Origin of the sequence: Pseudoalteromonas sp. OFAV1 (genome assembly GCF_021532595.1) — a bacterium.
Taxonomy (GTDB): Bacteria; Pseudomonadota; Gammaproteobacteria; order Enterobacterales; family Alteromonadaceae; genus Pseudoalteromonas; species Pseudoalteromonas lipolytica_C.
This window is the reverse complement of record NZ_JAKGBG010000001.1, coordinates 1-115,343: the sequence shown is the minus strand read 5'-3', so window position 1 is coordinate 115,343 and position 115,343 is coordinate 1. Positions and strand designations below refer to the sequence as shown.

At 40.1% G+C, this 115,343-nt stretch carries 106 protein-coding genes, 2 rRNA genes and 2 pseudogenes (1 of these 110 running past the window's edge); 47 read left to right on the top strand and 63 right to left on the bottom strand.

Annotated features, from left to right (window positions below; genetic code table 11):
* A protein-coding gene (locus tag L1267_RS00545; protein WP_235381770.1) for a transporter substrate-binding domain-containing protein crosses the window boundary here: on the top strand, positions 1–326 show its 3' end. The gene continues 376 nt to the left of window position 1, outside the view; the window shows 326 of its 702 coding nt (coding positions 377–702); the start codon falls outside the window, past its left edge; its stop codon occupies positions 324–326.
* Here the strand turns inward: L1267_RS00545 and L1267_RS00540 are convergent.
* From L1267_RS00540 to zntR, 4 genes are all read right to left on the bottom strand, one after another.
* Complete coding sequence (locus L1267_RS00540) at positions 323–568, bottom strand: DUF1289 domain-containing protein (protein ID WP_135926240.1); 246 nt, start codon at positions 566–568, stop codon at positions 323–325. The two genes, L1267_RS00545 and L1267_RS00540, sit on opposite strands and share 4 nt — an antisense overlap.
* A gap of 109 nt (positions 569–677) precedes the next feature.
* Entirely contained in the window at positions 678–1,808 is a 1,131-nt protein-coding gene (locus L1267_RS00535) for a 1-acyl-sn-glycerol-3-phosphate acyltransferase (RefSeq protein WP_135923594.1), read from the bottom strand.
* 153 nt (positions 1,809–1,961) lie between these two features.
* Entirely contained in the window at positions 1,962–3,242 is a 1,281-nt protein-coding gene (locus tag L1267_RS00530; protein ID WP_235381768.1) for an SO_0444 family Cu/Zn efflux transporter, read from the bottom strand.
* Entirely contained in the window at positions 3,226–3,639 is a 414-nt protein-coding gene (gene zntR / locus L1267_RS00525; RefSeq protein WP_135926239.1) for a Zn(2+)-responsive transcriptional regulator, read from the bottom strand. Before zntR ends, L1267_RS00530 begins: the two co-directional genes overlap by 17 nt.
* A gap of 94 nt (positions 3,640–3,733) precedes the next feature.
* Between zntR and L1267_RS00520 the strand changes: the two genes are divergently transcribed.
* Positions 3,734–4,678, top strand: coding sequence for a D-2-hydroxyacid dehydrogenase (locus tag L1267_RS00520; RefSeq protein ID WP_235381766.1), 945 nt, complete (start codon positions 3,734–3,736; stop codon positions 4,676–4,678).
* A 158-nt stretch (positions 4,679–4,836) separates the two neighbouring features.
* A complete protein-coding gene (locus L1267_RS00515; RefSeq protein WP_135923591.1) occupies positions 4,837–5,220 on the top strand; it encodes a DUF3192 domain-containing protein in 384 nt (127 codons plus the stop codon).
* A gap of 31 nt (positions 5,221–5,251) precedes the next feature.
* On the opposite strand, the gene L1267_RS00510 is transcribed toward L1267_RS00515, so the two are convergent.
* From L1267_RS00510 to L1267_RS00500, 3 genes and pseudogenes are all read right to left on the bottom strand, one after another.
* Entirely contained in the window at positions 5,252–6,175 is a 924-nt protein-coding gene (locus tag L1267_RS00510) for a GGDEF domain-containing response regulator (RefSeq protein ID WP_135923590.1), read from the bottom strand.
* On the bottom strand, positions 6,144–9,584 hold the full coding sequence (locus tag L1267_RS00505; RefSeq protein ID WP_235381763.1) for a response regulator: 3,441 nt from the start codon (positions 9,582–9,584) through the stop codon (positions 6,144–6,146). The genes L1267_RS00510 and L1267_RS00505 overlap by 32 nt, the downstream gene beginning before the upstream one ends.
* Before the next feature lie 61 nt (positions 9,585–9,645).
* A pseudogene (locus tag L1267_RS00500) lies at positions 9,646–9,903 on the bottom strand (PhoH family protein); the annotation flags it as partial.
* A gap of 85 nt (positions 9,904–9,988) precedes the next feature.
* Here L1267_RS00500 and L1267_RS00495 point away from each other — a divergent pair.
* From L1267_RS00495 to L1267_RS00465, 7 genes are all read left to right on the top strand, one after another.
* Positions 9,989–11,479: a site-specific integrase gene (locus L1267_RS00495; RefSeq protein WP_016708217.1), complete on the top strand. Its 1,491-nt coding sequence runs from the start codon at positions 9,989–9,991 to the stop codon at positions 11,477–11,479.
* Positions 11,463–14,234 carry a hypothetical protein gene (locus L1267_RS00490; protein ID WP_074988938.1) on the top strand — a complete coding sequence of 924 codons (2,772 nt, stop codon included), beginning with the start codon at positions 11,463–11,465 and terminating at the stop codon, positions 14,232–14,234. Before L1267_RS00495 ends, L1267_RS00490 begins: the two co-directional genes overlap by 17 nt.
* Entirely contained in the window at positions 14,231–16,315 is a 2,085-nt protein-coding gene (locus L1267_RS00485) for a hypothetical protein (protein WP_235381760.1), read from the top strand. The genes L1267_RS00490 and L1267_RS00485 overlap by 4 nt, the downstream gene beginning before the upstream one ends.
* The gene (locus tag L1267_RS00480; RefSeq protein WP_016708220.1) at positions 16,312–16,776 is read left to right on the top strand and encodes a hypothetical protein; all 465 of its coding nucleotides are present in this window, start codon (positions 16,312–16,314) and stop codon (positions 16,774–16,776) included. The genes L1267_RS00485 and L1267_RS00480 overlap by 4 nt, the downstream gene beginning before the upstream one ends.
* Positions 16,777–16,998: 222 nt before the next feature.
* Positions 16,999–17,376, top strand: a complete 378-nt coding sequence (locus tag L1267_RS00475) for a MerR family transcriptional regulator (RefSeq protein ID WP_016708221.1) — start codon at positions 16,999–17,001, stop codon at positions 17,374–17,376.
* 60 nt (positions 17,377–17,436) lie between these two features.
* A complete protein-coding gene (gene merC / locus L1267_RS00470) occupies positions 17,437–17,826 on the top strand; it encodes an organomercurial transporter MerC (protein WP_016708222.1) in 390 nt (129 codons plus the stop codon).
* Positions 17,814–18,032 (top strand): GDCCVxC domain-containing (seleno)protein, encoded by a 219-nt coding sequence (locus L1267_RS00465; protein ID WP_062566147.1) that lies wholly within the window; start codon positions 17,814–17,816, stop codon positions 18,030–18,032. Before merC ends, L1267_RS00465 begins: the two co-directional genes overlap by 13 nt.
* Before the next feature lies 1 nt (position 18,033).
* On the opposite strand, the pseudogene L1267_RS00460 reads toward L1267_RS00465, so the two are convergent.
* The 7 genes and pseudogenes from L1267_RS00460 to cadR form a co-directional block, all read right to left on the bottom strand.
* A pseudogene (locus L1267_RS00460) lies at positions 18,034–18,595 on the bottom strand (manganese efflux pump MntP).
* Between the two features lie 51 nt (positions 18,596–18,646).
* Positions 18,647–19,378: a Qat anti-phage system TatD family nuclease QatD gene (gene qatD, locus L1267_RS00455; protein WP_016708224.1), complete on the bottom strand. Its 732-nt coding sequence runs from the start codon at positions 19,376–19,378 to the stop codon at positions 18,647–18,649.
* Positions 19,375–20,709: a Qat anti-phage system QueC-like protein QatC gene (gene qatC, locus L1267_RS00450; protein WP_016708225.1), complete on the bottom strand. Its 1,335-nt coding sequence runs from the start codon at positions 20,707–20,709 to the stop codon at positions 19,375–19,377. The genes qatD and qatC overlap by 4 nt, the downstream gene beginning before the upstream one ends.
* Entirely contained in the window at positions 20,702–21,589 is an 888-nt protein-coding gene (locus L1267_RS00445) for a hypothetical protein (protein WP_016708226.1), read from the bottom strand. Before L1267_RS00445 ends, qatC begins: the two co-directional genes overlap by 8 nt.
* A gap of 1 nt (position 21,590) precedes the next feature.
* Positions 21,591–23,351 carry a KAP family P-loop NTPase fold protein gene (locus L1267_RS00440; RefSeq protein WP_016708227.1) on the bottom strand — a complete coding sequence of 587 codons (1,761 nt, stop codon included), beginning with the start codon at positions 23,349–23,351 and terminating at the stop codon, positions 21,591–21,593.
* On the bottom strand, positions 23,315–23,938 hold the full coding sequence (locus L1267_RS00435; RefSeq protein ID WP_016708228.1) for a recombinase family protein: 624 nt from the start codon (positions 23,936–23,938) through the stop codon (positions 23,315–23,317). Before L1267_RS00435 ends, L1267_RS00440 begins: the two co-directional genes overlap by 37 nt.
* 131 nt (positions 23,939–24,069) lie before the next feature.
* A complete protein-coding gene (gene cadR, locus L1267_RS00430; protein WP_016708229.1) occupies positions 24,070–24,459 on the bottom strand; it encodes a Cd(II)/Pb(II)-responsive transcriptional regulator in 390 nt (129 codons plus the stop codon).
* 82 nt (positions 24,460–24,541) lie between these two features.
* Between cadR and L1267_RS00425 the strand changes: the two genes are divergently transcribed.
* From L1267_RS00425 to L1267_RS00395, 7 genes are all read left to right on the top strand, one after another.
* The gene (locus L1267_RS00425) at positions 24,542–25,195 is read left to right on the top strand and encodes a cation transporter (protein ID WP_016708230.1); all 654 of its coding nucleotides are present in this window, start codon (positions 24,542–24,544) and stop codon (positions 25,193–25,195) included.
* Between the two features lie 12 nt (positions 25,196–25,207).
* Entirely contained in the window at positions 25,208–25,936 is a 729-nt protein-coding gene (locus tag L1267_RS00420; protein ID WP_016708231.1) for a transglutaminase-like domain-containing protein, read from the top strand.
* Positions 25,929–26,828, top strand: a complete 900-nt coding sequence (locus L1267_RS00415; protein WP_016708232.1) for a cation diffusion facilitator family transporter — start codon at positions 25,929–25,931, stop codon at positions 26,826–26,828. Before L1267_RS00420 ends, L1267_RS00415 begins: the two co-directional genes overlap by 8 nt.
* 45 nt (positions 26,829–26,873) lie before the next feature.
* Positions 26,874–27,236, top strand: a complete 363-nt coding sequence (locus L1267_RS00410) for a hypothetical protein (RefSeq protein WP_016708233.1) — start codon at positions 26,874–26,876, stop codon at positions 27,234–27,236.
* 69 nt (positions 27,237–27,305) lie between these two features.
* A complete protein-coding gene (locus L1267_RS00405) occupies positions 27,306–28,634 on the top strand; it encodes a TolC family protein (RefSeq protein WP_029216105.1) in 1,329 nt (442 codons plus the stop codon).
* 2 nt (positions 28,635–28,636) lie between these two features.
* Entirely contained in the window at positions 28,637–29,551 is a 915-nt protein-coding gene (locus L1267_RS00400) for an efflux RND transporter periplasmic adaptor subunit (protein ID WP_016708235.1), read from the top strand.
* Between the two features lie 54 nt (positions 29,552–29,605).
* Entirely contained in the window at positions 29,606–32,716 is a 3,111-nt protein-coding gene (locus tag L1267_RS00395) for an efflux RND transporter permease subunit (protein WP_235381758.1), read from the top strand.
* A gap of 91 nt (positions 32,717–32,807) precedes the next feature.
* On the opposite strand, the gene L1267_RS00390 is transcribed toward L1267_RS00395, so the two are convergent.
* Both L1267_RS00390 and L1267_RS23800 read right to left on the bottom strand, forming a co-directional pair.
* Positions 32,808–32,948, bottom strand: a complete 141-nt coding sequence (locus tag L1267_RS00390; RefSeq protein ID WP_229677580.1) for a cupredoxin domain-containing protein — start codon at positions 32,946–32,948, stop codon at positions 32,808–32,810.
* A gap of 56 nt (positions 32,949–33,004) precedes the next feature.
* A complete protein-coding gene (locus L1267_RS23800; protein WP_353683143.1) occupies positions 33,005–33,124 on the bottom strand; it encodes a hypothetical protein in 120 nt (39 codons plus the stop codon).
* A 698-nt stretch (positions 33,125–33,822) separates the two neighbouring features.
* On the opposite strand from L1267_RS23800, the gene L1267_RS00385 reads away from it, so the two are divergent.
* Positions 33,823–34,344: a DUF305 domain-containing protein gene (locus tag L1267_RS00385; protein WP_016708237.1), complete on the top strand. Its 522-nt coding sequence runs from the start codon at positions 33,823–33,825 to the stop codon at positions 34,342–34,344.
* A gap of 1 nt (position 34,345) precedes the next feature.
* A complete protein-coding gene (locus tag L1267_RS00380) occupies positions 34,346–35,077 on the top strand; it encodes a MauE/DoxX family redox-associated membrane protein (protein ID WP_016708238.1) in 732 nt (243 codons plus the stop codon).
* A gap of 217 nt (positions 35,078–35,294) precedes the next feature.
* Here L1267_RS00380 and L1267_RS00375 read toward each other — a convergent pair whose 3' ends face one another.
* The 27 genes from L1267_RS00375 to L1267_RS00245 form a co-directional block, all read right to left on the bottom strand.
* Positions 35,295–35,645, bottom strand: coding sequence for a hypothetical protein (locus L1267_RS00375; protein ID WP_004589646.1), 351 nt, complete (start codon positions 35,643–35,645; stop codon positions 35,295–35,297).
* Positions 35,646–35,695: 50 nt separating this feature from the next.
* Entirely contained in the window at positions 35,696–36,067 is a 372-nt protein-coding gene (locus L1267_RS00370; RefSeq protein WP_016708239.1) for a hypothetical protein, read from the bottom strand.
* Between the two features lie 10 nt (positions 36,068–36,077).
* A complete protein-coding gene (locus L1267_RS00365; protein ID WP_016708240.1) occupies positions 36,078–36,500 on the bottom strand; it encodes a hypothetical protein in 423 nt (140 codons plus the stop codon).
* On the bottom strand, positions 36,484–37,149 hold the full coding sequence (locus L1267_RS00360; protein ID WP_016708241.1) for a methyltransferase family protein: 666 nt from the start codon (positions 37,147–37,149) through the stop codon (positions 36,484–36,486). Before L1267_RS00360 ends, L1267_RS00365 begins: the two co-directional genes overlap by 17 nt.
* On the bottom strand, positions 37,142–37,477 hold the full coding sequence (locus tag L1267_RS00355) for a DUF2933 domain-containing protein (protein ID WP_016708242.1): 336 nt from the start codon (positions 37,475–37,477) through the stop codon (positions 37,142–37,144). Before L1267_RS00355 ends, L1267_RS00360 begins: the two co-directional genes overlap by 8 nt.
* A gap of 9 nt (positions 37,478–37,486) precedes the next feature.
* On the bottom strand, positions 37,487–37,840 hold the full coding sequence (locus L1267_RS00350; protein WP_045979597.1) for a cupredoxin domain-containing protein: 354 nt from the start codon (positions 37,838–37,840) through the stop codon (positions 37,487–37,489).
* 11 nt (positions 37,841–37,851) lie between these two features.
* Positions 37,852–40,095 (bottom strand): heavy metal translocating P-type ATPase, encoded by a 2,244-nt coding sequence (locus L1267_RS00345; protein WP_016708243.1) that lies wholly within the window; start codon positions 40,093–40,095, stop codon positions 37,852–37,854.
* Positions 40,096–40,196: 101 nt separating this feature from the next.
* Positions 40,197–40,610 carry a MerR family transcriptional regulator gene (locus tag L1267_RS00340; protein ID WP_016708244.1) on the bottom strand — a complete coding sequence of 138 codons (414 nt, stop codon included), beginning with the start codon at positions 40,608–40,610 and terminating at the stop codon, positions 40,197–40,199.
* A 296-nt stretch (positions 40,611–40,906) separates the two neighbouring features.
* Positions 40,907–41,299 carry a hypothetical protein gene (locus L1267_RS00335; protein WP_235381757.1) on the bottom strand — a complete coding sequence of 131 codons (393 nt, stop codon included), beginning with the start codon at positions 41,297–41,299 and terminating at the stop codon, positions 40,907–40,909.
* A gap of 639 nt (positions 41,300–41,938) precedes the next feature.
* The gene (locus L1267_RS00330; protein WP_016708246.1) at positions 41,939–42,799 is read right to left on the bottom strand and encodes a copper resistance protein B; all 861 of its coding nucleotides are present in this window, start codon (positions 42,797–42,799) and stop codon (positions 41,939–41,941) included.
* Positions 42,796–44,619, bottom strand: coding sequence for a copper resistance system multicopper oxidase (locus tag L1267_RS00325; RefSeq protein ID WP_016708247.1), 1,824 nt, complete (start codon positions 44,617–44,619; stop codon positions 42,796–42,798). The genes L1267_RS00330 and L1267_RS00325 overlap by 4 nt, the downstream gene beginning before the upstream one ends.
* A 27-nt stretch (positions 44,620–44,646) precedes the next feature.
* On the bottom strand, positions 44,647–45,117 hold the full coding sequence (locus L1267_RS00320) for a YybH family protein (RefSeq protein WP_016708248.1): 471 nt from the start codon (positions 45,115–45,117) through the stop codon (positions 44,647–44,649).
* A gap of 15 nt (positions 45,118–45,132) precedes the next feature.
* On the bottom strand, positions 45,133–46,020 hold the full coding sequence (locus L1267_RS00315; protein ID WP_016708249.1) for a copper resistance D family protein: 888 nt from the start codon (positions 46,018–46,020) through the stop codon (positions 45,133–45,135).
* Between the two features lie 18 nt (positions 46,021–46,038).
* Positions 46,039–46,386, bottom strand: coding sequence for a copper resistance CopC family protein (locus L1267_RS00310; RefSeq protein WP_016708251.1), 348 nt, complete (start codon positions 46,384–46,386; stop codon positions 46,039–46,041).
* A 24-nt stretch (positions 46,387–46,410) separates the two neighbouring features.
* Positions 46,411–48,243, bottom strand: a complete 1,833-nt coding sequence (locus L1267_RS00305; RefSeq protein ID WP_016708252.1) for a 2Fe-2S iron-sulfur cluster-binding protein — start codon at positions 48,241–48,243, stop codon at positions 46,411–46,413.
* Positions 48,243–48,914 carry a PepSY domain-containing protein gene (locus tag L1267_RS00300; RefSeq protein ID WP_235381756.1) on the bottom strand — a complete coding sequence of 224 codons (672 nt, stop codon included), beginning with the start codon at positions 48,912–48,914 and terminating at the stop codon, positions 48,243–48,245. Before L1267_RS00300 ends, L1267_RS00305 begins: the two co-directional genes overlap by 1 nt.
* A 28-nt stretch (positions 48,915–48,942) precedes the next feature.
* Positions 48,943–52,107 carry an efflux RND transporter permease subunit gene (locus L1267_RS00295; RefSeq protein WP_074988939.1) on the bottom strand — a complete coding sequence of 1,055 codons (3,165 nt, stop codon included), beginning with the start codon at positions 52,105–52,107 and terminating at the stop codon, positions 48,943–48,945.
* A 15-nt stretch (positions 52,108–52,122) separates the two neighbouring features.
* Positions 52,123–53,880 carry an efflux RND transporter periplasmic adaptor subunit gene (locus L1267_RS00290; RefSeq protein WP_016708254.1) on the bottom strand — a complete coding sequence of 586 codons (1,758 nt, stop codon included), beginning with the start codon at positions 53,878–53,880 and terminating at the stop codon, positions 52,123–52,125.
* Positions 53,880–55,307: a TolC family protein gene (locus tag L1267_RS00285; protein WP_016708255.1), complete on the bottom strand. Its 1,428-nt coding sequence runs from the start codon at positions 55,305–55,307 to the stop codon at positions 53,880–53,882. Before L1267_RS00285 ends, L1267_RS00290 begins: the two co-directional genes overlap by 1 nt.
* The gene (locus L1267_RS00280) at positions 55,307–55,804 is read right to left on the bottom strand and encodes a DUF411 domain-containing protein (protein ID WP_016708256.1); all 498 of its coding nucleotides are present in this window, start codon (positions 55,802–55,804) and stop codon (positions 55,307–55,309) included. The genes L1267_RS00285 and L1267_RS00280 overlap by 1 nt, the downstream gene beginning before the upstream one ends.
* A gap of 107 nt (positions 55,805–55,911) precedes the next feature.
* Positions 55,912–56,265, bottom strand: coding sequence for a hypothetical protein (locus tag L1267_RS00275; RefSeq protein ID WP_074988940.1), 354 nt, complete (start codon positions 56,263–56,265; stop codon positions 55,912–55,914).
* Positions 56,266–56,421: 156 nt separating this feature from the next.
* The gene (locus tag L1267_RS00270; RefSeq protein ID WP_045979609.1) at positions 56,422–56,769 is read right to left on the bottom strand and encodes a hypothetical protein; all 348 of its coding nucleotides are present in this window, start codon (positions 56,767–56,769) and stop codon (positions 56,422–56,424) included.
* 13 nt (positions 56,770–56,782) lie between these two features.
* Entirely contained in the window at positions 56,783–57,100 is a 318-nt protein-coding gene (locus tag L1267_RS00265) for a hypothetical protein (RefSeq protein WP_016708259.1), read from the bottom strand.
* Positions 57,097–58,134 carry a hypothetical protein gene (locus L1267_RS00260; protein WP_016708260.1) on the bottom strand — a complete coding sequence of 346 codons (1,038 nt, stop codon included), beginning with the start codon at positions 58,132–58,134 and terminating at the stop codon, positions 57,097–57,099. Before L1267_RS00260 ends, L1267_RS00265 begins: the two co-directional genes overlap by 4 nt.
* A gap of 208 nt (positions 58,135–58,342) precedes the next feature.
* Positions 58,343–58,705, bottom strand: a complete 363-nt coding sequence (locus tag L1267_RS00255) for a hypothetical protein (RefSeq protein WP_016708261.1) — start codon at positions 58,703–58,705, stop codon at positions 58,343–58,345.
* A 194-nt stretch (positions 58,706–58,899) separates the two neighbouring features.
* Positions 58,900–60,282 carry a PhoH family protein gene (locus L1267_RS00250; RefSeq protein ID WP_016708262.1) on the bottom strand — a complete coding sequence of 461 codons (1,383 nt, stop codon included), beginning with the start codon at positions 60,280–60,282 and terminating at the stop codon, positions 58,900–58,902.
* On the bottom strand, positions 60,282–61,646 hold the full coding sequence (locus L1267_RS00245; RefSeq protein ID WP_235381755.1) for a PhoH family protein: 1,365 nt from the start codon (positions 61,644–61,646) through the stop codon (positions 60,282–60,284). The genes L1267_RS00250 and L1267_RS00245 overlap by 1 nt, the downstream gene beginning before the upstream one ends.
* A gap of 311 nt (positions 61,647–61,957) precedes the next feature.
* Between L1267_RS00245 and rapA the strand changes: the two genes are divergently transcribed.
* From rapA to L1267_RS00230, 3 genes are all read left to right on the top strand, one after another.
* Entirely contained in the window at positions 61,958–64,852 is a 2,895-nt protein-coding gene (gene rapA / locus L1267_RS00240) for an RNA polymerase-associated protein RapA (RefSeq protein ID WP_235381754.1), read from the top strand.
* 185 nt (positions 64,853–65,037) lie between these two features.
* Positions 65,038–65,691 carry a bifunctional tRNA pseudouridine(32) synthase/23S rRNA pseudouridine(746) synthase RluA gene (gene rluA / locus L1267_RS00235; RefSeq protein ID WP_235381753.1) on the top strand — a complete coding sequence of 218 codons (654 nt, stop codon included), beginning with the start codon at positions 65,038–65,040 and terminating at the stop codon, positions 65,689–65,691.
* Between the two features lie 81 nt (positions 65,692–65,772).
* A complete protein-coding gene (locus tag L1267_RS00230) occupies positions 65,773–66,696 on the top strand; it encodes a DUF3530 family protein (RefSeq protein WP_235381752.1) in 924 nt (307 codons plus the stop codon).
* Here the strand turns inward: L1267_RS00230 and djlA are convergent.
* From djlA to L1267_RS00215, 3 genes are read right to left on the bottom strand one after another with little or no spacing between them, the layout of a single operon-like run.
* A complete protein-coding gene (gene djlA / locus L1267_RS00225) occupies positions 66,679–67,551 on the bottom strand; it encodes a co-chaperone DjlA (protein ID WP_135923567.1) in 873 nt (290 codons plus the stop codon). The two genes, L1267_RS00230 and djlA, sit on opposite strands and share 18 nt — an antisense overlap.
* Before the next feature lie 19 nt (positions 67,552–67,570).
* Entirely contained in the window at positions 67,571–68,230 is a 660-nt protein-coding gene (gene murU / locus L1267_RS00220; protein WP_235381750.1) for an N-acetylmuramate alpha-1-phosphate uridylyltransferase MurU, read from the bottom strand.
* Positions 68,227–69,228, bottom strand: a complete 1,002-nt coding sequence (locus L1267_RS00215) for an aminoglycoside phosphotransferase family protein (protein ID WP_199526068.1) — start codon at positions 69,226–69,228, stop codon at positions 68,227–68,229. The genes murU and L1267_RS00215 overlap by 4 nt, the downstream gene beginning before the upstream one ends.
* A gap of 103 nt (positions 69,229–69,331) precedes the next feature.
* On the opposite strand from L1267_RS00215, the gene lptD reads away from it, so the two are divergent.
* The 7 genes from lptD (at position 69,332) to L1267_RS00180 (ending at position 78,059) form a co-directional block, all read left to right on the top strand.
* Positions 69,332–71,578, top strand: a complete 2,247-nt coding sequence (gene lptD / locus L1267_RS00210; RefSeq protein ID WP_135923564.1) for an LPS assembly protein LptD — start codon at positions 69,332–69,334, stop codon at positions 71,576–71,578.
* Between the two features lie 36 nt (positions 71,579–71,614).
* The gene (gene surA / locus L1267_RS00205; protein WP_138557165.1) at positions 71,615–72,907 is read left to right on the top strand and encodes a peptidylprolyl isomerase SurA; all 1,293 of its coding nucleotides are present in this window, start codon (positions 71,615–71,617) and stop codon (positions 72,905–72,907) included.
* Between the two features lie 5 nt (positions 72,908–72,912).
* Positions 72,913–73,905: a 4-hydroxythreonine-4-phosphate dehydrogenase PdxA gene (gene pdxA / locus L1267_RS00200; protein ID WP_135923562.1), complete on the top strand. Its 993-nt coding sequence runs from the start codon at positions 72,913–72,915 to the stop codon at positions 73,903–73,905.
* Positions 73,902–74,708 carry a 16S rRNA (adenine(1518)-N(6)/adenine(1519)-N(6))-dimethyltransferase RsmA gene (gene rsmA, locus L1267_RS00195; protein WP_135923561.1) on the top strand — a complete coding sequence of 269 codons (807 nt, stop codon included), beginning with the start codon at positions 73,902–73,904 and terminating at the stop codon, positions 74,706–74,708. The genes pdxA and rsmA overlap by 4 nt, the downstream gene beginning before the upstream one ends.
* Positions 74,692–75,081, top strand: coding sequence for a Co2+/Mg2+ efflux protein ApaG (gene apaG, locus L1267_RS00190; protein WP_235381748.1), 390 nt, complete (start codon positions 74,692–74,694; stop codon positions 75,079–75,081). Before rsmA ends, apaG begins: the two co-directional genes overlap by 17 nt.
* Positions 75,082–75,087: 6 nt before the next feature.
* A complete protein-coding gene (locus L1267_RS00185) occupies positions 75,088–75,903 on the top strand; it encodes a symmetrical bis(5'-nucleosyl)-tetraphosphatase (protein WP_199526066.1) in 816 nt (271 codons plus the stop codon).
* A gap of 140 nt (positions 75,904–76,043) precedes the next feature.
* Positions 76,044–78,059: a methyl-accepting chemotaxis protein gene (locus L1267_RS00180; RefSeq protein WP_135923559.1), complete on the top strand. Its 2,016-nt coding sequence runs from the start codon at positions 76,044–76,046 to the stop codon at positions 78,057–78,059.
* A gap of 61 nt (positions 78,060–78,120) precedes the next feature.
* Here L1267_RS00180 and L1267_RS00175 read toward each other — a convergent pair whose 3' ends face one another.
* Positions 78,121–78,903: a YggN family protein gene (locus L1267_RS00175; protein WP_135923558.1), complete on the bottom strand. Its 783-nt coding sequence runs from the start codon at positions 78,901–78,903 to the stop codon at positions 78,121–78,123.
* 105 nt (positions 78,904–79,008) lie between these two features.
* Positions 79,009–81,438, bottom strand: coding sequence for a zinc-dependent metalloprotease (locus tag L1267_RS00170; protein WP_235381746.1), 2,430 nt, complete (start codon positions 81,436–81,438; stop codon positions 79,009–79,011).
* 160 nt (positions 81,439–81,598) lie between these two features.
* Here L1267_RS00170 and L1267_RS00165 point away from each other — a divergent pair, with 160 nt between their 5' ends.
* On the top strand, positions 81,599–82,567 hold the full coding sequence (locus L1267_RS00165) for a class 1 fructose-bisphosphatase (protein WP_235381745.1): 969 nt from the start codon (positions 81,599–81,601) through the stop codon (positions 82,565–82,567).
* 121 nt (positions 82,568–82,688) lie between these two features.
* Here L1267_RS00165 and lpdA read toward each other — a convergent pair whose 3' ends face one another.
* The 6 genes from lpdA to ampD form a co-directional block, all read right to left on the bottom strand.
* Positions 82,689–84,113: a dihydrolipoyl dehydrogenase gene (gene lpdA, locus L1267_RS00160; protein ID WP_138557162.1), complete on the bottom strand. Its 1,425-nt coding sequence runs from the start codon at positions 84,111–84,113 to the stop codon at positions 82,689–82,691.
* 188 nt (positions 84,114–84,301) lie between these two features.
* Entirely contained in the window at positions 84,302–86,188 is a 1,887-nt protein-coding gene (gene aceF / locus L1267_RS00155) for a pyruvate dehydrogenase complex dihydrolipoyllysine-residue acetyltransferase (RefSeq protein ID WP_235381744.1), read from the bottom strand.
* A 9-nt stretch (positions 86,189–86,197) separates the two neighbouring features.
* Positions 86,198–88,864, bottom strand: coding sequence for a pyruvate dehydrogenase (acetyl-transferring), homodimeric type (aceE, locus tag L1267_RS00150; RefSeq protein ID WP_135923553.1), 2,667 nt, complete (start codon positions 88,862–88,864; stop codon positions 86,198–86,200).
* Between the two features lie 84 nt (positions 88,865–88,948).
* Positions 88,949–89,698 (bottom strand): pyruvate dehydrogenase complex transcriptional repressor PdhR, encoded by a 750-nt coding sequence (gene pdhR / locus L1267_RS00145; RefSeq protein ID WP_036965924.1) that lies wholly within the window; start codon positions 89,696–89,698, stop codon positions 88,949–88,951.
* Between the two features lie 423 nt (positions 89,699–90,121).
* A complete protein-coding gene (gene ampE, locus L1267_RS00140; protein ID WP_138558586.1) occupies positions 90,122–90,973 on the bottom strand; it encodes a beta-lactamase regulator AmpE in 852 nt (283 codons plus the stop codon).
* Positions 90,974–90,994: 21 nt separating this feature from the next.
* Positions 90,995–91,537, bottom strand: a complete 543-nt coding sequence (gene ampD / locus L1267_RS00135) for a 1,6-anhydro-N-acetylmuramyl-L-alanine amidase AmpD (RefSeq protein WP_135923551.1) — start codon at positions 91,535–91,537, stop codon at positions 90,995–90,997.
* A gap of 189 nt (positions 91,538–91,726) precedes the next feature.
* Here ampD and nadC point away from each other — a divergent pair, with 189 nt between their 5' ends.
* The 3 genes from nadC (at position 91,727) to L1267_RS00120 (ending at position 93,931) form a co-directional block, all read left to right on the top strand.
* Positions 91,727–92,575, top strand: a complete 849-nt coding sequence (gene nadC, locus L1267_RS00130) for a carboxylating nicotinate-nucleotide diphosphorylase (protein WP_138558585.1) — start codon at positions 91,727–91,729, stop codon at positions 92,573–92,575.
* A 495-nt stretch (positions 92,576–93,070) separates the two neighbouring features.
* A complete protein-coding gene (locus L1267_RS00125; protein WP_135923549.1) occupies positions 93,071–93,487 on the top strand; it encodes a pilin in 417 nt (138 codons plus the stop codon).
* An 18-nt stretch (positions 93,488–93,505) separates the two neighbouring features.
* Entirely contained in the window at positions 93,506–93,931 is a 426-nt protein-coding gene (locus L1267_RS00120; protein WP_135923548.1) for a pilin, read from the top strand.
* Here L1267_RS00120 and L1267_RS00115 read toward each other — a convergent pair.
* Positions 93,928–94,536: a fimbrial assembly protein gene (locus L1267_RS00115; protein WP_235381743.1), complete on the bottom strand. Its 609-nt coding sequence runs from the start codon at positions 94,534–94,536 to the stop codon at positions 93,928–93,930. The genes L1267_RS00120 and L1267_RS00115 overlap by 4 nt on opposite strands.
* 127 nt (positions 94,537–94,663) lie before the next feature.
* Here L1267_RS00115 and L1267_RS00110 point away from each other — a divergent pair, with 127 nt between their 5' ends.
* The 5 genes from L1267_RS00110 (at position 94,664) to yacG (ending at position 99,682) form a co-directional block, all read left to right on the top strand.
* Positions 94,664–95,890 (top strand): type II secretion system F family protein, encoded by a 1,227-nt coding sequence (locus L1267_RS00110; protein WP_235381742.1) that lies wholly within the window; start codon positions 94,664–94,666, stop codon positions 95,888–95,890.
* Positions 95,891–96,013: 123 nt separating this feature from the next.
* A complete protein-coding gene (locus tag L1267_RS00105) occupies positions 96,014–96,910 on the top strand; it encodes a prepilin peptidase (RefSeq protein ID WP_138558584.1) in 897 nt (298 codons plus the stop codon).
* 2 nt (positions 96,911–96,912) lie between these two features.
* Positions 96,913–97,515 carry a dephospho-CoA kinase gene (coaE, locus tag L1267_RS00100; RefSeq protein WP_138558583.1) on the top strand — a complete coding sequence of 201 codons (603 nt, stop codon included), beginning with the start codon at positions 96,913–96,915 and terminating at the stop codon, positions 97,513–97,515.
* Positions 97,516–97,705: 190 nt separating this feature from the next.
* Positions 97,706–99,382 carry a type IV-A pilus assembly ATPase PilB gene (gene pilB / locus L1267_RS00095; RefSeq protein ID WP_135923544.1) on the top strand — a complete coding sequence of 559 codons (1,677 nt, stop codon included), beginning with the start codon at positions 97,706–97,708 and terminating at the stop codon, positions 99,380–99,382.
* 66 nt (positions 99,383–99,448) lie between these two features.
* The gene (gene yacG / locus L1267_RS00090; protein WP_135923543.1) at positions 99,449–99,682 is read left to right on the top strand and encodes a DNA gyrase inhibitor YacG; all 234 of its coding nucleotides are present in this window, start codon (positions 99,449–99,451) and stop codon (positions 99,680–99,682) included.
* A gap of 273 nt (positions 99,683–99,955) precedes the next feature.
* On the opposite strand, the gene L1267_RS00085 is transcribed toward yacG, so the two are convergent.
* Positions 99,956–100,483: a Spy/CpxP family protein refolding chaperone gene (locus L1267_RS00085; RefSeq protein ID WP_135923541.1), complete on the bottom strand. Its 528-nt coding sequence runs from the start codon at positions 100,481–100,483 to the stop codon at positions 99,956–99,958.
* 170 nt (positions 100,484–100,653) lie between these two features.
* On the opposite strand from L1267_RS00085, the gene L1267_RS00080 reads away from it, so the two are divergent.
* From L1267_RS00080 to L1267_RS00070, 3 genes are read left to right on the top strand one after another with little or no spacing between them, the layout of a single operon-like run.
* Positions 100,654–101,343, top strand: coding sequence for a response regulator transcription factor (locus tag L1267_RS00080; protein ID WP_135923540.1), 690 nt, complete (start codon positions 100,654–100,656; stop codon positions 101,341–101,343).
* Between the two features lies 1 nt (position 101,344).
* Positions 101,345–102,730 (top strand): ATP-binding protein, encoded by a 1,386-nt coding sequence (locus L1267_RS00075; protein ID WP_138558581.1) that lies wholly within the window; start codon positions 101,345–101,347, stop codon positions 102,728–102,730.
* Complete coding sequence (locus tag L1267_RS00070; RefSeq protein ID WP_138558580.1) at positions 102,731–103,672, top strand: alpha/beta fold hydrolase; 942 nt, start codon at positions 102,731–102,733, stop codon at positions 103,670–103,672.
* On the opposite strand, the gene L1267_RS00065 is transcribed toward L1267_RS00070, so the two are convergent.
* Positions 103,651–104,559 (bottom strand): cation diffusion facilitator family transporter, encoded by a 909-nt coding sequence (locus tag L1267_RS00065; protein WP_135923537.1) that lies wholly within the window; start codon positions 104,557–104,559, stop codon positions 103,651–103,653. The two genes, L1267_RS00070 and L1267_RS00065, sit on opposite strands and share 22 nt — an antisense overlap.
* 100 nt (positions 104,560–104,659) lie before the next feature.
* On the opposite strand from L1267_RS00065, the gene trmL reads away from it, so the two are divergent.
* Both trmL and L1267_RS00055 read left to right on the top strand, forming a co-directional pair.
* Positions 104,660–105,124, top strand: a complete 465-nt coding sequence (gene trmL / locus L1267_RS00060; RefSeq protein WP_054550977.1) for a tRNA (uridine(34)/cytosine(34)/5-carboxymethylaminomethyluridine(34)-2'-O)-methyltransferase TrmL — start codon at positions 104,660–104,662, stop codon at positions 105,122–105,124.
* A gap of 281 nt (positions 105,125–105,405) precedes the next feature.
* Positions 105,406–107,103 carry a putative bifunctional diguanylate cyclase/phosphodiesterase gene (locus tag L1267_RS00055; protein WP_205994297.1) on the top strand — a complete coding sequence of 566 codons (1,698 nt, stop codon included), beginning with the start codon at positions 105,406–105,408 and terminating at the stop codon, positions 107,101–107,103.
* 187 nt (positions 107,104–107,290) lie between these two features.
* Here the strand turns inward: L1267_RS00055 and gpsA are convergent, their stop codons facing one another.
* From gpsA to L1267_RS00035, 4 genes are read right to left on the bottom strand one after another with little or no spacing between them, the layout of a single operon-like run.
* Positions 107,291–108,298: an NAD(P)H-dependent glycerol-3-phosphate dehydrogenase gene (gene gpsA / locus L1267_RS00050; protein WP_135923535.1), complete on the bottom strand. Its 1,008-nt coding sequence runs from the start codon at positions 108,296–108,298 to the stop codon at positions 107,291–107,293.
* 3 nt (positions 108,299–108,301) lie between these two features.
* On the bottom strand, positions 108,302–108,787 hold the full coding sequence (gene secB, locus L1267_RS00045) for a protein-export chaperone SecB (RefSeq protein ID WP_235381741.1): 486 nt from the start codon (positions 108,785–108,787) through the stop codon (positions 108,302–108,304).
* A 39-nt stretch (positions 108,788–108,826) separates the two neighbouring features.
* A complete protein-coding gene (grxC, locus tag L1267_RS00040) occupies positions 108,827–109,084 on the bottom strand; it encodes a glutaredoxin 3 (RefSeq protein WP_135923533.1) in 258 nt (85 codons plus the stop codon).
* Positions 109,085–109,117: 33 nt separating this feature from the next.
* Positions 109,118–109,549, bottom strand: coding sequence for a rhodanese-like domain-containing protein (locus tag L1267_RS00035; protein ID WP_235381740.1), 432 nt, complete (start codon positions 109,547–109,549; stop codon positions 109,118–109,120).
* Between the two features lie 192 nt (positions 109,550–109,741).
* Between L1267_RS00035 and gpmM the strand changes: the two genes are divergently transcribed.
* Genes gpmM through L1267_RS00015 form a run of 4 tightly spaced genes read left to right on the top strand, consistent with a single transcriptional unit; the run spans position 109,742 to position 114,524 of the window.
* A complete protein-coding gene (gpmM, locus tag L1267_RS00030; RefSeq protein ID WP_135923531.1) occupies positions 109,742–111,286 on the top strand; it encodes a 2,3-bisphosphoglycerate-independent phosphoglycerate mutase in 1,545 nt (514 codons plus the stop codon).
* Between the two features lie 3 nt (positions 111,287–111,289).
* Positions 111,290–112,429, top strand: coding sequence for a murein hydrolase activator EnvC family protein (locus tag L1267_RS00025; RefSeq protein ID WP_135923530.1), 1,140 nt, complete (start codon positions 111,290–111,292; stop codon positions 112,427–112,429).
* Positions 112,430–112,464: 35 nt separating this feature from the next.
* Positions 112,465–113,730 (top strand): S41 family peptidase, encoded by a 1,266-nt coding sequence (locus tag L1267_RS00020; RefSeq protein ID WP_235381739.1) that lies wholly within the window; start codon positions 112,465–112,467, stop codon positions 113,728–113,730.
* A 35-nt stretch (positions 113,731–113,765) separates the two neighbouring features.
* Positions 113,766–114,524 (top strand): divergent polysaccharide deacetylase family protein, encoded by a 759-nt coding sequence (locus L1267_RS00015; protein WP_235381737.1) that lies wholly within the window; start codon positions 113,766–113,768, stop codon positions 114,522–114,524.
* Between the two features lie 500 nt (positions 114,525–115,024).
* Here the strand turns inward: L1267_RS00015 and rrf are convergent.
* Both rrf and L1267_RS00005 read right to left on the bottom strand, forming a co-directional pair.
* A 5S ribosomal RNA gene (gene rrf, locus L1267_RS00010) occupies positions 115,025–115,139 on the bottom strand.
* A gap of 124 nt (positions 115,140–115,263) precedes the next feature.
* A 23S ribosomal RNA gene (locus L1267_RS00005) occupies positions 115,264–115,343 on the bottom strand; the annotation flags it as partial.

The window sequence follows — 115,343 nt, the reverse complement described above, 5'->3', positions numbered from 1 at the left end:
GTTATCCTGCTGCCCAAAGTTACATCGATAAACACCCATTCGGCGGAGATGTTATTAAAGTACGAAATATTACCGCACAATTAAATTTACTAACTCAAAAGCGTGTTGAAGGCACTATATTGCTAGATTTTATGCTCAAAACAAAGCACCCAGATTTTAATCAAGCAGCTTTTCATAAAGAAGTTTTAATGCCAATGCAGAGCTTTCATTTCGTTCATAAACGCCATGAGGCACTAATTCCTAAGCTCACTCGCGCCCTTCAGAAATTGCAGGAAGAGGGTAAAGTGCATTTTCTAAAATCCAAATACAACTTAACTGAATTTTAAAAATCAAAACCACCTTGCGAGGGAGAAGACGGTGGGTTTTCTGCTTGTTGTTTTTTTTGTAGGTAACGCTTATATCGCTGTTGGCACAAGCTAATTACTTTACGCTTTTCGGCATTAGTAAACTTATTCCAATAGAAGCGTTCATCCCTGCTTCGATAACAGCCTTTACAATACCCTCGATTGTTAACCTGACAAATCCCTTTGCAAGGGCTTGGAATCTCAAAGATTTCAATTTGTTGCATCATATTTGCCAGTGACGAGTTCATAACTAAAGTATAGCCTGAAAAATAACCATAAAAAAAGCCACTTTATAAAAGTGGCTTTCTAACGCTATTTTTAGCCGCTAAAAATTTAGGCTAATTCACTGTTTGTCAGTTCTGCTTTACGATGAAAAGGCTTCGCATACATTGCAAGAACTAGCGGCTTTAATTCATCGGGTACTTTTGCCAAGCGAGCATTAAATGCCTCTGCATCTTTTTTATCGACAACGGCTTCTTTACAGCCACCAGCAATATAGTTACCTGGGTGTAGAAAGAATGAATCAACGATTTGCTGATCAATAGTTTTTGCAAGCTCTTCAGGTGACTCACAGCCTGACTCAATTGGCTCACCAAAGGCTAAATGCACATGTCCTTTAGCTGTACTAAAGCCTTCAACAATGCTGGCAATATCTTCGCCTTGTTGTTTAACATACTGACCATGTTGCTGCTTATGATAAAGCTCTTTTGCTTTAGCTATCGCACACGGCTCGTATTGATAAGAGATAGACACAGGCACAATTTTTAGTTCGCGCACGTATTCAGCAAACTCTTTCTTCTGCTTACGACCTTGTAACTGCAACATCTTAAGTAAAGCTGGATCTGTTTGGTCAAAACCATCTTTTGCTCGGCCTTCTTTTTGGGCTATCCAAATTGAGTGACCTTCAGCTAGCGAGTCATAAATATAAGCAGACAGCTGCGACAAAGCTTTTAGCATCTCTTTAGGTGCTTTCGCTGAGCGCTTCACAATAAAGCTTTTGTTTAAACGCATTAACTCAGTGATATAAGGAATTTGCAGTAAGTTATCCCCAATTGCGATGCGAACAGTCGGCATATTGTGCTTAAACAACCCCCAATTCACCAATGCAGGGTCAAGCACGATATCTCGGTGATTCGAGATAAATAAATAGGCTTGTTTAGGATCTAGTTTATCTATGCCAGAAAATGTCACTTCAGAAGTAGTACGGGTGATTAACTTATTTAAATAATCTGCCACTTCATGCTGTACTTGCTCAACCGATGAGGTATTACCCCACTTTTTACGCAGCTGGCTACGCACTAATGGGCGAGTAATAAATGGAAAATAGGATAAAAAGCGCGGTAGATTATATTTGGCAATTACATCCACAAAAGCATTATCAGCAATTAAACGTGCTACTGAATCAGCGACTTCATCATCATTGTAAGGTCTTATGTCGGCGTATTTATCCACACTTTCACTCATTAAAAACTACTTAAGTTAAAAAACGGCACGCACAGCGCACCGTTTAAATATTTGGCGGATTATAACTCAGGCAATTTTAAATGCGAACCGAGACGCGATAGTTAACCAAGTTATTTGCCAAATGTTAGTAAAATATATTTTTATAACAAGTAATTATGCAATGCTCTTACCAGTTTGCGAGGACTTTTTCAGAACCATTTTTAACACTAATCTAAGCATTAAAGTAGCCAATACAATGCCCGATATAAAGCTTAACCAATGCGGTAAAACTTCATGCTCTTCGCCTATCATCGGTGCCACCACAAAACCGTATTGCGTCACTAAATAATCAGTTAAAAAGCCAAATGCCAACGCTGTAGCAATCACACCTATTAAGTAAGCAACCACAGCACGCTTACCTAGTTCTTTACCCACAACACCTAAGGTTGCAATATTTGTAGCAGGGCCTGCCAACATAAAAACTAAGACTGCACCAGGCGATACACCACTGAGTAATAGTCCAGCAGCTATTGGTGTTGAGGCTGTTGCGCAAATATACATAGGAATACTAATTAAAATAACCACAAGCATCGCAAGTATGCCACTGCCCCATTGGCTTAAATAAGATTCTGGCACATAGGTTTGTACTAAAGCGGCAAAGAATAAACCAATCATTAACCAAATCATGGTGTCTTCAAGTAACTTGTTACAACTAAAACTCACCGCACGTTTCAGTTTACTAAAACGACTTTCAACGGTTTTAGTTGGCTGCTCACTGCTACAACAGCTTTTCTGCGAAGGTACTGCTTGTTCACTTGCGCAACTTTGTTGCGACTCTGGAGTAGCTTGTGAACCTTTATTACTACAACAACTTGTTGTTTTAACAGCCTCAAGTTCTTTAGTTGTTCGCTTGCTGCAACAACTTTGTGTGGGCTTAGCAGACGCCTCTTTACTGCAACAGCTCGCTGTGGTCATAGGCTCAGGCTGTTTACTGCTGCAACAAGATGTTGTTTTAGTGTTCTCTTTATTTGCTGTTGTGCTTTGCTGTTGATGAAGCTCACTGTCTTTGCCCACTAATACACCCGCAACAATGGCACTACACACGGCCGCAATAGGACGTATCACCGCCATAAATGGGCCTAGTAACACATAAGATACCGAGACCGAATCGACTCCCGTTTCAGGGGTTGAAACTAAAAATGCGGTGGTGGCACTTTTTGACGCTCCCGCCCTTCTTAAACCAATGGCCGCAGGGATCACACCACATGAGCACAATGGCATAGGAGCACCAATAAAAGCCGCTTTAACTGTGGTCCATAGCCCTTCTTTTCCTAAATGACGGTTAAGAAAGTTGGCAGGCAAATACACATTTAACAGACCAGCTATGAATAAACCCAGCATTAACCAAGGCGCCGAGAGTAAAAACAGATGCCAAAAATTACTGAGTAAGTCCATCGATATCCTCCAGCGTCGTTAGTATTGAACAGTTTTCAGCGGGTTCTTCACCACCACAACATTTATCAGCCAATAATGAAAGTGAGTCATAAAAGCGAGTAAGCTCCGCAATTCTTTGTGCAACGAGATCGCGTTTTTGTAACGTCATCTCTTTAACTTCATGGCAAGAGTGCTGATCTTTATGAAACTTAATTTGCAGCAACTCTTTGATCTCAGCCAAACTAAAGCCAACATTCTTTGCTCTGAGAATAAACGCCATTTGCTTATAGTCATCCTCAGAATAAAAACGATATCCCACGTCTGAACGCGAACTTGGCGTTAACAAACCATGCTTTTCGTAGTACCTTAGAGTATCTGTTGAGACACCCAACTGGCGGGAAAACTCACCTATTTTCATCACCGTCTCCATTGTGAAGCGTTTATTTATTATGCTCACTATAAACCTTGGAGTACACCCCAAGGTCAAGCAATAAATTAAAAAAGGAAAGCACATGAATATTACTGTCCTTGATGCAGCAACATTAGCCAACACTTCGTTAGATGCCTTAGCACAGCTAGGTAAATTAACTTGTTACGATCTAACTTCCCAAGAGCAAGTTGTTGAGCGCTGCCAAGATGCTGATGTAATTATCAGTAATAAAGTGGTGATTGATCAGCACGCTATGAGCCAGTTAACTAATTTGAAATTAATATGCGTTGCAGCAACAGGCACTAATAATATCGATTTAGAGGCAGCAAAAGAGCATAACATTGCAGTGACAAATGTGGCGGGCTATTCAACACCGAGCGTGGTGCAGCATACCTTTACCTTAATCACTAACTTATTGGGTAATACTCATAGATACATTAATGATTGCCAGCAAGGTTTATGGCAACAAAGCCCAATGTTTTGTCGCTTAGATTACAGCTTTAATGAAATTGCCGGCAAAACATTGGCAATTGTTGGTTATGGGTCATTAGGTAAAGCTGTGGCTGATGTAGCGCGTGCCTTTGGTGCCAATGTCATTATCAGTGAGCGAAAAGGTCATACCCCTCGTGAAGGTCGTGTTAGTTTTAATGATGCCCTAAGCAAAGCCGATATTATTAGTGTTCATTGCCCGCTAACGGATGAAACACGCAACCAAATAGCCGCGGCAGAATTAAGCATGATGAAATCGTCAGCTATTATTATCAATACCGCTCGTGGTGGGATTATCAATGAAGCCGATTTAGCTGACGCTTTAGCTAATAATGTCATTGCTGGCGCAGGTGTAGATGTACTTAGTAAAGAACCCGCAGAGCAAACAAACCCGCTGGCACTATACAAAGGCGCAAACTTATTACTCACACCACACATCGCATGGGCAAGCCAAGAATCAATCGCTCGCTTAGTTAACGAAATAGCTTTAAATATCCAAGCATTTAACCAAGGCGAACCACGGAATAGATTAGTCTAAAATACAACAAATTAGTCAAACAGACTAATCTACGTGTTTATTTAGCCTACCAAGCATGTAAGCTAACAGACAAAGCATTGATTTAAAAAGATTTTTAAAGTTGGCAAGCTGATTGCTATCTAACAATCACTTAAACTCGAATTTCTAGGGATAAAAAAATGAAAAAAGCTCTTCTAATCGCTGCACTATCTGCTCCATTCTTAACAGGTTGCGTTATTGCAGTTTCAGATGGCGAAGCCGATACGCATTGGGCAGGTAGTTCTTCATCAAGCTGGGAGAAGCAACATAAAAATAATCGTGAAATTATTTCTAACCTTGCACTCGATACCAGTTATCAAACTGTATTAAACAAACTTCATACACCTAACTTTACCGAGCTGCTAAAACAAGGTGATGATGTATATCAAGTGCTATTTTATGTTACGCATAGCATTCATTCAGATGGCAAGATGACAAAAGATGAGTGCACACCTTTAGTATTTAAAAATGATAAGTTAATCGGCGTGGGCGATACAATTTATCAATCGCTAAGTAACGGCTAATTAGCAAGCTAAAGTTAAGAGTAGGCTTTGCCTACTCTGATTCATTTACCGCAACCATCCTTGAAACAACTTTATCGCGTCCAGTATCTTTAGCTTGATACAAACCTAAATCAGCCTCTTCTAATAAAGTTTGCTCTGCGTATACTTGCCCGGTTTCAGTGGTGGCAATACCAATACTAATCGTAATGTGATCAGCATTTAAAGACGCTTTATGAGGGATATTTAGTTTATTCACTGCATCGCGTAGTTTGTTAGCAAATGCAATAGCTTCTTTTGCAGAAGTGTTTGGCAGTACCGCAGCAAACTCTTCACCACCATAACGTGCTACAAAGTCACTGCCGCGCTCACATGCACCCACAAGCGCGTGAGCAATTTTTTTCAAACAATCATCCCCGGCTCTATGTCCATAACAATCGTTGTAGCGTTTAAAGTGATCAACGTCCATTAACAGCACAGATAACGGTGTACAGTCTCGACGACTTCGACGCCATTCACGAGCTAAATTCTCATCTAAATAACGCCTGTTAGGTATTTCCGTCAACCCATCAATTGAAGCAAGCATTTCAAGAAGGTCATTTTTTTGCTTAATTAATAACTGATTGCGTACCCTTGCACGAACTATCGCAGCACTAAAAGGTTTAGTGATGTAGTCCATTGCACCTAATTCAAGGCCCTTTGCTTCATCATCATGGCTGTTATTCGCGGAAATAAAGATAACGGGTAACATGCTGGTTGTGGCATTTTCTTTTAACTTGCCAAGTACCTCGTAACCATCAATGCCGGGCATCACTATATCTAAAATCAACAAGTCGACAGCTTGAGTTTTCAAAAACGTCAGTGCTTTTTCACCACTTTCAACACAAAAAACATCGTAGTCTTGCTGCAACGTTTTCTCTAATACCAAGCGATTTAACGGATCATCATCAACAATCAGTACCTTGGCTCTTTTCAACATGTGTAGATCCTTGTTCGATGATAAATGCAATCACTTGCTGTAATTGGCATTGCAATTCATCATTTAATTGTTCGGGCAGTTCACCAGTTTTCTTCAGCTTAACTTCACATTCCTGAGCGCACGCTGACAAACGTTTAAAACCGAGGTTTCCAGCTGACCCTTTAAGATTATGCACCACACGTATCAGCTCTTGCGCAGTGTTTACTTTAGATATGAGTAATAACTGCTCTTGTGCCATAATCGCAAACTTTGACAACATAGTTAATACTAACTTAGTGCTGTTTCCAAATTGGGATAGAATAAAGTCTTGATCGAAAAAGGATTCTTTTTTATGTTCCAATTCATTCATGGCTAAAAATAATTTGCTCGCAACAATTGGCTTGGTTAGGTGCTTATTCATACCAGCTGCAACTGATTGCTCTATGTCAGCAGGTTCACTGTGTGCCGTTAATGCATAGATTGGTATTTGTTGTTTACTAAACGTCTGACGAATAATGCGCGTTGCTTGGCAACCATCCATTTCTGGCATTTGAATATCCATAAAAATCAGATCAGGTTGCAATGACTTTGCAAGCTTTATCGCTTTTTCACCACTGTCTGCACAAACAACATTAACATCTGCTTGCTCTAGAATACTTTTAATTATGTTTAAATTGAGTGGGTTATCGTCTACAGCAAGTACGAGTAAGCCTGATAAATCCATTTTAGAGGGTAACGACACCACAGACTTTTTGGCCGGCTCTGTGGTTTTATCAAGCTGTAAGCAAAAGTAAAACTCACTGCCTTTGCCTTTTTCACTCTCAAGCTTGATTTCCCCTCCCATCAAGGCAACCTCATACTTCACAATGGCAAGACCAAGTCCTACGCCTTGATGTGAACGAGTAAGAGACTCATCGCCCTGTGTAAACGCATCAAATAAACGACTTTGATCTTCTTGGCTTATCCCTATACCAGTATCTTTGACGGTAAAACAAATAAGTTGCTGCTCTGTTGATTGTTCAATGAGCTTCATACACAAGGTGACACTGCCTTGCTCTGTAAACTTAGCGGCGTTTGTCAGTAAATTTCCTAACACTTGTTGCAAACATATTTGGTCGCCAATTAAGCTGTCATTGATATCATCATCACATTCAATATTAAAAGTTAAGCCTTTTTTTCTGCACAGTGGTGCGATCAAGCCTTGGCAATACTCAATTAAATTAGAGACACTAAATGGTGCATTACTTAATTGCATTTGCGAGTTTTCTGCTCGAGCAAAGTCAAGCATGCGATTAAGTAAAGTAAGTAAACTATTTGCCGCAGATTTAGCTTGTTCTGCATGAGTACGCTGCTCAGCTGATAAGCCTTGTAAAGCAATTACATCAATCAGGCCTAACACTGCATTCAACGGCGTACGAATTTCATGACTTAAGTTTGCAATAAATCGGCTTTTTGCCAATGTTGCTCGCTCAGCATCGTCTTTTGCTTGCACAAGTGCTGTAACATCTTGCACATGCACAACATAGTAGTCAGGTGTTTGCTCGCCATTAAACACTAATGAAACACTAATTTGTAGCCATCGCTTTTGCTCTTGTTGTGGCAGGCTAAAGTGATAGACATTCTTTTTCTCGTTGAGTAAATCTAGTAACGTCTCTTTTAATGTATTAAATGATTGCTCAGCAAATAGGTCTTCCAATGTATAGTGACTAGGTGATTTATTACCTAAATCAATTGAAAAAATCTTCCTTGCCGCTTTATTTACTTGTAAAACCTGATAATCAAGTGACACTAACAGCACGCCATTGGCAGCATACTCCATTGCACTTCGTAATTTAGCTTCTGAACTTTGCAACGCATTGAGCGCTTCATACTGTTTGGTAATATCACGACCAATCGCCATAGTCCCCAAAAACTGCTGATGCTCGTTATAAAAAGGCACTATACTCAAATCATAGATTTTATCTTGTGTTGATAAACGTTTTTGATAAACCTGTTTGTCTTTGAGCACTTTCTTTTCAAGCTCGTTGATTTCGCCATTATCATCACTGATATCACATAATTGCTGACCCACTAACTTTTCTTGTGGCAAGCCTATGTAGCGTTCATATGCTTTATTACACCCCAAAAATGAGCCATCAATGTTCTTAAAATAAATAATATCCGGAACATTGTTGAGCATGGTGTTTAATAAAGCTAATTGACGCTCTTTAGCATCAATACTTCTTCTAAGCTGTTGCGACTTTACTTGTACTTGAGAATCTAAAGTTTTATTGGCTTCTTGTAAGGACTGTACTAACTCTTCATTGCGTCGAAAGATCTGCTTAACACGACTAAACCAAGGCTGCCAGTTAGCAGGAATTTTGTAACTCACAAGCGCTTGCTTGCCCTCATCATGCTGCTCTAAATAATTCATCAAATGCGTCATGGGTTTTACGAAAATACGTTGGCTTAACCAAAACACGGCACTAAACATCATTACTAAAAAGACGCTTAAAAACATAAACTCTAAAAAAATGTCATAGCCAATAGGCTTACTCAATGCCCTAAGCGATTCGTGAAAACGCGTATGAATAGGTAAGTTGGTAGTATCTTGTACAAAATGACTTTGATAGCGCGAGCCTGAACTTTCAACGATATCTGGCCAATACCCTGTTGCATTAATGGCGCTCTTTAATATGTCTTTAGAGCTAGCAATCACTTGGTTGTCTTGATTAATAAAGATAAACTCACCATCACTAGGTGCTATCTTCTTAAGCCACAATGAAATAGCCTCTAGGTCATAGATCAAAACGATATAATCTTGACTATCAGCTGCTCTTTGTTTACCAATTGCAAAATAGGCATGACCGTTTATGGTCAAAACAGAGCTTGAAGCAAGCCGTTCTTCATTCAGTTGCAATGGACGAAACTTGTTATCTAAAACACTCGTAAGCAACTCACTTTTCGTTGTATTACGTCGTTTAATAAAAACAAAACCCTGCTGGTTTACATAGGCAACTGCTTCAAGTGATTGAATTAAAGAAAGTGCGGTATTGAACGATGGGCCTAGGGCTATAACTTGTCGCCATTGATTAACTGCAAATTGCGTTGAAGCAAATCGACCTTGCCCCACAACTTCTCCGATCCCCTCACCTACCGATTGGTAATAATAATGGTCAAACTGATTAACATTGCGCGCCAAGCTAGGCGCATAATCATAAGAAAGTGGCTGCTCGTAGAGCTTGAACATAGTATCTATTAAGCCATTGGCAGCATTCATTGCATGGCTAAGCTGTGCAGAGATATTATTAAAACCGTTTTGCCTGCTTTCAATAGCACGTTCGAGCTTTAAATTATAAAGATGCAAACACAAAAAAAACGCCACCAGCAGTGGCACAATAAGTGCCACTGATAAAGAGCGATAATAATGCTTTAATGGTAAAAAATTCACTGGTTATAAGTACCTTACCTCGTTAACGGTTAGGTTAACGAGGCATAGAAGTACTAGCAAGTTATAAATTTTCTTCAGCGAAGCTGGCTAAACGGCTGCGTACGACGCCATTTAAGTTAACAGTGGCGCTGCCTTCAAAATCTTTAAAGCGTTCAACAATATAGGTAAGCCCTGAAGTTACGGGGGTTAAGTAGTTGCTATCTATTTGCGCCAAGTTACCTGAGCAAATTAGTTTCGTGCCTTCACCGCAGCGGGTAATAATGGTTTTAAGCTGTGATGCCGTTAAGTTTTGACTCTCATCCAAAATCACCCCCGAATTGATATAATACTATCATACCCTTAATAAACTTGAACAAAAAAGCTTTTACACACATACTCTAGCTAAGAATCAAAGGTGAACGAAAATGATACTTCGAAATACAACAAAAACTAAAATAATTAAAACATCAGTCAACTTTGGAAAAGGAATGTCTTTTCATCTCGATAAATCAGGGCAACCTATTAAGACTGAAAAAGGCATCAGAACTCACTCATATAGGCACGATAAAATAGAACCTAATTTTCCAGTGCTATATCACCCGACTCGCTTCACCGAATGCCAAGAAATGAACTTATTTTTAATGCACCGCTTTGAAGGTCATTTCAGTCTCAAAAAGAATCAAATAGACAATGAGGCTTTTAGTGACGCTTATCATGCCAGCCAACCGGGAAAGCCATTAGATGTTAAGTCTGTTTGCAGTATAGCTAAGCACTTAAAAGCTTTCTTAGATTGGTTGGATAAAGATGATGCATCCTATTTTGAAGTAATAGCTGCACCACTTTCAAAACAATCTGTAGATGATGATATTTCTAGGTTACCTGTGTGGAGATATCACAAACATTTATGTGAAAGAGTCGAAACCAAAGATAAGTCTAAACGCATAAGCTTTAACAGCGCTCAAGAACGAATTAGAGCTGTTAAAGCATTCTATATATGGAGCCATAAGCGCGGGGCTATAGATAGCCTCCCCTTCTCACTTGAATACAAACAGGTACGTATTAAATCGAAAGCTAAATCAAGTGTAAGTTCATTGTTTCAATTACCTACTAGCAACACACGTTCTGGAGGCTTATGGAAGTGGGTTAGTAATTTGAGCATTCCAAATACATTGAAACAAAAGGAAGACTCACCCGAAAAAGATCTACAACCATATTCTCCAAAAGAACTTAAACAGTTGCTGGAGACGGATACGGCTCAAAAAGAGACTTATAAGCTTTATTTGCAATGTGCTTTGCTAGGTGGACTTCGTTCTTTTGAGATTTCAGCCATCGACCAGAAAGACCTTTTTGATCCTGATGAAAAAGAAAACGAGAAACGTATTCCAAAATTGAACATTGTACGAAAAGGACATAAGCCAGTGAGATTAACAATAGCGCGAGTTCTAATGAAGCTTTTGTACAATCACACTTTGACAATTCAAAATATGAAGCGACGTACCAAACATGAGACTAATCATGGTATGGACAATAGTGAACATCCGCTTCCTTTGTTTATGAATAGTTCAGGATCGCGGATAAGCGAAGATACACCGGGGAATACTATTTCCATAGTTAGAAAAGAACAAAGGAAGCAGGGATTAGAAATACTATTACGCACATTCCATGACTTACGCGCTACCTTTGCTACTTATGTCGCTAAATACCTAATTGACAAAGGTGAATCGGAGAGTTCCATCAGACAGACACTAATGACCTTGATGAGTCACGAAAGTTTTAAAACAACCAAACGTTACATCGACTTTGCCAAAAGTGTAGCAGTGGATGCATACGGAGCAATGTCAGAGTGGGTGAAAGATATCTACGGTGATGTTGACGAATTACTGATGCGTGAGGCTGAAGATGCAGCAGCAAGTTAAAACGCGGAAGTCCAATCGTATTCCTGCTAGATTTAAACCTCATTCAATTGTTCTAGCCAAACAGTTAGACGTTTTATTTAACAGGGCATATGACAAAGAAAACAATATTAGCGCAGATGACGACACTGCTATTTCAATGAGTCGCTTGCGGAATGCTTGTGTCAGTTTACAACATACTCTTCCTCTAGCCCTTAATAAGGTTAGTACAGATACTGCGACATCAATTCAAACTTCGGGATTAAATGCTCTATCAGACTTTGAAATTTGGCAAGAACTGGAATACTTTTGCATTAATGAAATAAATGATGTCAAGCTACCTAGTTATGCTACTCGTATAGAAGAAGCCTTAGAAAACTTAGCTAAGTTTCATTTTTATGATAACGCTATCAACGCTCCTTTTAGGCTAGTAAATGGGGCTACTTCAATCGACATAACTAAATTATTCGAACTTGAATTCCATCAAGTAAAAGAGATTCGTAAATTACTAAATAAATATCTGGACTATCTCGTCCTTCCAGAATTAAGCCTCAAAGATTCTTCTATTAGGGACAATATCCTCAAAACTGCGACAGCTATTATAAATCTTTGTCTACATGATACTTTTAAGAATACTGAACGCGTCAAACTGCCATTATTGGCAACATTACAGGATAGGGAATTCGTTTCATCATTTATATGCAATCACAACTTCCGTACTTTTTTAAAATTTATACTACCCGATGTGTGGGGTAAAGCTAGAGTCAATCAATTTAAAACTGAAGCCGAAGTAATAGGGTATGCACAAAGCATATCATCCAAATTTGGCAATGAAGTTGATGCTTTTTTGAAAAATCAGATAGCAAGCGCTTCGGAAGCTAATACAACAAGAGTTAGATCCTCAACTTTATCATTTCCAAGGTGGTTGAATAGTGCTGGTAGCGTAGCATCACCAATAATTAAGCTGCTTAGTGAGCGTGGAATTCAAGGGTTTGCAGAAAATGGCCTTCAGGGATTTAAATACCTTTATAAGCATTACCAAGAAGAAACTCAAAATAACCAGCAGTTTTTACTGCTACTAAACGCTGCATTGGACCTTTACCACTTTGTTACGGGTGAAAAAATCGCAAAGGAAAGTTTATTACCCTACTCATTGGGCTATTACCTTAAAGAAAGTGACACTACCGAATGGCAGAAGCATGAGTGGGTATATGACAATGCCTATAAATTTTATCAAAACCTAGTCGAATACCATAAAGTTTTTACAAAGCGAATTGATGGCGAGAGCATAGGTATCGTCACTCTCAAAGGTTACATAGGTAGTATGGCTAGAGCATTGAAAGAAAATGCATCATCATTAACAGATGAACAAATGAAGCTTATTGCCAGTCATGGGGTCCATGCTTTTGTTGAAAATAACTGTGAGATACTAAAGGCTATAAGAGAGGCAATTCAACTAAAATCAAAACAAGGCGATTTGTCGGTTTTTGTTGGTAATCAATATCAGAGCGCTATCGACAAATTACTATCGTTTTATGGTCTAGATACTATTAAAAGCTTTCCGGTCAACACCGAATTAACTGCACAACATCAAGAGCAACTATCTCAGAATCAAGATAAACTCTACTCATATAGAGAAGTAGTAGAATTAGCATATTACATAGAAAAAGGGCTTTCTGAGACCTTACTCACAATTAAAGACAAAGTTACACTTTATGCAGCAAAAGTCATATTGAAAACTGGTTGGAATTCAACTCCTACGCTAGAGCTTGATACTGACGACTTATTTTTCTTTAACACGCCATTACATTCAAGTAAAACTCCTGCTCTTCGTTTATTTAAACGCCGAGCTAATTATCAAACTCAATGGCATAAATTTGAAATTAAAGCCGAAGATCTAGAAAAAGAAGGCGTCTTATACGGCGACGTTGTCGAACCAGTAATATTTGATATTAAGGCTGCGACTAGACTTACGTCTATTTACCGCCCTTCTATTGAGAACCTATCAAAAAGAATTTTTGTTTTTCCCAAAGTAAATAGTATTGGAGAAGTAAAGATTCAATTATTAACAGCATCACGTTTCAAGACCTCTATAGATAGGATATTGACTGAGCTTGGGTGTGATATCGTATTTAATTCGCAAAAGATCAGAAAATCAGGGCTTAACTACATTTACCGAAAAGTTGCCAAAGAATTTAAGTGGTATCAAAAAGCTGGCAAGCACTCTTATGAAACGTTCTTGCGTCATTATTTAATGCAAGATAACAAAGATGTTGCAATGACAATCAACAGAGCGACAAAAACAATGGCAGACTATTTTGTTCGCGATGTTACCGACAAAGTAATCATTTTGCAGACTCCACCAGAAGACGGTAAAAAAGTCCCGAATGGCACATGCATTAACTCAAAAGATAAATCCGCAGTAGTGGCATTCGAATCTCAAAACAGGAAATTATTAGACCAGCGAGATACAAACGAGCATGCATGTGCCGACTTTAACGCATGCTTGTGGTGTCCGTTCTATCGCTGTGTTGCTGACGCATTGCATGTTTGGAAACTTTTGTCATACCGGGATTTTGTTGTTGCTGATATGGAAAACTCAGCCGCAACATTTGACTCTGTAACAGAGCAACTGGAAAACATAGAGCAGTTGAAAAATAGAGTTAACGAAATATTAACTGATATTGCCAAGCTTAATGCTCAAGCTGTGATTGATGGAAAAGAATTATTGAGAACAGAGGGTATTCATCCTCATTGGAAAAACACAGGTTTGCTATGACCAAAGAGGTAACTAAAACAAAACTACTTGATATCGCTGTTGTAAAAACACATACAGGTCAAATCACTATAAAACCTTTGGTTCAGGTGTTAGAAGATTTTAAAGTTGATGATACTAGCGCTTTTAATTCGATTGCTTTGTGGGAAAACAGAGCATTGAATATTGCTAAACATGGCACTATTCACTTTGGCGATGACACTTGGATAAGCTATGAAGAAACGCAAAGAAATGTGAATTTTAAAGGTGTTGATGAATTAGCATATCAAATTCGAATTTATTCACTAATTAAACTCACACATGGTGATGTTGTAGGCGGTAAACCTCTAAAAATCTCTACACTTCAAAATGATGTAACGTATCTAAATTTAATTGCAGCCTTCTTAAGACAAAGAGGTTATCACTCATTTCATGAGTTGGAGTTCAAATCTGACTTAGTTATTAGGAATCTCATAAAAGACTATTTATATGAAGTCGGGAAAATAGCTATTTACAGACAATCACACTCATTTACTAAACTATTTGACGTGCAACGAAGCTTTCGTCTTTTTGGCCCTAAGGTGTGTAGTGTTTTTATTGATGTGCTTAACCAACTAAACGAGTTACACCATCCGAGACCAGTCACTTATTCGCACCCTGTCATTCCTACTAAAGTAATGAAAAAAATTCTGAAGTTTGCAGAAAAAATAGTTGAAAACTCTAAGGATAAGATAGAACGATGGCTAGAATTAAATGCACGCTTAATAGATAGTTTACATGAAGGCTCCATTGAACCACCGCCCAAAATGAATACAGGTGAGCTAATAGCAAAACATGTAAGAAACTTACCCAATGAAGAGGAATTCATTCAATTATCCGAAGAATTAGAAGATTTAAAATTAGCCACATACATTAATATCTTGGCCTATACAGGTATGAGATATAACGAAGTACTTACATGCAAGGTTGGCTGTGCCAATTACAAAGATGATATTTATTACATTACGGCAATTATGACCAAAACCGACAACAGTAAGGTTGAGATGGAATGGTTTTCAAACGCTGAAGTACATGAGTGTGTTGGTATTTACGAAAAATATGTGATCGGTATGCAAGAAAGGGCAAAAGCTGTACTTTCTTCATGCAGAGCCAATATAACAAGTAGTCAAGCACACAATTTGAAAGAAGGGTTAGAAAGAAACCGTCTTTTCGGGGTTTCACATAGTAGCTGTAGTGTTAGTTTTAGCGATACTGGGCGATTCACAAAATTTGAGGTTAAAAACAGTGAAAACATTGAGCTTTTTGACTTAACTCTAGACGATGATGATATAGCAGAGCTTGAACGCCTTGAATCTAACTACAAAGAAGTTAGAGGAGAGAATAGAGGTGTCCCATACGAAGAAGGCGATACGTTTAGATTAACCGCTCACATGTTTCGACATACGTTGGCCTACTTTGTCATTGCCAATAAATTAGGTGAGCTTGATGATATTAGATATCAATTTAAACATTTAACTAGCCTAATGACGTTTGTTTATACTCGAAGAGCATTTTTGGCCTCAACAACTTTAATTAAAACTACTGAAGAGTTTAATGAGATTTTAATTGACCGTGTTGCAGAAGAGTTAATAGATGAAGCCGAGTCACAATCACTTAAAGGTGGTGCTGGTGAGCAAATTAATAAAACATCTAAAGATCTGATAATAGGTATTACTGATAGTCAAAGTAAAGATTCGACTGTGATTAAGCAGATCCATTTCAGTTCAATTGAAGAACTGAAAAAATTTCTCGTCAAAAATATTAAAAACATACGTGGCTTACCTACGGGGTACTGCACTGCGGGAGAAGCTTGCAAGATAAAAGGAGCAGGAATCCCTAGTGGCTGTGTGTATTGTGGTAGTAAAATCATTACCAAACGCCACAAGGTCAATTGGCAAATAATAAAAAAAGAAGCAACGCAGAAACTAGAGGCATATGCGGCATTAACCAAAGAAGAGCAAGAAGATTACGAGCTATTTGCTATTCACTGGAAAAATAATATAGCAGCAGCTGACTATGTATTAGATGAAGGCAAAGCGCATACAAACCAAGGAGAACAAGCATGAGTAGCGCATACGATGATATAAAACGTGCTTTTGAAGAGATGAAATCTGATGGCAGCAAGATAACCAAAAATGCAGTAGCAACGAGAGCTAAAAGAAATATTGCAAATCTATCTAAAGAAGAAGAAAAATGGGTAAAGTTACGAGAAAATATTGAAAAAGCTCAATTAACTTGGGAAGAAAAAAATAAAGATAATTTAATAAAACAACTCAGAACAAAGGTAGCCGAACTAAAAAGCAAGCTTGCTAAAGAAAAGCAAAAAAACGAGATTGACCCTAAGGAAATCGATAAGGATTTTGAAAAGCTACTGGTGCGATTACAAGAAATGTACGCTGAAATAGATAAGCTCAAACTGATTAATGCTGATTTAAAAAATCAACTTCAGCACTCAGGGCAACATACAGAAATAAGAGTGGATACGTCTACTGGTGAAATTATTGAATTAGTTTCAACGAAACAATAGATTAGATGTAGTAGCTCATATCTCATCTTACAGTTTTGTTGATTAGGTTTAGACTTCACCTGACAGGCAGCAAGAGCGAACAAGAGACGGTCAGAGTGATCTGGATATGTGAACTTAATTCTACAAAGCGGACGCTTAGCGACCCCGTTCATGCAATAAAATTGAGTTTAGGCAATCCGCATTAATTGTATAATGATGTCTCTGCTTCTAAAGAGTATGTTTATGAGAACCATTGGAAAACTGGCAAAAGATTTAGATATCAATGTTGAAACGATCCGCTTTTATGAGCGCCAAGGTTTAATAGAGCAGCCTCCAAAACCCGAATCAGGTTATCGAAAGTATGACGAGACACACGCTAATCAACTCAAATTTATTCTGAAAGCTAAAGCATTAGGGTTTACGCTGAAAGAAATTGAATCACTGATGTCACTAAGTAGCAGTTGCGCTGATATAGAATCGATGGGATTGCAAAAACTTAATCTCATCCGTAATAAAATTGCTGATTTACAGCGGTTAGAGAAAGTAATTCAAGATATGACAGATTCTTGCAAGGCCAATCAAGACCCTCAATCCTGCCCGGTAATAAATTCACTTAAATAGCTATTGACCCCGTACTTATGTACGGAGTTTATACTACCTTAAAAATTGAGGTAGATAGTTATGATCAATAAAATTCTAGATAAAGTAGGTTCTGGTGGCGTTTGGCTAGCCGCCCTTAGTTGCACAGCATGTTTTCCTGCGCTCGGCTCATTGGCATCTGCGCTTGGGTTAGGTTTTCTTTCACATTTTGAAGGGATAGCGGTGAACACCTTATTGCCATTATTTGCTTCACTAGCGTTGTTAGTTAATTTCTATAATTGGTATCAACATCGAGAGTCATTAAGAGGCATTTTAAGTGTCATTGGCCCAATTGCAGTATTGCTGACCCTTTATCCTTTATGGCAATACGACTGGAGCACTTACTTATTTTACTTTGGGATCATTTGGATGGTCGTAATGTCTATTTTAGATATTGTTAAGCCCATTAAGGAACCAGTATGCAAGGTATAGAATTAAAATCTAAGATAACTTGCCCTGAATGTGGATTTAGCAAAGTTGAAACCATGCCTACAAACGCTTGCCAATGGTATTACGAATGCGAAAGCTGTAAAGCACTACTTAAACCGTTCAAAGGTGATTGTTGCGTTTACTGCTCTTATGGAACAGTTAAGTGTCCTCCTATTCAAGAAGGCAATGCATGTTGCTCAGGTAAGTAGCCTAGTATTCGGTGGTTCTGTGCCAACCAAGTAATATCTTAAATGCGATTGCGATTAACACTAAACCACCAAATAGTTCAGCTTTAGACTCCAGCCATACGCCACTTCTTTCGCCGATATTCACACCAATCTAGCTAAAGGCAAACGTCGTGACGCCTATTATCAAGCAAGCTACGGCTATGTCTACCTCAAGCAATGTGATTGCATAACCTGCCGCCATTGCATCAATACTGGCGGCAATAGCAAGAACAAATAGCACACGATGAGTAACATTAGCAATATCTTCTTCAATTCCTTCAGATTGGGACTCATAAATCATTTTTGCCACCGATAAATAATAGCAAAATAAAAGCTATCCAAGGTGCATAATCTTCAATCCAAGATGATCATCCTTTACCGCTGTAATAGCCTAAAAGAGGTATAAAGCCTTGGAAAAATCCAAAATAAGCAACGGCTTTAATAAAGAGTTTTTCAGCATTTGCTACTTTTTTAGAACCTAAGCCTATGGATACTGCAAACACGTCCATACTGAGTGCTATAGCTAATACAAATACTTCAAACAAATCGATTAAACCTGAATAAAATTGTTATAAGATTACGTGACGTATAATTAGTTACTTGACTGATGTTAAACACCTAAGGTTTGCTGACAGTTGCTCAATTATCGAAGCCTTATTTTTACACCAAATTTCAGCCAGATATTCAGTAACAGTGCCAACACTTGAAGGAAACAGAATATTCCCCGCCACTTTGGCGAAAGGGCCATCAGTTTCGAGTAAAATCCTATCTTGAGGTATCCACGATATTACTTTTTTAGCTCTGGCTGAAGTAAGCATGGCTGGCCCAATAGAAAAGAAACAGCCTAGCTCGACGGCTTCTAGAACTTGCTTCTTAGTACCTAAAAACCAATGAAGAATAGAAGTACCAGCATTGGGGTATAACTTAAGTTGTTCAAGTACTTCACCTGTCGCATTAAGACTATGGATAGTTAGTATTTTGTTATCAAAGTCTTCACATTTTTTCAAAATATGCGTGAAAACCTCTAATTGATCATCAAAGTAATCAGCATAACCTTTTGAGCCATCCAGCCCAATTTCTCCAATATATCTAGTTCTATCAACTAGCTTATCGAATAGAGGTAGTTCATTTTTCCTTAAATGAGCAAGTTGAGGGTGAAGCCCCAAAGCCGTTTTACAGTGTTTTATGCCACTTGTTAACTGAACAGTACCTTCAAAAGCTGAAGGCACCGTAGTTACTGATAGCACGTAATAATTACTGCTTTTTATGTCGTTCAATACCTCTTTATGATCTGGATATAAATCAACATGGCAATGAAGATCCATCATGATGATTTATCCGCTTGGAGAAATAATTCAACCTCTGCTAATCCTCGCTTAATAGTTGATTCTAGTTTTTCTCGTATATCTTTATCTTGTGGTATTGGTCCTGACTTTCGAAGCCAAGAACGATAATTGTCAGTCTGTTTCAACCGGATAATGGCAGTTTGAACCGCTTGGAGATCATCGCGAGTATCTTTTTCTTTAATAAGACCTCTCAACCGCTTTGTCTTGTATGGCGCATCTTGTGTAAAACCAGCATGAAAAACTGACGCTCTTCGAATAAGGCAAGGTACACAATGCCCACACTGTTTATGCTCTCTGTGCCAATGACTACAAGAAACACTCAGAGGAACTGCTTTTCTAATTGCGTCTTGATCAACACATTCCGCTAACATTTCACCTTTAGTTTTGAATTGATAGGGGTTTACAAATTTGACATGAAACCCAGTGTCTCTAAGCAAAGATTCAAGCCTGCTTAGAAAATTAGGATGAGTAGTTCTAGTACTATGGCTACCAATCCGTCTTCTGGTAAGCGGTGGATTTATAGAAATATAGCCATTCTCAGGGACGACAATAGTTTCAATACTGCTATCGCAATTAGCATTTCTTAAGGCTGATATACCAAGTACCGCCATAGCTAGGAAGTTGAAGCTTCTTCCCCTCATGCTAATGTCAGTTTTACCTTCTAAATGCTTGATAATATGAGGAGACATTGAATAGGACAATTCGCCGAATGGCGGGGATAATAAATGCTTAATATCTTCCTGTTTTGCGCCATCACCACGATAAGCGTGACTAACCAAAAGCGGTTTTAAGGCTGACTCTCCGTTTAAAATGTCAATTGCACCAACTGCGCTGTCAAGACCTCCTGAAAAAAGGCAGACTGAGTTGAGTCCAATTAATGATTTTGCTTTTGCTTTCGCTTGCTCACTTGTTTTAGGAGTCGGCATCGGCATAGTTGTTTTTTCAAAAGTAAACTGCCATTGATCGCCCGTTAGAAAGTTGAGCAAAGAACTTAGTTCAGGCTCAACAGTATTCCACATATCCTCATCGGTAACAGGAACATGTAAATGCATTTTTCTAGCCCATGCATTTTCTGCATTATCCCTCAATTCAAATGTATCAGCGGCGGTAACGGCGGTTGCAATTGTTATCAGATCTATTGCATCAGCATCTACATGCAATCCTAAATCACGAACTGTTTGTAGTAGTTGTTTTGACACCAAGCTGTGCTTAGTGATGTCATTTTGATGCGTGTGAAACATTTGGACAGGATGACAGTCTTCAGAAAAATCAGGCAAGTTAGCTGGGTCATGGTTAAAATAAAAATTAGTCATCAAAACTCTCCCATTCATCCACTGTCATTGCAATTGCATCAGCTTGAATTTTAGTAATATTTTCCTTGCTAATAGTACTAGGGTTGCCATTAGTTACTTTGTCTAACTGCTCTTGTGTGATCACTTTTATTAATTCCCTTAATTCTACTTCCATTTGATGATGCTTACTTGCAGGCTCAACATGAAACCAAGCTCTGCCCATGCCTTCAACCACATCCTGAAAAATAAGATCTGTTAAATAACAGCCTATGGCTTCTTGAATAACTTCGTCAGTAAAACTGTTTGGGTCAAATTCTTCTGTATCGGGGAGTGCTTCTTCTAGTGCGTAATCCAACGCAACTCTTACAGCATCCGAATCGGCATTATCAGGTGCCAAATGACTAGCAATTTTGTCAATTGCTTGGTCAGTCGATAACCCAGTTAGATCACCTAATGATAAGCTTTGATTATTAACCGTTACGGTGTCGCCACGCATGACACCAAGCAATCCAGAACCAGCCGTTATACCGCTTGCTAGTCTCCGGCTTGTGCTTTTACCTCCGCCAGAGCCTTTTCTAGAGTAACTTTTTAATGAACGCCTTAGATCTGAGGTTGAGCCACCTGTTTGTGCATATTTACCAAATGCTCTTCTGGCGCTGGCAAACCTATTTGGAGGTGGCGTTGCTGTTGGCGAACCACCGATTTCTTGTTGAACCTTGTCATTGTCAATATCGTTGGTATGGTCATTCTGATCATCAGATTGATTGTTATCAGAACCAGTTTGATCATCCCCATCAGTACCTGATGCAGGCTCTATTGTGACGGGATCTCCTTGCTCTGCCCAAGATGGAATTAGCGGACTCTTGTTATTCGGTCCTGTAGACGATGCGGACGTACCCATATTACTTAATTCCCTCTAGTTCTTTTAAGATTGGATTGAGCCACCTTTGACGAGGCAAGCTTTTTAAGAATGTAAGAAGACTTAAGCAACATTTATCATCCTGCTTGGCAAGTAACACGGCTCCATAGATGCCTGTTGGTTTTTCGGTCCAATCACCAATCAACTTAAAGTTTTCAATCAAACCATCCATGACTGACATGTACTCTTCCTTCGGAGTTGTGGTAATCGCAGTAGAGTTAACGCCACTGACCCTTACCTTTTGCTTCATTAATTCTTCTACAAGTTTTTGAGCAGCTCCCGACATTACCGCATTAACAGCACCCATTGGAATGCTTTCTCGGCTAAGGTATGCCGCTGGGGTCAAATCCATCTCAGTAAACATTGGAGGTAATTTTGACCATTTATCAATAAAAGCTAGGTCGAGTTTCCACTCTTCAGGTAACTTTATTTCATCAAATTCAACTTCTGAATTTTCGAGATCCGCTAAAACTTTTGGATATCCGTTTTCCTTATCAATTAATTCATAAAGCTTGTTAGTAGCCTGAGTGCCTAAGCACCTCTCAAAAATTACCAGCTTAGTGATAGTTTTCTCGTCAAGCTGCATTCCTCGACGGTGAGCCGTTTTCTTTCTCATCTTAACTTGATTGAGTAATCGCTTAACTATGCGAGGGTTACCGTTAATGTTTGTGGATTCAGCTAATAGTGGAGCTAACTGTTCAGCAACTACAAATTTGCTTCTGAGTCCTGAATGCTTTTCGATATCGTGATCCTGAAGAAGCTCATCAACGGTAATTTGTGGTTGTTTCCAAGAAAGCCTTAATGATTCTTCAAGGGCACATCTTATCGCTTCTAACTGAGCATCTGTCACTCCGTGGTCTTGAGCGGTGAGCATCATTAAATATGCCCTTATCTCAAGAACACCGGGCCTTGGTACATGCACAGGAATTTGAATAAGCTTGTCTAAATAATCAGTTTGATGTCGTTGAGATGCACCTTTGTGATATTCAGGTACTGCCAAACGGATCATGTCTTCATCGGCGGCAATGACAAATGCGGTATTTGGTAAAAATAGAAATAATCTGATCGCCTCAAGTGTTGAAATGGCATTAAATGGAGAGCAGCGATCTAAATTATCGACATAGACAATAAGTGGCTTATCAAACTCCTTTAACAGATCAGAATATGCTTTTCGGAATTCTTTAATTTCTTTAGGAGGTGAGAATGATTTCTTATCTTTGATCAAACCTTTGTTTTTCTTCGCAACATCCTTAGCGCCATCGACAGCACCTTTTACATCATCAACATCAAGTTCACCATCGTCACCACCACTGAATAGTCCCATGATCTTCTGTATACCACCCATAGTCGGTATACCAGCTAATGCTGCACCACCATTCATTAGCAGTCCCATCAGTCTGATCTTATCTATTCGTCCAGCAAACTCTATTGCTTTTGCACTTAGATTTTTATCGTCTGCTGCTTTTTTTACTAAAGTAGATGCAATTGTTTCTAATAGCGCTGCTTTAGCGTCATCGTATCCTTGGAAAGTCCATGCATCGAAATGCACTTGGATATATTCTTGTTCATCAGTTTCCAAAGATGCTTTGGTAAGTTCAAGAATCGTGGATTTTCCAGCGCCCCAATCACCAAAGACACCTATACTAATAGGCATTAATTCCTTTTCAGTGATAAGATCTTTAATCGACTCAGCCGTTTCATTAAAGTTTAAGAAGTCAATTTTTGACTCTTTATCAGACCACATAACATCTCCTTTTGTTTATTATTTTTTTGTTCCATTCTTTCAATAGTTCGATGAACCGTCGGGCGGCTAACAGAATATTTCTTCGCTAATGCAGAGATCGATTCACCATTTAATTTATCTTTATATAATTCTTTCGCTTGTTTGTCTGATAAAGCAGGCAACCTACCCATATGTTTGCCTTTAGCCTTCGCTTCTTCGCGACCTTCTGCGGTTCTGGCTTTTATAAGATCCCGCTCAAGTTGAGCGAATACTCCACATAGGTTGATCATGGCGGTGGCAAACGGATTATCATTTTTAGTATTGAGAGAGCCGTCGATAATATTTAAACAAGCCCCCTTTTTGTGGATACTTTCAATAGCCTCAAGAATAGACTTTAATGATCGGCCTAGCCGATCAAGGCGAGTAACAATTACCTCATCACCCTCCCTGATAAAATCGATGAGTTCCTTTAGCTTTTCTTCATTTCTAATGGAAGCACCTGACTGTTTTCCTTGAAATATTTTTTCACAGCCATGAGCGTCCAACTTGGACAGTTGAATATTTAAATCTTGCTCTTTAGTTGAGACTCTTGCAAAACCAACTTTCATATGTACGAAACCTGTAACTTTCGTACATCTTAACAATCAAGTGAACGAAAGTACATTAAATAAATTTCGTACATGAACGTAATAAAATATAGTTATTCGTACACAACACGGATAGAAAATGAATGACAATTCTAACTATCAAGTGACTTAATTATTCCACACGCTTCAATGGTGTTTTCAGTTGTACACAAACTTGCCATTTGTTGAAGCTCAGCTTTTAGTGCTTTGAGTTCTCTCATTCGATTGTTAACTAAGGCCAATTGTTGAGCAATGAGCTTATTAACACTTGCACAGCTTTCTTCTGGCTTATTTTTCAGTTCCATAAGGCGTTTAACATCTGTTAGAGGGATATCCAAACTTCGGCAATGCTTTATAAACTCTAATTCTTTTAAAGCCCGTTCACCGTATAACCTGTAATTCCCTTCAGTACGTTCAGGAGTTGAAAGCAACCCTTCTTTCTCGTAATACCGAATTGTTTGTATCGAACACCCTGTCGTTTTTGAAAGTTCACCTATCTTCATAAAACTTTAGTCCTAAATCTTGACTCTATAGTCACTATAGACTTTATAGTTAAGTTATCAAGCAAATAACTAAGGCCGTGCAATGAGTGGTTGTGGTTGCGAAGTCGAACTAAAAGATGCGAAACAAAAACATGTGCTGTATTGGTTGCTAGGTATTAATGCGGTTATGTTCTGCGTTGAGATTACTGTGGGCCTATATGCAAACTCAACGGCTTTGATAGCAGATTCAATGGATATGCTGGCTGACGCAATTGTCTATGGTATTGCTCTATATGCCGTGAGCCGATCTTTAAAGCATAAAGCCAATGCAGCCCTTATCAGCGGTTACTTTCAGCTGACACTCGGAATACTGGTAATCTTTGACATAGTAAGAAGACTCGGAGAAGGTGAGCCTCACTCTTGGTTCATGATCGGCTTTGGTTTTGTAGCATTAATAGCAAACGTCATTTGTTTAGTTTTAATCAGAATGCAAAGCAATGGTGAAGTCCATATGCGTGCAAGCTGGATATTTTCAGCCAACGATGTGATCGCAAACTTGGGGGTCATTGCTGCTGGTGTTTTAGTGATGCTACTTGATTCTCGCTGGCCTGACATTGTGATTGGTAGTGTGATTGCAACCCTAATTTTAAGAGGGGCTTACCTGATTATTACTGATGCGAAGAAAGAGCTGAGCAACGCAGAGTTAACAAGCGAAAACAATAGCTGTAGTGGAAGTAAATCAAAATCATGTTCTTAAAGGAGATGGATAATGAGTGCTAATTATTTAGAGAAAACACAAATATTAGACTTAGATGATCACAGCATCCAATCTCTAATAGCAGATCGGAATTGGAATACAATGGATGAATACAACACAATAGGAGCTGCTTACACCTTTGTTAAAGATGAGATTCAGTTTGGTTACAACCGCAGCGATGATATATCTGCGAGTGAAGTTTTAGCGGATGGCTATGGACAGTGCAATACCAAGGGAAACTTGTTAATGGCTCTATTCCGAGCGCTTGGTATTCAGTGCCGATTTCATGGTTTCACGATTGACCAACAGCTTCAGAAAGGCGCTATTCCTTCTTATGTATTTTGGCTTGCCCCAAAATCCATTATCCATAGCTGGGTAGAAGTGCTCTATGAAGGTAAGTGGATCAATTTAGAAGGCTTCATTCTCGACGAAGCTTACCTAAGTTCAATTCAATCCAAATTCAGTCAAGCTAAAGATAATTTTTGTGGTTATGGAATAGCTACTACCTGCATAAGTAACCCAGAGACGAACTGGGTTGGTAAAGATACTTATATTCAAAAAGAAGGCATACACGACGACTTTGGCTTTTATGACTCACCCGATGAATTCTATGCTGAGCAGGGAACCAATCTAACGGGTATTAAACGTTGGGCGTACCAAAACTTTATCCGTCATATCATTAATTGGAATGTACAAAGGCTTAGAAGAAAAAATGTAACCGCCGAGGCTCAACATGCATAACCACTCTCACGGTCATGATCACCCTCACAATGATGAGGACGCTTCGAGACGCATTGGCTGGGCTTTTTTTCTAAACCTCACGTTTACCATCATCGAATTTATCGGAGGTTGGTTAACCAATAGTACGGCAATCATGGCAGATGCTATCCATGATTTAGGAGATAGCATCTCCATAGGCACCGCATGGGGATTAAATAAGCTCAGTAACAAGCCTGCCTCTAGCCAGTTTTCATATGGTTACAAGCGCTTTTCATTGCTTGGCGCATTGATTAACGGTTTGGTATTAACTGTTGGTTCTGTTTTTATACTAATTGAGGCCATACCAAGATTAGCTAACCCCGAAATGCCTCAAGTCGAAGGAATGCTTTTATTAGCTATTTTTGGCATGGTGGTAAACGGTTACGCTGCCTATAAGCTAAGTCATGGAAAGACCTTAAATGAACGAGTTTTAAACTGGCACTTGCTTGAAGACGTTTTAGGTTGGATAGCTATATTTATTGTATCAATCGTATTGATGTTTGTTGAATGGCCCATACTCGATCCTATTTTATCAATTGGGTTTACCCTTTTTATTTTATTTAATGTTGTAAGAACACTGAAAACGACACTTATGCTCTTCTTGCAAGCGACACCAGATATTGATCTTATTGAAAATATTAAATCGAAAATAGTTTCTAAAGCCATTGTGGGTGAAGTACATCACTTACACATCTGGTCACTTGATGGTGAACACAACGTTTTAACCGCCCATATTGTTTTAAACACTGAAATATCTAACGAAGAGCTGAAATCGTACAAGCTAGAGTTGCGACAGGAGCTTAAAGAGTTTGATTTTGCTCATACAACAATTGAAATAGAGTTCATAGACGAGCAATGTCGTGACGCAAGCTAAACGATAGTGTTAACATTGGCATAACTAAGAGATAGTTGAAACGAAATGAATATTAAACAATTCCCTGCATACATCATGATAGTGCTGATATTACTTCAGTCATTTTCTGCTGTGGCAAAAGTTGCTGATGTTCATATTGTTGATTCCGAGCATATAAAAACCGAGCATGTTCATGCTTTAGATGACCACATTTCTTCTGAAAAATTAATACAATCATCAGCAGATAATGACCAACACAACCCCGCTGATTGTCATCATTGCGGACACTGCAATGGCTCGCATGTACAGTTTGCTACGCATGTTTACATCAGTAGAGACATTGATTTCAAATCAAGTCAGGTATTTGATTATTTAAAAGTAGTCATTGAAGCTCCCCCTTCCAGATTACTTCGACCTCCCAAAAGTTAGTCCTTTTATTTAATTGGCGCGTTAGGCGGTGAAGCCAACGCTCGTTTCATAAAATAAACAGGACAAAATATGAATATGTCTTATTTTAAGGCCCCCGTACTTGCTTGGAAGAAAGTAAAACGGTTGCTTCTGTTGTCGTTTTTAGTGACAACTAATAATGTATTTGCAAATGACTTAACTGTTGATTCAGTTTCATTGTCAGAGGCAATACAACGAACACTTGCAAACAACCCACAGCTAACAGCTTTTAAATACAAACAAAAGCGTTTAGACGGCGAGTTAGCTACCGCAGGGTTAAAACCTGAATATAACGTCAGCGCTGAATTGGAAAACTTTGCAGGTACAGGTGATGTATCTGGATTCAGCGACGCTGAACTTACCTTATCAATATCTTCCGTGGTGGAATTGGGAGATAAGGTAAATAGCAGAAAGCTTTATGTTAATGCCCAACAGCAAGCAATAGCTGTTGAAAAAAGAATACAAACACTCGATATTTTGGGTGAAGTAGCAGCTCGCTATATCGATGTTTTGACGTTACAGCAAATCATGCTCGTCAATGAAAATGCAGAAAAGCTAGCACGAGAAACCTATCAAACTGTCTCCAAAAAAGTTCGTGTTGGTTCGGCACCGTCATCAGAGCAAAAACGAGCTGATGCAGCTTTAGCAACAGCTCGACTAAAGACGCTAACCATTTCCAAGCAGTTAGAGGCCAGTGTTCGTAAGTTAGCTATTATGTGGGGAGAACAATCACCGCAATTCTCTCGTGTATCAGGCGATTTATTTGCACTTCCCAAAACAATATCACTCGAATACATCATGGCTCAACTTTCTCAAAGTCCTCATATATTAGCTTATGCAGAGCAATCGAGAATTCAGCAAGCTCAATTACAATCAATCAACGCACAAAGCCACGCTAATATAACGTGGAGCGCAGGTGTGAAAAGACTTGAAGGTAGCAATGAGACTGCGTTGGTTGCAGGAATTAGCGTCCCTCTGTTTACGAGTGATAGAAATAGAGGCAGCTATCAATCTCAAAAAGCAAAACTCGATGAAGTTGAGCAGCAACGGAAAGCCAGTGAGCGAGCAATTTACAGCCAATTAGCGACATTTTATGCGGCTCAGGAAGAGGCTCGCCTTACGGTTGAAACCTTACAAACCAGTATTATTCCGCCTCAAGAAAGTGCTTTGTCATTAGTGCAAAAAGCCTATTCGGACGGGCGCTTTAGTTATTTAGAGCTAGTTTCAGTTCAAAAAGAGCTTATTGAGATGCAATATGCGCTTATTTTTGCCGCAAGTGAGGTTCACAAACAAAGCGCCTCCATTGAGTCCTTATCAGGCATTCCATTAATTTCTTCCGGCAATACAGAAAGCCAACTTTCAAGCTTTATTGAGAATTAATCATGAAAAAGAAAAATATATTAAATTCACCAATCAGCCTTTTCAAATTAATGCTTGTTGCTGTAATTGGTTTCACCTCCATCACGACCTCAGCCAGTGAAGAACACAAAGATGAAATAGTCTCTATGTCTGTTGAGATGGCTAAACAAAACAGCATTGAAACAGTAGCAGCAACTAGCGGTGTTATTCATAACGAAGAAGTTGTATATGGAAAAATCGTTGCCGATCCTGCCTCACTTGCGCACGTTAACGCTAGATTCGATGGTGTTATTAAGGAAGTAAAAGTCAATCTCGGCGAAGAGGTCAAAAAAGGTGAAACGTTGGTAGTGATTGAATCCAATGAGAGCTTAAATCAATATTCGATAAAAGCACCAATGTCTGGGCGTATAGTCGCTAGGCAAGCCAATATTGGCGAGCTTACAAATGGTGAAAACTTGCTGACAATAGCCAATTTTGACGTGGTTTGGGCACAACTATCAGTGTTTCCTACTCAGCTAAGTAAGGTTAACGCTAACCAGCAGGTGCTAATTCATAGCACTGAATTTAATCAAAGTGCGCAAATTAGCTATTTAACACCATCACTAAACGACAAGCCATACTCATTGGCATTTGTAAAATTGGATAACAAAACCAACAAGTGGCCGCTTGGCACTGTAATTAAAGGTGCGGTTACGACCAGTCAACACTCTGCTCCTGTTGTTGTGCCAAAAGGAGCCATTCAAGAGTTTGAAGGCAAAGATGTTGTTTTTATTAAAGAAGGCAATGAATACCACCCTAGCGCCGTAAAAACTGGCGCTTCAGACGCTATCAATATTGCTATCATCGACGGTTTGAACGTCGGCGAAAGTGTGGTTGTAAAGAACAGTTATCTGCTAGTTGCTGATCTAAAAAAATCGGAGGCTGGACATGAACACTAATCTCCGACCTTTTTGTCCTCTACATATTGGCTTCAGTATTATCGAGGTGAAAATATGATCGCTTGGATACTAGAATTATCTATCCGTAGACGTGGTACTATGTTGCTTATGGCCTTGTTTATCATCGCTTTAGGAATATGGAACTATCAGAAGCTACCTATTGACGCTGTGCCAGATATAACCAATGTACAGGTACAAATAAACACGCAGGCTCAAGGTTATTCACCTTTGGAAACAGAGCAACGGATTACGTTTATCGTCGAAACGGGCTTGGCGGGTTTACCTAAGCTGGATTATACCCGTTCACTTTCTCGATATGGCCTGTCGCAAGTGACTGTTGTGTTTGAAGAAGGCACAGATTTGTATTTTGCCAGAAACCTAATCAATGAGCGACTTAGCGCAATTAAGGAGCAACTACCGTTTGGCATTGAACCAGAAATGGGACCAATTGCTACGGGCCTCGGTGAAATATACATGTACAGTATAACTGCCGACGAAAGTGCAAAGCAGAATAATGGCTTACCCTATGATGCGATGGCGTTAAGGGAGATCCATGACTGGGTAGTGAAACCACAACTTGCATTGGTTAAAGGGATTACGGAAATCAATGCAATTGGTGGCTATAAAAAGCAATACCATATCAATCCCGATCCGTTAAGGATGTTGCACTTCGGTATTACCAGTGAAGCACTATCAAATGCAATAATGCGAAATAATGCAAATCAAGGGGCTGGATTCATCGAAAGAAGCGGACAGCAAATTCTTGTTCGTTCACAAGCTCAGTTGCAATCTATTCAAGACATCCAAAACGTCATTATAAAAAGCGACGACGGCACACTTGTAAAAGTTAAAGATGTCGCCGAAGTTGCGATAGGAAAAGAGCTAAGGACAGGAGCTGCATCACTGGAAGGCAAGGAAAGTGTGATTGGCACCGCAATGATGCTGGTAGGAGAAAATTCACGCTCGGTGGCATTGGCTGTTGGTGACAAGCTTAGTGAAATCCAAAACAGTTTACCTCAAGGCGTGTCCATAGTTCCCTTATATGACAGGACAACTCTGGTTGATAAAGCAATTAGCACCGTACAGAAAAATCTTATTGAAGGTGCATTACTGGTTATCTTCGTATTGTTCCTATTACTGGGTAACATACGCGCCGCTTTGATTACCGCCGCAGTAATTCCTTTGGCAATGTTGGCAACAATCACGGGCATGGTTCAAAGCAAAGTCTCTGCGAATTTAATGAGTCTGGGAGCCTTAGATTTTGGATTGATTGTCGATGGCGCGGTAATAATCGTTGAGAACTGCATTAGGCGGTTAGCAGAAAGCCAAAAACGAAATAGTTCTGTCATTTCCCTGAAAGAACGCCTAGACATTGTTTATTCTGCTACCAATGAGGTTATACGACCTAGTGTTTTTGGCGTATTGATCATAACGATTGTCTATTTACCTTTGTTTACCTTATCGGGTGTCGAGGGCAAAATGTTTCATCCGATGGCCGCAACGGTGATAATCGCTCTATTGTCTGCAATGGTATTTACCTTCACGCTAGTCCCCGCTGCGGTTGCTTTATTCTTGAAAGGCAAAATCAGCGAAAAAGAAAGTCCAGTAATTGTCGGCGCTAAGTCAGTTTATAGTCCTGTTTTGAAGTGGGCTTTAAAACTACGTTGGCTAGTTGTTTGCGGCGCTGCTTTACTTGTGACATTTAGCATATTACTTGGTAGTAAATTAGGATCTGAATTTGTTCCTCAACTTAATGAAGGTGACATTGCACTGCACGCGATGCGTATTCCGGGCACGGGTATTGACCAAGCTGTAGAAATGCAGAAGGTACTTGAACAACAAATTATGAAATATGATGAAGTTGTTACGGTGTTTTCAAAAACGGGCACAGCAGAAGTTGCGACAGACGCGATGCCGCCAAATGTGACTGATACTTTTCTGATATTAAAGCCGAGAGAGCAATGGCCCGACCCTAATTTAACGAAAGAGGATTTTGTTGAAAGGCTGGAAAAAGATCTCAGCTCTATTCCCGGCAATAATTATGAGTTTACTCAACCAATTCAGATGCGATTTAACGAATTAATTAGCGGAGTAAGAGCTGATTTAGGGATTAAGCTCTACGGTGATGATCTATCCCAACTTGTCATTTCTGCACAAGAAGTTTTGGCTACACTCAATACAATTTCAGGTGTTGCTGATGCGCGGCTCGAACAAGTTGATGACGTGCCTATCTTTACCGTTAACCCCAAGCCTGAAGCATTAGCGCTATACGGGTTGGATGCAAGCGACTTACAGTCTTGGTTAAAAACAGTCGTGTCAGGTGAAGGCGCAGGGTTAATATTCGAAGGTGATCGTCGATTTGAAATTGTAGTTAGATATCCTGAGCTGTTGAGAGCCAACCTTGATCAGCTAGGTAATTTGCCAATCGCGATAGAAAGTGGTGAGTTTGTACCTGTAAGCGAAGTTGCAGAGTTAAATTATACGACAGTTCCAAGTCAAATAAGCCGAGAAAATGGTAAGCGACGAATTGTAATTACAGCAAATGTTAGAAACCGAGATCTAGGCTCATTCGTACAAGAGGCACAGCAAAAAATTCAACAAAATGTTGAATTGCCTGCTGGTTATTGGCTTGAGTACGGCGGAACATTTGAGCAACTTGAGAGTGCAACGCAAAGATTATCCATCGTAGTACCTGCCACATTGTTTGTAATTTTGACACTGCTTGTCATAGCATTTAGTTCAATAAAAGATGCCCTGATCATATTTAGTGGTGTGCCTTTAGCACTTACAGGCGGCGTATTGGCTTTGTGGTTAAGAGACATGCCTCTTTCAATTTCTGCTGCTGTTGGATTTATCGCTCTTTCAGGGATAGCTGTATTAAATGGACTGGTGATGCTGTCATTCATTAAACAGCGATTACTTGAAACAGGAGAGCTAATAAACTCAATTATCGAAGGTGCAACTATCAGGCTTCGCCCTGTATTAATGACCGCTTTGGTTGCTAGCTTAGGTTTCATTCCTATGGCATTAAACGTCGGAACTGGGGCTGAAGTTCAGAGGCCATTAGCAACGGTGGTAATTGGAGGGATTATTTCCTCTACTTTACTTACTTTAGTTGTTTTGCCTGTTCTATATAGAATTGTTTACAGTAAATACAAATCTTAACTTTAATTTAGAGGCTTCTCGTAATGTTTTCGAGAAGCCTTTTGTTAAGTTACTTTTGCTCGTTCAGGTGTGTAAAAAGACCTATTTAAAACTAAATTACTTTTAAGACGCCGCGATACATTTGTATCTGACAATGAAACTCATGCTCTCCCTGTGACAAGTTTAATAAGGTAATTTGAGTAATTTCATTTAACTTAAGCTGTTCGCTTATATCCAATGAAGGAATAAGCATTATTTCAGCGCAGGGGGATTGCTCTTTATGACCGTTATGAACGCACGTCATTATTGCTAATTGCGCAGATTATGAATGAAACTGGTAAACGGATTATCATTTTTTGTACTGACAGAACCATTAATAATCTTTGAACAATCGCCCCGTTTGTGAGTACTTTCAATGTCCTCAAGAATAGACTTTAATGATCGGCCTAGCCGATCAAGGCGAGTAACTATTACCTCATCACCCTACCTGATGAAATCGATTAGCTTCTTTAACTTTTTTCATTTCTAACCGAAGTACCAGACACATTGCCTTATAATATTTTTTTACAACCATAATAGCCCAACTGAACAGTTGAGCATTCAAATCTTGTTCTCTAGTAGATACTCTTGCAAAACCACTTTCATGTGTAGGAAACTTTTAGCTTTCGAACATGAACGAGATAAAAGATCAATATTCGTTCATTTAAAAAGTGAAATAAATGACAACTCTAACTATCAAGATTAATTCTTCCACATGCTTTAACTGTGTCTTCACTTGTACACGAGCTTACATTTGTTGAAGCTCAGCTTGTAGTACTTTGAGTTCCCACATTAGATTGTTAACTAAAGCCAATTCCGCCTGTGTCTATCACAAGTTCAAAACTCAAACTCTAAATATAAGCTGATTTGATCTCCTTCAAAGAAGATTTTTTGCCCATAAACTCTTACACCGAAATGTGTAGATTAGTACTGATTCACAATAATTGCGCTGAAATTGAGTCAATCGTATTACAAATACTCTTATTGATACTGGCTCATTACTTGCAATTTTTCGAGAACATGACCACATGTAGAGAATAATAGGCTAACAGTGGGAAATATTTACACTATCAATGTAAGGATTACTTATGAAATACTCAAGATTTGCTGCAATGATCATCACCTCAACCATTGCTATGTTTGTCATGATGTATCTCAACACTTACGCAGTATCACATATATGGTTTAGTGAAACGCGTATCTATATGTCGTTGTATATGGGAGCAGGTATGGCAATGATCATGCTGGCCTTTATGCTTGGCATGTACAGTAACAAGAAGCTCAACATGGCTATTTTTCTATTGGCGACAATACTGTTCGCCATATGTCTTTATCTTGTTCGCTCTCAAAGCACAATTTCTGACACTGCCTACATGAAAGCGATGATTCCTCATCACTCCATTGCTATTCTTACTAGTGAGCATTCAACTTTGGAGGATGTACGCGTGCGTGAATTGGCAAATGGTATTATTAAAGCCCAACGAAAAGAAATAAAAGAAATGGAATGGCTGATTAAGGATATTTCTGAAAATGGAAAGGTCAGCTCACAAGCTCAGGCTGAGCAACGACCGCTCCCAAAGTTTGAAGGCACACTGAACAAAGGAGGCTAAGATGACTAAGACAGCTACCCTGTACAGAATGGTCACTGACGAACATATCTGCCCCTATGGTTTAAGGTCGAAAGATTTGCTGGAGAGGCAAGGGTATGATGTAGAAGATCATAAGCTCACGTCAAGACAACAAGCTGATGACTTCAAAGATAAGCATGATGTCAAAACTACGCCACAAACCTTTATTGAAGGAAAGCGTGTCGGAGGATACGATGACTTAAGAGAGTATTTTGGTAAAGATGAAGCAGGTCAAACTGGCACAACCTACACGCCAGTTGTAGCCATTTTCTCGATAGCTGCACTTCTTGCTGTCGCATCTCAACATTTTGCTTCCGGCTCATTTATCTCCATCAGAACACTGATGCTATTTATAGCTTTTTCAATGACGCTCTTAGCGGTGCAAAAACTGAAAGACCTATACAGTTTCACAAATTCGTTTATTACTTATGATTTACTAGCGATGAGATGGATAAGATATGGTTATATTTATCCCTTCATTGAAGCATATGCAGGTATTGGTATGGTTGCCCAACTACAGCCTCTCGCAGTGGCACCATTTTCATTGTTTATCGGCACAGTTGGAGCAATTTCAGTTTTCAAAGCCGTTTACATTGACAAACGCCAGTTAAAGTGTGCCTGTGTAGGCGGCGATAGCAGTGTGCCACTTGGATTTGTATCGCTATCTGAAAACTTATTTATGATCGCGGGAGCATTGATTATGCTGCTGATGTAAAGGTATAGCTCTATTCGGCGGCCCCTTAACTGTTAAGATTAGACCTAGGATGCCAGCCCACACCTTTCTAATCCATATGTAACATTTTTTTCTGTCGTACTGGCATCAAGATAACCAGAACTGAGCAAACAATCTCAAAGGTTGTACAAAATAACACTAAAGCTTTTTCATTAAGTTTTATTGTTATGCTCTTGTGGTGGCTTTCGCCACCACTTTATTAGTTTTCAAGTTCCACCATATCTTTCGCTGCAATGTCACCAGACACTAGCTTTACAGTTGCGAAATGATCATTCACAATTTTAGTAATTTGTACCGTTCCTACCTTTTCGATAGTGTAGGGATCTTCACCTTCACTCAATACTATTCTTTCATGGAATCTAATAACACTGTATTTTTGCCCAACCTCTGCGCCATGCTTAGCACCAATACAGATTAGAGTTCGATTATCAGAACTTTCTACTACCTGACCTCTCATCATGTATTTATGATAAAAAGTGGTATTGGAACAACCCACTAAATATAAACCGAATGTAAGCAATAAAAGAGCTTTTATATAGGGTGTTTTCATCACTGTTACCTCATTTGACTAACTAATTATCTATACACTTTTTTATGAATTCATTTGTTTTTCCGGCCAGCCCCCGAAGGTGCTTGATGACAACTCCAAGGCTTATGAACAGAGTTATCTTTGATGTTCTGATCAACAAATTTATAGTAACTTTCTTTAGTATGTGTCCACCAATCATCATGAACATCTGCGCCATACTTACGGATTACCTCCTCAATCCCATCAAGGCTTACGTTTGCGGCATCATAGGCAAGGTGTATTTCACCTTCTTTGATGTTGTAACTAACTTCATCTATACCAAAAAGCTGATCTATTTCTTTTACTAACTCGTCACAGCTTTCTTCTGTGACATGGCTAAGCTTTAGATTTCGAACAACTAAATTTTGCTCTCTAACGCCAACTCTATGATCTAAATCGCTCATAATTTTTCTCCTAATGTTTGTGTGAATGCTGTTGATTGCTATCTTTCATTTCTTCCATTTTCCGGTTCATCTGCGGCATCATGTTCTCCATCATTTCTAAATGATGTTCAGTCATCTTGATTTGTTGATGCATTGGCATTTCTTCCATGTTTTTGTGCATGGATTGCATCATCTTCATCATTGAACGGTGATGTTCAACCATCATCTGCTGTTGCTTGTCAGGATCTTTTTCAGTTTTAATGGCATGGACTTCCTTTTTCATTTCCATCATCTTTTTATGCATTTCTCCCATGTTCTCATGTGGTATTGTCATGCCTTGATGCATACCAGCTTTGTTCGCACCTTCATGTTTATGCTCATTGTTTTGGGCAAATAAGCTAGTGGTTATCAGTAGTGAACCAATAAATAAAATTGATTTAATTAACGTTTTCATGATTTTTACCTTCTACACTTTTATTAAAACTTGGGATCCAACTTGGTGTCGATTCCATATACCTGTGGTACTCCGAACCAAATTCAGCAATCGCCTGTGCTTCTTCGCGTTTCGCTAGCTTGACGTAAACAACGACTAAGATCGGAAACATCGCAAGTGTTGGGATTGTCGGCCACTGCAATAAAAAGCCGAACATGATTAGAATGAAAGCTACATACTGTGGGTGGCGACATCTTGCATACCATCCAGTTGTAGCCAATTGATGATGTTTTTGCGCGTGATGCAATACATTCCATGCTGAAGACAACATAAAGAAACCTGCAACAATAAACACCATACTCACTATATGAAATGGGTCCCAATGGGCATCACCTTGAAATCCAAAGAAAGTATGTAATAAATGCCCATTTTCATGCGCAAAGAAATTTACTTCTGGATAGGTCTCCGTCAGCCACCCCGACAGAAAATAGATAGTTAAAGGAAAGCCATACATTTCAGTAAATAGGGCAACAATAAAGGCAGAGAACGCGCTTAGACTTCTCCAATCAGTTGATGTTTTTGGTTTGACAAAACTAAAGGCAAAAAAGATAAAAATTGCTGAGTTCAGTATCACCATTGACCATAAGCCATAATCATATGTTTCATTCATCACTGCTCTCCTTTTTATGTGATTCCTTACGTGCCTTTTCTAAGCCTTGTATGTAGCCATCGCGATAGGCTGCATTTTTATCCGTGAGTTCTTGAAAGCTCTCTTCCTTTTTTTCATCAGGCGCATGTGAATGATCGTGACCATGTTTACCATGACTGCCATGCATAAATACGTGCATCAAGGGGCATAGCAATAAAATCAAGTAGGGAAGAAATTGCAGCGTATGTTGACCATGCTCAAGCACTAAGAAGTAGGTCACTGCGGCAATAAGTGCCAGTGCAGCCCAGCCTGTAGGTGTTGACCAAAAATTAGGGTGTTGATTTTTCATATTGCCCTCCTAAACGACTTTTAAGACACCGCGATACATTTGCATCTGACAGTGAAACTCATGCTCTCCCGGTGACAAGTTTAATAAGGTAATTTGAGTAATTTCATTTAACTTAAGCTGTTCGCTTATATCCAATGAAGGAATAAGCATTGTTTCAGCGCAGGGGGATTGATCTTTGCGTATAAACTTCAAGGTAACAGGTTGGCTAGCAGACACCTGAATTGAGGATGGGGAATACACGCCATCCCTCACTTCAATGAGTACTTCATTACCTTGAACGATTGTTTTATTGGGTTTATATAGCCAAAACCACCAAACAATCAGCGCGATTAACATTAAGCCTAATAAGTTAATTAACATCATCGCTCTTCTCCTTAATGCTCTTTTGCTTTAAAAAAGCGAAGTCGATTTGCATTTGACACCACAGTCAATGACGAAAACGCCATTGCAGCACCTGCAATTACAGGGCTAAGCAGAATGCCAAAGAAGGGATATAGAACCCCCGCAGCAAAAGGAATCCCGGCTACGTTATAGACAAACGCGCCAAACAAGTTTTGTTTGATATTTCGTAAAGTAGCTTTGCTTACCGCTATGGCATCGGCAAGGCCATGAAGTGAACCACGCATTAGGGTAATGTCAGCACTTTCGATAGCTACATCAGTCCCTGTGCCTATGGCGAATCCAACATCGGCTAACGCTAGCGCAGGAGCATCGTTGATGCCATCTCCTGTCATACCAACAATTTCGCCACTGCCTTGTAGCTCTTTCACCTTGTTGGCTTTATCTTCTGGCAGCACCTCAGCAAGAAATTCGCTAATACCTGCTTTTTTGGCAACAGCGGCAGCGGTTTCCTTGTTATCACCTGTTAACATGATGACGCGTATACCATTAGCCTGAAGCCGTTTGATAGCAGAGATTGAGTCTGACTTAATGGGATCTGCGACAGCAATGATTGCGGCAAGTTCACCATCTACAGCAAAGTACATAGGTGTTTTGGCTTCTTTGGCTAAAGACTGGGCTTTTCCAACAAAGCCTGTGAGGTCTATGCCTTTTAACTTCATTAGTTTATCGTTACCAAAAAGCAGGACTTTATTGTTACAGTTTGCTTCTACACCAAAACCCGTAATAGCATTAAACGATTCAATTTTTAGTAACTCAATATCCTTATCTAAAGCACTTTCAACAATCGCTTGCGCTAAAGGGTGCTCTGAGCCGCTTTCTAAACTTGCTGCAAGCTGTAGTACGTCTTTTTCGTCAGTAGCTTTTGCTAAAACAATATCGGTTACCTTAGGTGCCCCTTCAGTAATAGTGCCCGTTTTATCTAAAATCATGGCAGTGATTTTAGAGGCGGTTTGCAGTGCCTCACCGTTGCGAATAAGTACTCCGGCTTCTGCTGCTTTTCCTACTCCGACCATGACAGACATGGGTGTTGCCAAGCCTAAAGCACACGGGCAGGCAATAATAAGCACAGTAGTTGCTGATACGATAGCAAAAGCAATTGCTGGCTCAGGGCCAAAGTTAAGCCATGCTAACGCACTTAACACCGAGATGATCATGACTACAGGAACGAAATAGGCGGAAATAACATCGGCCAAGCGGCCAATCGGCGGTTTTGAATTTTGCGCTCGTTTCACCATATTGATGATCTGTGCAAGCGCCGTGTCTTTACCAACGCGTGTCGCTCTAAATAAAATCATGCCTGATTTGTTCAAAGTACCAGCGACAACCTCATCTTCTTCGGCTTTTTCAACAGGCATAGGTTCGCCTGTCAGCATGGACTCATCAATAGAGGTGTGTCCTTCCAATACAACGCCATCCACGGGAATTTTTTCACCCGGCTTTACTTTCACAACATCATGAAGCAAAACCTGTTCGATACCTATCTGAACCTCTTTATTATCACGAACTACAGTTGCCGTTTTGGCCTGCAAGCCGATAAGACGTTTAATGGCCTCAGAGGTTTTACCTCTGGCTTTTATTTCTAATGCTAGACCTAAATCAATTAAGCCAATGATCATGGCGGTAGCTTCAAAATAGACATGTCGTGCCATCAATGGAACGGCGTCAGGTGCAAACACGACAACCATCGAATACACCCAAGCTGTACCTGTTCCTAAAGCTATTAGAGTGTCCATATTAGCGGAGTGGTTTTTAAAGCTTTTCCATGCTCCTACATAGAAATGCTTACCTGAAAAATACATAACGCCAAAAGTTAAAATGCCTACAACTAGCCAAGACATGCGTTCAAGGTTTGTTTCAACCGTCATTTCTCCAACCACAATGCTGTAGATCATCAAAGGAACGCCGAGTGAAAGGGCAATAAACGTATCGCGCATTAGCTTTTTGTAATATGCCCAATCCGCCGCCTCTTTCTCATCAAGCGCATCTGTTGCTGAGCTATCATCAATTGGCTTCGCGTTATACCCCACTGACTCAACAGCTTTGATCAATTCTTCTGTTTTAGCTGTCCCATAAACTGTTACTGTCCTATCAGCAAAATTCATTTCCGCACTGACGACTCCAAGAGTTGCCTTCAACGCCCCTTCAATTTTGCCTACACAGCTAGCACACCCAGCGCCTTCAATGATAAGCTGTTGGTTATGTGATACTTTCTCCAACGTATTCTCCTTAGTTTTACACGAAGAGGATTGAGCTTTTGCCTGACAGCAACAGCCTGATTCAGTTTTTATATTTGTGTTAGTAGCCACCCTTTTTCCTCCTATGCTTTTTTAATTTGCTCAAAGTTTTCGATGAGATGACAAACCATGTTTGCAGTCGGTGCCTTGTCTTCCATTTCTTCCCACTGAGAAAGCGCAGAAGACATTTTTCCTCGAAGTGCCAACATTGCTTGAAACTGCTTTTCTGTTTCTTCAAGCCGCTCTTTGATCAGGCTTCTGACTAATGGGCACGCACTTTTACCATCTTCAGATTCATTAATAATTTCCTTGATATCTGCAACGGAAAAACCAAGGTTTCTGGCACTTAAAATGAATTTAAGTCTCGATACTTCTTTATTCGAGTATGACTTGTAGCCGTTCACTGACTTAGCAGGTTTTAACAATCCTAATCTGGTGTAATAGCGCACCGTATCAGCAGTCGTTCCAAGGCTTTTTGCCAGCTCCGCAACTTTCATATTCACTCCTCAGTTTTTAGCTAAGTTTGTACTCTCATCTTCAGCTTAGACCTGTGTCTAAGACACAGGTCAAGTACTAATTCTAGTGAATAAGCTAAAAACTAATTTTTTGGTAAAAGAGAAATCTCGGCCAAAATCGACAGCATTAAGTACTGTAAATGGCAATAGTTTGAGAATTTTCATAGTGCCTTCAAAATATCGTACTAATCGTTCAAAACAATTGATTATTTAAATCAATGAATAAGTCATTCTATTTTTGATGGGAGTGGCGAAAAAAAGACGCACTGATCCCGTGATTAGCCAATAATTGGTGGACGATAAAGTAAGAGATGGATACCAGATTTTGGTAGAGGTGTACGCTGTAGAAATAGCTCAGAGTAAATATTGCAAATACCTTCCTCTTGCGCTTGCACAAGATAGGCATTTAAATGAAAGCTTGAACAAAATCCCCCCTCACAACAAACACAATCACTAGCTTTGCATTTTTCACAGACTTCATCACCATGACGGTGTTTAGAGTCTTGCGAGTTTACAGTGTGATAGTGACTATTGTCATTCATTGATTGATGGTGAATATTTTTGCTTCGTTGCATAATATGCGTGTCGGAAGATCCATTTTGATGTTCTTCACAATTCATTGGCTTAGCTGTAGCAAAACTATGCTGCGTAAGCAACACAGTTATTATCACTATTTTAAACCACCTGAAAAGTCCAAACATTATCATTCCTTCTTTAGCTCCTACAATATTAGCCACTTTATAAAAATAATTTTATGATCTTGATCAACCTTTGAACTAAAACCTAAACTTTTTACTTTTTTAAACAGCTTAAACTTAACAAGTATAAAAGGGGTGTCTAATTTAGACTCATGAGATTGAAGCCAAGCATGAGCACCATTAAAAAAATAAAAACCCTACGCTCATAACTAGGTATTGAGTAAGGGATCATTTTTCCAATTGTTCAGCTTTAAGCACAGTACTTTGCAACAATCGGTTCTATCCCGAGCACACCCAATTCCCGTTCATCAAAAGTGATAAAATGGCCTATTGTACGTCTTTCAATGGCGATGTTTTTTGGCTTGACTCTTTAACCTTAAACATTCGCCAACTTTACTTCTTAGCTGATATTCCACCTTGATAGGTATACACCAGACTGGCACCGACTGAAAACAAGAAGTAGCTTACTATTACTGCTCTTAGTTCTTTCCAAAAAAACTATTAGCTAGGCCTTTTCTAACATAACTAAAATGGTTTAAATCCCAAAAAACGAAAGCTACCATCAATATAGTTGCGGTAGCTCTCATCAAGTCAATATAGTATTTCTTCACATCAGAGCCAGAACTTGATACCTGCAACAAAAGCAGTATCACGCGTACTTTGCCCATTTAACTTCGCAAAGTCGGCTGTATTACCAAATTTATTTGTCCACTCAACGCCAACATAGGGAGCAAACTGGCGGGTAAACTCATAACGAACCCGAAAACCAATAGCACTGCTAGATAAGCCACTACCAAGGTTATTTTGGACGTCATCCTTACCGTAAAGCGTCAACTCTGCTCGTGGTTGAACAATTAACTTTTGAGTAAGTAATAGCTCATACTCAGCTTCGATCGAAAATGCACTATTACCTTGCTCTCCTAAATACGCAGTCATATCAATTTCAAACCAGTAGGGGGCTAGACCTTGTAAACCAAAAGCTAGCCATTTGCGGTTTTCACCTTCGTTATTGTAATCAAGTCGAATACCGACTTGTGTATCCCAATAAGCAGATATTGCGTGGCCCCATAGAAAATCTGTTTGGTTCTCCTCTAAATTACCTTCGCTAAAATCTCCCTCAGTTTTGATGACTAATCTATCAAAAGTAGTGCCATACCATGCCTGAAAGTCAAAAACACCTGCGTTTGTTTGCTCATTATATTCAAGACGATCCCCTAGTAGCGCGTAAAATGAATGCTCATCTGCCAAAGTCAGTCGTTTGTCGCTATTGAGTGCATAAGGACCTTCAGTCAATGTTGTACCTGCGGCATAAGCATGAGGGTCTCTAGCATCTTTAGGTGCATCTCCACCTTGTGCTTGCATTTTAGAATCACCCATCTCAGTCATCTCATCTTTTGCAGATACAGATACACTTATAAGGGGCAAACCTATTAATAATAGTTTTAACGTATTGGTTAGTATTAATTTTCTCATGATACAACTACCTCTCTAAACATACCTGCATCCATGTGGAATAATAAATGGCAATGCCATGCCCAGCGACCTACGTCATGAGGTGTTGTTAAAAAACTAATTCTTTGCGCTGGTTGTACAGGGATAGTATGGCGACGAACCTGTACATCACCTTTTTCATTCTCCAAATCGCTCCACATACCATGCAGGTGCATTGGATGTGTCATCATTGTATCGTTTTGTAAAATAACTCTTAAACGTTGATTATGCTTCATGTGAACTGGCGTGCTTTTTCCAAATTCCAAACCATCAAATGACCAGCTATAACGCTCCATGTTTCCAGTTAAATGTAATTCAATTTCAGCCTCTGGCTCTTGCTGGTTTGTAATTCCCTCAAGAGAATGTAAATCTGCAAGTGTTAAAACACGGCGTCCATTTTTACGTAAACCTATACCGGGATCATCAAGGTTTGTTCTAGGCATATCAACACGCATATCAACAGAAGCTCCATACTCTGTTTTTGCATGACGCACTTTAGTGCTAGCAACAGCTAATGGGTTTTTAGTCATTCCATGTTTACTATGATCCATTGCCATCGCTCCATGACCCATTGCACTATGATCCATTTTATTAGAATTCATGCCCGACATACCTGCCGTATCAGCCATTGTAGAATGCACACTATCATGGGTCATATTGCCCATCATATCTGTCATCGTTAACCACTCAACGGGGTCTAAAGAAGGTACTGGTGCATCAACGTTAGGTGCCATTGATAAAGTACCTTTAGCATAACCTGAGCGATCCATGCTTTGTGCAAAAATCGTATATGCATCATTTTTTGGCTCGACAAGTACATCATAAGTTTCACCGGGACCAAATCTAAATTCATCTACTGTCACAGGTTCAACATTTTGTCCATCAGCTTGTACAACTGTTAACTTCAGCTCAGGTATTCTTACATCAAAAAACGTATTGCTAGAACCGTTAATAAATCTAAGCCTAACCTTTTCGCCAGCTTTAAACATTCCACGCCAATTTGTCAAAGGCGCACAACCATTCATTAAAAAAGTCATTGCAGATGCTGATAAGTCTGCAAGATCTGTAGGGTTCATTCTCATTTTATTCCACATTTCCCGGCGTTGTAGCGCATTTGAAACGCTGCTATTTGAAATGTCATCAAAAAACTCTGGAACAGTAGGTTGATTAAAGTTAAATACATCGCTCTGTACTTTTAACTTGCGAAACAAATCCATTGGGTCATCATCAGTCCAATCAGACAATTGAATGACATGCTCATTGTCAGCACTAATAATATCCTTTTCTCTTGGCTCAATAATTAATGCGCCGTACATACCTGTCATTTCTTGAAAGCCACTGTGTGAGTGATACCAATATGTGCCGCTTTGTTGCAGCTTAAATTTATAAACAAAGGTTTCACCCGGCATTATACCTTTAAAGCTAATACCCGGTACGCCATCCATTTGATACGGAAGAATGATCCCATGCCAATGAATTGAACTCGGCACTGATAATTTATTAGTTACCCTGATAGTAACGTCATCACCTTCTCTGAGGCGCAAGGTAGGAGCTGGTATTGAGCCATTGATTGTTGTAGCCATTCTTACAACACCTGTGAAGTTTACGGGTGACTCATCTATCACTAAATCTATTACTTCTCCACTTAGTTCGGGCGCAGTACCTGTTGAAGTTCCAGCAATCAAAGATGAAGCTGCATGAAGAACACTTGGAAAAGCAGCTAATACACCGCCAGCAGCTAATCCTTGTACAAAGCGTCTACGTGGCGTAGAAACTTGATGTAATGGATTGTTGTTTCTCATTTTACTCTCCGTTGTTTGACCAATAAATTAATGTGACCAATGAATGTGCTTAATCTTCCATTCACCATTTTGTTTTTCCAGCACCATCGTTTCCATGCCTTGATAATCGCGTTCAACACCTTTATGAGTACCTGTAGTTTGACTGCGCGACGCAGAGATAGCGGTATTTCCAAGTATCGTCACTTGATGTTCAAGTGTGTCGCTCTTCATCGCTGCTAAATACTTCATATCCGACAACATATGATGATGAGCATATTCATCAGCGCTCCTTTCAACGCGGCCTCCCTCGAAAATGGTGACATCATCCGCTAACTGCGCTCTAGCCTGTTTTTGATTGCCAGTTTCAAGTGCTTGATGAAATGCCAAAACAACTTTTGCGGCAGGGGTATCTATACCTTTAAACAAACCTTTGTCTTTGTTCTTATCACCATGAGCGTTTGTTGCGAAACTAAACGTCATTAATAAAACGAGTAATATATTTATTGTTTTCATTTTCATTCTCTCTTTTAGGTTTTAATTTGCAGGGCCAACAACACTAGTAAGCCCAGCCGTTACAGATAAAATGGCAAAAGCTACTACCATTTCTATCGAGATAGATTTAGATAAAGCCTCTCTGCCTTGACTATTTTTAAGTTGTGGAACGAGTATTAGTTTATGTTTAGCAGCAAGTGCCAAAATAGACACTACAAGAGCCAATTTAAACAACAGTGTTTGTCCGTAACTTGAGCTTATTAGTGCATCAAGACTTCCGACCAATTGAATCACGAGCCAGAGGCCTGCTACCAACAATAGGCTCAATGTAAAACTTGCTTGTTTGCCAAAGCTTTCCATCAGCAAATGAAGTTCTGCATAACTTAGCTGATGGCAAGCCTGTTTTAGTGGCAATAACGCCCCAAACCACCATGCCATAACGAGCACATGCAAAATAAGCAAGCCTTTTTCAATTGTGCCTAACTCAGAAATATGACCCAGTAACGTGAATGAGTATGCAAGGATTAATAAACTCAACATTAAAGCGCTTTGTTTTAAGTACGAGTTCACAGCGAATTTGAACCTTAAAGCTAAAGCGATTATTGCGGTAACTAGCCCAAGCGCTCGAAGCAAAGCTCCAGTGCCGACAGAGGAGTCCCACATAATAGCCAATATATCAGCGTCTATCGCCCCCTGAATTCCCTCTTCTGCCATTGCACCAGTACTGGCAAAGAACCAAGTAATATTAGCGATCAAAGCCATAACTATATAAGTTCTTGTCCACGTTAAATTCGCTATTACAGCATTACTATGAGATTCATTATGCTCAAAAATTTGTCTGAAAAATGTATAGCCGGCAATACAGGCAAAGCCGACGTAAAATACAATTTTTGACAGTACAATGACTGTATTCCAGATATACATTTCCATATCAATCACACAGCCTTACTAATGAACCATAAAGCCGAAGCTATCTTTCATTTTATGTCCATCTTTACCTAAATAGGTCACATCAACGATATAGTTTGTTGGAGCTAATTTAGGTAGTTCCCATGAAAACTCTCTGGAAGCTTCTTTTGATGGTTTAAAGTCAAATTTAATATTTTCACCTTTTTTATTTTTCAACGTAACTTTAACTACACGTACCTCTTTGCTAAATCCCAATGTCAATTTTTCTGGAGTATTCATTAGCATTGCATTATCAGCAGGCACGCTTTTTTCAAGATGCACATGTGCAAATACTGCACTACTAAAAACAACACTGATTATGGTTAAAAGTTTAATTAATGTTTTCATATATACCTCTATTTATTTAATGGATTAACGACTAAATTTATCTTTGAAAATTTGATTACTTGGAATCCCAGCATCTATAATTATTTTTTCCACTTCACTCATCATTGCTTCTGGACCGCATAAGTAAAACTCAGCCAAATGTAGTTCTGATTTTTGGTTCATATACGGCAGAAGTACTTTTTGAACATAGCCTGAGTGCCCTTGCCATTCTTCTGAAGGATTAGAAAGAGTAGGAATATAAGAGAAGTTTTTATGCTTCTCACTCAGTGACTTCAATTCATTATGGTATAGCAAGTCATCTTCAGTTCGCGCACCATAGATAAGAGTCAAACCACTTTTATCTTTATGCTTTTTCAACTGTTCAAAAATAATAGACCTCAGTGGTGCAAGTCCTGAACCCGCACCTATAAACACGCGACTAACTTTTTTATTTGAAGTGGCATAAAAATCAGAAAAAGGGCCTCTTGCAGTTATCGTTTCACCTACTTGGAGTGAACCTAAATAACTTGAACCTATTCCTGCTTTAAAACCATTCTTTGCGGTCTGCCAACGGATATTAAACATTAACTCATCAGACTCCTCGTCAAAGTTAACTAATGAGTAGTGGCGAGTTACACCGTTATGAGAAAATTTTCCATGATAGTAGCTATCCCAGTATTTTTCATAGCACTCTGGCATATCATCTGGACGTAAGCTATTCATCCCTGCTGGCACATCAAATTGCATATATGCACCAGCTTTAAATGCCAACTGTTTGCCTGATTTCAGCTTAAATTTCACTTCCTTGATAAAAGGAGTAATGAAATTAGTCGCAACCACAACTAGCTCATGATTTTCAATATTGCGATCAGTATTAACTTCAATCGAACTAATTTCAGAAAACCTATGCTGACATCCAAGCCGATAACCTTCCTTAAGTTGCTCCTGAGATAAATGTTCCTGTTCAGATAGTGTGATAGGTAATTTAGTTGAACTTAAGAACACGCATTTGCCACAAGTACCGCCACCACCGCAACCTGAAGGAAGGTATACATGTGAACTAGCTAGCCCTTCTAATACAGTTGAGCGACCAACTGCTGAGATGTCAGTAATAGTATTTTCATTGGAAAACGTCACTGCCACTTTTTGCCTGTTAGTGCCCCAACCTAGCTTCAGTAAACCACTTCGATACTGTTGTATCAGCCAAGTAACACCAGTAATTGAAAGGAATAGCGTTGCAAAAGCAAATGCAATGATCAACCAATGGTTAAATCCTCCAGAATTGCCATAGTCCATAAAGTGAAGCTTCATCATCAGATCTTTCAATCTGAAATCATCATTGGCATGGCGAAGTACTTGACCTGTAATACTATCTAAATAAATAGTTGTATTGTTCTCATCCTCAACGGCAACTTGCCACATAGGATTTTGCTGCCTTACGTGATCAGAAAACGGAGGTTGAGATAACACTGGAGTAGTTAACTTACCCTGTCCTGAGTAGGAGTTTTTTGCCAAAGTTAGTACTTGTTCTTCAGACAAATTAAATGGCTTTCCTGTTACAGCATCAAATAGCTTTGAGTGGCGTTCTTGATAGCTATGCTGCCCCTTATCGAACACAAAATGATAGTAAGGCTGATGTAAAACCCATATAAGGTTTACTTCCTGCGGAGCATTACTAGTAATGTCTTTAATAGGGAATAGGTCAAAGCCTGTAATGCTACCTTCATGATGAGAATGAACTCTAAGTTCATTACCACTGGCTTTACTGTGATCCATCAAATTGAAGTAAAGGCCCGTTCCCAACCAAATAAGCAGTTGTAAACCAACAAATAAAGAAAGCCACTTGTGTATCGTTGTATTTAACTTAAATAGTCGCATCAAATGACTCTCTTTTTATTTGGGGAAAGCACTCGGTAATAAGTCAATACTGCGCCAGTAATTGCTCCCATTAGACCTAGAGTTGCGACCAAGAACAAAAACCAGTTAGATACGTTTTCTCCATCATAGTAATCCATAATGTGGAACCGCCACATCCAATCAAACAATCGCCAGTAATCATGACGCTTGGCAACAAGTGATCCTGTTTGTTGACTTATATAAAATGTCGGTGTGGAGAATTGCTCAAACGTCACTCTCCAAACAGGTAAATGCCTTGGGGACAACTCAGCAGGCAAGTTTGTCGCTGACTTAATCAACCTTATGCTGTCGATTTGATGATTCAGCACATAATGGTATTGTGCGATTTCTTTAGCCTTGGTTTCATCTACAAGGGCCTGAACAGCTCCAGTTTTAGCATCTATTGCTACTTTTCCATTTTCTCCATTAATAAAAGAATACAAAGGACGGCCCATACTTTGAGTAAGTGTAACTTGGCTAGCTTTAGGATAATCCGCAGCTAGCTTTACAATGGAGTAATCCATACTTGCTAAATCTATTTTGGCTTCCTCACTCTTAGCCAAGGTTTCGCCGTGTATATAGTGAATATCCATAGTCACCATATACACACCAGTAATCGACCAGAAAAGGAATTGTATCCCTACAAATGCCATTAGCCATTTATGGTACTTCCTAGCTTTTCTAAGCATTGTTTTTTAGCTCCGAGTTAGAAAGTTCCTTGTTAAAGGCGTTTACTTCGGGCTTTTTAACGATTGAATAAATCGCGGGTAAAACAATTAGAGTTAGCAGGACTGCACTTGTCATCCCACCTACCATTGGTGCAGCAATACGACTCATTACCTCAGAGCCTGTTCCTGTACCATATAAAATAGGCATTAGGCCGATAATGATTGTCGCTACTGTCATCATTACAGGACGAACACGTAATCCAGCACCGTGCAATAAGGCATCTTGATATTCATCTTCTGAGATGAGTTCTGCTCGCTCTTTCGCTTTTTCCTTAAGTTCAGCGAGCGCCTGATTGAGATATACCAACATTATTACGCCAATCTCAACAGCTACTCCAGCCAGAGCAATAAAGCCTACACCAACTGCTACAGAGAAGTTGAACCCTTCTAAATACATCAACCATAACCCACCGATCATTGCCATCGGTAAAGTCACAATGATGATCGCAACTTCGCTAAACGCTCTGAAGTTCAAATAAAGCAAAATAACAATAATGGCGAGCGTCAATGGAACAACGTAAGTAAGCTTGGCTTTGGCTCTTTCCATATATTCGTATTGACCAGCCCAAGTAATCGAATAACCTGCTGGTAATATAAGATTTTTAGCTAAATGCTCTTTTGCACTTTCAACATAAGTACCTACGTCAACGCCCTCTATATCAATGAACGTCCAACCATTAATACGTGCATTTTCACTCTTGATCCCCGGAGGGCCTACTTCTACTTTTATTTCAGCTACGTCACCTAGTGCGATGCGTTGTCCATTTGGAGTGACAACAGGCAAGCGCGACAACTGCTCTGGAGAGTCACGATAATCTTGTGGGTATCGCAAGTTGACAGGATAACGCTCTTGACCTTCTACTGTTTGAGTGACATTCATCCCACCAATAGCAGTTGAAACTACTTGTTGTACGTCATCGATGTTTAATCCAAAACGACTTGCTTTCTCACGAGAAATATCAACTTTGATATATCGTCCACCTGCAACTCGTTCAGAATAAACTGAAGCGGTTCCTGTCACCTCTGGTAACAATTGCTCTATTTGTTGCCCTATCTCTTGAATCGTATTTAAATCAGCTCCTGCTACTTTAATACCTACTGGCGTTTTAATACCTGTTGCCAACATATCAATACGAGTTTTGATTGGCATAACCCAAGCATTCGTCAAGCCCGGAAACTTAACCAACTTATCAAACTCAGCTTTTAGAGATTCTGTTGTAACTCCCTCACGCCACTCTTCTTGAGGCTTCAACTGAATGAAGGTCTCAATCATAGTTAGAGGCGCGGGATCAGTTGCAGTTTCAGCTCTTCCTACTTTACCAAATACTGTTTCAACTTCTGGCACTGTTTTAATTAGCTTGTCTGTCTGCTGTAGAATTTCTCTTGCCTTACCAATGGAAATTCCCGGATAGGTAGTCGGCATATACATAAGATCGCCTTCGTCTAAAGGAGGAATAAATTCACTACCAATTTTATCGACAGGCCAAAAACCAACAATCGTCACTAATATTGCTGCTACTATTGTCGATTTAGGAAACTTCATAACTTGCTTTAAAACAGGCATGTAGATAGCAATAAGCAGTCTGTTTAAAGGGTTTTTCTTTTCTGAAACAATTTTTCCTCGAATAAAATACCCCATTAAAACAGGAACTAATGTTATCGCTAAGCCTGCTGATGCGGCCATTGCATATGTTTTTGTGTAAGCAAGTGGAGAAAACATTCTTCCTTCTTGCGCTTCCAAAATAAATACTGGCAAGAATGAGACTGTAATGATGAGCAAACTAAAAAATAGTGCTGGACCGACTTCACTTGCAGCTTTCGAGACTATTTGCCAACGATTTTCATCCGTTAGCGGTGTCTTTTCCATATGCTTATGCATATTTTCAATCATCACTATTGCGCCATCTGTCATCGCACCAATTGCAATAGCGATACCACCTAATGACATAATATTCGCATTGATACCTTGCATATGCATGATGATAAATGAAGCTAAGATGCCAATAGGTAGAGTGACAACTGCAACAATCGAAGATCGCAAATGAAACAGAAATGCAACACATACAATCGCGACGACAGCAAGCTCTTCGAGCAATTTACTCCATAGGTTTTCTACCGCCTCTCCTATTAAGCCAGAGCGATCATAAACCGTAACTATTTCAACTCCTTCGGGTAAACCTTTTTTTAACTCTTCTAATTTGGCTTTTACTCCATCAATAGTTTTTTGTGCGTTTTCACCAAAGCGCATAACAACAACACCACCAACGACTTCTCCTTCACCATTTAGTTCAGCAATGCCTCGTCTCATTTGTGGACCTAGGTTGACTTCCGCCACATCGCCAATGGTAAGCGGGGTTCCTTGTGCGTTAACACCAAGAGGGATCAACTCTATGTCGGAAATACTTTTGATATAGCCAGTTGCGGTAACCATGTACTCTGCTTCCGCCATTTCAACAACTGAGGCACCTGTTTCTTGGTTACCACGTTTAAGTGCCATTTGAATGTGACTAAGTGGTATACCGTAGGCTCTTAATTTATCGGGATCGACTTGTATTTGATATTGTTTAACCATGCCACCAACAGCAGCAACCTCAGAAACTCCCGGTACAGTTTGCAATTCATATTTTAAGAACCAATCTTGAATACTACGCAATTGGCTAATATCTAAGCTGCCCGTTTTGTCTACAAGGGAATATAAATAAACCCAGCCAACGCCTGTGGCGTCAGGTCCTAGTTGTGGGCGTGCGGTAGCAGGTAGCGAAGGGGCTACTTGACTTAAATATTCAAGTACTCTGCTCCTTGCCCAATATAAATCGGTGTCTTCATCAAAGATGACATAAACAAAGGAGTCTCCAAAAAATGAATACCCCCGAACTGTAATAGCCCCCGGAACTGACAGCATTGCTGTTGTTAAAGGGTAAGTAACTTGATCTTGCACTACTTGTGGTGCCTGACCGGGATAATTCGTTTTAATTATCACTTGAACATCAGAAAGATCTGGTAATGCATCAACTGGTGTATTTTTAATTGAGAATAACCCACCACCAATCAAAATTAAGGTAGCTAAGATGACAAAAAAGCGATTACCTATCGACCACCTAATAATTGATTCAATCATTATTTATCTCCTAACTTAATGATTTGAATGGTCAACAGCACTTTTAGGTTCATGCTTTAGTTGCTCATTTGATTCAAGATAGATTTCAGTGATAACCAAATTATTTCTCACCTCAAAAGTGAAAGTGACGTTATCACCAACATTGAAATCAACTATTTCTATATTGTCCGCGACTATAAAATCCATCGTCGCAGCAGGTCTATCCCATTTCTCTATTGGGCCTCGGCTAATATTTAGAATACGCGTATCAACATTAATCGCATTGATTAGACCTGATACTGTTGCAAAAGATACTTCTTCACTCATATCAGCAGACTCACTCATGATATGAATTCCAGTAATTTCATATCCACCATCTTCGGTTTTACTCACCTCAAAGTGCAAAGATTGACCAGACTTTAATGAGTCAATATCAACTTTTTCAGCCACAGTAAAATCCATAACCATCTCAGGCCAATCCCAAGCTTCAGCGGGGCCGTGACTGATATTAACCATGCGATGCCCAGTCATAACACTATTAACATCTCCTTGCATCCAAACAGAGTTGGGCACTTCATCGTGAGTCATTCGTTTAAAGTCAGAGCTTTTACTTGATTCAGAATCAATCAAGAATTGAGCTGATGTCACCACAACATCATCTTCATTAAGGCCCTCTAAGATTTCGATACTATCGATATCAACACGGCCAATAGTCACTTCAATAGATTTAAACTGGCCATCCCCTAACGCAAGTACAACTCTGTCTTGTTTACCTGTTCGAATAACAGCTTCTTTAGGCACAAGTATGGTGCTATCAGCTTGATTAGCGTGAATAGAGACTTGTGCGAACATGTTTGGTTTTAATTGATAGTCAGGGTTGTCAAACTTCAACCTCACTCTGAGTGTGCGTGTTTTACTGTTCAAGGTTGGATAGACATAATCAACGACACCAGCCCAGTCCTCACCGGGTAAATAGTCAAGTGTCATTGATACAGGAAGTCCCTCTTTAATTAAGGCTGCGTCACGTTCAAACACTTCTGCTTCAACCCAAACTTGATCTAGCTGACCAATGCTTAATATGGTGTTTCCCGGCTTTACATAAAAACCCTCTCTAATCTTCAAACCATCAACAACACCTGCCTGAGGGGAGTAAAAGGTGATGTTTTGCTGAACCTTTCGTGTCTTTTCTAGCTTTTGAATAAAGTCTGCTGAAAGCTGTAACGCTTTAAGCCGATCTTTGGCCGCCGCAATTAAGGAACTATTATTGCGCTTTATAGCTATTAATAGTTCTTCTTGCGCGTTAACTAGCTGAGGAGAATATAGTGTATATAGAGGCTGCCCTTTCTCAACAGGATTACCTGCGGCTTTGACGTAGAGCTTTTCTATCCAACCATCTACACGTGGATGGATGTGAATTAGCTTATCTTCATCATATTGAACGTAACCTACGGTTGATATTTCAGTATGCATATTTTTAAGCTCAACAGGAGCAGTGCGAACCCCAAGATTATTCACTACATGAGGCGCGATTTTTACGGCTCCGGGGCCAAAGTCATCACCAGATGATCCTTCTTCATACACAGGAATTAAATCCATACCCATAGGCGACTTACCGGGCTTGTCACGACGGTAATTAGAATCCATCGGTGCAACCCAATACAGCGGTTTTTTCTCTCCTGATGTAGCTTCATTGCCATTACCGCTTGAACCTGTACCTTGATATAAACTTAATGCTCCAGCACCTAGTGCAGCACCAATGATGATGGCAATAATTGTTTTAGTATTCGTTGACATTATTTTTCTCCAAATTGCTGATTGGATAAGTGCTGATTAGTTTTGTGTGAAGTTTGCATCGACTTATGTTCAGCATTTGAATTAGATTGAGAATGCGCAAAGAAATAGTTGATACGAGCAACTGTTTTAAGTGCGTCAACATCAATTCTTAAGGCTGATATTCTGGCATTTAATTCTGCGATTCTTGCTCGAACAACTTCGGCAAAATCGCCATCATCATTTGTGTAAGCTGTCAATGACGCTTCTGCTTGGTCATGAGTTTGTTTAAGGAGTTGTTCTTGATAGATAGATTGCCTATCAGATAAACGCTTAAGCTGTCTAAGCTCCTTTTCCACCATACTGATCATTTGCTTTGTCAGTAATAGTTTCTCGGTTTTAATAGTCTCTGAATCTGCAATAGAAGCTGCAACTTGCTTATCTTGTCTGTTCTCGGTGAACAAGGGTAAATCAAACGTTACTCCAACAGAAAATAAATCAGCTCGGCTATCACCAGAGGGCATATTGTCACGATAGGCATAACTAGCATTAACACCCCATTGCGGCTCATATTGCTGTTTAGCTAACTCAACTGCTTTTTCTGAAGCTTTGCGTTTTATATCAATTGCAAGTATGGCTGGGTGATTCGAAAGCTCCTGAGCCAATAGATTTCTTGAGTAATTAGATGCTTTTAGGACTGTTGAATTGTTCAAATGAATTGTAGGCAACTTTTTAGAAACCCTAAACTCTAATGGTTGCGTATCAAAGTTGAATGATTCATTCAAGCCAGCAGCATCGTAGATATGAAGCCACTCATTAAGGCGAGCGATTGTTGTTTCTAGTTTCTGCTTTTGCGAAGTTAATCGGTCATCTAACTGCACGATTTCCAATTGAGCACGAATAACATCTTGTTGTCTGGTTTTACCAACAACATTTGAGTAGCTAGCTTTAGTAACTTCCGCCATCTGCTCAAAGAGCGCCCAATCCGCTTCAATCAATTTAATGGTTTGTTGGGCTAAGTAAGCATCTAACCATAACTGTGATACTTGGCTTATCAGTTTAGCCTTACGATCCTCTCGTAGCAGTGGAAATTTCGTTGACTCAATTTTTAATTGCTCTTGTTTAATCTTTAAACTATCACCTCTAGGAAACATTTGAGAAACACCAACCTTTAGTTGAGTCATTCCTTCCTGATCTAAGTCCCAAGTATCTGTTGGTAAATTCATTATCCCTAGTGATACTTTGGGGTCAGGCAAAGTACCTGAAGCGATACTTCTATTTTCAACCGCGCTTTGTTTTAACCGACTCCCATGAAGCCAAGGATCATTTTGCTGAGCCAAGGTGATAGCTTGTTCAAGTGACACTACTTTCTCAGCTTGAGCTGAGAATACAGACAAGCCGAGCATTAGCGAAGTTGAAAGTAGAGTAAGGCTTGAAACATTTAATCTCATTAGAATTGCTCCTCATAAGCCTTAACTTCTGCATATACTTTACTCGTTCCATCTTTAAATAAAATTAATACGTTATATGACATAAAGCGGTCGCCGACTTCCATACCCGGAGAGCCAACAGGCATTGCTGGGACAGATAATCCAATCGCATTGGGGTGCTCTTCTGACAAGAACTGCTGAATAAACTTAGCCGGTACATGACCTTCAAAGGCAAACCCATTTCTACTCACTGCCGTGTGGCATGAACGGTAATTAGGTTTGATACCATACTTAGTTTTGATGTTGCCGATGTTTCGGAAATCTTTGGAATGCGCAACGATCCCTTTGTCTTCAATATGAGTTATCCATTTTTTACAACACCCACAAGTTGGGGTTTTATAAACGATTAACTCCAAAGGTGTTACGTCGTTATTGTGTGCATGCTTATGTTCATTAGCGTTTGCAAACGCAGGTGAAAGCAGCATTACAACTGCTATTTTTAAATACTTATTGATCATTTTTGCCCCCAGACGTCGCTGGAAAATAGCTATAGCGCTACGACGCTATATTGACTAACAGAAAAATTAATTACATGTGTGCGAAATTTGGACGCACTAATCCTGTATTAGGCAAAAATTGGTGGACGATAAAGGGAAGTGGAAATTGAATGAGGTTGTTTAGATTGCATAGCAGCTACAGATTCACTCAATATTTGAATATCTGTCGAGTCAACACTGGAATTTAGGACTGTCGTAGATGAGCAAGCATTTGCAGGACAAATACATTCAACGTCACAACAATCTTCTGATTGACCATTACTGCTTTTATTCATATCACCATGATCCATGTTCATGTTCATGTGTGATTCATGAGAACCTGATGACATTTCGCAAGGCATAGCAGAATACGCAAATGCTTGCCCTACAAAGGCAAACAGCATAAGCGTTATCACTAAGACTTTTGAAAATGCTTTAGACATAAAATTCTCATAAAAATATACATGTCTATGCTAATACAAATTTTCGAATAAGTAAATTGATGTCATGTAAACATTTATGAATATTTGACTAACGTCAACTTTTTCAAAGAGGTAAGTGACAAATAATAATCTCATCAGACTTCTTATCTTCGTTATTCAATGGCTTTTATTTTGAGACTTAAGTTGCTCTCTCATTTCTAAAACTCGATCTACCGAATAAGCTCCCGCCCTCATAACAACCAGTTCAACAAACGAAATATCAATTAACTTATGGTCAGCATCAATCACATAACAACTCTCACTATGTGTGTATATTTCTAACTTATCCTCATCAGCAGATTTGCTAACAATCTTTGAAGTTACCATTTGCTCAAATGGCCGAAATCTGAATGTTTCATCGTCAATAACAACCCCTGACAAAAACTCCCCAAGAAATGATTTTTCAAAGTCTTTATAGTCATAGACCGAGAGTATGTAAGCATCCTTTAAATATGTTTTGTCCATTTGTTACTCCCTACTAATAGCCAGCAGGGAGCATTTCTCGCAACTCTAATAGCTCATTTGGAGAGTACATACACTCATGCATTAAATTGAACTCAAATACATCTACATCAAACTTTTGGGGTTCTGCATCTAAGATATAAAAGTCAGCACCAAAAGTTCTATATTCAGGACCGTTTACTTCCATGACTTTCGTGGAAAACAAAGCCTCACCTTTTTTACCGTTCTTACTATCCTCAGCAAAAGTAGCGTAAAGCACCTGTTCAACCTTATCTTCTAAGTCAGATTTAATTGAGATAAGTGTTGCGTTAGTTAGTTTTACTCTTGGTCTCATGCTTTTGCTTCCTTCTTATCTTCTAGGCAAAACGGGCGGAAAAAACTAAGGTACTTAACTCCATTAACTTTTAGTAAATTGTTGTCAGCATCAAAATGTGACAGAACGCTAGACTGATACAACGAAATATATTTTTCATAATCGATGGTGTTAAAAAAATTGGTATCGACACGTCGTGCATGGAAAACAAGAGCTTGCTGATCGATACGAACAATGAACTTTTGATCACCATCTAGATTTTTAACCTGTAGACATAAATCAGGTTTGTGCCAATCAGATACAAAGGAAGGAATCAGTGGGAAGCCATATACCAAATAGCGCATACCTTCGATTTTGAAGGTTGTTGGATTGAACTGAGCCTTATTTACTTTGCCGCTACGGAATAATTCAAGTGTCAACACCAGCCAGTGCTCATGCTTAGAAAATGTATTTCCTTCAGAAATACAGCCTTCGAACTCACTATCATGGTTTACATGATTGATGTACATGTATTTTTTAATGTCATTCAAGGAAAGCTTTTCAACCGGAAACTTTGAAGCTATGAGCCTGAAATAACAACCATGAACTTTTAAATCTGCATATTGAACTATCAACGGATCATCAAAAGCATCGAAATATGGTCGCCACTCCAGCCTAAAGTCAGCACCAGTGTTTACAATAAACTTGGCATCTTCTGGCAACCCTAATACTTGGTATATCACTGAAACTAACTCTAATGTTTCGATATCTACCAGCATCAGGCTTTCAATACGGTTTGCCATTGACTCAATTTCTTTATGAAGCGATTCAATAATTTCTTGATCATCGTATTCATTGATCATTAAGTATTTCAGGGAATCGTGCTTTAGAATTGAATCCAGTTTTTTCTGTTCAAATGCTTCAGTGAGGCTATTATGGGTATCAGAAAAATGAGGGCAGTTATAAACACCTCTAGCCCACAGGCCTTGGGCGTAAAGATCAGGAAACTCTAATAACTCAGCAAACTCTTTTGCTTGTTTATTGAGTTTATTCTTTAATTGATAAAGTGAGATCATTTAGTTCTCCAAACAACTTTCTAATAAACAATGGCCTACCAACACATTGCTTTATTTATTGTTCAAATAACCAAATTTTTACGGATGCTCCGCTTCACTGTTCACGTTTTTCAAGGCGAAAAACATGTGTAGGCGTAGGCTGTCCGTTCAGCCTTCTTATTATAATATCGCCAAAAAACAAAATGACAACTTACGTATTTGTACAACTTTAGGTAGATATTTTGAGTTTGAACTCTGAAAAGCTAAGCCCAAACAAGGATACGACCATCTCTTCATTTATATTGGAGCCGGGAAATTTTTTTTCAAAATTTCCAATAATGCTATCTAGGTGGCTAGCTAATATTTTTACTAAAAATATTTCCGAGTTTGGTGAGAGTGCAGACAGTGCTATCAATGGGTTGTCAAAGGATTCAGCTTTTATTTTTACTAGTAAATCGCTGTAACTGTCACAGCCATATAGACAAATAGCTGCCCCTTCTTGGGCTTGTCCAAGGGGAATAGTTAATAATTTAGATAATCGTTTTGCCTGCCTTTTTATATTTACTAGCAGGTCTTCTTTTTTAAAAGACATCAATACACCAAAAAACGGCAACGCTAGGCCACGCACCTATGTCACTCAGTTTTTATGTGAATATTTAATCTTTTAGTTCAGAGTAAATCCATTTCGTCCTGTTTTCGTGGGAACGGGCTTCTCTGAAAAGCCACTGCAAAAAGCAGTGGCCATTGTCGCAATATTATAAGGAAATGTGAATGGTAGTTTGATGCCTACATATTCTTTTCAGTGAATTCAGCCAAGCTACTACGCTCTACTTCATCAAAAATCAGCACTGATCCTTTTTCATAATGACGAAACACATTAACAGCCGCACTTGCACCAGAAGAAGCAGGTGTTACAAACTTATCGTCAATCTGGGCTAGGTTGCCCAATACGATTGTCCGACAATTTTTGCCACCGCGACTAAGCATTCCTTTAATTTGAGCACGGGTCATATTTTGTGCTTCATCAATTATTAAAACAGCATCGTCTATTGAGCGGCCACGAAAATAAGCCATACTGGTAAATTCTATATTAGCTCTTTCGATCACATGTTCAACTGTAGCGTGAATATTTCCTTCATGATTATCATCCGAGTGCATCGAAATTAATGCGTCAGTAATACCTGCCAGAAGAGGCATTGATTTTTCAGTTAAATCCCCCGGTAAGAATCCCGGATCGTCGTCCATAAAGTCTCTGGAGCGCACCACAACGATTTTTTTGTACTTTTTCAACTCCAATACTTGATGCAGCGCCGAAGCAACTGCCAAAAAAGTTTTTCCGGAGCCAGCAGGACCAAGGATGATATTTAAATCATAGTAAGTGTCTGTTAATTGGCTTAAAGCTACCGCCTGACGCTGGTTTTTAGGCAATATGCCCCATATCTTTTCTTGCTTACGCGGCAATAATTTTGTGTATACCTCAGTATCTGTTACTTCTGAAATCCGGCCAATGTGTCCGGCTTCATCGTACCAATACATGTTTGGCTGAACTTCATCGTTGAACAAGCTTATTGGGAATGTATAAACCTCTCCTGAGACTTTGAAATCTTTATCTGATTCAATTCGATCAAAAAGATCGCCTTCAAAAGCCTGTACTCCTGTGTATAAAAGATCAATATCTGATATTTGATTATCTACAGCAACGTCCTCAGCCCTAACCCCAACTGTTCGAGCTTTCAATCGCATATTAATATCACGGCTAACAATTGTTACGTCTTTATTGAGTTCTTTTTGAAGATATAAAGCATAATTAATTATTCTGTTATCAGCATCACTTCCTATCCCGTGCTTTAACTCCTTAGCCAGATCCAATTGAGTGTCAATTCCAATGAAAAGCTTTCCTCTCTGGGCTGTTTCGGTAGATGGTAAAGGAATACCTATTTCCATTTCCTCGGCTGTATGTCCATTTATAATGTCTTCAAGCATTCTAATGCACATACGGGCATCGGCACTTACCGATTTATTAGTTCTTTCTTTCAGGTTATCAAGCTCTTCAAGGACAGTTAGACAGATGTAAATATCATCTTTGTAGCTAAAAATAGATTTTGGATCATGTACTAATGCAGATGTGTCTAGTACACGAGGATTTCGATTATCAATAGAGCTTTTCATTACGCAGCCTCCCAAAAGATTGAATCGTTGCTAGGCTTTGTGTTGTACTTTTCTTGTAAATTACAAATTTTGAGTAAAGGTTTATTGTTGAGAGACTGCTCAGAGTAGCTAAGGTAATCAATTTTTTTGGAAATTCTTTTTACTTTTTCTACAGGCCAATAAAAACAAGGGGGTAAAAACTTTAAAATACCCCCAATTCGGGGTTGTAAAATAACAACGGCGTTTTGAATGCTACGGCCGCGCATAAAGTTCACCGATTTAAACTGTACGTTGGCTTTTTCCATAATGTAATTACGGCTCGAAATCGGGTTTTCATCCCCTTTATGCAACACCTCTAAAGTATCGGTAATTGCTGCTAACCAAGGGGCCATTTTCTCTTCTTCAGTACCGGGTAAAAAGCCAATTGATTCAGCAATTTCTGGCGTGTTACGGGTGACTATAACTTTATCGTAAATGCCTTTTTCAATGATCATTTCAAGGGCACTGGCAAGAGCAAGCAAAGTTTTACCACAGCCTGCTGGGCCCGTTAAAATCACTAGTTCTATACTTGGGTCAAGTAGCGCATCAAGTGCCATCCCTTGATACACATTCTTAGGTTTTACACCCCAAGCGGTATGGCTCATCAAACGCTCAACACTAATATCTTTTAAAGTAATTTGTTTATCATCGTAGCTTGTTACTCGAGCCGCAAAGTGATCGCTATCATCTAAAATATATTCATTGCAGAACACATCACTAATCGTATTTTTTGCTACGTGGTGATAAGTATCTCGGCCTTGCTGCTCAGTTTCACACTCACCAACCTGTTGCCAAAAGTCTCCGTCAATTTTTTTATAGCCGCTGGTCAGTAAGGCTATGTCGTCAATTAATTGGTCTGTTCTGTAGTCTTCAACAAATTTAAGGCCGGCTCCCTTCGCCTTGAGGCGCATATTGATGTCTTTTGTTACAAGCACCACTTTGCTGTCGCTGTGCTGCTTTTGCAAATGCACTGCACAATTGATAATACGATGGTCATTTTCGTTGCCTGGTAAACCCGAAATACTGTCTGCAAATAAGTGATCATTAACGATAATTAGGCGGCCACGAGACTCTGTTTTCGCCTTTTTATTACTCGGCAGTGCCACCCCTTGCAACATCTGCTCAGGAGACGCGTCTTTTAACACTTCATCTAAACCACGAATAGCAACACGGGCGTCACGACTAACATCGTGTTTTCTATCTTTAATATGGTCAAGCTCTTCTAATACTGTCATGGGGATAACAACATCATGCTCTTGGAAAGATAAATAAGCGAGGGGTTCGTGGAGTAATACATTGGTATCGAGCACATACATTTTACTATCAAGGTTCGAAGCTTTTTCCATAGCACTTTCCTTACGTTTTATGATTTTTATGCTATACCCAATAAACTAAACAAGCGGCGGATGAAGCTATGATTTATTCGTTAGGTATATACTCAGTTTAGTCTATTTACGACAAAAGTCCTTTTTATGACAAACAAATATACAATTATTTAACTGGTTAAAATATATACAGATTTCACTAATATTTTCACCCGTAAAAATGACTTAAAAAGGTTGACTAAATTTAATTGTGTGCGGCGAGTTTACTACCTTGAAGTAGCATGGCGTTACAGGTAACATAGCCGCCTTTTTTCTTCATAGACGAGACATACATGAATTTTTCCTTAGGTCAGCGTTGGATCAGTGATACAGAGTCAGATTTAGGATTAGGCACCGTTGTTGCCCTTGAAGGCCGTCAGGTCAGCATTTTATTTCCAGCCAGTGGAGAAAACAGAGTTTATTCTTTAACTGAAGCACCTGTTACTCGTGTCGCATTTAATCCAGGTGATATTATTCGCAGCGTTGAAGAATGGGAATTAGAAGTCGAGTCTGTTGAACAGCAGGGCGAGTTACTATGCTATCACGGCACTCGCGTTGATAATGGTGAAAAAGCCCAGTTAAAAGAAACCTTTTTAGATCACTTTATCAAATTCAATAAACCACAAGACCGTTTATTTGCAGGTCAAGTAGACCGTTTTGACCGCTATACGCTTCGCTACCAAACTTGGCAGCATCAATTTGAGCGTCAACAATCACCTTTAAAAGGCTTAATTGGCCAACGTGCAAACCTTATTCCGCATCAGCTTTATATCGCCCAAGAAGTGGGTAAACGTTTTGCGCCACGCGTATTACTTTCTGATGAGGTGGGTTTAGGTAAAACCATTGAAGCGGGTATGATTTTACATCAACAAATCATCAGTGGCCGTGCTAGCCGCGTATTGATTGTTGTGCCTGAAAATCTTCAGCATCAGTGGTTAGTAGAAATGCTACGCCGCTTTAACTTACGTTTTTCTATTTTTGATGAAGAACGTTGTGATGAAGCATTTGCAGACTCACCAAACGTATTCGAAACAGAACAGTTAGTACTTACAAGCCTTGAGTTTTTAAGCAAGAAAAAACGCTGGTTTGAGCAAGCAACTCTGGCTGATTGGGATTTATTAGTTGTCGATGAAGCACACCATTTAAGTATTAATAATGGTAAGCCAAGCACTGAATATCAACGTATGGCAGAGTTAAGCCAAGACATTCCGGGCCTTATCTTATTAACTGCAACGCCGGATCAACTTGGTCACCGTAGTCACTTTGCACGTTTGCAATTACTCGACCCAGATCGTTTCTATGACTACGATGCGTTTGTAGAAGAAGAAAGTAACTACAAAGAGGTTGCCGAAGCAGCCAACCAATTACTGGGTGAAAAAGGCCTTGATGATGCATCTAGAGCAACTTTAAAAGAGCTATTAAAAGAAACCGACATCACTGACCTTTTAGCTAACGCAGAGCAAGGTGATGAAACGGCGCGTAACGAAATTCTATCAATGCTGTTAGACCGCCATGGTACAGGCCGTATTTTATTTAGAAATAGCCGCAGCGGTATTGATGGTTACCCAAGCCGTAAGCTTCATGCTTATCCAATGGCAATGCCTAAACAATATAAAACGGCAATGTCGGTACTAGGTAATATGGGCGGCATTCAAAATGCTGAGCTAACAGCACTTCGTGCTTTATTCCCTGAAAAAATCTTCCAAGAGTTTGAAGGTGAAAATGCCAGCTGGGGTGCATTTGACCCACGTGTTGATTGGTTAATTGAAACACTTAAAACCCTTAAGCACGAAAAAGTACTGCTTATTTGTGCTAAAGCCGAAACCGCACTTAGCCTAGAACAAATTTTACGTGAGCGTGAAGCAATTAAAGCCTCGGTGTTCCACGAAGGCATGTCGATTGTTGAACGTGACCGTGCAGCGGCTTACTTTGCCGATGAGTACGACAGCGCACAAATTCTACTTTGTTCTGAAATTGGTTCTGAAGGTCGTAACTTCCAATTCTCGCATCACCTAGTACTGTTTGATTTACCACTTAATCCAGACTTACTCGAGCAACGCATTGGTCGTCTTGACCGTATTGGTCAAACGCAAGACGTAAACATCCACGTGCCGTATTTCGAAAACACCGCACAAGAAGTGTTACTTCGTTGGTACAACGAAGGCTTAGATGCGTTTGAAACAACATCGACAACAGGACAAATGCTGTATAAAGAGTATGGCGAAGAACTACTTGAGTTTATTGGTGCACACAATTGCGACGAAGAAGAGCTAGACCCACTATTAGAACAAGTTGCCAGCCAAAATGCTAAGCTTCGTAAACAAATGGAAAGTGGTCGTGACCGTTTATTAGAGCTGCACTCAAGTGGCCAAGGACGAGCCGAAAGTCTTGTTGCTGATATCGAAGAGTTAGATGATCAATTCACGCTACCAAGTTATATGATCAATGTGTTCGACACCTTTGGTGTAAGCCAAGAGGATAAAGGTGAAAATACCATCATCTTAAAGCCAACTGAGCACATGCTAAATCCGTCTTTCCCATGCTTGAAAGATGATGGCATCACAGTAACGTTTGATCGTAGCACCTCGCTTTCGCAAGAAGACGCGCATTTCATCAGCTGGGACCACCCTATGGTGCAAGGCAGCTTAGATATGATTTGTGATGATGACTTTGGTACTGCCTCTGTGGCGTTACTGAAAAACAAAAAGCTACCTGCTGGTACCTTCTTTGTTGAGCTCATTTTCATTGCTGAAGCGATGGCGCCTAAAGCACTTCAGGTTGGCCGCTTCTTGCCACCAACGCCAATTCGTATCTTATTAGATAAGAGCAGCAATAACTTAGCCGACAATGTTGCCTTTGATGCCTTCAACCAGCAGTTGTCTGCAGTTGGTCGCCAAACTGCAAGTAAGTTAGCCAGTGCGTTACAAAGTGCCATTCACCCAATGATCACCAGTGCACAAGGCATGGCACAAACTAAGCTTGAAACACTCCGTGCGGAATCACTAGAGAAAATGCAAACAGCCCTTGGTGAAGAACAAGCTCGTTTAACAGCACTTAAGCAAATCAACCCGAATATTCGTGACGAAGAGCTTAGCTTCTATGATAAGCAACGCAGTGAACTCACTACTTACATCGAAAAAGCCCAAGTTAAACTGGATGCTATTCGTTTAATTGTGGTTTCTCACTAACGTTGAAGCGCTAAACAAAAACTATAAACGCGATGTGCTTTCACATCGCGTTTTTTATGCCAAACAAAACAAGGGGAAAAAATCAGAGTCCTACTTGTTAGCATATACTCGAAAACCAGCCCTGCCATTGTGTATGCGCTCATACTCCTTTAAAATAGCGCCCTTGCATATCATCGAGGCTGGCTGTGTTACTCAATTATAATCCCCCAATGACACCTTATTTAAGTATTGTTTATCAAGATGATGACTTGCTTATTGTTAATAAACCAAGTGGTTTACTTACTGTGCCGGGAAAAGATCCAAAACACGCCGATTGTCTTATTGCTCGCATTAATCGCGTTTTTCCAACGGCGAAAATTGTTCACCGCCTTGATATGGCAACCTCAGGCATTATTTGTTTAGCCATGCACAAAGAGGCGCATCGTAATTTAAGCATTCAATTTCAAGATAGAAAAACCGCGAAACGCTACATTGCTCGTGTATTTGGTAAGCTTGAGCAAGAAACTGGTTCGGTAGATTTACCACTCATTTGTGATTGGCCAAACCGACCAAAGCAAATGGTTGATCACGACAATGGCAAACCGTCATTAACCCACTTTAAAGTGCTTGAGTATGAACAGAATGCAACTCGCGTCGAGCTGACCCCTATTACAGGGCGCTCTCACCAACTACGTGTGCACATGTTGTCTTTAGGTCACCCTATTTTAGGCGATAAGTTGTATGCGCACCCCGAAGCATTCGCCATGGCTCCTCGCTTACAACTGCATGCCGAAATGCTAACCTTAGCTCACCCTGCCAGTGGTGAAACGCTTGTTTTTGAGGCAGCTCCTGAGTTTTAAGACAATTAGCTAAATATTTTACCAACACTGCCGATAGTTAATTTAATCACTGATTTAATTTAAGACTCAGGAAATTTCGGCATGAAGTTAAAACCCGCACATTGCTTAGTTTACGCAGCCTGTTTTGCGTTGATGGGTAATGTGAATGCTGCCGATTTTATTAAACCCACCCCTTGGTCAAGTTTGGTCACTAACGATATTCAACGCTTTTTACCAAGTGATGAAGTACGTACTCTGCTTGCCGGTGAAGATGAGTTTATTAGTTTATATCGCCAATCTATGGCAGCGAGTCAACGCGGAATTGTACTCATTATTCCTGATTGGCAGCATGTTCCAACTAATAATGCCGGAATCAACTTTTTACGTAAGCAGTTAAATGAAATTGGCTATGCGACCCTTGCCATGACCATGCCTGACATTGACTGGCACCCTGCTGATATAACGATGCCAGAGCCCACTGAGAATTCTGAAACTGAGTCAACAACGCAAAAAAACCAGCAAGCTGACTCAGCTCCACCAGCTAAAACACAACAAGCACCTCATTTTGTAACTGGTGAACCAAATATTAGCGAAGCAGTGCTTGATGATTACAAACTAAAGTTAATTGCTAGATTCAATGCCTTGTATAACAGTGCCATGGATGAAGGTGGCAATATTATTGTCGTGGCGCAAGGTGCCAGTGCGGGGCTCTTGATTGAGCATTATGCTAGCTTTCCAAATAACGAACTAAATGCCTTTATTAGCTTAGGAAGCTATTTACCTAACAGTATTCGTAACCAGCATCTTAATGCCACGCTTTCAACTATCAGCCCACCATTACTGGATATTTTTTACAGTGAAGGTAACCCTGACACACTGCAAAGCGTAAAAGATAGAAAACGCTGGGTTAGAAAGCACGCTAAATATGACTACCGACAAAGAGAGTTATTTGGTGTGCCTTCAGAGCCAGAGCAGCACGAAAGGCTACTCAAAGAAATTGATGGCTTTTTACGCCGCCTTTTTTAAATACTCGTAAGCCGCTTGAATATCTTGGCTTTTCTTTACCGCTACTTCCATCATGTGTTTTGGTAAACCTTGCGATACTAATTTATCGGGGTGATGCTGAGCCATGAGCTTTCGATAGGCAACTTTAATATCTCGTGCAGAAGCATCACTGTTTAAGCCTAAAAGAGCCAATGCCTGCGCGCGATTCATGCCATTATTAGGTGGCACACTGTGCCCTCTTTGTTCACTATAACTGCTGCGACTTTGCTGGCCTTGTTGGCGTTGCTGCTCATAAAAGCGCTGTTGTTGCTGGCGAAATGCAAACTCGGCTTGGTAGCGCTTTAACAAAAATGCGAACTGGGTGCGCGAAATACCTAACTGCTTGCTCACCTCTTGCAATAGCTGCTTTTCTTGCTCTGCAAGGTGGCCATCAGAAAAGGCCATTTGAATTTGGATTTCGAGGAATAATTGCAATAAATCATGGCGTCGAGCAAAGCGCTCTTTAAAGTCATGAACGGTTTCTTTTAATGAAAAATCTGTTTCTTTACCACTACGAAAGGCATCTTGTGCTTCACGACGTTCATCACCCGACAGCCTCATTTCGTCCATAAAGACACTGGCAGCTCGAATATGAGTTTCACTAACACGACCATTTGATTTGGCAATATGCCCCATCACCGCAAAACAACTAGAAAAGAAAAGCGCTTGACGTTCGTTAATATCATCACCTTTAAACAAACCAGAAAACCCACCGGCTTTATCAAAGTCTTGTTTTAAGCTGCGATCGAACATATGGCCTAAGTATAAGCCTAGTAAGGCACCGATGAACTTGCCAAACATAAAGCCAAAACAAAAACCAAGTACTTTTCCCCACATAATTGGCAAACCTCTGTTGTTATTGCAAAGCGAAACGCTGATTGATTTCGTCTAATCTGGCTGGTGTGCCAATGTCATCCCACTGACCTAAGTAAAGCTCCGTTGATACTTGATGTGAACTGAGCTTTTCACGCAAAATTGGTCCAAGTGGACGAACACCTTCGGTTAAACCATTAAAAAAATCAACGTGGTAACGACTTATACCTGAAAAAGTATACTTTTGGCTATCAGGACTTAAATGACTAAGGGCAAAATCACCATCAGGATTATGAGCAGGATTTTCAACAAGTACAATGTGCGCCTCTCCCGCTTGCAAATGAAGCTGCATCAACGAAGTCACATCGTAATCAGTATACACATCACCATTTATGACAATAAATTGCTCACCCAATAACGGCAATGCTTGAATGATACCACCTGCGGTTTCAAGCCCCCCCGCCTGTTCTTGGCTGTAAGTGATCGATACACCAAACTGCGAGCCATCAGCAAAATACTCTGTTATTTTGTCGCCCTGCCATGCAAGGTTAATGACAATGTCGGTAATACCTGCTTGACGTAAATTATTAATATGATGCTCTAATAATGGCTTACCATTAATCCTAAGCATCGGCTTTGGCATTGTTTCTGTTAGCGGCATCATGCGCTTACCGCGCCCAGCCGCTAGGATCATTGCTTTCATTTCATCTCTTTTGTTAAGCGCAGCTTGGTACGTGGAATAACAGTGTGTTCTATCCACTGACCAAGTGCTGTTAACTCTGGGTATTCTTTGCTTACATTACTAATGTATTTAAGGGTTGGCAGTACATTATTCAAATAACCAGACTTATCGTCACGAAGTTTTAAGCGGCAAAATATGCCTGCAGCTTTTAAATGACGCTGTACACCGGTTAAATCAAACCAACGTTTAAACATGGCAAATGAGGTGTCTTGCAATAACTGTTGCTGATTAAACTCGTCATATGCGTAATGCAAAAGATAGTCGAGCTCTTGCTCAGGTAACTTGAAGTAGCAATCTCTTAATAACGAAACAAGGTCATAGCACACAGGCCCTTGTACGGCATCTTGATAATCAATAATCGCCCATTGCTGCCCTGTGCGCATTATATTGCGGCTATGGAAGTCTCGATGCACCGTCACAATCGGTTGCTCAAGCGCATTGTTAACTAATAACTCACAAGCTTGTTGCCACATGTGCTGCTCAGCAACAGAAAGTTGCTCACCAATAAAGTTATCAACTAACCACTCTTTAAAAATACTCAGTTCAAACTGTAAAAACTCACCATCAAATACTTTCATGTATTGAGCTGGCGGTATTTGTGCCCACTGCGCACTTAACTTTATTAGGTGTTTGTAGTGTAAAGTGCGATCTTCATCGCCGAGTAAATCAGCCAAGTGTGTATTGCCTAAATCACTAAGTAAAAAGAAACCTTGTTTTTCATCAGCCTGAAGAATTTTAGGTAATTTAAAACCGTGCTTAGAAAATACCTTGTTGAGCTCTATATATGGCGTGTTGTCTAATTTGTTGGGGTCTGAGTCCATGACAATATAGCTCTGATCACTTGTATTTACGCGGAAATAACGGCGAAAGCTCGCATCTCCAGTGATGGCGGCTAATTGATATTCATCCTCTTTAAAGTGAGGATTTAAAAACTGCTGTAAACTTTTATAACGATTCATTTAGTAAGATATCTATTTTTCACTAAGTCAATTACTGTATTTGCCATTGTTTTCCTTTATTATGTCTAGCTTATATCCAACCAAAGAGCATTAAGGTCATTAAATGAGCAAAACCTGGGGCATAATGATGCTAAGCGTACTTAGCGCACCATCGTTCGCCGAAACTGAACTGGCACACAATTTTTGTGGCACTTCAATGCAAACCAGAGCTTGGCAACCGCTCCCTGGCCTTGAACTTAATATGATCGATATCAAATCCGATGATATTGAACTATTGGGTACCCAAAGCGCAGAATTTACCGGTAATGTAGATATTAACACCCTAACGATGAATTTGTCCGCACAAAGTGCACTGATTGACAAACAACGTGGGTTACTTAATGCAACCGGCCCTATCGTGTATCGCGATAAAGTAAGCCAAATTAACAGTTCTGGGCTCAATGCGGATTTAAATAATTCTGAATTAAGCTTGCTTGGTGCTGATTATAAGCTCACCGACCAACTTGGCCATGGTGGCGCAGAAAAACTAACAGTCAACGAGTCTGGCCTAAACCTGATGAACGCAAGCTTTACTACTTGCCCTGGCGAAACACCCGTATGGGCAATCGAAGCTGACGAAATTGACTTATCAAGTGAAGATGGCTGGGGCGAAACCCACAATACTGTATTACGTGTGTTTGACACACCGGTTCTTTATATTCCCTATTTTACGTTTCCGTTAGACGACCGCCGTAAATCAGGTTTATTAACGCCTAACTTCTCAAGTTCTGGTCGTTACGGTATTGAAACAATCACGCCATACTATTGGAACATTGCACCAAATTACGATGCCACCATCACGCCGCGTTATATGTCTAAACGAGGCTTACAAATGATTGGTGAGTTTCGTTATTTAACTGAGCAAAACAATGGCCTCGTTGCGGTCGAGTATCTTGATAAAGATGACGAAGAACCTAATGTTGACTCACGTTATTTATTTCACTGGCAACAGCAAAGTTACTTTGGTGAGAGCTGGCGCGGCAATATCGATATTACTAACGTTAGTGACGATAACTACCTAACAGACTTAAACTCTAATTATGCAACTCGCACAGACACTCAGTTATACCGTACTGGTTCACTGACTTACTTGGGAGATACTTGGCATACAAACATTAAACTACAGAGTTTTGAAGTACTTGGTGATCACAAAGAATCCTATGCAGCGTTACCACAAATTACTTTTTCACAAATGGATGCCTATGATTTCTACGGTATCGATTTAACGCTTGACGGTGAGCTCAGTTATTTTACCAATGATAAAGCCATCATTGATGAAGCGAGTAGACTTCACATTGAACCAAAAGCAAGTTTTGGCTATCAAGAATATGCTTGGTCGTTTTTATCTGAATTCAGCTTACTCCACACTGAGTATAACCAGCATGGTGATTTAACAGGCACCGACTTCGACGAAAGAGTGACACGTACTATGCCTAAAGTACGCTTGTACAGCCAGTTAAACTTCGAGCGAGAAACTGCCTTTTTCTTTAAAGATGGCATTCAAACGCTTGAGCCACAAATTCAGTACTTGTATACGCCAAATAAAGACCAGTCGAACATTGGCCTTTACGATACAGCTAAATTACAAGATGATTTTTTTGGTTTATTTAGAGACCGTCGTTTCTCAAGTATCGACCGTATTGCCACTGCAAACCAATTCACATTGGGTGCCACAACTCGCTTATTCAGTAATGAAAACGAAGAAGTGTTTAATTTTAGTGCCGGCCAAATATTTTATTTAAGTAATGATGCTAAACCAACATCACAAGGGCTTCAGTCAGATACTAACTACAATGCCTTGTTTGCAGCGCAAACCATGTTACATTGGCACCGTCGCTGGTATTTATCGGGTGGTATTCAATATGACACTGACGGTAAAGAAATTATTCAATCAAACATAACCTTAGATTATAAAGGTGACGATAAACAGCTCGTACAATTGAACCATCGCTATGCAAATGATGTCTCAGGCAATACAATCGAGCAAGTTGGTCTATTCACCAGCATTCCGCTAACACAAGATTGGCAGTTTGTTGGTAGCTACCACCGCGATTTAGAAAGTGGTCGTAGCATTGAGGTTTTCAGTGGTCTTCAGTATGAATCTTGCTGCTGGGCGTTTCAAATCACAGGCCGTCGTCAAATCGAAACTGATTTGAATCAAGCGATTGGTCAAGAGCAAGCTACTTTTGATACCAGTATTGGTTTCAATATCGTATTAAAAGGGCTTGGAAGTAAAAGCCGTTATGATGCACAAAAATTATTACAACAAGGTATTTTTGGCTATCGTAGACCGTATTTTCTTAATAACTAGTACCGCAGTACTATTAGCAAGAGTATTAGAAAAAGTATGAATTTAAAAAAACTATTTGCATCAGCATTATTAACAGTTGGCCTATGCCAAAATGTTTTCGCAAAACCTGTCGAAATCGACAAAGTCGTCGGGGTTGTTAACCAAGGTGTTATTTTACAAAGTGAAGTTGACACCATCATTAACCGTGTTAAAACTCAAGCAGCAGAGCAAGGCCAGCAACTGCCTTCTGATGACACGCTACGTATTCAAGCGATTGAACGTTTAGTAAACCAAACGCTTATGATGCAACTTGCAGAGCGTATGGGTCTAGAAATCTCAGATTCTCAATTAGACCAAACACTTGAAAACATGGCCCGTGAGCAAGGCGGTACGATTGCAGATTTACGTCGTACGATTGAGGCTGCAGGTGAAAGTTACACCGCGTATCGTGAAGAGATCCGTAAAGAAATAACGACTCAGCAAGTGACTCGCGCCAATGTTGATCGTCGAATTTACATTAGCCCACAAGAAATCGATAACTTATTAAAAATCATGGAAACTCAAGGTAAAAATGCCGAAGAGTATGACATTGGTCACATCCTGATTGATATCCCAAGCGATGCAACAGCTGATGAAATCGCAAGTGCAAAAACACGTGCAGACAAAGTAATCGAATTTTTAAATGAAGGTAAAGAATTCAAGCGTATTGCTATCTCATCATCAAGTGGCTCAAAAGCCCTTGAAGGTGGTCAACTAGGTTGGATGAGCATCAATGAAATGCCATCGTTGTTTGCAGAAGCAGTGAAAGGTCATAAGAAAGACGATATTGTTGGCCCGCTTCGTTCAGGTGCTGGTTTCCACATCATCAAAGTTCAGGATGTTCGTGGTCGTCAAGTGGTTGAAACAACAGAAGTTCGCTCACGTCACATTTTAATCAAGCCATCAATTATCTTAAGCGAAGAAAAAGCGCGTGACATGCTAAAAGGCTTTGCTAAAGACTTACGTGAAGGAAAGGCAGACTTTGCTGAACTAGCAAAAGAATACTCTGAAGACCCGGGTTCTGCATTAAAAGGCGGTGAGTACGATTGGACTGATCCAAGTACTTATGTACCTGAGTTTAAAAATACTCTACTTTCACTTGATAAAAATGAAATCAGTGAGCCTTTCAGAACGCAATTCGGTTGGCACATTGTGCAGTTACTTGATAAGCGTGTAGCAGACAAAACAGAGCAAGCTAAACGTAACCGTGCGCATCAACTGCTGTTTAATCGTAAATTTAAAGAAGAAAGTTTCAACTGGCAGCAAGAAATGCGCGAACAAGCCCATGTTGATATTTTCCCAGCAGAATAACGATCATGACTATACGAATTGCAATAACACCCGGTGAGCCGGCCGGTATAGGCCCTGATTTACTAATAAAATTAGCTCAACATCACTGGGATGCCCAGCTTGTTGTGATTGCTGATGGTGCGCTGTTAAAGCAGCGCGCAAAATTATTAGGGTTAGAATTAAACCTAATTAAGTTTGACGAAACGCAAGCTCCAACCGACACACCAGCTGGAAGTGTTTACCTTCATCAAGTCGATTTAGGTGAAGACGTTGAAGTTGGCGTTTTAAATGACGCTAATGGCCAATATGTACTTGATACCTTACGTATTGCCAGTGAAAAGAATATGGATGGAACCTTTGCTGCTGTTGTGACGGGTCCAGTACATAAAGGCATTATCAATAAAGCAGGTATTTCATTCAGTGGTCACACCGAATATTTTGCTCAGCAATCAAATACTGCCGATGTCGTCATGCTTCTTGCAACCGAAGGCTTACGCGTTGCACTTGTTACAACGCATATTCCACTGGCGTATGTATCACGTGCCATTACAGTTGAACGATTAAGTAAAGTTATCTCGATATTAAACCATGACTTACAGACAAAGTTTGGTATCGAGAAGCCGCGTATTTTAGTGTGCGGATTAAACCCACATGCAGGTGAAGACGGTCACTTAGGCACTGAAGAGATTGACACAATTACACCTACCCTTGAGCTTTTAAATAACCAAGGTATGAATTTAATTGGCCCTTTACCAGCTGATACTCTTTTCCAAGATAAGTATTTATCGCAAGCAGATGCAGTGCTGGCAATGTATCACGATCAGGGCTTACCTGTGCTAAAATACAAGGGTTTCGGCAAATCAGTCAATATCACTCTTGGCTTGCCATTTATTCGCACATCAGTAGATCATGGCACAGCACTTGATTTAGCCGGTACAGGCACTGCTGATGTGGGTAGTTTTGAATTAGCGATCCGCGAAGCAATTAAGCTCGCCCATGAAAAAGCACAGAATCAATGACAGATAAAGTACATTTAGGACACCGCGCCCGTAAGCGTTTTGGTCAAAACTTTTTAAACGATGACATGATTATCGATAAAATCGTCACGGCTATCGATCCTAAACCTGAAGACAATTTAGTAGAAATCGGCCCGGGTCTTGGTGCAATCACTGAGCCTGTTGCTGATTTAAGTGGCCATTTAACTGTTGTTGAGTTAGACAAAGACTTAGCAGAGCGTTTAACAAGCCATCCATTTTTAGGTCCAAAACTTACAGTGCATCAAGGTGATGCAATGAAGTTTGATTTTAGTACCTTAATCAAAGCGGATGAAAAACTAAAAATATTTGGTAACTTACCTTACAACGTTTCAACTCCGTTGTTATTTCATTTATTTGAATTTGCAGACAACGTTGAGCATATGCACTTTATGCTGCAAAAAGAAGTGGTCAAACGTATGGTCGCAGGTCCGGGCAGCAAAGCTTTTGGCCGTTTAAGTGTGATGACACAATATTACTGTCATGCGATGCCAGTGATTGATGTGCCACCTGAGTGCTTTAAGCCCGCACCAAAAGTTGACTCAGCAGTGATCCGCTTGATCCCTAAAAAGCCTGAGCAACGTACAGCAAAGAGTACCAAACTTTTAAATACAGTCTGTTTAGAAGCGTTTAACCAACGCCGTAAAACACTGCGTAATAGTTTATCTAACTTACTGACAGCTGAAGAGTTAACTGGCATAGGTATTGATATTACGCTTCGCGCAGAAAGCCTGTCTTTACAACAATTTATTGATATAGCTAATTGGATTTATGACAACAAGCAGTAATTTAGGTTCGCCAATTAAGGTCTCTGTTGAGACCTTCTATGTTGAAGGCCAATCAGAGCCTGAACAAGATAAATACGTTTTTGCTTACTCAATCACCATTAAAAACCACAGCTTATGCAGTGCAAAACTTTTAAGTCGCTATTGGTTAATTACCGATGCCAACGGCAAAGAAGTCGAAGTACAAGGTGAAGGTGTTGTGGGTGAAACGCCAACAATTGCCCCTGGAGAAAGCTATAAATACACCAGCGGAGCAGTTCTCGATACTCCTGTGGGCACTATGCAGGGCCACTACATAATGCGCAATGAGTTTGGAACTGAATTTGAAGCGCCTATCGAAGTGTTTCGTTTAGCACGTCCAAATATACTGCATTAGGTAAGCATGGCTGACTACGCAATAGGTGATCTACAAGGCTGTTTTACTGAGTTTGATGCGTTACTAAAACGTGTTAACTTCAACCCTAGCCAAGATCATTTATATTTAGTGGGTGATATAGTCGCAAGAGGTCCTGATTCACTTGCGTGTCTTGAGCGGCTATATAGCATGCAAGGTAGTGTTAGCATTACATTAGGCAATCATGATCTGCATCTGATTGCCTGTCACCATTTGAATAAGCCAGCCAATCCTAAAGATAAATTAGAACCGCTTTTTAATAGCTCAAAACGCGCTGATTATATTCAATTTTTACAGCAACAACCTTTAGCTATTTGGCTTGAAAACTATAATATGTTTATCAGTCATGCGGGGCTAAACCCTAACTGGTCAGTCAAAAAAGCCCTCAAACGTGCTCGCTTCGCCGAATCCTGTTACCAAGGTGACGATGCGCATCATTATTTTACGCATATGTATGATCCTCACCCGCTTGAGTGGTTAAAATCTTTAAGCAATGAGGAAAAGTTTCGCTACATCGTTAATTATTTTACTCGGATGCGGTTTGTCGACCACGATGGCAAGTTAGATTTAAAGAATAAAACCAATACAAGTATCGATACTTCATTTATTCCTTGGTTTGAGCATCCAAATATTCTGAAATTAAAACAACAGATTACATTTGGCCACTGGGCTGCTCTAGAAGGAAAGGTTGAATATAAAAATATTCATGCCCTCGACACAGGCTGTGTATGGGGAGGTGCTATGACACTAATGGAACTAAGTAAAAATAAGTACCACACAGAAAGTTCTCATTCTTTTATCTAAATAAACTGAAAAATAACTGAACATCTGTTAGATTTATACAATTAAAGTAAATTTAAATTAAAGCTACTTAAATTTAAATACTTAACTAATTGGCAACCTTGCCGATAAGTGTTGATTAGTACTATTTTGTGGAATTACATATGAACTTGACCGTTAGACAGCGTATTTGGGGTGGCTTTATTGTCATTACCTTGCTCCTGCTTTTTATTGGTGGTAACTCGTTGGTCAGAATTACCAATATTGATCAATCAACGCAGCGTGTTAATCAGCTGTCGCTACCAGCGCTTGATAAAAGCTACGAGCTGCAGGTCGAATTTATTTTAATGAGTAAAGCTGCACAAGCCAGTTTTTATACATCATCACAAGAAGAACTAACAACAATACGTAATCGCTTTAATGAACAGAAAAAACGTTATGATAGCTCTTATCAAGAATTACAACGCATTGTCAGCGATGATCCTGAACTAAAAAGCAGCAGCCAACAAGTTGAGCAGACCTACAAGCGATTCAATAAATCTGTCGAAAATTTATTTGCTGATAAGAAAACACAACTCGATTTAAACAAAACACTCGCAAGCCAGCTTGAGAATATAGAAATTAGCGCAGAAGATGCTAACTCAGTAGTTCTTGATATCATTGATATTGACGGTCTTGAAGAAAACCATTCTCGCGCCTACCAAGCCGCCAACAACATGGAAAACAACTTCCAGTCAGTGGTTACAAACAGCACTGATATGCTTACGGTGAAAACGCTAAATACCCTCGATATCATTAAAAATGAGCAAGTATATTACCTAGAAGAGATTGAGCGAAGCCTTGGTCTTATTCGCCCAGCAATTATTGATAACAACGCTGGACTATACAATGATTTAAATAATTACTTTGAATCTTTGGCTAACAATGTGCGTGGTAACAACAGTTTATCAGCCAACAAAAAGCGCTTAATCGATGCCATAGCGCAAACACAAGCAGAACTTGCTAATGCAGAAAACTCAACCACCGAAGCATTAAAGCAGTTAAGAGACCTTGTAAACGAAGCAACTGTCTTAGCATTTGATCTACAACAAGATGTGAGCGGTAATGTATCGACAGCGACCATTTGGACATGGATTGCGATGGCTATTGCGACCTTAATTGCTATTGTTGTCGCAGTCATTACGGTTAACCGTATCACGAAACCTCTGCTTGAGGTGAATCGTATTCTTGATATCGTTGCCAGCGGCGACATGACGCAACGTTTAGATGATTCAGCAAAAGATGAATTCGGTGAATTGTCTCGTAGTTGTAATACCCTGATTGAAAGTTTACGAACACTTATTCAAGGTATTATTTCTCGTTCTACGCAACTTGCTGCCGCATCAGAAGAGACTTCTGCGATCACTGAGGAATCTAGCCAAGCAATTCGCAATCAGCAAGCACAAGTTGAACAAGCAGCCACTGCAACCACTGAAATGAGCAGCACATCACAAGCTGTAAGCAGCAGTGCACAACAAGCGCTTAGCGAAATAAAAAATGCGGATAAAGAAGCTGATCGTGTTAAAGGTATTTCTTCGCAAAACAAAGCTACCATTGAACAACTTGCGCGTGAAGTTGATGATGCATCACACGTTATTAATCAGTTACACAAAGACAGCGCGTCAATTGGCGGTATTTTAGATGTAATTCGTGGCATTGCTGAACAAACTAACCTCCTTGCACTCAACGCGGCTATAGAAGCGGCACGTGCAGGTGAACAAGGTCGTGGTTTTGCGGTTGTAGCAGACGAAGTACGTTCACTAGCAAGTAAAACACAAGAGTCGACCCAAGAAATTCAAGCAATGATTGAATCTCTGCAAGTAGGCGCAGAAGCTGCTGTAGCAGCAATGTCTAAAGGTAAACAACAAGCTGAATCATGCGTTGAGCAATCAGATCTTGCCAACACTGCACTAGACTCAATTACTGCAGCTGTTGCTCAAGCGCACAATGTAAGTGAAGAAATTTCCACTGCGGCTCATGAGCAACAACAAGTATCGCAAGAGATCAGTGAACGATTGGAGTCTATCGTGGCAATTGCAGAGCAAACAGCAGAAGGCGCAAACCAAACTAACATCTCAAGCTCAGAAGTTGCTAAGTTAGCAGAAGAGCTTCGATTATCGGTCGATGCGTTTAAAGTTTAATAAGCATAAACACAAACAAAAAAACCGTGTTCAAAACACGGTTTTTTATCTTTAAAAAAGGCTATGACTTAATTTGCACTAAGTCAAAATCTGCCATTCCAGGCACTATTTTTTGTAACCTTGATTCAGTTACATCTAAAGAGTTTAAACATTCACAGTACTCAGAAGCTTTCATCTCAAGCTGCTCTGCTTTTTTTTGCAGTGATTTATCAATTTCTTTTGAGATGATATCCATTCGCTGTCCCATATCGTTAATACGATCTTCGATATTCCCTTCGCGCGATTTAAACGCATCCCCCAGCGACACTAAAATAGCCCCCAGTGAACCGTGAACTGCGGAGTGAATTTTTTGGCTAATTTCCTTCGTGAAGAAATCATCGATTTTCGACAGCGACTGCGGAGCAATAAAGAAAAAGTCATCGCCACGCTTAAACTTATCCATCAGCGCACGTTCAACATATTGCAGCTGAGTTTTTAGTACTTCAGGCTCTTTATCTGACATACCTTCAACGACCTGTTCAATCGCACTTAAACCGAGATTTACACCATCAGTCGCAAGGTCTACTAGCTCTGGGACGGTTTGTCTGATACCACGGCTAAACTGTTCAACAACTTTGCTTTCTTCGGGGCTCAAATCAACCCAGTAACCACGAATAAATAATTGCTTATCGTTATTAATTTGTACCCGTGTCTGACCTTTATCAACAATACGAATAACATCGTCAGTAATAATTAAGCCATGACTAAGCTCAACATCACATTGTTTTTTTTCAAGGGTAGCGTAGCTGGAAAAACTAGAGAATGTAATGGCCGCTGCCAACAACGAGCGAGAAAAGAACGCCATATACACCTCAATAAGACAAAAAAGGAAGGCCGCTAGATTAGCAAATATCCAGTTTTATGCAAGTAAAACGCCTAGCTATGCTAGGCGCCTTAAAACACAGGAAGGTTAAATTGGTGAACCCGGTGGCATTGGCAACACTTTAAAGTTGGCAGGCCATTCACCACTTTCTAAAAAGTGACTGATTTGCTCGCTTAAATATTGCTTGAATGCACTGTTACCAACTGATGCGCTGCCTAGCATTGATTCTTGCTGATAACTCTTTGCTAGTTTAGCTAAGTAGTAACGAAGTTGGGCTTGTACCTCGGGTGCGACTTCGCTGCTTGCGACTAAATCGGCAAACTGTTTCGCTGTTAAAAGCTGCACACGCTGGCTAATTTTACCTGCCATCCCTGAAGCAATTTTTTGCTCAAAAACTTGCTGATAAGTTTGCGCTAATAGCGCATCTAAACCATAAAATGCATCGCTTCTTGCTTGCTGCTGCGCTAAGCGGTTAATGCGTTGGCTATTAAAAAGTAGATTCAAACTATGTGCAGCAGCCACCTCAGGCAGTGCCATAGCATCAAGCGTAAGTCCTGTGCGACCAACAATGCTCTCTCGTGACTTAGATTCACCATACGCTTTTGGTGGAATAAGCGCTAATACCGACTCAGGTAAAACAAGGTTCTCGGCTTTTAGTGTAGCAAGCACTGCATCCACTGCCGCTTGTTGTGTTTGCTTTGCAACAACCTGCGCCCCTTTAGGCTGTGAGCCATCGCGCACTTCGTATTCGTAATTCACACCAGCAATTAGTTTAACCGCAGCTTCTACTTGGTAACGGTGGAATAAATAAAGTGGCACCAGCATTTCTTCTAGTTGCGATAAAGCAGTGCCCGTTTTGATGTTCTCAATGCCAAAGCTCGTCAGCGCTTGTTTACGAACATCAAGTACACGCATTAGCTCATCACTCGGTGAACTACCGTTATCCCATAAATGGCCAGTTGGATGAGCACCACCTTGAGCGCGGGCATCACTGTCTGAGATAAACTCCAGCCCTTTACTTTTGTTTTCAGCTAAAATTGCGGCCAATTGCTGTGCTTCATCTTGATTAGTGAAATCACTATAGCCGTATTTAATCACTTGAGTATCCCAAACGCCCATACCAGCAGCATAGCCTCGGCTTACATCTAACTTACCTTGCTCATTAAAGCTCAGTAACGGATGTGGATAATCCATTACAGAGGCTCTGTCAGCCACTGACGCTGCAAAGTTATGCGAAATACCTAAAGTATGCCCTACTTCATGGGCGCTTAATTGACGAATACGATCAAGTGCCATGGCTTGTAAACGCTTAGCCACTTCATTGCCTTCAAAGTATGGAGCAGCTAATGCTTCTGCAATTAGGATGTCTTGACGAACACGCAGTGACCCGAGTGTCACATGACCTTTGATAATTTCACCTGTTCGCGGGTCAATCACAGAGCTGCCATACGACCAGCCACGTGTTGCACGGTGCACCCATTGGATCACGTTATAGCGCACATCCATAGGGTCTGCATCATCAGGTAATACTTTAACGATAAAAGCATTCTTGTAGCCTGCTGCACTAAATGCATCATTCCACCATTTAGCACCATCAAGTAACGCTGTTTTAACTGGCTCAGGTACGCCCGGATCTAAATAATAAACAATCGGTTCAACGGGTTCGCTGATTGGTAAGCTCGGATCTTTTTTCGCTAAACGATGACGTGGGATGTAACGCACATACATAGACTCACCCAGCTCAGCCGCATAATCTTTATGCTCAATGCTCCAAAAACCTGCTTGAGGATGGAATTTGCGCGGGGTGTAATTATCATCAGGTAACTCAATTAATGAATGATGCATATGCACTGTCAGCGCATAGGGGTCGGCACTCACTTGGCGAACATACTTACCCGGGTTATTTCCTTGAAAAGTAAGCACGGCTTCTAATTCTGTATTTTTTTCAAATGCTTTTGAACGCGCTAAATAAACTGCACTGCGGTTGCTATCTAAGTTAAAACTTCCTTGCCCAGTTGCCGATAAACGACGGCTCACACCATGAACATCGCTTAATAGGTAAGGTGTATAATCAACTAATACAGCAGTGTCTGATTGAGCAACAACACTAAAACCCGCTAAAATACTTGATGCGAATGCTTCTTTAATACTTTGTTGTTCCGCAAGATTATTAGTGTTAGCGCGGTAATAAGTATTAATGGCTCTTAGCATCACCTTATCACCAAAACGCTCAAACTGTACTAAGTGAGTATCACCTAACTGACCACGATCTAAGCCAATATCGTTTGAGCCAACACCGTAAGGTAGGCTTTGTTGTAATAAAAATTGCTGCTCGAGTTTATCCACCTCAAGGTACAATTTGCCGTTTTCTGTATCGTAATAAAATGAAAAATAGCCCGAAAAATGAGTCATTTTTTCAGTAAAATCATTTATAGACTTAATTGCTGCGTGTGCTTGAGTTATCATAGTAAGTAGCACAGCTAAGAGCAGATATCGTAGTAATGGTATTTTTTGCATAATCTTATCTTTGTTATTCGCGTTTTAAATACTGTATAGGTATTAAGCAGTATAAAGTACCGTTTATAAAAATCAGCTATTTAAGACGAAATTCAGCGCTTGCTAAGACATTCTCTCTCACACTAAAAATGTCTGGCTACAACGTTATCAGGAAAATAGAATGCGTAGACTCCCACCGGTATTGTTAGAAGATGGTTGCCCTCGTGAACTGATCTCATTGATCAGAACGGTACTTGCGGCATGTAAAGAGATTTCATTTCGTGTTGGTCAAGGCGCCCTATCTGGCGTATTAGGCTCAACCCTAGACGAAAACATTCAGGGTGAAACACAGAAAAAACTCGACGTTCTAACTAACCAACTTTTAAAAGATATTTTATTAGAATCGGGCTACGTAAAAGCCATTGCCTCTGAAGAAGAAGACTTCACTGTTGCAGGTAATCCAAATGCCAACTACATTGTTGCATTCGACCCACTTGACGGTTCATCAAATACTGATATCAACTCGCTCGTTGGTACGATTTTCTCAATTATGGCGGCGCCTGAAGGCTCTGATCCAGCTGACCCAAGTATCTTTATGCAACCAGGTAAGAACCAAGTTGCGGCAGGTTACGTGTTATATGGCCCATCAACCGTATTAGCTCTTACCACAGGTAAAGGCACGCGCTTTTTCACTTTAGATAAAACTCACGGCACCTTCTTATTAACGCAAGAGTTTGCAAAAATCCCAGAAGAGACCAGCGAATTTGCTATCAATGCTTCAAATCAACGCCATTGGCAACCTGCGATGCAAAATTATATTAACGATTTGCTAGCCGGTGACACAGGCCCGCGCGGCCGTAACTTCAATATGCGCTGGATTGCTGCAATGGTGGGTGATGTTCATCGTGTATTATGCCGTGGTGGTATCTTCACGTACCCAACAGACACGAAAGATCCAAACAAACCAAACAAATTACGTTTATTATACGAAGCAAACCCAATGGCAATGCTAATTGAGCAAGCTGGCGGTATTGCCTCTACAGGTACTGAGCGCATCATGGAGATTCAACCTGATGCCATCCACCAGCGAGTGGCGGTGATCTTAGGCTCTAAAAATGAAGTTGAAACCTGCTTAAGCTACCATAAGTAACCCGAGCTCTTAATAACAAAAACCGTGCTTGTAATAACAAACACGGTTTTTTTGTTGCTCCAATCTAAACACAAAAAACCCAGCCTAAGCTGGGTTTTTTAAAGCTATTCATTAAAAGAACTTACTTCTTTTTAACTGCTTTTTTGTTTGGAAGGTCAGTGATTGAACCTTCGAAGATTTCAGCAGCTAGACCGATTGATTCGTTTAGCGTTGGGTGAGCGTGAATAGTTAACGCTAGGTCTTCACCGTCTGCGCCCATTTCAACTGCTAGGCCGATTTCACCTAACATTTCACCTGCGTTGATACCAACCATAGCACCACCGATAACGCGACCTGAGTCTTTATCGAAGATTAGCTTAGTTTGACCTTCAGTACGTGCTGAAGCGATTGCACGGCCAGAAGCAGCCCAAGGGAATACCGCAGTTTCGATGTTTAAGCCTTGCTCTTTAGCTTCTTTCTCAGTTACACCAACCCATGCGATTTCTGGGTCTGTGTATGCGATTGAAGGAATGCACTTAGGATCGAAGAAGTGTTTCTGACCTGAGATAACTTCTGCTGCAACGTGAGCTTCGTGAACCGCTTTGTGCGCAAGCATTGGCTGACCAACGATATCACCGATAGCGAAGATGTGATCAACGTTTGTTTTAAGCTGCTTATCAACATTGATGAAACCACGCTCATCAACGTTAACGCCTGCTTTATCAGCGTCAAGTAATTTACCGTTAGGTGTACGACCTACAGCTACAAGTACTTTGTCGTAACGTACTGCGTCAGCTGGTGCGTTTTTACCTTCGAATGAAACGTATAGACCGTCTTCTTTCGCTTCAACGCCAACTACTTTAGTAGAAAGCATTACGTTGAACTTGTTCTTAACGTATTTTTGGTAGATCTTGATAACGTCTTTATCAGCTGCTGGTACTAATTGATCAGCAAATTCAACAACGTCGATTTCAGAACCTAGCGCACGGTATACAGTACCCATCTCAAGACCGATGATACCACCACCTAAAACAAGAAGCTTCTCAGGAACATCTTTAAGCTCTAGTGCACCTGTTGAGTCAATTACGCGGTCATCTTCAGGGATGAAAGGTAAATTAACAGGTTGAGAACCTGCAGCGATAATAGCATTATCAAATGTGATCGTTGTTGTACCGTCTTCACCTTCAACAGCTAGTGTGTTGCTACCAGTGAATTTACCGTAGCCGTTAACTACTTTCACTTTACGCATTTTAGCCATGCCGTCTAGGCCGCCAGTTAATTGACCGATTACAGACTCTTTCCAATCACGGATTTTGTCTAGGTCGATTTCAGGCTTACCAAAAGTAACGCCGTGAGATGACATTTCTGCAGCGTCATCAATCACTTTAGCTACGTGTAAAAGTGCTTTTGAAGGAATACAACCCACATTTAGACATACACCGCCTAATGTGTTGCGAGATTCTACCAATGTTACTTCTAAGCCCAAGTCAGCAGCACGGAAAGCCGCAGAATAACCACCAGGACCACCGCCTAGTACAACAACTTGAGTTTTTAATTCGTTGCTCATGCTATTACCTTAAATGTTTGAACGGGACACTGCCCCTAAGTTTAACTGCCATGTTTCTGCAAGGCAGAAAGGGAGAGCAGATATCTATACCAAGATTGTTCTATGGCAAAGATTGTATCATTGCCAATGGTAAAAATCCCAGCAAAAAACACCTTGCTGGGATTTGATTCTTATAAATTATGAGACGATTACATCACCAATTGACGAATATCGCTCATGTAGCTTGCTAGCGTCACAGTAAAGCGTGCTGCTAGTGCACCGTCAATAACCCTATGGTCGTATGACATTGATAATGGAACCATTAATTTAGGTTCAAACTCTTTGCCGTTCCACTTAGGTTTCATTTCTGACTTAGATACACCCAAGATAGCAACTTCTGGCGCATTCACAATTGGCGTGAACGCTGTACCACCGATACCACCAAGGCTTGAGATTGTGAAACAACCGCCTTGCATATCAGATGACGTTAGCTTGCCGTCACGTGCTTTAGCTGAAATTTCCATTAATTCACGAGAAAGTTCAATGATGCCTTTTTTATCAACATCTTTGAATACTGGAACAACCAAGCCGTTTGGTGTATCAACCGCAACACCAATGTTGATGTACTTCTTCAAGATTAAGCTTTCGCCGTCTTCAGACAGTGAAGAGTTAAACGTTGGGAATTCAGCAAGTGCTTTCGCCGCCGCTTTCATCACAAACACAAGTGGTGTGATTTTAACACCCAGCTTTTTCTTCTCAGCAAGCGCGTTTTGCTCTTTACGGAATGCTTCAAGGCTTGTGATATCCGCTTCGTCAAACTGTGTAACATGCGGGATTTGCACCCAGTTACGGTGTAAGTTAGCACCTGATAGCTTCTGAATACGAGAAAGTTTCTTCTCTTCGATTTCACCAAACTTAGCAAAATCAACCTTAGGCCAAGGGATAAGACCTAACTCACCGCCACCCGCATTACCTTTACCTGCAGATAGCTGACCAGATTCAACTTTCTTCACAAGGTCTTTTACGTAGTTTTGTACGTCTTCTTTAACAACACGATTCTTACGACCCGTGCCTTTTACGTTTGCTAGGTTAATACCGAACTCACGCGCTAAACGACGAACAACTGGTGATGCATGTGCATACGCTTTGTTATCTGCAAAACCTTCGTTGCTTGCAGGTGCTGATGCAGGCTTTTCAGCCGCTGGTGCTTTTGCAGCAGGAGCGGCTTCAGCTTTTGCAGGAGCAGGTTCAGCTGCAGCGGGTGCACTACCGGCTACTTCAAATACAAAGATAAGTGAGCCAGTTGATACTTTATCTCCAGCTGCTACTTTGATTTCTTTAACTGTACCGGCAAATGGTGCTGGCACTTCCATTGATGCTTTATCGCCTTCAACGTTTAAGATTGATTGATCTTCTTCAACCTTATCGCCAACAGCAACCATCACTTCGGTTACTTCAACTTCATCACCACCGATATCTGGCACGTTTACTTCTTTAGTGCCAGATGTAGCAGGAGCAGCTTCTGCTGGAGCTGATTCTGCTGCAGGTGCTTCAGAGCCGCTTGATGCTGTTTCAAAAACGAAGATTAAAGAGCCAGTTTTCACTTTATCGCCAGTTGCGATTTTGATCTCTTTAACAGTACCAGCAAATGGCGCAGGTACTTCCATTGATGCTTTATCGCCTTCAACGCTTAATAAAGATTGCTCTTCTTCAACCGTGTCACCTACCGCAACCATGATTTCAGTTACTTCAACTTCATCATCGCCTATATCTGGTACAGTCACTTCCTGTGTAGCAGAAGCTGAAGACGCAGCTGCTGGAGCTGGCGCTTCTTCTTTAGCCTCTGCAGGAGCCGCAGCTTGTTCTTCACCTTCGAAGATCATGATAAGTGAACCCGTCGTTACCGTATCACCTTCAGCTACTTTAATTTCTTTAACCGTACCTGCTTGTGCAGCAGGTACTTCCATTGATGCTTTATCGCCTTCAACCGTTAATAACGACTGATCAACCTCAACCTTATCACCAACGCTAACAAGGATTTCGGTTACTTCAACTTCATCGCCACCGATATCTGGTACTTTAATTTCAATACTCATTGGAACCTCTTATGCGTATAGCGGGTTAACTTTGTTTGTGTCGATGTCGAACTTCTTGATTGCTTCAACAACCACTGACTTCTCAACTTCACCACGTTTAGCAAGCTCAGATAATGTTGCAACTACAACATAGCCCGCATTAACTTCGAAGTGACGACGTAAGTTTTCACGGCTATCAGAACGACCGTAACCATCTGTACCCAACACTTTATAGTTGCTGCTTGGAACAAATGAACGAACTTGTTCTGCGTAGTTCTTCATGTAGTCTGTTGCTGCAACAGTTACTGCATCTGTTAATGCATTTGTGATGTAAGCAGTCTTTTGTTCTGCTTCAGGGTTAAGCATGTTGAAACGCTCAACATCTTGACCATCACGTGTTAACTCGTTGAATGACGTTACAGAGAATACATCTGAACCAATGCCATATTCTTCGCTGAGGATTTGTGCCGCTTTACGCACTTCCATCATGATTGTACCTGAACCTAGTAACTGTACTTTTGCTTTCTCGCCAGCCACTGTTTCAAGTTTGTAGATACCTTTACGAATACCTTCTTCAGCGCCTTCAGGCATTGCTGGTTGATGGTAGTTTTCGTTCATTAGCGTTAGGTAGTAGAACACGTTTTCTTGGTCTTCACCGTACATGCGACGGATACCGTCTTGCATGATTACTGCTACTTCGTATGCGAATGTCGGATCATAAGAAATACAGTTAGGTACTGTGTTGGCAAGAATGTGGCTATGACCATCTTCGTGCTGTAAACCTTCGCCGTTAAGTGTAGTACGACCAGCTGTCGCACCTAGTAAGAAACCACGTGCTTGTTGGTCACCAGCCATCCACGCCATATCACCTACACGTTGGAAACCAAACATTGAGTAGTAGATGTAGAATGGGATCATCGGTAAATCGTTAGTGCTGTAAGATGTTGCAGCAGCAACCCATGATGACATTGCACCTAACTCGTTGATACCTTCTTGTAGTACCTGACCTGATGTCGCTTCTTTGTAGTAAGAAACGATGTCACGGTCTTGCGGCGTATAGTTTTGGCCATGCGGGTTGTAAATACCGATTTGACGGAATAAACCTTCCATACCAAACGTACGCGCTTCATCTGCGATGATAGGAACGATATTTTTACCAATGCCTTTGTCTTTTAGTAACACGTTAAGTGCACGTACAAAGCCCATTGTTGTTGAGATGTCACGTTTTTGCTCTTCAAGTAGTGGCTTGAACGCATCAACTTCAGGTAATGTTAACTTTTCAGAGAACTTAGCAATACGCTTAGGCGTGTAACCTTGCAGTGCTTCACGACGTGCGTGAAGATACTTGTACTCTTCAGAACCTTCTTCAAGTGTAAGATATGGAAGGTCTTTAATTTCTTCATCAGAAACCAAATCTTGAAGACCTAAACGTGAGCGTAAGTGCTCAACGTGTGTCATGTCCATTTTCTTAACTTGGTGCGCGATGTTTTTACCTTCAGCTGCATCACCCATGCCGTAACCTTTTACAGTTTTAGCTAGGATTACTGTTGGACGATCTTTGGTTTCTTCCGCTTTTTTGAATGCAGCGTAAAGTTTTGATGGCTCATGACCACCACGCTTAAGTGCGAAAATTTCTTCATCAGTCATATCAGCAACAAGTGCTGCTGTTTCTGGGTAACGACCAAAGAAGTGCTCACGAACGTATGCACCATCTTTCGCTTTATATGTTTGGTAATCACCGTCAATGGTTTCGTTCATTAACTGCAGTAATTTACCTGTTGTATCTTTAGCTAGTAGGATATCCCAACCGCTACCCCATACAACTTTAATTACGTTCCAGCCAGCACCTTTGAATAGACCTTCAAGCTCTTGAATGATCTTGCCGTTACCCATTACTGGGCCATCTAAACGCTGTAAGTTACAGTTGATTAGGTAACATAGGTTATCTAGCTTCTCACGCGCAGCAAATGAGATTGCACCACGTGATTCTGGCTCATCCATCTCACCATCGCCTAAGAAAGCGTATACACGTTGGTTTTTAGTGTCTTTTAAACCACGACCATCTAGGTATTTAAGGAAACGCGCTTGGTAGATTGATGCAATCGGACCAAGACCCATAGATACTGTAGGGAACTGCCAGAATTCAGGCATTAATTTAGGGTGTGGATATGAAGGAAGACCTTTACCATCAACTTCTTGACGGAAGTTATCAAGCTGCTCAGCTGTTAAACGACCTTCAACAAATGCACGTGCATAGATACCAGGAGAAATATGGCCTTGGTAATACACTAAGTCACCGCCGTCTACATCGTTTGGTGCTTTGAAGAAGTGGTTAAAACACACTTCATAGAATGCAGCAGAAGACTGGTAAGACGCCATATGGCCGCCTAAGTCTAGATCTTTTTTCGACGCACGTAATACGATCATGATCGCATTCCAACGGATGATTGAACGAATACGACGTTCAATGTTTACGTCACCTGGGTAAGCAGGCTCTTGATCTACCGGAATGGTATTAACGTAGTTAGTAGTCGTGCCAGTAGGCATATCAACACCGTCTAAACGGGCTTGCTCTAACACTTGCTCAAGTAAATATTGAGCTCGTTCTACACCTTCTTCGCGCACAACAGATTCAAGGGCTTGTAACCACTCTTGTGTTTCTAGCGCGTCTACGTCAATTTTATTGACTTCAGACATATGGAGGTTTCCTTATGTTTAAAATACTAATTATTTTAATAAATCTTAAATTAAGTAGTTAACTAAACTTAGCTAATCACTTGCTTAATGTTGTTTGGTGCGTCTTAAACTACGTTCAATCCGCGAATGCTCTTTGCCAGCCTCAAGTAAGGCTTCTTCGATAAAGGCTAAATGAGCATTACTAGCAAGACGTGCTTGCTCTGGGTTTCCTTCAATAACCGCATCCATCAACAGCCGCCTATGCTCTGCAAGCTGTTGGCTGATCTGTGGTTTTTTTAACAGTACAGTTAAATTCTGTAATACATTTTGCTCTAGTAGAGCCTGCATCCCTCTAACTAGATGTAGTAACACCACGTTATGAGATGCTTCAGCCACACTAAAATGGAATGCATTAATGGCTTTTGCTTTTTGCACAATGTCATCGTTAACAAGCGCGATATTATCAAAGCTTTGTTTTACTTTTTTAAAGTCATTGGTGGTACCACGCATAGCCGCGTAATAAGCCGCGATCCCCTCAAGGGCATGACGAAATTCAAGTAAATCAAATTGTGACTCTGGATGCTTACTGATCAAATCAAAAAGCGGATCAGTGAGCCCCTCTTCAAGTTGATTTTTTACAAAGGTTCCGCCGCCTTGGCGACGTGTCACCAAGCCTTTTGCTTCTAGCTTTTGGATTGCCTCACGCAGTGAAGGTCGCGACACTTCAAATTGTTTCGCAAGCTCACGTTCCGGAGGAAGCTTTTCACCTGGCGCTAACGATCCCTCGAGAATCATATTCTCAAGTTGCTGTAAAATAACATCAGATAATTTTGCTGCTTTAATCTTTAAAGACATTTATTAACGTCCGCATTGTTATGCATTAACCCTATAAATATCGGGTACTTAACTTTGTGCCTTGACCAAAAAGGTAAATTGGTCATACCAAATTGAGACATACGGTATCAAAAACCCGTATTTCTGTCAATTTCAGTGCGATTTAAGACTAATAACACCCTAACGCAATTCGCTTAAAGATTAAACAGTATGGATTAAAGTGACTTTTTCTGAAGGAAAAAACAATAAAAATTAAATGGTCAGACCAGATTGGTAAGCACTAGGTATTACATCTAAGCATTTAGTCATCAGATAGTAGATGTTAGTCTATTTGAATGACTTGGAAGCAAGTACAGGTAGGATGCACTTCAGTGCTGAAAAATCAGAACTCAATAGAAGTGCACTAACAGAGCAATTTATGAATAAAGTCATTCCTACAATCTACTACGCCAAACCACCAAATAAAGTAAGTGCTGCAATAATCACTAAAAAGAACAATACATTTCTTTTTACAAGTTTCATCATGCAGGTGGCTTCGTAAGTACAGCCAAAATGTTGTTGCTCTATTTGCTCAGCAGCAAGTGCGGTTTGCGTAACGACTTTTCGGTTACTAACTGAAAAGTCGAGCACATACTTCAACCAACAACTGGTGCCTTTATTAAAGTTACCAATCACTAAATAACCAAAGCTAGCAACACGTGCTGGTAACCAATCGAGCCAAAACAGTAAGCTATGAATCAGTTTAAAACGTTTAGCATAGACAACACTGTGATCGTCCCTTACCTTGTCTGCAAAGGTTCGAACTAGTGCATAAAGCACCGCGCCTGGTACACCTAAAACCACAAACCAAAAAATCACTGCACAATAAAAACGAAAATTTAGCCATGCTAGCGTTTGCCCAAATGTCTCACCATGGGGCTGATCTTCTGTTTTCTTTTGCCCCATCTGTAATGCAAATAAAGAAGCAGCTTCTTGATCGTTACGTGTTAATGCATTTAAGTATGACTTATATAAAGCACGCTGCTTAGCACAGCCAAAGCAAACCAACAGTACAGCAACATTCACAGCTAACTGCCAAATTATAAAATCTGAGAATTGATAAACTAGTCCAACGGCAACCACTGGTAACATTAACCAAATCAAAAAGCCTATTGGGGAATTGAATAAGCCTTTTTCTGAAAGGTGTTTTTGCGAGTGCTTAAGATAGGAGTTGGCATAAAAACCGATTTGCCAATAATCAGCCCGCGCCCCTAAACGCTCAATCACCAAAGCAATAATTATTGAAATTAAGATCATGCTTTTACCTATATCCTTTAACTAAAACACTAAATCAAAATAGTATTGCCAATCGAAACTTCTACCTGGATCCGTTTTTCGGCCCGGTGCAATGTCACAATGACCAACGATACGCGAACGATTAATATCTGGGTACTTTTCGATTAATGCCGATGTCACCAAGTGTAATGCATTATATTGTGCTTGGGTATACGCTTGCGTGTCGGTGCCTTCAAGCTCAATACCAATACTAAAGTCATTACAGCGTTCTCTGCCTTCAAATGTTGATACGCCTGCATGCCAAGCTCGTTTGGTAAAAGGAACATACTGAATTATCTCTCCTGTACGACGAATAAAGCAATGGGCGGAAACCCGCAAACCCTCTAAATCAGCAAAGCTCTCATGCGCAGAACAATCAATACATCCCATAAATAAATCATCAACATAAGGTGTTGCAAACTGCCCTGCCGGCAAAGAAATATTATGAATGACCAATAATGAGACTTCATTATCAGGGCGTTCATCATAATGTGCACATGGACGTTGTAACACATTGTTTAATTGACCAAGTTCATTTATATGCATTTTAAAAACTAACAATGACAGTAAAGTTAAATAGTGTAAATGGTTAAAAACTTAGGGTCTAGTTAGATTCATTTTCGCTAAGGAGGATGCGATTAAGCCTCCTCTACTGGCGGTCGATCTTTAACTTCTAATAAGGGGTTAAACATAGTAAAATTTCGCCAATTTATTCATAAACAATGAGCTTTCTACATGTCAGTCCCTCACTCTTTAATTAGCCAATTGGTTAAACTTGCCCTTGATGAAGATTTGAATTACCAAAGCGCCGGTGACGGTGATATCACCGCACAGCTGATACCTGAAAACGAGCAAGCGAATGCCAAGGTAATAACTCGTGAAGACTGTGTATTTTGTGGAAAAGAGATTATTTTAGAAGTATTTAACCAAGTCGATCCAACAGTGAAAGTTGATGTACTGGTAAATGATGGCGATAAAGTCGCAGCGAATGCCACTTTGTTTACAGCATCTGGTTCAGCTCGCGCTATTTTAACTGCAGAGCGCACGGCCCTTAACTTTGTACAAACACTTTCTGGCACAGCAACAACAACTGCTCGTTATGTAAAAGAGCTAGAAGGTACAACCACACAGCTACTCGATACACGCAAAACAATTCCTGGCTTACGGGCGTTACAAAAATACGCAGTTAAATGTGGTGGTGGCGCGAATCACCGCATCGGGCTATTTGATGCATTTCTTATTAAAGAAAACCACATCGCTGCATGTGGCGGTATTGATAAAGCAGTAGCACAAGCAAAAAGCAACCACCCTACAAAGCCAGTTGAAGTAGAAGTAGAATCACTTAATGAGCTTGAGCAAGCAATCACTGCGGGTGCTGATATCATTATGCTCGACAACTTCACCGTTGAGCAAATTCAGCAAGCAGTCACAATAACAGATAAGCGCGCAAAACTTGAAGTGTCTGGCAATATGACACTCGAAACTCTTAAAACTTACTCGCAAGCAGGTATAGATTTTATCTCGAGCGGTGCACTTACAAAAAACTTACAATCAATCGATCTATCCATGCGATTTGACGGCTAACTTCCCCTTTATACGTATTTAGTGACTTACCTAATTTATTGACAAGAAAATAAAAAAAGCATTAAATACGTAAAAAGCTTAGGTGAGTAACAAAAAACATACATTTGTTTGATGTAGATCAACCTTTTGTATTAACCTACTCATAACTAAAAGTTAAACTATAAACATTTCAATGATTTACAGCAGGCGCATAGACTTTACTAATGGGTTCCCCCTATTTTAGAGGCTTGACCTGTCTCAAAGTAAGGCCGGAAAGTTCAGAAAAACCGCTTGTCTTACAGTAAAATAGCTTTCAAATGCATTGAATAATGCTAAAGTAATTTTATATGCTTTGAACATGGGATGTTTGTTGAAAACTTTGTTATCAATCACGCTATATTTGAAGACATTTAAATTAAAACTGTAAGATTTAACCTGTAAGTTGAGCCTTGGATTTACAACGCTGAAGTTATAGCTAAACTTACTAAATCATCATATCCTTTAGGAGAGGAACAAATGACACAACAAAAGCAACAGGGTTTCACCCTAATTGAATTAATGATTGTAATTGCAATCATCGGTATTCTTGCAGCTATCGCACTACCGCAATACCAAACTTACACTAAAAAAGCACGTTTTTCTGAAGTAGTTTTAGCTGCATCTTCGGCTAAAGGTCTTGTTGATGTGTGCTATCAGACTCGTGGGGCTGGTAATTTAGATAACTGTGACACAGCTGCCGAAATTGGCCTGAACTCAACTGGCGCGGCTGCCGGTGATCATGTTGCAGAAGTTAAAGTAGAAGCTAAAGGAAAGGTAACAGCAACAGGCGCAGCTTCTGTTGATGGAAAGACTTATATCCTTACGCCTACAGCAAAAAATGGCACTCTTGTTTGGGCACAATCAGGTGATTGTGTAGCAGCAGGTATCTGCTAATTGTAAGCTTATTTAATTGTGAAAAAACCTAATGGTTTTACACTAATCGAGCTAATGGTAACGGTGGCAATATTAGGTCTTCTGTTATCATTGGCTCTTCCTGCCTATAACAACCATTTCAAACGTTCTAAATTCACTGAAGTTGTGCTTGCCAGTAATGCTTTGCAAAGAGCGGTTGAGCTTTGTTATCACAGGTATGTTGATTTATCTAAATGCGACACCTTCACTAAGCTAGGTCGTAAAAAAACCGATTTTACTTCTCCTAAACATGTATCAAACATTGAAATCACGAATTCGGGGAATTTTATTATTACATCAACAGCGACTGCTGATGCGTCTGAGTCGAATGGTGATACTTATATAATGCAAGGGCAATTAAATGCTGGTCAATTAATATGGAAGTTGTCACAAACTAGCACTTGTATCAGCGGTGGTACTTGCTAAAAAAAGACCATGCCCTCTTTGGTACTTTTTAATTTAACTAGCCCTGATTTAGAAATCACTTCGCAAGGTGATTCATTACATTCGCTCGATAACGGAACTTCCACAAAATATTCATACATTTCAATCGGTGGTACGGCATGTTTTATCATCATTTCATAAAAAGCTCTTTCATTACTTTGCACTGTAGGCTCATTAAAGTGATATAAAGCTTCTTCATGGTTTACTCTTCTATCCTCACTTTTTAACACCGTAAAGTAGGAGTTTTGCCATTTAACAATATAGGCCAAACGTTGACCATCTATCTGAGTAATACCATAAGCAAGCGATACAATCTGTAACATGAGGATACAGCCAAAATTAATTGAGTTTTCACGCTTCGACTTTAGTGGCGATAGCAACCAGAAGTTAAATATTGGGCCCAATACAAGATCAATTGAAAGAATAATTACTGTAATACCCACTAAATCAGTGAGTAAGTATCGCCCATGATTAAACCAGCTAAAAAAAAGCCAAGTGGCAACTATAAACAAGAACAAGCTACCCACTAGAAAATGAATAAAACTCCAAACAAACTTTGTTCTATAAACCTTTAATGTATTTTGCACTTTTGAGACCCGAATCCTCTGAATCTTCATATTTAAGCAAGATAACATCACCTTATCAATTGTTTCAGCCTCAAAAGGCCGCTACTATTAAGCTATTAAACATCAATCAGTAACATATGGATTTACAATGAGTAAAGTTCAAGAAAAGCAATCTTTAGATACTTTTGAATGGGTTGGTGTAAGTGCTCGAGGTAAAAAACTTGAGGGTGAGCTTTCAGGGCAAAGCATTGCTTTAGTCAAAGCGCAGTTACGAAAGCAAGGTATTACGCCTTCAAAAGTTAAGCGTAAAGCAAAACCAATGTTTGGCTCACGTGTACAGAAAATAACCTCTAAGGATATCGCCCTAATTTCTAGACAAATTGCAACTATGCTGATGGCAGGTGTTCCCCTAATTCAGTCTATTGAAATGATAGACTCTGGTGCAAAGAACAAAAGCGTTGCAAAATTAATGGAGGGTATTGCTGATGAAGTAAAAGCAGGTATTCCCCTTTCTCAAGCTTTACGAAAGCACCCTCGCTATTTTGATGATCTTTATTGCGACTTAGTTGCATCTGGTGAGCAGTCAGGCGCACTTGATAAAATTTATGACCGTGTTGCGCTTTATAAAGAAAAAGCAGAGGCTCTTAAATCAAAGATTAAAAAAGCCATGTTTTATCCTATTGCGGTTTTGGTGGTTGCTATAATCGTAACATCTATTTTGCTGATATTTGTCGTGCCGCAATTCCAAGATATTTTTAACGGCTTTGGCGCAGAGCTACCTGCTTTTACTCTTATGGTAATTGGTATTTCGGAGTTTATGCAGGAATATTGGTGGGTAATGCTAATCATTGTAGTAGCTGCAGGCTATATTTATAAAGAAGCACTTCTTAAGAGCAGAAAACTCAGGGATGCCAATGATAGAGCAATATTAAAACTACCTGTTGTTGGTATGATTTTAAATAAAGCAGCTGTTGCACGATACGCTCGTACGCTCTCAACGACTTTTGCGGCAGGTGTACCTTTAGTTGACGCACTCGATTCTGCTGCTGGCGCTTCTGGCAACGCGGTATACCGTTATGCGATTTTAGAGATAAAAGCCGAAGTAAGCTCTGGTAATTTAATGAACTGGGCAATGCGCAACACAAAAATTTTCCCAGATATGGTAGTGCAGATGGTGGCTATTGGTGAAGAGTCAGGTTCGCTAGATGGTATGCTTGCAAAGGTAGCAACTATTTATGAGCAAGAAGTTGATGATGCCGTTGATGGCTTATCAAGCTTACTTGAGCCTTTAATTATGGTTGTATTAGGCGTCCTTGTTGGTGGGTTAATTGTTGCTATGTACTTGCCTATCTTCCAATTAGGCTCAGTGATTTAAAATATAACTGTAAGAAAAATACTAAACCTTGATTGATAGTTTGCAATATAAAATAAATAATAAAAACGGTTCAACACAGCGAAATAAAATCGGCCTATAAATGGCCAGAAGTTAGGTAATTTAATGGAAAACTTTTTTCTTGATATAACCACTGCAATGCAAAGTCAGCAGTGGTTTTATTTTTTGACTGTGGGCTTAGTTAGCCTGTGTATTGGTAGCTTTTTAAATGTGGTGATTTATCGTTTGCCACGGATGATGAAACGAGAATGGCAAACGGAATGCCGTATTGTATTGGCCGGTGAGCTCAATTCAAAACAGCAAACAGAACAAGACCCCTTTAACTTAGTAAAACCTAATTCAACTTGCCCTACATGCAAAGCACCAATAAAAGCTTGGCAGAATATTCCTGTACTAAGTTGGTTATTACTCAAAGGTCGTTGTGCCAGTTGCAAAACACCGATTTCGGTGCGTTATCCTATTGTTGAAATTTTAACAGCTGTTTTAAGTTTAATAGTTGCAGCTGTGTTTGGTCCAACTAAATTAGCTCTACTTTATATATTAATTACTTGGGTTTTGGTCGCTTTAACCTTTATAGATATAGATCATATGTTACTGCCTGATCAGCTCACATTGCCATTGGTTTGGTTAGCATTAATTGCTGCAACTTTGGATATTACCATTGCTCCGAGCGATGCTATTATCGGCGCCGCAGTTGGCTACCTGAGCTTATGGAGTGTCTACTGGTTATTCAAGCTTGCTACTGGTAAAGAAGGCATGGGTTATGGCGACTTTAAACTGTTAGCTGTGTTTGGTGCGCTACTAGGCTGGCAAGATATTTTAACTATCGTGCTATTATCAAGTGTCGTTGGTGCCATCATTGGCATTACACAAATAATCATTCAAGGTAAAGATAAAACCACGCCAATCCCATTTGGGCCTTACCTTGCGATTGCTGGTTGGGTCACTTTGCTATGGCGTGAGCAAATTCAAGCCTATTACTTTAACTTTTTAGGTTACTGATTATGGCAAAGTGGATTTTAGGAATTACTGGCGGTATTGGCTCTGGAAAAAGCGCGGTAAGCGCAATGTTTGAAGAACTTGGAATTAAAGTAGTCGACGCTGATGTTGTTGCCAGAGAAGTTGTCGAGCCAGGCTCAACGGGTCTAAAAAAAATTACTGAATATTTTGGTGATGAAATACTCACGAGTAGCAGCACACTCGATCGCGCAAAACTAAGAACAATAATCTTTGCTGATGAATCTAAAAAACAATGGCTAAATAGCTTATTGCACCCGCTTATTAGAGAATCAATGCTGAGGCAATTACAAAAGGCCACCAGCTCCTATGTAATATTAGTTGCACCACTACTATTCGAAAATGGCTTAGAGAAATTTTGTAACCGCACTTTGCTCGTTGACGTTCCGGTTGAGGTGCAAATAACGAGAACCACGGCACGCGATAATGTTTCCACTGAATTAGCTGAGCAAATCATAGCCTCACAAATGTCTAGAGACGATAAGCTACTAAAAGCGGATGATATTTTAGATAACAATCGTCCTCTTAGAGAGGTTTTTCTAACAGTTAAAGAGTTACATCTCTCATATTTAGCATCTGCACAACAATAGCTAATTCAAAATAGAATGCTAATATTAATTAGCACGTCACAAACTAACCCAAAAGAATTAGCAATAAATGTAAATACATGAGTTTATGATGATTTTATTTTGCAATTTTGACTAAATCAGACAAGACTGATGTTATACCCTAATTTTTTCTGGTAAATTGTGGCAAAGATAGGCTCAACTTAGGTGCGCAATGAATATAAACTCACCGCTTCTCAGAAAGTACATTACTCTTGGACGTATTGATGCCGAGACAGTAAAGTTAAAACAAAAAGAGTATAGTTCTACCGCAGAGCTTATAGCTAAAAGTTGCGGTATGGATGGTCGTGAACTTGCCGAGCAATGCACCGATCTATTTCGTGTTCCTTATTTTGATATTAAAGACTTTGATGTCACAAAAATTTCTGAAGAGCTGATCAAAGAAAAACTCATTCGCGAGCATCACATTCTGCCACTTGTAAAAAAAGGCAGTAAGCTCTATATAGCCGCATCGGATCCGACCGACTATGGTGCATTTGAAAACTTTGAGTTTAGTACAGGTCTCTCATGCGAAGTCGTGGTTGTTGATTACAATCAACTCGAAAATAAAATTGAACAATTATTCGATGCGACCGGAAGTTTACATCTTAGCGAAAGCGAATTTAAAGAGCTTGGCGAGCTTGAAACCGAAACCTCAACTGATTTAGCAGCTAAAGATGAAGACAAAGACGATGCACCGATTATTGTCTACATCAATAAAATTTTAATGGATGCAATTAAAAAAGGCGCGTCGGATTTACACTTTGAACCTTATGAACACCGATATCGTGTGCGTTTTCGTATTGATGGTATTTTGCATGAGATGGCAAGCCCGCCAAATAGCTTGGCTAGCCGCTTATCTGCACGTATCAAGGTTATGTCGCGACTAGATATCGCAGAAAAACGTAAACCTCAAGATGGTCGTATTAAGCTTAAAATAACCGAACGTAAAAGTATCGATTTTCGTGTAAGTACATTGCCTACATTATGGGGCGAGAAAATCGTAATGCGTATTCTCGACTCATCAAGTGCCATGCTCGGTATCGATGTCCTTGGCTATGAGCCTGAGCAGAAGAAGCTTTACATGGATGCACTTGAGCAGCCACAAGGGATGATCTTGGTGACAGGTCCTACAGGGTCTGGTAAAACCGTATCACTTTATACTGGTTTAAACATTCTCAACCAGCCAGAGCGTAATATTAGTACCGCCGAAGATCCAGTAGAGATAAACCTTGAAGGGATAAACCAAGTACAAATTAATCCAAAAGCTGAAATGACCTTTGCTAACGCATTAAAAGCATTCTTACGACAAGATCCTGATGTTGTCATGGTTGGTGAGATCCGTGATCTTGAAACCGCTGAAATCGCGATTAAAGCAGCACAAACGGGTCACTTAGTTTTATCAACTCTACACACAAACTCAGCGCCAGAAACCCTAACTCGTCTTTTAAATATGGGGGTGCCTGCTTATAACGTAGCAAGTTCAATTAGTCTTATTATTGCACAGCGTCTAGCAAGACGACTTTGCCCTAAGTGTAAAACACCAGAAACACTACCTGATGAAGAACTGATTCGCCAAGGTTTTGATAAAGACAAGCTTAGTGAGATACAACTATTTGCACCTAAAGGTTGTGATAGTTGCACTGAGGGTTATAAAGGACGTGTTGGTGTCTATGAAGTAATGCAGATCACACCTGAAATTGCGCAAATTATTATGCGTGGTGGTAATTCCTTAGAGATTGCAGAAGTAGCATTAAGATCAGGATTCAATAACTTACGATTATCTGGACTCAAAAAAGCCGCAGCGGGTGTCACCTCACTTGCAGAAATCAATCGAGTAACGAGTTTCTAACTCGTTACTGGATTCTCTCACTCCAGTTCAGTAAGATCAGCCTAAATGAATTATTGAGAAGCAGCAATGCCAACTGTTGTAAATTGTCCAACCTGTAAAGAAAAAGTGGAGTGGTCAGAACAAAGTCCGTTCCGTCCATTCTGTTCAAAACGATGTCAACTTATTGATTTAGGTGAGTGGTCATTCGAAAATAATCGAATTTCAACACCTATTAGCAATGCTAATGAGCTTAGCCAAGATATGATTGAAGATATTGAAGCCATGCTCGCTAAAAATGACGACTCATTCTTTAAAGAGTAAATTTAAAGTAGAACCAACCCGCAATAATACTTAATCACTTTGAGGGATTAAACCTGTCGCTACCTGGGTTAAAAATTTCTGAATTACGACTGCATGGATGCAGAAGGTAGAGCAATGCAGGATCAATTGCCGAGCACAACTAAATAACGAAATTTTTGCCTTGTTATCAACGAGGTTTTGCTGCCTCAAAATAGACCACTTTATTAAGCGCATTGGTATAAAATACAAAAATGCGGCATTTGCCGCATTTTATTTATTAATAGTAACTCGCTTTTAACCTTCAGAGCGCTCACCTTTACGCTCGCCACGATTTCCATGATGACCCTTTTTATGGCCTTTTTTACGAAGATGCTTTTTAATTTCTTGGTAGCTTTCACGTTGCTCAGTATTCAAAACCTGCCAAATATCATGCTCTGATTTCATCTTTAACAAGGCAAACTGCTGAGCTTTCGCCTGACGTGCTTTGATTAGCTCAAGAGCCGCATTTTCGTCAAATTTTGCTGTAGATAATAATACATCCATTTTTTCTTTGTGAGCTGCACGAGCGGCTTTCATTGCATCTTTGTCACCACGTAACGCTTCAAATTGCGTTTTCTGCTCAGCAAAAATCGCTTTTAGTTTCGTTTGCTGCTCTTCTGTAAGTTGTAATTTATCAATACCGCGCTCAGAAAGTAAAAAGCGTGCTTGTGGGTTCATTCCACGATTAAAGTCACCTTTTGCCATTGCTGAAGTAGTACCAACACTGGCAGCTGCTAAGCCACAAACAAGTACGAATTTAGAAAGTTTATTCGAAATAGTCATAATCATTACCTTTTGTTGAGTGGTGTTCCAGAGTCGTTTTCGACTGATGAGTTAACTATACTCATTACAATGCAAAGGAACGCAAAGCAGTGTAAAGGTTGTGTAAAGATTCACTTTTACACAATTTACTGAGTAAAATAACCTCAAAGAATTAAACTGCTAGGTGTCAAATGAAACTATTAATGATCGACGACGATACAGGGTTGTGCGAATTACTCAGTGAGTACTTAACAGCACAGGGATTTACAGTAGATTGTTTTCATGATGGCGCTGAAGGACTAAAACAAGCACTGCAATATAACTACGAACTTATTCTACTTGATGTGATGCTTCCCTCTATGGATGGGTTTGAAGTCTTAAAACAATTAAGGCAGCATAAACTCACTCCTGTGATCATGCTAACAGCCAAAGGAGAGGACTTTGATCGTATCTTTGGGTTAGAGCTTGGCGCTGATGATTATATTGCCAAACCATTTAATCACAGAGAGCTACTAGCTCGCGTTAAAGCAATTACCCGTCGTATTGAACATATTAATAGTCTGTCTAATCAACATAGCAATTCGTTAAGTGTAAACAGTATCAATATTAACTTTGCAACACGTGAGGCCTCAGTAAACGACAACATCCTCAGCCTAACAGGTACTGAATATGAAATTCTTGCAATGTTAGTAGACCATGCAGGAGAAGTGATCAGTAAAGAACAAATAAGTGAACAAGTATTGGGGAGACGCCTTGCTCCGTTTGACCGGTCAATAGATATGCATGTGAGTAATATTCGTAAGAAAATAGCTGAACATGTCAACAATGAACGAATAAAAACAATACGTGGTAGTGGCTACGTACTCATTCAAGGTGAATAACATGACACCTCCTAGTTGGTTAAAGCACCCACGTCACTACCTATTTTTAAAAATCTTTGTATGGTTTTGGATTACCGTGCTGGCCACTATTACCCTACTCGTTTTTTTGAGTCAACTAACCAGCAATGTAGGCAGTGATAATCTACGCGGCCCGATGCTAAAAAACTTGCAGTACACTGCAAAAAGTATTGAGCGGATAGTTGCTAAACATGGCAAATCAACGCAAGAAGTATTATCCCATCCGCGCTTTTCAAAGCATAAATTGCTGTACTTAAATGGTGACGTACATGGAGTTGAAATGCTCAGTGAACCTATCTCTAAAGACATTGACTTAAGTTTGCTTAACTTTACTAAATACATGAGCCCACAAATTATATTTACCGATGAGTATCAAGCTTATGGGCCAATAGAATTAAATGTACCCGAAGGTAAGTTTTACCTCTATGAGATTGACGAGAAACGCAAAAAGCCGTTTTTCGTTAGCTTATGGCTAATGCCAACGTGGTTAAAGCTATTTATCGCTTTAATTGCATCATTAATGCTCAGCTTTTTCTTCAGTCGCAACTTAATTGCACCTATTAATAGCTTAAAAGAAACAGCAAAAAAACTCGCAAATGGTAACTTAGCAGCCCGAGCGGATGTATCGTCCACTCGACAAGATGAACTTGGTGTACTCGGGCGTGATTTTAATGCTATGGCAATACAGCTTGAACAACTTATTACGGCTCAAAAGCGATTACTAGCAGATATTTCTCATGAGCTGCGTTCACCTTTAACGCGCTTAAAAATGGCAACTGGCCTTGCGCAAATGCAGGCTGATGATACCCAACAGGCCTATTTAGAGCGTATCGAAAAAGAGGCCAACCAGCTTGATAAAATGATTGCCGATGTACTACAAGTGTCACGGTTAGAAGCGAAGAGTCAGACCCTTTCATTAAGTACGCAGTCACTACAAATCATAGTCGATCACGTACTTAACGACGCCCAATTTGAAGCCAAACAAAGTAATAAAGTATTGCGTGTTAATGGTGCGCTCACAACCGATATTCGATGTGATGAAACCTTAATTGCCAGTGCGCTTGAAAACGTGCTTCGCAATGCAATTAAGTACGCAGAGCACACCATTTCAATTAACCTAGAAGAGTCTGATGCTATTTACATGACTATTTGCGACGATGGTAAAGGTGTTGATGAAGCAAACCTTGCAAGGCTGTGTGAGCCTTTCTTTCGTCAAGAGCATGCACGCGATAGAAACACCGGTGGTACAGGTTTAGGGCTTGCAATTGCAAAGAATGCGATCTCTGCACATGATGGTACACTAACACTTGAAAACCAAGAACATGGTGGACTTTGCGTTAACATCCGCCTTCCTTTAAAGAGTCAGTAAATGTTTTATAGCACTGAAGCTAGCCTTATAAATAACACAGATCACATCAATCAGTTTTTTTCTGAGCAATTACAAAAAGACTTTCTTAGCACGAATCATGGTCAGCTTTATTATGGTTATGCCATACCTGAGCAAGCAAATACAGCTGTCATCATTAGTAGTGGCCGAATTGAGTCTTTGGTTAAGTATAAGGAGTTACTGTGGGAACTTTATCAAAATGGCTGTGCGGTTTTTAGTGTTGACCACCAAGGCCAAGGTCGCTCTTATCGTCATTTAAAAAACGCTCATAAAGGCTATGTAAATCGTTTTACTGACTATGCAGATGACTTTGCCGTGTTTATTGATAAAGTGGTAAAGCAGCACTGGCAAGGAAAGCAGATTTTACTCGGCCATTCAATGGGGAGTGCCATTGCCTATGATTACCTCTCGCGTTATCAGCATCAGTTTTCAGGTGCTTTTTTATCCGCGCCAATGTTTGATATTCACACCAAAGGTACACCAAAGCCTTTAGCAAAACTGGCAGCTAAAATTGCATCCTTACTTGGTCTTGGCCGTAGTTACGCATTTGGCCAAAGCGACTATTTGCCGGTCGACTTTACAGCCAATGAATTAACCAGTAGTGAAATTCGCTATAAGCTGTTTAGGGAACTTTATGCAGCAGAAGATGATTTACAACTAGGTGGCGTCACCTACGGCTGGCTCAATGCATCGTTTGATTTTATTGCTTCTTTAATCGATAAAAAAGTCGATATTCCTTTATTTATCGCAAGTGCAGAGCAAGATACCGTGGTCGATAATGCTGCGCAATTTGCACTTACCCATAAACAGAAACATGCACGATTGAAAACCTACGTGGGTGCTCGCCATGAACTATTATGTGAACGCGACGAGATAAGACAGGCAGTACTCAGCGATTTTTATCAGTTTTGTGACTCTGTTTGACGAGACTTCTGAACGACTGAGAGCGGGTCTAGGTGAACTAATATATCCATCTCACATGCAAAATGAGTTTGGATCATTACCTCAACTTCATCAGCAACTTGATGAGCACGAATGAGCGATAGTGAATCTTCTAGCTCCAAATGCATTTGAATGAATTTGATCTTACCGCCTTGGCGGGTACGAATATCATGTGCGCCATAAACATCTCGATGACTATTTACAATGGCAAGAATCGTTTCTTTTTCTTCATCAGGAAGCTCTTTGTCCATCAGATGATCAGCACTTTCACGGGCAATATCCCAACTGTTATAAAGTAAATAAACCGCGACGCCAATTGCAAACAGAGGATCTGCATACGCAACACCGTATTTAGCCAACACAATAGCCAGCAACACAGCTAGATTTAAGATTAAGTCACCTTTGTAATGAATTGAGTCAGCTTTAATTGCGATAGATTCTGTGTGGTTAATCACTTTGGTTTGTACAAATACCACCACTAACGTACAAACAATCGCAAAAATACTTACCCAAATACCTAAATCAGAATGCTTTAAGGTAACAGGGTTGAATAAACGCTCAATACCATGGAACGCTAAAAAACAACCAGAACCGGCAATGAATGCGGCTTGAGCAAGGCCAGCTAATGCTTCCGCTTTACCATGACCAAAGCGATGATCATCATCCGCTGGACGTAATGCATAACCTAGCACTAAAAAGCTCATTAAAGATGCAGTGATGTCCATCAGTGAGTCGGTTAATGAGCCAAGCATAGATGCTGAGCCTGAAGCAAGCCATGCCCAACTTTTTGCGGCAATCATCAAGCTGACCATAGTGATAGTCACTAAACTAGCTGTTTTAACCCAAAACTCATAACTGCGATGTTGCACAAAACTTACCTTTAGATATTAACAGTTGTCAGTATATCATCTTTTTATTTGAGTTCGTGTATACTCACCTACAATTGATATTGTTTAAAAAGAGAGTCACATGCTTGATATAGTGTTATACCAACCAGAGATCCCACCTAACACTGGAAATATCATCCGTTTATGCGCAAACACTGGCTACGCCTTACATCTTATTGAACCTCTTGGCTTTGAATGGGATGACAAGCGTGTAAAACGTGCAGGACTTGATTATCATGAATTTAGTCACGTACAACGTCATGCTTCGTTCGAAGCATACCTAGAAAAATGCCAACCTAAGAAAGTCTATGCATGTACGACTAAAGGCAGTCAGTTTCACCATCAAGCACAATACCAACCAGGTGACTGTTTAGTGTTTGGTCCGGAAACTCGAGGCCTACCTGATGAGCTCATTCAATCTTTACCTAAAGAGCAACGAGTACGTATCCCGATGCAAAAAGACAGTCGAAGCATGAACTTATCTAATTCTGTGGCTGTATTTGTATATGAGTCTTGGCGTCAACTTGGCTTTGTTAATGGCCAGTAAGTTATTGAAAAAACGTTTTTAATAAAAACACACTAATTATTTAGCATTACCATTTTTTATGAACTAACCTAAATAGGCTGGCTTGTTCCTAAAGATGGTTTTAAATGCGCCCTTTTCATATTTTATGTTGCTCGACCTTGCTGATGCATCTTCCATTAGGTAAAGCATCAGCTGCAACAACCTTGCCCACGCAAGCTTCTAATTTTCCATATATCATTCTTCTGGCCTTCATTATCTTATTACTTTTGGCTTGGCTGTTTTTTTATTACAGAAATAAAAAAATGATATTCACGGATGCGTTATTGTCTAAAGCAAAAGATGCTATTTGGATAACCGACGAAGACTTCAATATCATTGAGATAAATGACGCTTTTTCTGAAATTACTGGCTATCAAAAAGTCGATGTTATCGGCAAAAAGTTTAAGGCGCTAACTCAAAGCGGTCGAGACCAACAGCTTGAAGCAATCATTCTCCAAGAGTTAGAGCAAGATGGTTACTGGTCTGGCGAAATGTGGAACATTCGTAAAGACGGTCAACCTTACGCTCTGGCTTTATCAATCACCAAAGTAATAACCTCATCACTGACTAAGCCTACTGTTCGCTATGTTGGACTGTTTTACGATATCACAACTCGTAAAAATACTGAGCGCAGTATGCTTAAGCTCACAACAAAAGATACTGTTACAGGATTATCGAATCGTGCTATTTTTATTGAATCTCTTGATAAAGCAATCAAAGCATGTAACGACACTTACCCGAGTTTACTCATCGTATTTATTGACATCGATAATTTCAAAAAGATAAATGACTCTTTAGGTCATACCTTAGGTGATGTGTTACTCAAAGAGGTCGCGTGCCGCTTAACAGCATCGCTCAATTCAGGCTTCACAATCGCCAGACTAGGTGCAGATGAGTTTGCAATACTTGTTCCTCCATACCTTTATTCAGGAAAAACGATATTCTTTGCAAAACAAACTGTGGATACAGTTCTTCAGCAATTCAAAACACCTTTTATGCTGGATAATTTTGAAACTTCATTATCTGTATGTTGTGGTCTCGCTATTTATCCAGACAATGCTTATAACTGCGAGAACCTGATGCGCAGTGCGAATAGCGCATTAAATCATGCAAAAAAAATAGGCCGAAATACATACCAGTTTTTTGATAAAGATCGCCACACACTTGACCCAACCGAGTTAACGAAAGAAAGCGCTCTGTTTAAGGCAATTACCAATAATGACTTTGAGCTTTACTTTCAACCTAAGTTTGATGCTCAACACAATCGTCTGCATGGCTTTGAAGCCCTAGTTAGGTGGCCTCAAGATGATGGCAGTATTATAACACCTGACGAATTCATCCCTCTTGCAGAACAAAATGGTGCCATTATCCCACTAACACAATTACTAATAGAGCGGTTACTAAAACAACTATCTAGCTGGCAAAAGCAAAATATACGGTTTGGCAATGTAGCCATTAACATTTCTGCTTTACACTTTCAGCACAGTAGCTTAATAGACACATTAATAGAATACTTAGGCAAGTTTGATGTGCCAGCCTACTGCTTGGAGTTAGAAATAACAGAAAGTGCAATGATGGATAACCCTGAGTTTGCCCTTCAGCAAATGACACGTATAAAAGCGCTTGGTGTTAACATCGCCCTAGACGACTTTGGTACAGGGCACTCATCATTAAGTTACCTGAAACGGTTTCCTATCGACACCCTAAAAATTGACAAATCCTTTGTCAAAGACATCGCTCATAACGATCAAGATAGAAACATCACGGCAACTATTGTCCGCTTGGCAAAGTATCTCGGTATTAATATTATTGCCGAGGGCGTTGAAACCCAAGAGCAGGCTTACATGTTACATATTATGGGTTGCCATTTTCAACAGGGATTCTATTACAGTAAGCCTCTTAAAGCTGAACAAGTGGTCGATTTCATTAATAAAAACAAGTTAAACAACCAACTTAAGTAATACCTATTCGCTTAATTAAGTGAGCTATTTTGAGGCAACAAAATCTGGTTAATAACAAGGCTAAGATTTAGTTTTTTAGATCTTTAAAAGAGAAGGTATTAGTACCTCACATTGCGAGCAGTTATAAGTTGTAAAAAACAAAAAACGCGATTACTAATCGCGTTTTGTTTTAAGTGCGCCAGTATCATTACTCTGACTTTTGCTCTCGACCAAGCAACGCCATCGCAGCTTCTTTTACATCTTTATTTTCATAAAGCACTTTGTAAATTTGCTCTGTGATCGGCATTTCGATGCCGGTACGCTCAGCAAGTAAAAACACTTCTTTAGTATTTCTATAGCCTTCGACAACCTGACCGATTGATTCGATTGCCGCTTCGACTCCTTCACCTTTACCCAGTGCCAGACCAAAACGACGGTTACGCGATTGGTTATCTGTACAGGTTAAGATTAAGTCACCAAGACCAGCCATGCCCATAAAGGTATCTGAACGGGCACCTAATGCACAACCTAAACGACACAGCTCAGCTAAACCACGGGTTATTAAAGCTGTACGAGCATTAGCCCCAAAGCCAAAACCGTCCGACATACCTGCGCCAATCGCAATAACATTTTTTACTGCGCCACCAAGTTGTATACCAATGAAATCATCATTGTTATACACCCTAAATGAGCGGCCACAATGTAAAAGATCAGCCAGCTGCTTTGCAAAATCTTTAGAAGTCGACGATACCGAAATAGCTGTTGGCAAGCCCATAGCCATTTCTTTAGCAAAAGTAGGTCCTGAAAGCACAGCCAATGGAATATTATCCCCAAGCTCTTGTACTGCAACTTCTTGCAATAAACGCCCTGTGTTAGGCTCTAAACCTTTTGTTGCCCACGCAACTTCGGCTTCCTCGTTTAACCATGGTTTTATTTTCTGAAGAGTGCCTGCAAAAGCATGACTTGGTACAACCACTAGAATGATTTTACTTGCTTTTACTGCTGTTTCTAGATCAGCTTCTAGCTTTAGCGACTCAGGAAAGGTGACATCAGGAACATAACGTTGATTTTTTCGCTCAGCTGCAAGCGTAGCAACGTCATCGCTATTGCGCCCCCATAAAGTGACTGGGTGACCATTTCTGGCAAAGCAAATAGCAAGGGCGGTGCCATACGACCCCGCCCCTAAAACTGTAACAGCTGATTGTGCTGTAGTCATAGCTTATGCGTCTGCAGTTGCCTGTTGCTCTTGAGCTGCACGCTGTTGCATGTATTGAGCAAAAAGAACATCAAAGTTAACTGGTGCTAAGTTTAATTGTGGGAAAGTACCACGGTTAACTAAGTTTGATACTGCTTCACGAGCGTAAGGGAAAAGTACGTTCGGGCAGAATGCACCTAGCATGTGTGCAAGTTGTACTTCTTCAACATCAGCGATAGTAAAAATACCTGCTTGTTGAATTTCACAAAGGAACGCAGTTTCTTCACCGATAGATGCTGTCACTGTTAATGCAAGAACAACTTCAAATACACCTTCTTCTAACTTGTTAGAACGAGTATCTAGGTCAAGTTTAACTTCAGGAGTCCACTCTTTTTGGAAAATTGCTGGCGAATTAGGTGTCTCGAATGAAACATCTTTTGTGTAAATACGTTGGATTGTGAATTGCGCGCCTGCTTGTTGTTCTGCTGCGTTTTGATTTTCTTCGTTCATTGTAATTCCTATCTTGAATTCGTTTTTATAATTAAAAAATTAAGCGTTAAGCTTTGCGTCTAAAAGGCCTTGAGCCTCTATTGCCATCATGTCGTCGCAACCACCGATATGTTCATCATTGATGAAAATTTGTGGCACCGTGTAACCACCATTTGCTTTATCGATCATTTCATCGCGTCGTTCTGGATGAACACCAATATCAATGTTCGTATAGTTTACACCTTTACTGTCTAACAATGCCAAAGCGCGTTGGCAGAATGGACAGTATGCTTTTGTGTAAAGAACAACATTACTCATAATAATTCCTCTATCGAGCTGCAACGTAGATATTTAACGGCCTGTCGTTGTTGGTAGGCTCGCTGATTGCCATGCACCCATACCACCTGATAATACATAAACACGCTCATAGCCTGCTTTATGCATAGCAGTTGCGATACCTGAAGCTGTCATGCCTGTAGTACATACAAGTATAATGGGTTTACTCTTGAACTTTTCAAGGCTTGAAAAATCAGATTGTTTAGCTTTTTCCGGATTTAAATGCTCTGCACCCGCAATTCGACCCGAATTAAATTCTTTTTGAGGACGAATATCAACGACTTGACCATCTTCACGATTAATCAGCAAAGTTACTTGTTGTGGGTTAATCTGGCGAATAGCTGAAAATTTTCTTTTAAACCAACTGCTGATCAGCATTGCTACTAATGCTAACCAAATGATGCTCAAAACCGGATGATTTGAGATAAATTCAATATATTGATCCATGCGTTTTCCACTAAGAAATTTAGGTACCACAGCGCATAGCCATGGGTTAATTAAAATTTGCCACGCAAGTATACGTGCTTGAATTGAAAATGCTAGGGCGTGAAATATTTTAATATGACATATTGATAGCTGATCAAAACCATAAAACACGGTATGCTAGTGATATATAAGTGCCAATCTTCAGGAGCTATAATGACAGAGCATAAAAAACCATTGGTATTAATGATCTTAGACGGTTGGGGATACCGTGAAGATACAGAAAGTAACGCTATACTTGCTGCTAATACCCCAGTACTCGATAACCTTTGGGCAACCCGCCCACATACATTAATTTCAGGTTCGGGACTTGATGTTGGTTTACCTGCAGGACAAATGGGTAACTCTGAAGTAGGCCACGTAAACTTAGGTGCTGGCCGTATTGTTTACCAAGATTTTACGCGCATCACAAAAGCCATTGATGATGGTGAATTCGATAGCAACCCAGCACTTGTTGATAATATCGACAAAGCTGTAAATGCAGGCAAAGCTGTACATATCATGGGTCTTTTAAGCCCGGGTGGTGTTCATAGTCACGAAGACCACATTGTTGCAACGATTGAACTTGCAGCCAAGCGCGGTGCAAAAGAAGTTTACTTCCACGGTTTCTTAGATGGTCGTGACACGCCGCCACGCAGTGCAAAAGCATCAATTGAGCGTATCGAAGCATTATTTGCAGAACTTGGCTGCGGCCGTTTAGCAACACTTGTTGGTCGTTACTATGCAATGGACCGCGATAACCGTTGGAACCGTGTCGAGCTTGCTTATGACGTTATGGTTAGTGGCATTGCTGAATACAGTTACACTGATGGCGTAACCGCACTAGAAGAGGCTTATGCACGTGATGAAAACGATGAATTCGTTGCTGCAACTACAGTAGTACCAGAAGGCCAGACAGCTGTTGAGATTAATGACGGCGACACTGTTATCTTTGCTAACTTCAGAGCAGACCGAGCACGTGAAATGACTCGTGCCTTTGTTGATGCTGACTTTAGCGGTTTTGATAAGAAAAAATCACCACAGTTAAGCGCTTTTGTGATGATGACTGAGTATGCAGCAGACATCAAAGCGCCGATTGCATTTGCCCCAGAGCCTTTAACAAATGTATTAGGCGAATGGTTAGAGAAGCAAGGTAAAACACAGCTACGTATTTCTGAAACAGAAAAATACGCACACGTGACCTTTTTCTTTAGTGGTGGTCGTGAAGATGAATTTGTTGGCGAGACTCGCGAACTAATTCCATCACCACAAGTAGCAACATACGATCTGCAACCAGAAATGAACTCTGAAATGCTGACCGATAAGCTTGTTGAAGCAATCGCTAGCGGTAAATACGATGCCATCATCTGTAACTACCCTAACGGAGACATGGTAGGTCACTCAGGTGTATTCGAAGCTGCAGTTAAAGCATGTGAAGCTGTTGACCACTGTATTGGTCGTGTTATAGCTGCACTTGAAGAGCATGGTGGTGAAGCGCTGATCACAGCAGACCACGGTAATGCAGAACAAATGGCTAACCCAGCAACAGGTCAAGCGCATACTGCACACACTAGTGAGCCTGTGCCATTTATCTATGTTGGCCGTGATGCAACACCACATGATGGTAAAACATTAAGTGACGTGGCTCCAACCATGCTTCACCTACTTGGCTTAGAGCAGCCAAGTGAAATGACTGGTAAACCAATCATGACGCTGAAATAAGCTATGAGTAAATGTATTAACCACTTCTTTAAAACTGGTTTAATACTGACTTCATTAGTAACAACTTCGGTTGTTGCTAATGAAGATCAAACCAAAAAAGACTTATCAGACATTCAATCAGCTTTACAAAAAACAGAGGCTGAGCTTAAAGGTCAACGCAAGTCCATTGCTCAAATGCGCAAAGATCTGCGCGCCCATGAGCTCGATATAGCTCAAAATGCCAAAGCATTAAACCTTGCAGCCCAATCGGTTAAAGAAAACGAGCAACAACAGCGAGAACAACAAGCTAAAGCACAGCAGCTTAAAGCTCAACAAGCCAAGCGACAAACCTTATTAGCTGCCCAGCTAAAAAGCGCCTACATGGCTGGTAGCCATGACTATTCAAAAATGCTGCTTAACCAACAAGACACAGCCAAAATTGAGCGTACACTCAGTTATTACAATTACCTAAATAAAGCACGCATTAAGCAAATTGAAGAGCTCAAAGCACTGCAGCAAGAAATAGCTGACAACCAAGCTGAGCTTGAAAAAACGAAACAACGTCTAGTTGCCTTATATGATGAGCAAAAGCAGCGTCAGCAGGCCTTAGTTAAAGCTCAACAAGAACGTAAAAACAACCTCAATAAACTTCAGTCAGCACTCAAAGAGACTAAAAGCTCAATAGACTATTTAAAAGAGAATGAACAAACTCTCATCACAGCCATTGAAGAGTTAGAAAGAGAGCGCAGTGAAAAAGTAGAACTACTAGGTCTTCAAAGCAGTAAAGGAAAGCTAGACTGGCCAACCAAAGGGGCACTACGCCATCGCTTTGGACAACGTAAGCACGGCAACATAGACTGGAAAGGCGTACTCATTAGTGCCAAAGAGGGCAGTAATGTTAAAAGCGTACAGAACGGCCAAGTTGTTTATGCCGATTGGTTAAATGGCTTTGGTTGGGTGATTGCCATTGACCATGGTGATGGCTTTATGAGCTTATACGGCCATGCTCAAACTCTACTTCGCGATGTTGGTGACCTTGTTAGAGAAGGCGAAACAATTGCTTTAGTTGGTCAAAGCGGCGGACAGCCAGATCCTGGTCTATACTTTGAAATACGCCACAAAGGACGCGCAGTAAATCCTGTAAAATGGTGCAGACGCATTTAATAGATTAAATAGCTGCACCCTATGAGGAGCAGCTGATGCTAAACACAACCCTTACATTCAGAGCTATCTACCCAGCCAAGTTTTTTACTCAGCTGTGTTTTATAACGTTAGTTACATTTTTTTGCTTGGTGTTTCAATCATTCCCAAGCATTGCTAAACCCTCGCTTGAAACACTTCATCGTCAACAGTTAAACGAAATACTTTTTAATATTCACACCTATTATGTAGATGATTTGAAGTTACAAAATAGCTTTGTTAGTCAACCTAATAACGACCAAGTGGAAGAATTACTAGAACAGCTTGATCCCTACTCTAAATATCTTAATGAAAATGAGCTCGATGCCATATTTAGCAACACCAATGGTCGCTACACAGGCTTGGGGATCGAAGTTAAAATGGATAATGGACGAGTTTATATCGTCAATACTTTAAGTAACTCCCCAGCAGAACAAGCGGGATTACAAATAAATGATGAAGTTGTTGCGATTAATCATCAGCCTATCATGAATAAGAGTATTGATGAGGTTGCAACGCTGATTCGAGAGAGCGGATTAGACGCCGTCAATGTTTCAATAATGCGAAAAGAATCAACAGCATTAAGCTTTTCAATTAAGCGCCAGCAAATCACACTAGAAAGCGTTCATGGCTACCTATCCAATTCAGGCGTCGCTTTATTAAGCATTAATACATTTAATAATCACACACTGCATGACGTTGCACGTGAACTTGCAAAAATGCAAGTTAATAACAGCTTCCCATTATCTGGTTTAATTATTGATTTACGTGATAATCCCGGCGGCACATTGCAAGGCGCCATAGAGGTTGCAGACTTATTTCTAGACAGCGGCATCATTGTTTCAACTAAAGGACGCTTTAATGAGGCAAACCAGAGATACACTGCGCATAGCGGTGATATTTTAGAAGGAGCCCCTATTGCTGTTTTAATAAATGAAAACTCAGCTTCTGCCGCAGAAATTCTCGCCGCTGCACTTCGCGATAACCAACGTGCAACTTTAATTGGCGAAACATCTTTTGGTAAAGGCTCAGTGCAATCGCTTATTCCGCTAGGCAACGGTAATACAGCATTAAAACTCACCACTGCGCGTTATTATACCCCTCTTGGTCAGTCAATAGATGGTAAAGGGATCACACCTGATGTGAGTATAAATCAAACAATACTTTCAGAAATTAACCAAGACGTTATAATAAAAAATATACAAGAATTGGCGCTTTTTAGTTCACTGCTTGATAGACAGGACAAAAAACAGCTGACAGCAAAACAGTTCGCTATTATGCAGTAAGTAAGCGCACACACTGGATATAATAATTACAAAAAGTGAATCGACTAAAAAGCTTATTAATCGCTGCTTTGTGCTTGCCTCTATTCTGCCAAGCAAAGCAAATTGCCATTGTTATAGACGACATTGGTAATAATCAACGCGATCTAGAGATACTCAACTTACCAGGGCAAGTTACGTTTTCTATCTTGCCCCATACCCCTTACTCACAAATTTTTGCAGAGCGTGCTAGTAAAACTCATAAAGAATTGCTTTTACATGTTCCAATGCAAGCGCTTGATAAAAGCAAAGCGCTTGGTCCTGGAGCCCTCACCGATACTATGACTAAGTCTGAGTTACAAACAACCCTCGGCCATGCGTTAGCATCACTGCCACAGGTAAAAGGGGTCAATAACCATATGGGCTCTGAGCTAACACAGCTTACCGAGCCAATGAAATGGACGATGGAAGTTTTAAAAAAACGTGGTTTGTACTTCTTAGATAGCCGTACAACCAGCCAAAGTGAAGCGCAAAATGTTGCTAACCTGTATGGTGTGGCTAATGTATCTCGTCATGTATTTCTTGATAACAATGTCACCCAAAGCCAGCTACAACATCAACTTGAGGAACTTAAAAGCAAAGCTGAGCACTTCAACTACGCAATCGCCATTGCCCACCCCTACCCAGAAACTGTTACATTTCTTCAGCAAGCACTCCCAGAACTACAACGACAAGGCTTCGAACTTGTTCCTCTCTCACAACTAGTCGAAACCAAATACATTCAACTAGCCAAAGCAGAACAAAGACAAGGGGAGTAAGCGTTATAAACGTGAGTAGCGAGTTAGAAAGGGTAAAGTTTGAGATCTGGCGTAGGTTGGGTAGAGCGCAGCGAAACCTAACACAGTGCTATCAGCTTTCAGCCGTCAGCGATCAGCCGCGCGGTGGAGGTGTTTGGTGCTGCGTCTTCCTCTGCCGGAGGTTCTAGGCAAAGTGTACTTGTAGGAATGGCTTTAGCCGTAAATGTGTTTGTTCTGGTCTGAATTCGGCACTGAAGTGCCTCCTACGGGGGTTGTTGCTGAGGGTGACTCTGTACTAAACAACCACACAGTTCAACTTTACCCTTGCTAACTTGTAACTAGCTAACTCGTGTTGGGTTTCGCTCCGCTCTACCCAACCTACCTGGAGAATGAACAGGGAGTGCTGAGGGAGTCTCTGTACTAAACAACCCCGCAGTTCAGCTGATGTCTGATGGCTGAAAGCTGACAGCTAAAACGCAAAAAAGCCCGACTCTTTCGAATCGGGCTTTCTTTAATTTGGAGCCTGGCGATGTCCTACTTTCACATGGCAAATGCCACACTATCATCGGCGCTGTTTCGTTTCACTACTGAGTTCGGCATGGGGTCAGGTGGGTCCAAAACGCTATTGTCACCAAGCAAATTTGGTTCGTTAATCGCTTTTGCAATTAACTAAAATCTGGAATTCTGATATTAAGTAAATGTCTACTTTAGTTTCTTAACTTCTGTCTGTTACGCTGTCATAAAACGCGTTTGGCGTTGTATGGTTAAGCCTCACGGGTAATTAGTACAGGTTAGCTTAATGGCTCGCACCACTTCCACACCCTGCCTATCAACGTTGTA

What these genes read in the sequence shown, in the direction of transcription:
- L1267_RS00085 (WP_135923541.1), bottom strand. Translation starts at nt 100,483, where the DNA reads ATGACTATTTCGAATAAACTTTCTAAATTCGTACTTGTTTGTGGCTTA.
- L1267_RS00310 (WP_016708251.1), bottom strand. Translation starts at nt 46,386, where the DNA reads ATGAAAACATTAATTAAACTTTTAACCATAATCAGTGTTGTTTTTAGT.
- apaG (WP_235381748.1), top strand. Translation starts at nt 74,692, where the DNA reads ATGACAACAAGCAGTAATTTAGGTTCGCCAATTAAGGTCTCTGTTGAG.
- L1267_RS00300 (WP_235381756.1), bottom strand. Translation starts at nt 48,914, where the DNA reads ATGGCATTTGTAGGGATACAATTCCTTTTCTGGTCGATTACTGGTGTG.
- L1267_RS00110 (WP_235381742.1), top strand. Translation starts at nt 94,664, where the DNA reads ATGAGTAAAGTTCAAGAAAAGCAATCTTTAGATACTTTTGAATGGGTT.
- yacG (WP_135923543.1), top strand. Translation starts at nt 99,449, where the DNA reads ATGCCAACTGTTGTAAATTGTCCAACCTGTAAAGAAAAAGTGGAGTGG.
- L1267_RS00480 (WP_016708220.1), top strand. Translation starts at nt 16,312, where the DNA reads ATGAGTAGCGCATACGATGATATAAAACGTGCTTTTGAAGAGATGAAA.
- qatC (WP_016708225.1), bottom strand. Translation starts at nt 20,709, where the DNA reads ATGACTAATTTTTATTTTAACCATGACCCAGCTAACTTGCCTGATTTT.
- cadR (WP_016708229.1), bottom strand. Translation starts at nt 24,459, where the DNA reads ATGAAGATAGGTGAACTTTCAAAAACGACAGGGTGTTCGATACAAACA.
- ampE (WP_138558586.1), bottom strand. Translation starts at nt 90,973, where the DNA reads ATGATCTTAATTTCAATAATTATTGCTTTGGTGATTGAGCGTTTAGGG.
- L1267_RS00515 (WP_135923591.1), top strand. Translation starts at nt 4,837, where the DNA reads ATGAAAAAAGCTCTTCTAATCGCTGCACTATCTGCTCCATTCTTAACA.
- L1267_RS00395 (WP_235381758.1), top strand. Translation starts at nt 29,606, where the DNA reads ATGATCGCTTGGATACTAGAATTATCTATCCGTAGACGTGGTACTATG.
- ampD (WP_135923551.1), bottom strand. Translation starts at nt 91,537, where the DNA reads ATGCATATAAATGAACTTGGTCAATTAAACAATGTGTTACAACGTCCA.
- L1267_RS00320 (WP_016708248.1), bottom strand. Translation starts at nt 45,117, where the DNA reads ATGAAAATGAAAACAATAAATATATTACTCGTTTTATTAATGACGTTT.
- L1267_RS00370 (WP_016708239.1), bottom strand. Translation starts at nt 36,067, where the DNA reads ATGAGCGATTTAGATCATAGAGTTGGCGTTAGAGAGCAAAATTTAGTT.
- lpdA (WP_138557162.1), bottom strand. Translation starts at nt 84,113, where the DNA reads ATGAGCAACGAATTAAAAACTCAAGTTGTTGTACTAGGCGGTGGTCCT.
- gpmM (WP_135923531.1), top strand. Translation starts at nt 109,742, where the DNA reads ATGACAGAGCATAAAAAACCATTGGTATTAATGATCTTAGACGGTTGG.
- L1267_RS00445 (WP_016708226.1), bottom strand. Translation starts at nt 21,589, where the DNA reads ATGGGTACGTCCGCATCGTCTACAGGACCGAATAACAAGAGTCCGCTA.
- pdhR (WP_036965924.1), bottom strand. Translation starts at nt 89,698, where the DNA reads ATGTCTTTAAAGATTAAAGCAGCAAAATTATCTGATGTTATTTTACAG.
- L1267_RS00385 (WP_016708237.1), top strand. Translation starts at nt 33,823, where the DNA reads ATGAAATACTCAAGATTTGCTGCAATGATCATCACCTCAACCATTGCT.
- L1267_RS00230 (WP_235381752.1), top strand. Translation starts at nt 65,773, where the DNA reads ATGAAGTTAAAACCCGCACATTGCTTAGTTTACGCAGCCTGTTTTGCG.
- L1267_RS00020 (WP_235381739.1), top strand. Translation starts at nt 112,465, where the DNA reads ATGCTAAACACAACCCTTACATTCAGAGCTATCTACCCAGCCAAGTTT.
- L1267_RS00255 (WP_016708261.1), bottom strand. Translation starts at nt 58,705, where the DNA reads ATGTCTTTTAAAAAAGAAGACCTGCTAGTAAATATAAAAAGGCAGGCA.
- L1267_RS00530 (WP_235381768.1), bottom strand. Translation starts at nt 3,242, where the DNA reads ATGGACTTACTCAGTAATTTTTGGCATCTGTTTTTACTCTCGGCGCCT.
- L1267_RS00485 (WP_235381760.1), top strand. Translation starts at nt 14,231, where the DNA reads ATGACCAAAGAGGTAACTAAAACAAAACTACTTGATATCGCTGTTGTA.
- L1267_RS00170 (WP_235381746.1), bottom strand. Translation starts at nt 81,438, where the DNA reads ATGCAAAAAATACCATTACTACGATATCTGCTCTTAGCTGTGCTACTT.
- L1267_RS00440 (WP_016708227.1), bottom strand. Translation starts at nt 23,351, where the DNA reads ATGTGGTCTGATAAAGAGTCAAAAATTGACTTCTTAAACTTTAATGAA.
- L1267_RS00295 (WP_074988939.1), bottom strand. Translation starts at nt 52,107, where the DNA reads ATGATTGAATCAATTATTAGGTGGTCGATAGGTAATCGCTTTTTTGTC.
- L1267_RS00495 (WP_016708217.1), top strand. Translation starts at nt 9,989, where the DNA reads ATGATACTTCGAAATACAACAAAAACTAAAATAATTAAAACATCAGTC.
- L1267_RS00290 (WP_016708254.1), bottom strand. Translation starts at nt 53,880, where the DNA reads ATGTCAACGAATACTAAAACAATTATTGCCATCATCATTGGTGCTGCA.
- L1267_RS00055 (WP_205994297.1), top strand. Translation starts at nt 105,406, where the DNA reads ATGATATTCACGGATGCGTTATTGTCTAAAGCAAAAGATGCTATTTGG.
- L1267_RS00270 (WP_045979609.1), bottom strand. Translation starts at nt 56,769, where the DNA reads ATGGACAAAACATATTTAAAGGATGCTTACATACTCTCGGTCTATGAC.
- L1267_RS00520 (WP_235381766.1), top strand. Translation starts at nt 3,734, where the DNA reads ATGAATATTACTGTCCTTGATGCAGCAACATTAGCCAACACTTCGTTA.
- pilB (WP_135923544.1), top strand. Translation starts at nt 97,706, where the DNA reads ATGAATATAAACTCACCGCTTCTCAGAAAGTACATTACTCTTGGACGT.
- aceF (WP_235381744.1), bottom strand. Translation starts at nt 86,188, where the DNA reads ATGAGTATTGAAATTAAAGTACCAGATATCGGTGGCGATGAAGTTGAA.
- L1267_RS00275 (WP_074988940.1), bottom strand. Translation starts at nt 56,265, where the DNA reads ATGTCTAAAGCATTTTCAAAAGTCTTAGTGATAACGCTTATGCTGTTT.
- L1267_RS00070 (WP_138558580.1), top strand. Translation starts at nt 102,731, where the DNA reads ATGTTTTATAGCACTGAAGCTAGCCTTATAAATAACACAGATCACATC.
- L1267_RS00540 (WP_135926240.1), bottom strand. Translation starts at nt 568, where the DNA reads ATGCAACAAATTGAAATCTTTGAGATTCCAAGCCCTTGCAAAGGGATT.
- nadC (WP_138558585.1), top strand. Translation starts at nt 91,727, where the DNA reads ATGTCAGTCCCTCACTCTTTAATTAGCCAATTGGTTAAACTTGCCCTT.
- L1267_RS00490 (WP_074988938.1), top strand. Translation starts at nt 11,463, where the DNA reads ATGCAGCAGCAAGTTAAAACGCGGAAGTCCAATCGTATTCCTGCTAGA.
- L1267_RS00305 (WP_016708252.1), bottom strand. Translation starts at nt 48,243, where the DNA reads ATGCGACTATTTAAGTTAAATACAACGATACACAAGTGGCTTTCTTTA.
- L1267_RS00475 (WP_016708221.1), top strand. Translation starts at nt 16,999, where the DNA reads ATGAGAACCATTGGAAAACTGGCAAAAGATTTAGATATCAATGTTGAA.
- murU (WP_235381750.1), bottom strand. Translation starts at nt 68,230, where the DNA reads ATGAAAGCAATGATCCTAGCGGCTGGGCGCGGTAAGCGCATGATGCCG.
- L1267_RS00180 (WP_135923559.1), top strand. Translation starts at nt 76,044, where the DNA reads ATGAACTTGACCGTTAGACAGCGTATTTGGGGTGGCTTTATTGTCATT.
- L1267_RS00250 (WP_016708262.1), bottom strand. Translation starts at nt 60,282, where the DNA reads ATGAAAAGCTCTATTGATAATCGAAATCCTCGTGTACTAGACACATCT.
- L1267_RS00175 (WP_135923558.1), bottom strand. Translation starts at nt 78,903, where the DNA reads ATGGCGTTCTTTTCTCGCTCGTTGTTGGCAGCGGCCATTACATTCTCT.
- L1267_RS00280 (WP_016708256.1), bottom strand. Translation starts at nt 55,804, where the DNA reads ATGATCAATAAGTATTTAAAAATAGCAGTTGTAATGCTGCTTTCACCT.
- pdxA (WP_135923562.1), top strand. Translation starts at nt 72,913, where the DNA reads ATGACTATACGAATTGCAATAACACCCGGTGAGCCGGCCGGTATAGGC.
- L1267_RS00105 (WP_138558584.1), top strand. Translation starts at nt 96,014, where the DNA reads ATGGAAAACTTTTTTCTTGATATAACCACTGCAATGCAAAGTCAGCAG.
- merC (WP_016708222.1), top strand. Translation starts at nt 17,437, where the DNA reads ATGATCAATAAAATTCTAGATAAAGTAGGTTCTGGTGGCGTTTGGCTA.
- L1267_RS00465 (WP_062566147.1), top strand. Translation starts at nt 17,814, where the DNA reads ATGCAAGGTATAGAATTAAAATCTAAGATAACTTGCCCTGAATGTGGA.
- aceE (WP_135923553.1), bottom strand. Translation starts at nt 88,864, where the DNA reads ATGTCTGAAGTCAATAAAATTGACGTAGACGCGCTAGAAACACAAGAG.
- gpsA (WP_135923535.1), bottom strand. Translation starts at nt 108,298, where the DNA reads ATGACTACAGCACAATCAGCTGTTACAGTTTTAGGGGCGGGGTCGTAT.
- L1267_RS00080 (WP_135923540.1), top strand. Translation starts at nt 100,654, where the DNA reads ATGAAACTATTAATGATCGACGACGATACAGGGTTGTGCGAATTACTC.
- L1267_RS00425 (WP_016708230.1), top strand. Translation starts at nt 24,542, where the DNA reads ATGAGTGGTTGTGGTTGCGAAGTCGAACTAAAAGATGCGAAACAAAAA.
- L1267_RS00435 (WP_016708228.1), bottom strand. Translation starts at nt 23,938, where the DNA reads ATGAAAGTTGGTTTTGCAAGAGTCTCAACTAAAGAGCAAGATTTAAAT.
- L1267_RS00350 (WP_045979597.1), bottom strand. Translation starts at nt 37,840, where the DNA reads ATGATGTTAATTAACTTATTAGGCTTAATGTTAATCGCGCTGATTGTT.
- L1267_RS00415 (WP_016708232.1), top strand. Translation starts at nt 25,929, where the DNA reads ATGCATAACCACTCTCACGGTCATGATCACCCTCACAATGATGAGGAC.
- L1267_RS00285 (WP_016708255.1), bottom strand. Translation starts at nt 55,307, where the DNA reads ATGAGATTAAATGTTTCAAGCCTTACTCTACTTTCAACTTCGCTAATG.
- L1267_RS00390 (WP_229677580.1), bottom strand. Translation starts at nt 32,948, where the DNA reads ATGCTTATTCCTTCATTGGATATAAGCGAACAGCTTAAGTTAAATGAA.
- L1267_RS00265 (WP_016708259.1), bottom strand. Translation starts at nt 57,100, where the DNA reads ATGAGACCAAGAGTAAAACTAACTAACGCAACACTTATCTCAATTAAA.
- L1267_RS00535 (WP_135923594.1), bottom strand. Translation starts at nt 1,808, where the DNA reads ATGAGTGAAAGTGTGGATAAATACGCCGACATAAGACCTTACAATGAT.
- L1267_RS00330 (WP_016708246.1), bottom strand. Translation starts at nt 42,799, where the DNA reads ATGAGAAAATTAATACTAACCAATACGTTAAAACTATTATTAATAGGT.
- L1267_RS00075 (WP_138558581.1), top strand. Translation starts at nt 101,345, where the DNA reads ATGACACCTCCTAGTTGGTTAAAGCACCCACGTCACTACCTATTTTTA.
- L1267_RS00315 (WP_016708249.1), bottom strand. Translation starts at nt 46,020, where the DNA reads ATGGAAATGTATATCTGGAATACAGTCATTGTACTGTCAAAAATTGTA.
- qatD (WP_016708224.1), bottom strand. Translation starts at nt 19,378, where the DNA reads ATGATGGATCTTCATTGCCATGTTGATTTATATCCAGATCATAAAGAG.
- L1267_RS00375 (WP_004589646.1), bottom strand. Translation starts at nt 35,645, where the DNA reads ATGAAAACACCCTATATAAAAGCTCTTTTATTGCTTACATTCGGTTTA.
- L1267_RS00025 (WP_135923530.1), top strand. Translation starts at nt 111,290, where the DNA reads ATGAGTAAATGTATTAACCACTTCTTTAAAACTGGTTTAATACTGACT.
- zntR (WP_135926239.1), bottom strand. Translation starts at nt 3,639, where the DNA reads ATGAAAATAGGTGAGTTTTCCCGCCAGTTGGGTGTCTCAACAGATACT.
- L1267_RS00215 (WP_199526068.1), bottom strand. Translation starts at nt 69,228, where the DNA reads ATGAATCGTTATAAAAGTTTACAGCAGTTTTTAAATCCTCACTTTAAA.
- rsmA (WP_135923561.1), top strand. Translation starts at nt 73,902, where the DNA reads ATGACAGATAAAGTACATTTAGGACACCGCGCCCGTAAGCGTTTTGGT.
- L1267_RS00400 (WP_016708235.1), top strand. Translation starts at nt 28,637, where the DNA reads ATGAAAAAGAAAAATATATTAAATTCACCAATCAGCCTTTTCAAATTA.
- L1267_RS00185 (WP_199526066.1), top strand. Translation starts at nt 75,088, where the DNA reads ATGGCTGACTACGCAATAGGTGATCTACAAGGCTGTTTTACTGAGTTT.
- L1267_RS00420 (WP_016708231.1), top strand. Translation starts at nt 25,208, where the DNA reads ATGAGTGCTAATTATTTAGAGAAAACACAAATATTAGACTTAGATGAT.
- L1267_RS00360 (WP_016708241.1), bottom strand. Translation starts at nt 37,149, where the DNA reads ATGAATGAAACATATGATTATGGCTTATGGTCAATGGTGATACTGAAC.
- trmL (WP_054550977.1), top strand. Translation starts at nt 104,660, where the DNA reads ATGCTTGATATAGTGTTATACCAACCAGAGATCCCACCTAACACTGGA.
- L1267_RS00325 (WP_016708247.1), bottom strand. Translation starts at nt 44,619, where the DNA reads ATGAGAAACAACAATCCATTACATCAAGTTTCTACGCCACGTAGACGC.
- L1267_RS00380 (WP_016708238.1), top strand. Translation starts at nt 34,346, where the DNA reads ATGACTAAGACAGCTACCCTGTACAGAATGGTCACTGACGAACATATC.
- grxC (WP_135923533.1), bottom strand. Translation starts at nt 109,084, where the DNA reads ATGAGTAATGTTGTTCTTTACACAAAAGCATACTGTCCATTCTGCCAA.
- surA (WP_138557165.1), top strand. Translation starts at nt 71,615, where the DNA reads ATGAATTTAAAAAAACTATTTGCATCAGCATTATTAACAGTTGGCCTA.
- L1267_RS00165 (WP_235381745.1), top strand. Translation starts at nt 81,599, where the DNA reads ATGCGTAGACTCCCACCGGTATTGTTAGAAGATGGTTGCCCTCGTGAA.
- L1267_RS00365 (WP_016708240.1), bottom strand. Translation starts at nt 36,500, where the DNA reads ATGAAAACGTTAATTAAATCAATTTTATTTATTGGTTCACTACTGATA.
- L1267_RS00355 (WP_016708242.1), bottom strand. Translation starts at nt 37,477, where the DNA reads ATGAAAAATCAACACCCTAATTTTTGGTCAACACCTACAGGCTGGGCT.
- L1267_RS00340 (WP_016708244.1), bottom strand. Translation starts at nt 40,610, where the DNA reads ATGAAAGTTGCGGAGCTGGCAAAAAGCCTTGGAACGACTGCTGATACG.
- L1267_RS00510 (WP_135923590.1), bottom strand. Translation starts at nt 6,175, where the DNA reads ATGTTGAAAAGAGCCAAGGTACTGATTGTTGATGATGATCCGTTAAAT.
- L1267_RS00035 (WP_235381740.1), bottom strand. Translation starts at nt 109,549, where the DNA reads ATGGATCAATATATTGAATTTATCTCAAATCATCCGGTTTTGAGCATC.
- coaE (WP_138558583.1), top strand. Translation starts at nt 96,913, where the DNA reads ATGGCAAAGTGGATTTTAGGAATTACTGGCGGTATTGGCTCTGGAAAA.
- rapA (WP_235381754.1), top strand. Translation starts at nt 61,958, where the DNA reads ATGAATTTTTCCTTAGGTCAGCGTTGGATCAGTGATACAGAGTCAGAT.
- secB (WP_235381741.1), bottom strand. Translation starts at nt 108,787, where the DNA reads ATGAACGAAGAAAATCAAAACGCAGCAGAACAACAAGCAGGCGCGCAA.
- L1267_RS00410 (WP_016708233.1), top strand. Translation starts at nt 26,874, where the DNA reads ATGAATATTAAACAATTCCCTGCATACATCATGATAGTGCTGATATTA.
- L1267_RS00245 (WP_235381755.1), bottom strand. Translation starts at nt 61,646, where the DNA reads ATGGAAAAAGCTTCGAACCTTGATAGTAAAATGTATGTGCTCGATACC.
- djlA (WP_135923567.1), bottom strand. Translation starts at nt 67,551, where the DNA reads ATGTGGGGAAAAGTACTTGGTTTTTGTTTTGGCTTTATGTTTGGCAAG.
- L1267_RS00125 (WP_135923549.1), top strand. Translation starts at nt 93,071, where the DNA reads ATGACACAACAAAAGCAACAGGGTTTCACCCTAATTGAATTAATGATT.
- lptD (WP_135923564.1), top strand. Translation starts at nt 69,332, where the DNA reads ATGAGCAAAACCTGGGGCATAATGATGCTAAGCGTACTTAGCGCACCA.
- L1267_RS00260 (WP_016708260.1), bottom strand. Translation starts at nt 58,134, where the DNA reads ATGATCTCACTTTATCAATTAAAGAATAAACTCAATAAACAAGCAAAA.
- L1267_RS00405 (WP_029216105.1), top strand. Translation starts at nt 27,306, where the DNA reads ATGAATATGTCTTATTTTAAGGCCCCCGTACTTGCTTGGAAGAAAGTA.